112 protein-coding genes and 4 pseudogenes (1 of these 116 only partly in view) are annotated in these 113293 nt (G+C 69.3%); 45 read left to right on the top strand and 71 right to left on the bottom strand.

The window, feature by feature from the left end; all coding sequences use genetic code 11:
- Together A4R44_RS16580 and A4R44_RS16575 are read left to right on the top strand one after the other, a co-directional pair.
- Window positions 1–229: the end of an amidase gene (locus A4R44_RS16580; protein WP_067580978.1), read on the top strand. Its footprint begins 1142 nt before the window's first position; the window shows 229 of its 1371 coding nt (coding positions 1143–1371); its start codon lies beyond the left edge, outside the window; the stop codon is at window positions 227–229.
- A complete protein-coding gene (locus A4R44_RS16575; protein ID WP_067580976.1) occupies window positions 226–1056 on the top strand; it encodes an LLM class F420-dependent oxidoreductase in 831 nt (276 codons plus the stop codon). Before A4R44_RS16580 ends, A4R44_RS16575 begins: the two co-directional genes overlap by 4 nt.
- 84 nt (window positions 1057–1140) lie before the next feature.
- Here the strand turns inward: A4R44_RS16575 and A4R44_RS16570 are convergent, their stop codons facing one another.
- The 4 genes from A4R44_RS16570 to A4R44_RS16555 all read right to left on the bottom strand — a co-directional run bounded on the left by A4R44_RS16570 (window position 1141) and on the right by A4R44_RS16555 (window position 7159).
- Window positions 1141–1899: a glycoside hydrolase family 75 protein gene (locus A4R44_RS16570; protein WP_202506016.1), complete on the bottom strand. Its 759-nt coding sequence runs from the start codon at window positions 1897–1899 to the stop codon at window positions 1141–1143.
- A 235-nt stretch (window positions 1900–2134) separates the two neighbouring features.
- Entirely contained in the window at window positions 2135–3262 is a 1128-nt protein-coding gene (locus A4R44_RS16565; RefSeq protein ID WP_067580972.1) for a serine hydrolase, read from the bottom strand.
- Between the two features lie 84 nt (window positions 3263–3346).
- Window positions 3347–4357, bottom strand: a complete 1011-nt coding sequence (locus A4R44_RS16560) for an alpha/beta fold hydrolase (RefSeq protein WP_067580969.1) — start codon at window positions 4355–4357, stop codon at window positions 3347–3349.
- A 90-nt stretch (window positions 4358–4447) separates the two neighbouring features.
- The gene (locus A4R44_RS16555; RefSeq protein WP_067580967.1) at window positions 4448–7159 is read right to left on the bottom strand and encodes an AAA family ATPase; all 2712 of its coding nucleotides are present in this window, start codon (window positions 7157–7159) and stop codon (window positions 4448–4450) included.
- A 113-nt stretch (window positions 7160–7272) separates the two neighbouring features.
- On the opposite strand from A4R44_RS16555, the gene A4R44_RS16550 reads away from it, so the two are divergent.
- The 9 genes and pseudogenes from A4R44_RS16550 (at window position 7273) to A4R44_RS16510 (ending at window position 14578) form a co-directional block, all read left to right on the top strand.
- Window positions 7273–8793 carry a tannase/feruloyl esterase family alpha/beta hydrolase gene (locus A4R44_RS16550; RefSeq protein WP_067580965.1) on the top strand — a complete coding sequence of 507 codons (1521 nt, stop codon included), beginning with the start codon at window positions 7273–7275 and terminating at the stop codon, window positions 8791–8793.
- Between the two features lie 114 nt (window positions 8794–8907).
- Complete coding sequence (locus A4R44_RS16545; protein ID WP_232791632.1) at window positions 8908–9384, top strand: DUF6130 family protein; 477 nt, start codon at window positions 8908–8910, stop codon at window positions 9382–9384.
- A gap of 45 nt (window positions 9385–9429) precedes the next feature.
- Window positions 9430–10446, top strand: a complete 1017-nt coding sequence (locus A4R44_RS16540) for a LysR substrate-binding domain-containing protein (protein WP_107648855.1) — start codon at window positions 9430–9432, stop codon at window positions 10444–10446.
- A pseudogene (locus A4R44_RS52380) lies at window positions 10430–10684 on the top strand (hypothetical protein); the annotation flags it as partial. The gene A4R44_RS16540 and the pseudogene A4R44_RS52380, both read left to right, overlap by 17 nt.
- Before the next feature lie 43 nt (window positions 10685–10727).
- Complete coding sequence (locus A4R44_RS50335) at window positions 10728–11276, top strand: hypothetical protein (RefSeq protein ID WP_067580961.1); 549 nt, start codon at window positions 10728–10730, stop codon at window positions 11274–11276.
- A 13-nt stretch (window positions 11277–11289) separates the two neighbouring features.
- Window positions 11290–12141 carry a fumarylacetoacetate hydrolase family protein gene (locus A4R44_RS16525; RefSeq protein WP_067580959.1) on the top strand — a complete coding sequence of 284 codons (852 nt, stop codon included), beginning with the start codon at window positions 11290–11292 and terminating at the stop codon, window positions 12139–12141.
- A gap of 1 nt (window position 12142) precedes the next feature.
- A complete protein-coding gene (locus tag A4R44_RS16520; protein ID WP_067580957.1) occupies window positions 12143–13063 on the top strand; it encodes a VOC family protein in 921 nt (306 codons plus the stop codon).
- 20 nt (window positions 13064–13083) lie between these two features.
- Complete coding sequence (locus A4R44_RS16515) at window positions 13084–13599, top strand: SRPBCC family protein (protein ID WP_067580955.1); 516 nt, start codon at window positions 13084–13086, stop codon at window positions 13597–13599.
- A gap of 114 nt (window positions 13600–13713) precedes the next feature.
- Window positions 13714–14578, top strand: a protein-coding gene (locus A4R44_RS16510) for an IS5 family transposase (RefSeq protein ID WP_198545304.1) whose coding sequence is annotated in 2 segments (ribosomal slippage) — window positions 13714–13814 and window positions 13813–14578 — 867 coding nt in all. Because the reading frame shifts where the segments join, the coding sequence is not laid out codon by codon here.
- A 74-nt stretch (window positions 14579–14652) separates the two neighbouring features.
- Here the strand turns inward: A4R44_RS16510 and A4R44_RS16505 are convergent.
- Entirely contained in the window at window positions 14653–15090 is a 438-nt protein-coding gene (locus A4R44_RS16505) for a hypothetical protein (RefSeq protein ID WP_143132396.1), read from the bottom strand.
- A gap of 376 nt (window positions 15091–15466) precedes the next feature.
- Between A4R44_RS16505 and A4R44_RS47940 the strand changes: the two genes are divergently transcribed.
- Both A4R44_RS47940 and A4R44_RS47935 read left to right on the top strand, forming a co-directional pair.
- Window positions 15467–15631 (top strand): hypothetical protein, encoded by a 165-nt coding sequence (locus A4R44_RS47940; protein ID WP_157904885.1) that lies wholly within the window; start codon window positions 15467–15469, stop codon window positions 15629–15631.
- Between the two features lie 303 nt (window positions 15632–15934).
- On the top strand, window positions 15935–16090 hold the full coding sequence (locus tag A4R44_RS47935; protein ID WP_157904884.1) for a hypothetical protein: 156 nt from the start codon (window positions 15935–15937) through the stop codon (window positions 16088–16090).
- Between the two features lie 5 nt (window positions 16091–16095).
- Here A4R44_RS47935 and A4R44_RS16500 read toward each other — a convergent pair whose 3' ends face one another.
- From A4R44_RS16500 to A4R44_RS16435, 14 genes are all read right to left on the bottom strand, one after another.
- Window positions 16096–16545, bottom strand: a complete 450-nt coding sequence (locus tag A4R44_RS16500) for a hypothetical protein (RefSeq protein WP_067580951.1) — start codon at window positions 16543–16545, stop codon at window positions 16096–16098.
- A gap of 169 nt (window positions 16546–16714) precedes the next feature.
- Window positions 16715–18460, bottom strand: a complete 1746-nt coding sequence (locus tag A4R44_RS16495) for a CocE/NonD family hydrolase (protein WP_067580949.1) — start codon at window positions 18458–18460, stop codon at window positions 16715–16717.
- Between the two features lie 24 nt (window positions 18461–18484).
- On the bottom strand, window positions 18485–19711 hold the full coding sequence (locus A4R44_RS16490; RefSeq protein WP_067580946.1) for an MFS transporter: 1227 nt from the start codon (window positions 19709–19711) through the stop codon (window positions 18485–18487).
- 91 nt (window positions 19712–19802) lie between these two features.
- On the bottom strand, window positions 19803–20780 hold the full coding sequence (locus tag A4R44_RS16485) for a biotin-dependent carboxyltransferase family protein (protein ID WP_067580944.1): 978 nt from the start codon (window positions 20778–20780) through the stop codon (window positions 19803–19805).
- Window positions 20774–21670: an allophanate hydrolase subunit 1 gene (locus tag A4R44_RS16480; RefSeq protein WP_067580941.1), complete on the bottom strand. Its 897-nt coding sequence runs from the start codon at window positions 21668–21670 to the stop codon at window positions 20774–20776. Before A4R44_RS16480 ends, A4R44_RS16485 begins: the two co-directional genes overlap by 7 nt.
- On the bottom strand, window positions 21667–22416 hold the full coding sequence (locus tag A4R44_RS16475) for a 5-oxoprolinase subunit PxpA (protein WP_067580938.1): 750 nt from the start codon (window positions 22414–22416) through the stop codon (window positions 21667–21669). Before A4R44_RS16475 ends, A4R44_RS16480 begins: the two co-directional genes overlap by 4 nt.
- Window positions 22413–23747 (bottom strand): aspartate aminotransferase family protein, encoded by a 1335-nt coding sequence (locus A4R44_RS16470; RefSeq protein ID WP_067580936.1) that lies wholly within the window; start codon window positions 23745–23747, stop codon window positions 22413–22415. Before A4R44_RS16470 ends, A4R44_RS16475 begins: the two co-directional genes overlap by 4 nt.
- Entirely contained in the window at window positions 23744–24724 is a 981-nt protein-coding gene (locus A4R44_RS16465; RefSeq protein ID WP_067580934.1) for a phosphotransferase, read from the bottom strand. The genes A4R44_RS16470 and A4R44_RS16465 overlap by 4 nt, the downstream gene beginning before the upstream one ends.
- Window positions 24721–25476, bottom strand: a complete 756-nt coding sequence (locus A4R44_RS16460) for an SDR family NAD(P)-dependent oxidoreductase (protein WP_067580932.1) — start codon at window positions 25474–25476, stop codon at window positions 24721–24723. Before A4R44_RS16460 ends, A4R44_RS16465 begins: the two co-directional genes overlap by 4 nt.
- Window positions 25477–25670: 194 nt before the next feature.
- Window positions 25671–26243, bottom strand: coding sequence for a TetR-like C-terminal domain-containing protein (locus tag A4R44_RS16455; RefSeq protein WP_067580929.1), 573 nt, complete (start codon window positions 26241–26243; stop codon window positions 25671–25673).
- Window positions 26244–26266: 23 nt separating this feature from the next.
- Window positions 26267–27763 carry a DHA2 family efflux MFS transporter permease subunit gene (locus A4R44_RS16450; protein ID WP_067580927.1) on the bottom strand — a complete coding sequence of 499 codons (1497 nt, stop codon included), beginning with the start codon at window positions 27761–27763 and terminating at the stop codon, window positions 26267–26269.
- Between the two features lie 26 nt (window positions 27764–27789).
- Complete coding sequence (locus A4R44_RS16445; protein ID WP_067580924.1) at window positions 27790–28692, bottom strand: NADP-dependent oxidoreductase; 903 nt, start codon at window positions 28690–28692, stop codon at window positions 27790–27792.
- Window positions 28689–30200: a carboxylesterase/lipase family protein gene (locus A4R44_RS16440; protein WP_067581277.1), complete on the bottom strand. Its 1512-nt coding sequence runs from the start codon at window positions 30198–30200 to the stop codon at window positions 28689–28691. Before A4R44_RS16440 ends, A4R44_RS16445 begins: the two co-directional genes overlap by 4 nt.
- 320 nt (window positions 30201–30520) lie before the next feature.
- Window positions 30521–31237, bottom strand: coding sequence for a TetR/AcrR family transcriptional regulator (locus A4R44_RS16435; RefSeq protein ID WP_067580922.1), 717 nt, complete (start codon window positions 31235–31237; stop codon window positions 30521–30523).
- 100 nt (window positions 31238–31337) lie between these two features.
- On the opposite strand from A4R44_RS16435, the gene A4R44_RS16430 reads away from it, so the two are divergent.
- From A4R44_RS16430 to A4R44_RS16420, 3 genes are read left to right on the top strand one after another with little or no spacing between them, the layout of a single operon-like run.
- Window positions 31338–31676: a PadR family transcriptional regulator gene (locus tag A4R44_RS16430; RefSeq protein WP_067580920.1), complete on the top strand. Its 339-nt coding sequence runs from the start codon at window positions 31338–31340 to the stop codon at window positions 31674–31676.
- On the top strand, window positions 31673–32623 hold the full coding sequence (locus tag A4R44_RS16425; protein WP_067580917.1) for a hypothetical protein: 951 nt from the start codon (window positions 31673–31675) through the stop codon (window positions 32621–32623). Before A4R44_RS16430 ends, A4R44_RS16425 begins: the two co-directional genes overlap by 4 nt.
- A 49-nt stretch (window positions 32624–32672) precedes the next feature.
- The gene (locus A4R44_RS16420) at window positions 32673–32993 is read left to right on the top strand and encodes a CU044_2847 family protein (RefSeq protein WP_067580915.1); all 321 of its coding nucleotides are present in this window, start codon (window positions 32673–32675) and stop codon (window positions 32991–32993) included.
- 484 nt (window positions 32994–33477) lie between these two features.
- Here A4R44_RS16420 and A4R44_RS16410 read toward each other — a convergent pair whose 3' ends face one another.
- A complete protein-coding gene (locus A4R44_RS16410) occupies window positions 33478–34350 on the bottom strand; it encodes a cyclase family protein (RefSeq protein ID WP_067580910.1) in 873 nt (290 codons plus the stop codon).
- A 21-nt stretch (window positions 34351–34371) separates the two neighbouring features.
- Window positions 34372–34728 (bottom strand): helix-turn-helix domain-containing protein, encoded by a 357-nt coding sequence (locus A4R44_RS16405; protein ID WP_067580908.1) that lies wholly within the window; start codon window positions 34726–34728, stop codon window positions 34372–34374.
- Between the two features lie 86 nt (window positions 34729–34814).
- On the opposite strand from A4R44_RS16405, the gene A4R44_RS16400 reads away from it, so the two are divergent.
- Complete coding sequence (locus A4R44_RS16400) at window positions 34815–36110, top strand: MFS transporter (protein WP_067580905.1); 1296 nt, start codon at window positions 34815–34817, stop codon at window positions 36108–36110.
- A gap of 92 nt (window positions 36111–36202) precedes the next feature.
- On the opposite strand, the gene A4R44_RS16395 is transcribed toward A4R44_RS16400, so the two are convergent.
- Together A4R44_RS16395 and A4R44_RS16390 are read right to left on the bottom strand one after the other, a co-directional pair.
- Window positions 36203–36619 carry a Dabb family protein gene (locus A4R44_RS16395; RefSeq protein WP_067580904.1) on the bottom strand — a complete coding sequence of 139 codons (417 nt, stop codon included), beginning with the start codon at window positions 36617–36619 and terminating at the stop codon, window positions 36203–36205.
- 13 nt (window positions 36620–36632) lie between these two features.
- Window positions 36633–37475: an NmrA family NAD(P)-binding protein gene (locus A4R44_RS16390; protein WP_067580903.1), complete on the bottom strand. Its 843-nt coding sequence runs from the start codon at window positions 37473–37475 to the stop codon at window positions 36633–36635.
- 106 nt (window positions 37476–37581) lie between these two features.
- Between A4R44_RS16390 and A4R44_RS16385 the strand changes: the two genes are divergently transcribed.
- Window positions 37582–40248, top strand: coding sequence for an AAA family ATPase (locus tag A4R44_RS16385; RefSeq protein ID WP_067580901.1), 2667 nt, complete (start codon window positions 37582–37584; stop codon window positions 40246–40248).
- Here the strand turns inward: A4R44_RS16385 and A4R44_RS16380 are convergent.
- From A4R44_RS16380 to A4R44_RS16370, 3 genes are read right to left on the bottom strand one after another with little or no spacing between them, the layout of a single operon-like run.
- Complete coding sequence (locus A4R44_RS16380) at window positions 40214–40495, bottom strand: hypothetical protein (RefSeq protein WP_095213406.1); 282 nt, start codon at window positions 40493–40495, stop codon at window positions 40214–40216. The two genes, A4R44_RS16385 and A4R44_RS16380, sit on opposite strands and share 35 nt — an antisense overlap.
- Window positions 40492–40941, bottom strand: coding sequence for a hypothetical protein (locus A4R44_RS16375; protein WP_067580891.1), 450 nt, complete (start codon window positions 40939–40941; stop codon window positions 40492–40494). The genes A4R44_RS16380 and A4R44_RS16375 overlap by 4 nt, the downstream gene beginning before the upstream one ends.
- Window positions 40938–41603, bottom strand: coding sequence for a DJ-1/PfpI family protein (locus A4R44_RS16370; RefSeq protein WP_095213374.1), 666 nt, complete (start codon window positions 41601–41603; stop codon window positions 40938–40940). The genes A4R44_RS16375 and A4R44_RS16370 overlap by 4 nt, the downstream gene beginning before the upstream one ends.
- 123 nt (window positions 41604–41726) lie before the next feature.
- Here A4R44_RS16370 and A4R44_RS16365 point away from each other — a divergent pair, with 123 nt between their 5' ends.
- Window positions 41727–42743 (top strand): GlxA family transcriptional regulator, encoded by a 1017-nt coding sequence (locus A4R44_RS16365; RefSeq protein WP_067580886.1) that lies wholly within the window; start codon window positions 41727–41729, stop codon window positions 42741–42743.
- Between the two features lie 43 nt (window positions 42744–42786).
- Entirely contained in the window at window positions 42787–43026 is a 240-nt protein-coding gene (locus A4R44_RS16360; protein WP_067580884.1) for a hypothetical protein, read from the top strand.
- A 147-nt stretch (window positions 43027–43173) separates the two neighbouring features.
- On the opposite strand, the gene A4R44_RS16355 is transcribed toward A4R44_RS16360, so the two are convergent.
- The 5 genes from A4R44_RS16355 to A4R44_RS16335 form a co-directional block, all read right to left on the bottom strand.
- Window positions 43174–43857, bottom strand: a complete 684-nt coding sequence (locus A4R44_RS16355; protein WP_067580882.1) for an ABC transporter ATP-binding protein — start codon at window positions 43855–43857, stop codon at window positions 43174–43176.
- Window positions 43858–43860: 3 nt separating this feature from the next.
- On the bottom strand, window positions 43861–45168 hold the full coding sequence (locus tag A4R44_RS16350; RefSeq protein ID WP_067580880.1) for a hypothetical protein: 1308 nt from the start codon (window positions 45166–45168) through the stop codon (window positions 43861–43863).
- Window positions 45165–46118: a hypothetical protein gene (locus A4R44_RS16345; protein WP_067580877.1), complete on the bottom strand. Its 954-nt coding sequence runs from the start codon at window positions 46116–46118 to the stop codon at window positions 45165–45167. The genes A4R44_RS16350 and A4R44_RS16345 overlap by 4 nt, the downstream gene beginning before the upstream one ends.
- A 113-nt stretch (window positions 46119–46231) precedes the next feature.
- Window positions 46232–46579 carry a lactococcin 972 family bacteriocin gene (locus tag A4R44_RS16340; protein ID WP_067580875.1) on the bottom strand — a complete coding sequence of 116 codons (348 nt, stop codon included), beginning with the start codon at window positions 46577–46579 and terminating at the stop codon, window positions 46232–46234.
- Between the two features lie 848 nt (window positions 46580–47427).
- Window positions 47428–48714, bottom strand: a complete 1287-nt coding sequence (locus A4R44_RS16335; protein ID WP_095213373.1) for an MFS transporter — start codon at window positions 48712–48714, stop codon at window positions 47428–47430.
- Between the two features lie 86 nt (window positions 48715–48800).
- Between A4R44_RS16335 and A4R44_RS16330 the strand changes: the two genes are divergently transcribed.
- Complete coding sequence (locus A4R44_RS16330) at window positions 48801–49442, top strand: hypothetical protein (protein WP_338080310.1); 642 nt, start codon at window positions 48801–48803, stop codon at window positions 49440–49442.
- A gap of 3 nt (window positions 49443–49445) precedes the next feature.
- On the opposite strand, the gene A4R44_RS16325 is transcribed toward A4R44_RS16330, so the two are convergent.
- The 5 genes from A4R44_RS16325 to A4R44_RS51735 are packed head-to-tail and all read right to left on the bottom strand — an operon-like array spanning window position 49446 to window position 52808.
- On the bottom strand, window positions 49446–50186 hold the full coding sequence (locus A4R44_RS16325) for an SDR family oxidoreductase (RefSeq protein WP_067580872.1): 741 nt from the start codon (window positions 50184–50186) through the stop codon (window positions 49446–49448).
- Between the two features lies 1 nt (window position 50187).
- Window positions 50188–50835: an O-methyltransferase gene (locus A4R44_RS16320; RefSeq protein WP_067580870.1), complete on the bottom strand. Its 648-nt coding sequence runs from the start codon at window positions 50833–50835 to the stop codon at window positions 50188–50190.
- A complete protein-coding gene (locus A4R44_RS16315; protein ID WP_067580867.1) occupies window positions 50832–51422 on the bottom strand; it encodes a nuclear transport factor 2 family protein in 591 nt (196 codons plus the stop codon). Before A4R44_RS16315 ends, A4R44_RS16320 begins: the two co-directional genes overlap by 4 nt.
- 10 nt (window positions 51423–51432) lie before the next feature.
- Entirely contained in the window at window positions 51433–52422 is a 990-nt protein-coding gene (locus A4R44_RS16310) for an MFS transporter (protein ID WP_369805902.1), read from the bottom strand.
- The gene (locus A4R44_RS51735; RefSeq protein WP_067580865.1) at window positions 52371–52808 is read right to left on the bottom strand and encodes an MFS transporter; all 438 of its coding nucleotides are present in this window, start codon (window positions 52806–52808) and stop codon (window positions 52371–52373) included. Before A4R44_RS51735 ends, A4R44_RS16310 begins: the two co-directional genes overlap by 52 nt.
- Before the next feature lie 138 nt (window positions 52809–52946).
- Here A4R44_RS51735 and A4R44_RS16300 point away from each other — a divergent pair, with 138 nt between their 5' ends.
- The gene (locus A4R44_RS16300) at window positions 52947–53729 is read left to right on the top strand and encodes an AraC family transcriptional regulator (RefSeq protein ID WP_067580864.1); all 783 of its coding nucleotides are present in this window, start codon (window positions 52947–52949) and stop codon (window positions 53727–53729) included.
- 3 nt (window positions 53730–53732) lie between these two features.
- Here the strand turns inward: A4R44_RS16300 and A4R44_RS16295 are convergent, their stop codons facing one another.
- Window positions 53733–55031: a carboxylesterase/lipase family protein gene (locus A4R44_RS16295; RefSeq protein WP_067580862.1), complete on the bottom strand. Its 1299-nt coding sequence runs from the start codon at window positions 55029–55031 to the stop codon at window positions 53733–53735.
- Between the two features lie 10 nt (window positions 55032–55041).
- On the bottom strand, window positions 55042–55944 hold the full coding sequence (locus tag A4R44_RS16290) for an MBL fold metallo-hydrolase (RefSeq protein WP_067580860.1): 903 nt from the start codon (window positions 55942–55944) through the stop codon (window positions 55042–55044).
- A gap of 102 nt (window positions 55945–56046) precedes the next feature.
- On the opposite strand from A4R44_RS16290, the gene A4R44_RS16285 reads away from it, so the two are divergent.
- A complete protein-coding gene (locus tag A4R44_RS16285; protein ID WP_232791631.1) occupies window positions 56047–57057 on the top strand; it encodes a helix-turn-helix domain-containing protein in 1011 nt (336 codons plus the stop codon).
- A 150-nt stretch (window positions 57058–57207) separates the two neighbouring features.
- On the opposite strand, the pseudogene add reads toward A4R44_RS16285, so the two are convergent.
- Both add and A4R44_RS16275 read right to left on the bottom strand, forming a co-directional pair.
- Window positions 57208–58177 (bottom strand): annotated as a pseudogene (add, locus tag A4R44_RS16280) (adenosine deaminase).
- A gap of 153 nt (window positions 58178–58330) precedes the next feature.
- On the bottom strand, window positions 58331–58729 hold the full coding sequence (locus A4R44_RS16275) for a hypothetical protein (protein ID WP_067580857.1): 399 nt from the start codon (window positions 58727–58729) through the stop codon (window positions 58331–58333).
- A 668-nt stretch (window positions 58730–59397) separates the two neighbouring features.
- On the opposite strand from A4R44_RS16275, the gene A4R44_RS52375 reads away from it, so the two are divergent.
- From A4R44_RS52375 to A4R44_RS16255, 4 genes are all read left to right on the top strand, one after another.
- Window positions 59398–59898: a DUF397 domain-containing protein gene (locus A4R44_RS52375; RefSeq protein ID WP_369805899.1), complete on the top strand. Its 501-nt coding sequence runs from the start codon at window positions 59398–59400 to the stop codon at window positions 59896–59898.
- Between the two features lie 158 nt (window positions 59899–60056).
- Window positions 60057–60959, top strand: a complete 903-nt coding sequence (locus tag A4R44_RS16265) for a Scr1 family TA system antitoxin-like transcriptional regulator (RefSeq protein ID WP_067580852.1) — start codon at window positions 60057–60059, stop codon at window positions 60957–60959.
- A gap of 27 nt (window positions 60960–60986) precedes the next feature.
- Complete coding sequence (locus A4R44_RS16260; RefSeq protein WP_067580849.1) at window positions 60987–61868, top strand: SAM-dependent methyltransferase; 882 nt, start codon at window positions 60987–60989, stop codon at window positions 61866–61868.
- Between the two features lie 152 nt (window positions 61869–62020).
- On the top strand, window positions 62021–63601 hold the full coding sequence (locus A4R44_RS16255; RefSeq protein WP_095213371.1) for a hypothetical protein: 1581 nt from the start codon (window positions 62021–62023) through the stop codon (window positions 63599–63601).
- Here the strand turns inward: A4R44_RS16255 and A4R44_RS16250 are convergent.
- Together A4R44_RS16250 and A4R44_RS16245 are read right to left on the bottom strand one after the other, a co-directional pair.
- Entirely contained in the window at window positions 63576–65765 is a 2190-nt protein-coding gene (locus tag A4R44_RS16250) for an ATP-binding protein (RefSeq protein WP_067580845.1), read from the bottom strand. The two genes, A4R44_RS16255 and A4R44_RS16250, sit on opposite strands and share 26 nt — an antisense overlap.
- A 124-nt stretch (window positions 65766–65889) precedes the next feature.
- Window positions 65890–66069: a hypothetical protein gene (locus A4R44_RS16245; RefSeq protein WP_067580843.1), complete on the bottom strand. Its 180-nt coding sequence runs from the start codon at window positions 66067–66069 to the stop codon at window positions 65890–65892.
- A 417-nt stretch (window positions 66070–66486) separates the two neighbouring features.
- Between A4R44_RS16245 and A4R44_RS16240 the strand changes: the two genes are divergently transcribed.
- Window positions 66487–67023 (top strand): heme-binding protein, encoded by a 537-nt coding sequence (locus tag A4R44_RS16240; protein ID WP_067580840.1) that lies wholly within the window; start codon window positions 66487–66489, stop codon window positions 67021–67023.
- 152 nt (window positions 67024–67175) lie between these two features.
- Here the strand turns inward: A4R44_RS16240 and A4R44_RS16235 are convergent, their stop codons facing one another.
- From A4R44_RS16235 to A4R44_RS52365, 4 genes are all read right to left on the bottom strand, one after another.
- Window positions 67176–67631 (bottom strand): NUDIX hydrolase, encoded by a 456-nt coding sequence (locus A4R44_RS16235; RefSeq protein WP_067580838.1) that lies wholly within the window; start codon window positions 67629–67631, stop codon window positions 67176–67178.
- Entirely contained in the window at window positions 67631–68398 is a 768-nt protein-coding gene (locus tag A4R44_RS50330) for a nitroreductase family deazaflavin-dependent oxidoreductase (RefSeq protein ID WP_232791630.1), read from the bottom strand. The genes A4R44_RS16235 and A4R44_RS50330 overlap by 1 nt, the downstream gene beginning before the upstream one ends.
- On the bottom strand, window positions 68380–69903 hold the full coding sequence (locus A4R44_RS52370) for an FAD-dependent monooxygenase (RefSeq protein WP_369805898.1): 1524 nt from the start codon (window positions 69901–69903) through the stop codon (window positions 68380–68382). The genes A4R44_RS50330 and A4R44_RS52370 overlap by 19 nt, the downstream gene beginning before the upstream one ends.
- A 458-nt stretch (window positions 69904–70361) precedes the next feature.
- Window positions 70362–70514, bottom strand: a complete 153-nt coding sequence (locus tag A4R44_RS52365) for a hypothetical protein (RefSeq protein ID WP_338080312.1) — start codon at window positions 70512–70514, stop codon at window positions 70362–70364.
- Between the two features lie 126 nt (window positions 70515–70640).
- Between A4R44_RS52365 and A4R44_RS52360 the strand changes: the two genes are divergently transcribed.
- Window positions 70641–71195, top strand: a complete 555-nt coding sequence (locus tag A4R44_RS52360; protein WP_338080313.1) for a hypothetical protein — start codon at window positions 70641–70643, stop codon at window positions 71193–71195.
- Here the strand turns inward: A4R44_RS52360 and A4R44_RS16215 are convergent.
- Window positions 71192–72589 carry a cytochrome P450 gene (locus tag A4R44_RS16215; RefSeq protein ID WP_067580835.1) on the bottom strand — a complete coding sequence of 466 codons (1398 nt, stop codon included), beginning with the start codon at window positions 72587–72589 and terminating at the stop codon, window positions 71192–71194. The two genes, A4R44_RS52360 and A4R44_RS16215, sit on opposite strands and share 4 nt — an antisense overlap.
- Before the next feature lie 78 nt (window positions 72590–72667).
- On the opposite strand from A4R44_RS16215, the gene A4R44_RS16210 reads away from it, so the two are divergent.
- Window positions 72668–73249 (top strand): TetR/AcrR family transcriptional regulator, encoded by a 582-nt coding sequence (locus tag A4R44_RS16210; protein WP_067580833.1) that lies wholly within the window; start codon window positions 72668–72670, stop codon window positions 73247–73249.
- 383 nt (window positions 73250–73632) lie between these two features.
- Here A4R44_RS16210 and A4R44_RS16205 read toward each other — a convergent pair whose 3' ends face one another.
- The 8 genes from A4R44_RS16205 to A4R44_RS16170 form a co-directional block, all read right to left on the bottom strand.
- A complete protein-coding gene (locus A4R44_RS16205; protein WP_067580831.1) occupies window positions 73633–74010 on the bottom strand; it encodes a Rieske 2Fe-2S domain-containing protein in 378 nt (125 codons plus the stop codon).
- Window positions 74007–74291 carry a hypothetical protein gene (locus A4R44_RS16200; RefSeq protein ID WP_067580829.1) on the bottom strand — a complete coding sequence of 95 codons (285 nt, stop codon included), beginning with the start codon at window positions 74289–74291 and terminating at the stop codon, window positions 74007–74009. Before A4R44_RS16200 ends, A4R44_RS16205 begins: the two co-directional genes overlap by 4 nt.
- Window positions 74291–75556, bottom strand: a complete 1266-nt coding sequence (locus A4R44_RS16195) for an amidohydrolase family protein (RefSeq protein WP_232791629.1) — start codon at window positions 75554–75556, stop codon at window positions 74291–74293. The genes A4R44_RS16200 and A4R44_RS16195 overlap by 1 nt, the downstream gene beginning before the upstream one ends.
- Before the next feature lie 22 nt (window positions 75557–75578).
- Window positions 75579–76739, bottom strand: coding sequence for an ABC transporter ATP-binding protein (locus A4R44_RS16190; RefSeq protein ID WP_067580825.1), 1161 nt, complete (start codon window positions 76737–76739; stop codon window positions 75579–75581).
- A 38-nt stretch (window positions 76740–76777) separates the two neighbouring features.
- Window positions 76778–77893, bottom strand: coding sequence for an ABC transporter substrate-binding protein (locus A4R44_RS16185; RefSeq protein WP_067580823.1), 1116 nt, complete (start codon window positions 77891–77893; stop codon window positions 76778–76780).
- Window positions 77894–77909: 16 nt separating this feature from the next.
- Window positions 77910–79670, bottom strand: coding sequence for an iron ABC transporter permease (locus A4R44_RS16180; protein WP_067580821.1), 1761 nt, complete (start codon window positions 79668–79670; stop codon window positions 77910–77912).
- A 156-nt stretch (window positions 79671–79826) separates the two neighbouring features.
- Entirely contained in the window at window positions 79827–80876 is a 1050-nt protein-coding gene (locus A4R44_RS16175) for a histidinol-phosphate transaminase (RefSeq protein WP_067580818.1), read from the bottom strand.
- 87 nt (window positions 80877–80963) lie between these two features.
- On the bottom strand, window positions 80964–81644 hold the full coding sequence (locus A4R44_RS16170) for a FadR/GntR family transcriptional regulator (RefSeq protein WP_067580816.1): 681 nt from the start codon (window positions 81642–81644) through the stop codon (window positions 80964–80966).
- Between the two features lie 166 nt (window positions 81645–81810).
- Here A4R44_RS16170 and A4R44_RS16165 point away from each other — a divergent pair, with 166 nt between their 5' ends.
- Complete coding sequence (locus A4R44_RS16165) at window positions 81811–83007, top strand: M20 family metallopeptidase (protein ID WP_067580814.1); 1197 nt, start codon at window positions 81811–81813, stop codon at window positions 83005–83007.
- Between the two features lie 169 nt (window positions 83008–83176).
- On the opposite strand, the gene A4R44_RS16160 is transcribed toward A4R44_RS16165, so the two are convergent.
- Window positions 83177–84829 (bottom strand): thiamine pyrophosphate-binding protein, encoded by a 1653-nt coding sequence (locus A4R44_RS16160; RefSeq protein ID WP_232791628.1) that lies wholly within the window; start codon window positions 84827–84829, stop codon window positions 83177–83179.
- A 32-nt stretch (window positions 84830–84861) separates the two neighbouring features.
- On the opposite strand from A4R44_RS16160, the gene A4R44_RS16155 reads away from it, so the two are divergent.
- The gene (locus A4R44_RS16155; RefSeq protein ID WP_198545303.1) at window positions 84862–86013 is read left to right on the top strand and encodes a CdaR family transcriptional regulator; all 1152 of its coding nucleotides are present in this window, start codon (window positions 84862–84864) and stop codon (window positions 86011–86013) included.
- 66 nt (window positions 86014–86079) lie between these two features.
- Complete coding sequence (locus A4R44_RS16150) at window positions 86080–87456, top strand: aldehyde dehydrogenase family protein (protein WP_067580806.1); 1377 nt, start codon at window positions 86080–86082, stop codon at window positions 87454–87456.
- A 61-nt stretch (window positions 87457–87517) separates the two neighbouring features.
- On the opposite strand, the gene A4R44_RS16145 is transcribed toward A4R44_RS16150, so the two are convergent.
- The 10 genes from A4R44_RS16145 to A4R44_RS16100 all read right to left on the bottom strand — a co-directional run bounded on the left by A4R44_RS16145 (window position 87518) and on the right by A4R44_RS16100 (window position 98906).
- Window positions 87518–89128: an FAD-dependent monooxygenase gene (locus A4R44_RS16145; protein ID WP_067581271.1), complete on the bottom strand. Its 1611-nt coding sequence runs from the start codon at window positions 89126–89128 to the stop codon at window positions 87518–87520.
- Window positions 89129–89139: 11 nt separating this feature from the next.
- A complete protein-coding gene (locus tag A4R44_RS16140; protein WP_067580804.1) occupies window positions 89140–90102 on the bottom strand; it encodes a flavin reductase in 963 nt (320 codons plus the stop codon).
- A 5-nt stretch (window positions 90103–90107) separates the two neighbouring features.
- A complete protein-coding gene (locus tag A4R44_RS16135) occupies window positions 90108–90746 on the bottom strand; it encodes a 4-carboxy-4-hydroxy-2-oxoadipate aldolase/oxaloacetate decarboxylase (protein ID WP_067580801.1) in 639 nt (212 codons plus the stop codon).
- Window positions 90743–91390, bottom strand: coding sequence for an RraA family protein (locus A4R44_RS16130; RefSeq protein ID WP_067580800.1), 648 nt, complete (start codon window positions 91388–91390; stop codon window positions 90743–90745). Before A4R44_RS16130 ends, A4R44_RS16135 begins: the two co-directional genes overlap by 4 nt.
- On the bottom strand, window positions 91390–92058 hold the full coding sequence (locus tag A4R44_RS16125) for an RraA family protein (RefSeq protein WP_067580797.1): 669 nt from the start codon (window positions 92056–92058) through the stop codon (window positions 91390–91392). The genes A4R44_RS16130 and A4R44_RS16125 overlap by 1 nt, the downstream gene beginning before the upstream one ends.
- A 2-nt stretch (window positions 92059–92060) precedes the next feature.
- On the bottom strand, window positions 92061–93077 hold the full coding sequence (locus A4R44_RS16120; RefSeq protein ID WP_067580795.1) for a hypothetical protein: 1017 nt from the start codon (window positions 93075–93077) through the stop codon (window positions 92061–92063).
- Window positions 93078–93089: 12 nt separating this feature from the next.
- Window positions 93090–94091: an amidohydrolase family protein gene (locus A4R44_RS16115; RefSeq protein ID WP_067580793.1), complete on the bottom strand. Its 1002-nt coding sequence runs from the start codon at window positions 94089–94091 to the stop codon at window positions 93090–93092.
- Between the two features lie 17 nt (window positions 94092–94108).
- A complete protein-coding gene (locus tag A4R44_RS16110; RefSeq protein ID WP_067580791.1) occupies window positions 94109–95563 on the bottom strand; it encodes a 4-hydroxyphenylacetate 3-hydroxylase family protein in 1455 nt (484 codons plus the stop codon).
- Between the two features lie 162 nt (window positions 95564–95725).
- Window positions 95726–97171: an aldehyde dehydrogenase family protein gene (locus A4R44_RS16105; RefSeq protein ID WP_067580789.1), complete on the bottom strand. Its 1446-nt coding sequence runs from the start codon at window positions 97169–97171 to the stop codon at window positions 95726–95728.
- Between the two features lie 124 nt (window positions 97172–97295).
- On the bottom strand, window positions 97296–98906 hold the full coding sequence (locus A4R44_RS16100) for a thiamine pyrophosphate-binding protein (protein WP_067580787.1): 1611 nt from the start codon (window positions 98904–98906) through the stop codon (window positions 97296–97298).
- A gap of 106 nt (window positions 98907–99012) precedes the next feature.
- On the opposite strand from A4R44_RS16100, the gene A4R44_RS16095 reads away from it, so the two are divergent.
- A complete protein-coding gene (locus A4R44_RS16095) occupies window positions 99013–99921 on the top strand; it encodes an SAM-dependent methyltransferase (RefSeq protein ID WP_067580785.1) in 909 nt (302 codons plus the stop codon).
- Between the two features lie 155 nt (window positions 99922–100076).
- Here the strand turns inward: A4R44_RS16095 and A4R44_RS16090 are convergent, their stop codons facing one another.
- The gene (locus A4R44_RS16090; protein WP_067580782.1) at window positions 100077–100475 is read right to left on the bottom strand and encodes a VOC family protein; all 399 of its coding nucleotides are present in this window, start codon (window positions 100473–100475) and stop codon (window positions 100077–100079) included.
- Between the two features lie 84 nt (window positions 100476–100559).
- Between A4R44_RS16090 and A4R44_RS16085 the strand changes: the two genes are divergently transcribed.
- On the top strand, window positions 100560–101558 hold the full coding sequence (locus tag A4R44_RS16085) for a YafY family protein (protein WP_067580780.1): 999 nt from the start codon (window positions 100560–100562) through the stop codon (window positions 101556–101558).
- On the opposite strand, the gene A4R44_RS16080 is transcribed toward A4R44_RS16085, so the two are convergent.
- A complete protein-coding gene (locus A4R44_RS16080; RefSeq protein ID WP_067580778.1) occupies window positions 101501–101920 on the bottom strand; it encodes a MarR family winged helix-turn-helix transcriptional regulator in 420 nt (139 codons plus the stop codon). The genes A4R44_RS16085 and A4R44_RS16080 overlap by 58 nt on opposite strands.
- A 67-nt stretch (window positions 101921–101987) precedes the next feature.
- Between A4R44_RS16080 and A4R44_RS16075 the strand changes: the two genes are divergently transcribed.
- The 3 genes from A4R44_RS16075 to A4R44_RS16065 all read left to right on the top strand — a co-directional run bounded on the left by A4R44_RS16075 (window position 101988) and on the right by A4R44_RS16065 (window position 104382).
- Complete coding sequence (locus A4R44_RS16075) at window positions 101988–102749, top strand: alpha/beta fold hydrolase (RefSeq protein ID WP_067580775.1); 762 nt, start codon at window positions 101988–101990, stop codon at window positions 102747–102749.
- Between the two features lie 47 nt (window positions 102750–102796).
- On the top strand, window positions 102797–103336 hold the full coding sequence (locus A4R44_RS16070; protein WP_067580773.1) for a cysteine hydrolase family protein: 540 nt from the start codon (window positions 102797–102799) through the stop codon (window positions 103334–103336).
- A gap of 137 nt (window positions 103337–103473) precedes the next feature.
- Window positions 103474–104382: an SAM-dependent methyltransferase gene (locus A4R44_RS16065; RefSeq protein ID WP_067580771.1), complete on the top strand. Its 909-nt coding sequence runs from the start codon at window positions 103474–103476 to the stop codon at window positions 104380–104382.
- 96 nt (window positions 104383–104478) lie between these two features.
- Here A4R44_RS16065 and A4R44_RS16060 read toward each other — a convergent pair whose 3' ends face one another.
- Window positions 104479–106005, bottom strand: coding sequence for an MFS transporter (locus A4R44_RS16060; RefSeq protein ID WP_067580769.1), 1527 nt, complete (start codon window positions 106003–106005; stop codon window positions 104479–104481).
- Window positions 106006–106106: 101 nt separating this feature from the next.
- On the bottom strand, window positions 106107–106736 hold the full coding sequence (locus A4R44_RS16055) for a TetR/AcrR family transcriptional regulator (protein WP_067580766.1): 630 nt from the start codon (window positions 106734–106736) through the stop codon (window positions 106107–106109).
- 93 nt (window positions 106737–106829) lie between these two features.
- Here A4R44_RS16055 and A4R44_RS16050 point away from each other — a divergent pair, with 93 nt between their 5' ends.
- The 6 genes and pseudogenes from A4R44_RS16050 (at window position 106830) to A4R44_RS16030 (ending at window position 110987) form a co-directional block, all read left to right on the top strand.
- Window positions 106830–107459, top strand: coding sequence for a DUF5701 family protein (locus A4R44_RS16050; protein ID WP_067580764.1), 630 nt, complete (start codon window positions 106830–106832; stop codon window positions 107457–107459).
- 223 nt (window positions 107460–107682) lie between these two features.
- Window positions 107683–108292, top strand: a pseudogene (locus A4R44_RS16045) (CatB-related O-acetyltransferase).
- Between the two features lie 18 nt (window positions 108293–108310).
- Complete coding sequence (locus tag A4R44_RS45690; RefSeq protein ID WP_157904883.1) at window positions 108311–108772, top strand: hypothetical protein; 462 nt, start codon at window positions 108311–108313, stop codon at window positions 108770–108772.
- Between the two features lie 15 nt (window positions 108773–108787).
- On the top strand, window positions 108788–108982 hold the full coding sequence (locus tag A4R44_RS45685; protein ID WP_093572873.1) for a hypothetical protein: 195 nt from the start codon (window positions 108788–108790) through the stop codon (window positions 108980–108982).
- Between the two features lie 289 nt (window positions 108983–109271).
- Window positions 109272–110702 carry an aminotransferase class V-fold PLP-dependent enzyme gene (locus A4R44_RS16035; RefSeq protein ID WP_067580762.1) on the top strand — a complete coding sequence of 477 codons (1431 nt, stop codon included), beginning with the start codon at window positions 109272–109274 and terminating at the stop codon, window positions 110700–110702.
- A gap of 24 nt (window positions 110703–110726) precedes the next feature.
- A complete protein-coding gene (locus tag A4R44_RS16030; protein WP_232791627.1) occupies window positions 110727–110987 on the top strand; it encodes a VOC family protein in 261 nt (86 codons plus the stop codon).
- An 88-nt stretch (window positions 110988–111075) separates the two neighbouring features.
- Here the strand turns inward: A4R44_RS16030 and A4R44_RS16025 are convergent, their stop codons facing one another.
- Window positions 111076–112413: an aminotransferase class I/II-fold pyridoxal phosphate-dependent enzyme gene (locus A4R44_RS16025; protein ID WP_067580759.1), complete on the bottom strand. Its 1338-nt coding sequence runs from the start codon at window positions 112411–112413 to the stop codon at window positions 111076–111078.
- Window positions 112414–112491: 78 nt separating this feature from the next.
- Here A4R44_RS16025 and A4R44_RS52355 point away from each other — a divergent pair.
- Window positions 112492–113293, top strand: a pseudogene (locus A4R44_RS52355) (MerR family transcriptional regulator); the annotation flags it as partial.

The following is a 113293-nucleotide window of genomic DNA, read 5'->3' as shown; positions in this document are numbered from 1 at the left end:
GCCGCCGGGCAGCGGGCTGACCGACTGGCCGCAGTGGACTCCCTTCACCTACCCGTTCAACATGTCGCGGCAACCCGCGCTGAGCGTCCCGATCGGACTCACCTCGCGCGGTCTTCCGGCGGGCATCCAGATCGCCGGGCCCCGGTACGCGGACTCGACGGTGCTCGCGGTCGGCGCTCTGATCGAGAAATTACGGCCCGCGCTCGCTTATCCGCAGGAGGACGCATGAAGTTCGGCGTCAACACTTTCGTGACGGACGAGAGCGTCCGCCCGGACGCGCTGGGCCGTGCGCTGGAGGAGCGCGGTTTCGAAACGCTTCTCGTCACCGAGCACTCGCACATCCCGGTCAAGCGGGAGACGCCCTGGTCCGGCGGCGGCGAACTGCCGCGCGAGTACTACCGCACCTGCGACCCGTTCGTCGCCCTCGCCATCGCTTCCGCGGCAACGACCACGCTCACCCTCGGCACCGCCGTCGCTTTGCTGGCCCAGCGCGACGTGTTCCAGACCGCCAAGGAAGTCGCGACGCTCGACGTCCTGTCCGGCGGCCGAGTCCTTTTCGGGGTCGGAGTCGGCTGGAACCGGGAGGAAATGCGCGACCACGGCGTCGAACCGCGCCGCCGCGGTCCGCTGCTGAACGAGAAAATCGCCGCGCTCAAGGCGATCTGGACCACTGACGAGGCCGAATTCCACGGCGAGCACGTCGACTTCGACCCGGTCTTCTCCTGGCCGAAACCCGTGCGACGCCCGCATCCGCCCATCGCGATCGGCGGCGAAAGCCCGGCCGCGCTCGACCGGCTCGTCCGCTACGGCGACGAATGGATGCCCCGCGCGAAAACCCCGGTCGGGGAACTGCGCCGGGTAGCGTCCTGGCTGGCCGATCAGGGCCGCGCCGATGTCCGCACCACCCTCTGCGGAGCGGCCTTCGACTCCGATCTCGCCGCCTACGCCGAATCCGGAGTGGACCGCGTGACGTTCACGCTGCCGCCTCTGCCGGACCGGGAAACGCGGCAATACCTGGACACACTGAAGGAACACGTCGAACGGCGGACGCGCTGAGGCCGGGCCGATGTCCGTGAAGGGCACCTTGCGGGAATCTGATTCCCGCAAGGTGCCCTTCACGGACCTTCCGCAGCGCCGAAATCAGATGCCCATGCTCGCGCCGAGGCTGTCCAGCGCCTTGGTGACCATGCCCTGGGCAGTCTCGTTCAGGTTGGAGTTGGTGCCGTTCACGACCCAGTCCGAACCGGAGAAGATCACCACCGTCACGCCGTTGTCGACGCCGCCGTCAGTGCCGCTGCTGTTCATGCCGAGCAGCGAAGCCGCCTTCACCGACGCCTCGCCCAATTCTCGCGAGTCGTTGTCCGAAGTGTCCTGGTCGTTCGCGGTCTGCGTGTCGCCGAAGATCGCGCCGATCACCTTGCTCTTGTAGAACATCAGCGCGAACTGACGGCCCTTGATGCCGTGTTCCTTGTAGAAGAAATGCGGGCAAGGGCTCTTCTTGTCGTAGCAGTCGTCGCCGAGGACGTAGAACGGCACATGGTGCGCGCCGAGCGACTTTCCGTTGCTGTCCTTGAAAGTCGTCGAACCCTGGTGGTCGGGATCGGGGTCGGGGTCGCTGCCGTCGGTGTCGACGGCCAGCCCGGAACCGTAGGCGTAGACGCCCTTCGCCACCTGGTAGACGTTGACGTTCTTGGCCCGCGTCATGGTGTTGATGTGCGGTTTGGAATTGACCTTGTTCGCGTCCGTGCTGTTCTTCTTGACGCCGGCCAGCACCTGCGCGGCCGTATAGGACTTGGCGGCGGCATCGGCGGTTTCCGCGTGCGCGGAGTTGACCGCGAGCGGTACGGCGAGCGCCAGAGCGGCGCCGACCACAGCGAAACGCCTACGGGAGGATGACATGACCGGGCGACCTCCAGCCTTCATTAGGAAAACTTCCTAACATAGTGAACCATCCGTGACCGGCCGCTGTCACGAGGTGAGCTGGAGAAAATCCGCGGCGGCCCCCTGGTGCTGGGAATCCCCGCGGGACAGGTGCCGCTGACCGGAACTCACCCGCTCCCGGCGGACTGTCGGTGAGGGCCACCCTGAGGGAATCTGATTCCCTGAGGGTGGCCCTCACCGACCAGCGGAGGGGCTAGGAAGCGCAGTAGGACTTCAGCGCGGCGTTGCCGAGCGTGGTCTGGCCTCGGGTCGCCGCTCCGGCCAGATGGTTCTCGTTGGCCGCGACCAGCACCTGCTTGCTGCCGTCGTCGCTGGTCAGCCACAGGTTGTAGTACCCGAGCACGCCGCCGCTGTGATTCCACGCCAGTCCGCAGGCCGTCGGCGACAGGCCGATTCCCAGCCCGTACCGGTTGCCCGCGGTGTCGGCCGGCACCGTCGTCTTCAGCTCGGTCTGCTGCTGCGGCGGCAGGAGCTTTCCGCTCAACAGCGCGCGTTCGAACGTCGCCAGATCGTCCTCTGTGGACACAATGGCGCCCGCGGTGCCGAACGCCTGCACATTCGAGACGGTGAAGTCGTTGTAGAACACGCCGAGCGAGATGTAGTAGCCGTTCAGGTGATTGCCGCTCAGGCCGGGGTCGGCGGCCGGGAACGAGGTGTTGCCCAGCCCGAGCGGCTCGAAGACCCGCCGCTGGATCTCGGCGGCCGGTTCGTTCCCGGTCACCGCCTTGATCACCATGCCGGCGAGGACGTAGTTGGTGTTCGAGTAGTGGAACGCCGCGCCCGGCGCGCTCAAGGAGGGATGCGACGTCGCGATGTCCACCAGCGTCTGCGACGGCCACGCCTGGCGCGGATTGGTGTTCGCGACGTAGGAGTCGAGGAACCGCGAGTCGCCCGCGTAGTCCGGCAGCCCGGAGGTTTGGTGCAGCACCTGCCGGACGGTGATCTTGGTTCCGTCGTTCCCGTTGCCGTTCACCGCGCCGGGCAGCCAGCGGGCGACGGTGTCGTCGAGGGAGAGCCTGCCTTCGGCTTCCAATCGCAGCAGGACCGCCGCGGTGAACGCCTTGGTGTCGCTGCCGATCCGGAACTGCGCTTTCGGGTCCGCCGGGGTCTTGGTGGTGAGGTTTCCGTACCCGGCGTGGATGTACTGCGTGCTTTCGCCGTTCCGGACGAGTCCGATCACGCCGGGGTATCCCGCGCTGACGCCGGCCTGGGCTCCCGCTTGGAGGATTTCGGCGGGGGTCTCCGCCGAAGCCGGGCCGGCCAGGCCGGTCAAGGCGGCCGCCACGGCCACCGCGACGGCTCCGAAAGCTTTGCGTCTCATCGCACTCCTCAGCTCGGCGGTCGCCGGGTTCCCGGCGAGAGGCGTGCGCACCGTATTCGCTTTCGATCAAACCTCGATGAATCCTCAGAGCTTGGCCGCGTCCGCGATCGCCCGCACGAACGGCCGCGGCGCCTCCTGCGGCACGTTGTGCCCGATGCCGTCGAGGATTCGGTGCTCGTACTTTCCGGTGAACCTGGCGCGGTAGCCCCTGCCGTCCTTGGCCGCACCGTCGAAGTCGCTGGCCAGCGTGATCGCCGGGACGCCGATGGTCGCGCCCGCGGCGAGTTTCTGTTCGTGCGCCTCGTACTGCGGTTCGCCGGGGGCGAGACTGAGCCGCCAGCGGTAGTTGTGGATGACGATCGCGACGTGGTCCGGGTTGTCGAACGCCGCGGCGCTGCGGTTGTAGGTCGCGTCGTCGAAATGCCAGGTCGGCGAAGCGGTCTTCCAGATCAGCTTGGCGAAGTCGTGCCGGTTCGCCGCGTAACCCGCGCGGCCGCGCTCGGTCGCGAAGTAGTACTGGTACCACCAGCCCAGTTCGGCGGCCGGGGGCAGCGGCTGGAGGTTCGTCTTGAGGTCGGCGACGATGTACCCGCTGACCGGGACGACCGCCTGGCACCGCTCGGGCCACAGCGCCGCGATCACCGCGGCCGTCCGGGAACCCCAGTCGTATCCGCCGAGGATCGCTTTGCCGATTTTCACCGTGTCCATCAGCGCGACGACGTCGAGTGCGATGGCCGTCTGCTGCCCGTTGCGAACCGTCTCGGCGGACTTGAACACCGTCGGACCGAACCCGCGCAGGAACGGGACGAGCACCCGGAACCCTTGCGCGGCAAGCAAGGGCGCGACATCGGCGTAGCTGTGGGCGTCATACGGCCAGCCGTGCAGGAGGATCACCGGCTTGCCGTCCGCCGGGCCGAATTCGGCGTACGCCATGCTCACGACACCGGCGTCGGCGTGCTTGATCGTGCCCAGCGAGGTGTGCTCGCCCGAACCCGCCCGTAAATCGGGGGCCGCGGGCGGCGAGGAGCAGGCGGCGAGCGAGGTCGCCGCCACCCCGGCCGCGAACACCTGGGTGAATCGTCTCCTGCTGATCATCTGAACTCCTGGGGCAAGACCGTGGGACGGCCTCGACGCTAAGCAGCCCGGCCGCCGCCCGCGCCCGTCGGATGACGCAACCGAGGTAAGTCAGCCGCCGAGTGTCTTCACCGCGTCGGCCAGTTCAGCGCGGGAGCTCACGCCGAGCTTCGGGAAAATCCGGTGCAGATGGGTCCCGACGGTCCGGTGCGAAAGATAGAGCCGCTGCCCGATCTCGCGGTTCGTCAGCCCTTCGGCGGCCAGCTGCGCGATGCTCAGCTCGTGCGGCGTCAGCTTGTCGCGGGCGTCTGGGCTCCGGTTCGGGCTCGACTCCCCCGCGCTGCGCAACTCGCGCCGCGCCCGCTCGGCCCACGCCGTCAGGCCGAGCGCGTCGAAAGTCTCCCGTGCGGTACGCAGGTGCGCCCGCGATTCCACGACGCGGCGCTGCCTGCGCAACCACTCGCCGAAGGCCAGGTGGACCCGGCCGCGTTCGGCAGGCCAACCGCTCAGGTCCGCCCGCAAAGCCTCCGCGAACAGGTCTTCGGCGGTTTTCTTGGCAGCTAGCACGGCCCGCGCGTACCGGAGTCCGATGTGCAACGCCGGCGCCGGAGTCGCGGCGCCCAGCCGCTCCAGCTCAGCCAGGATTTCCCGCATCGCGTCCGCTTGCCCCGCCCGGACGGCGGCGTCGGTCAGCTCCGCGACGCAGTACGCGCGCAGGGCCAGCTGGTAAGCCGGATCGGCGGGGTCGAGCAACCGGCGCAGGTCGGCGAACGCGTCCTCGTACCGGCCTTCGCTCAACGCCACGAGCCCGCGGGCGAGCTGGACGGTGGCCAGCACCGGACGCGCTCCGGCGGCGAGCCCGGCGCGTTCGGCCTCGTCGGCGAGGGCGGTGGCCTGCTTGTGCTCACCGCGAAGCGCGGCGATCTCGGCCTGGACCGCCAGCGCCAGCCCGCCCATGAACGGCTGCCCGGTCTCCCGCGCGAGCCGAACGGCCTCCGCGGCGGACGGCGCGGCCCCGGCCAGGTCGCCAAGCCGGACCCGGCTCCACGCCTGGACGGCCAACGCCCGCGGCAACAACCCGAGCCTGCCCTGCGCCCGCAAGCCCGGCACCGCGGCCGTCGAGAAGCGGGCAGCCAGGTCGAAAGCGCCTACCTGCAAGGACGCACTGCCCAGGTACCGGTCGGTTTCCGGATCCGCCCCGGTCGCGCCCACGAGCACCCGAAGCTGTTCCAGCACTGCGGCGCCTCGCTCGAACGGCGCGACGTACGCGGCGACCGCGATCAGGCGCGGGTCGTCGTCCGGAATGGGCAGCTCGTCAGCGACGTCCAGGAGCGTCCGGCGGGCCGTCGCGCCGGGTTCGGCCCAGAAGCACCGCATCGCCGCGCCCCACAGGATTCGCATCGCGGCGTCGTCCTGCCCGTCGGCGGCGACGGATTCGGCGAGTGCCGCCAGCTCCCCGATCCGGGCGGGATCCTCGCGGACGCCGTCCTCGAAACCGCTGAGCAACTGGCTCGCGGTGGCCCTCCGGCGCGCGGAAAGCGGCCCGTTCCTGGCTTCGCGCACCAGCCGTTCGGCGGTCTCGCGGCGACCGGACACGACTGCCAATTCGGCGGCTCGCAGCCACCGATCCGCTCGCGCGTCCGGGTCTTCGCTGAGCTGCGCGGCCTGCTCCAGAGCCGCGATCGCCGCGTCCGCCCCGCCTCGCCGCCTCGCTCGGCCGGCGGCCGATTCCAAGGCCGCGGCCACGGTTTCGTCCGGACCGGCGGCTGCCCGCGCTTGGTGCCAGGCGCGCCGATCCGGCTGTTCGCGGACCGTCTCGGCCAGCGCGAGCTGCGCCCGCCGGCGGTCGCTGAGCGTCGCCGCGGCGGGGATGGCCGACCGCATCAGCGGATGCCGGAAGGTGAGGCAACCGACCGCGAACTCGACCAGCCGAGCGTCGACAGCGGGGCTCAGCATCTCGGGTTCGACCGGTGCGCCGAGCAGGACCCCCGTCGCGGCAAGGGTTTCGGCGATCGACCCGGTCTCGTTGAGCGCCGCGACCAGCAGCGCGGCACGGGTGGGTTCCGGCAGCGTCGCGACCCGGGAGGCGAAGGTCCGCGCAAGCCGTTCGGTCAGCGGCAGGACCGGATCGAGCACGTCGAGGTCAGCCACCGCCGCCGGAAGCTCGGTCAGCGCGAGCGGATGGCCCGCGGACTCGGCGAGCAGCCGGGTACGGACCATCGGGTCGAGCCGGGGCGCGACCGAGTCCAGCAGCTCCGCGGCGGCGTCGTCGGGAAGGCGATCGAGCGGCATCAGGGAGAGCCCGGCGTCCAGCAGCGGACCGGAGCCGTCCCGGAGCGTCGCGAGCAGGGCGACCGGTTCGGTCTCGATCCGCCGGGCGAGGAAAGCCAGGACGTCCGCGCTGGCGCGATCGAGCCAGTGGACGTCCTCGGCGACAACCAGCACCGGTTTCGCGGCGGCGCTGTCGGCCAGCAGCGTCAGCGCGGCGAGCCCGACCAGGTAAGCGCTGGGTTCCGGTCCGTCCGCGAGCCCGAGCGCGGTCTCCAGCGCCGTCCGTTGCGGCCCGGGCAACCCGGCCACACCTGCGCGAATGGGGTGCAGAAGCTGGTGCAGCCCGGCGTACGCGAGGTCTTGTTCGGCCACGGCGCCGGTCGTCCGCAGCACCCGCGTCCCCGCGACCGACGCCGCCGCGGCCGCCGCGGCGGCCAGCGCGGACTTCCCGATGCCCGCCTCGCCCCGGATGAGGACGCCGACGCGTCCTGCCGGGCCGTCCACCAGCTCGGTCAGCTCCTTGAGCTCGGCGTCCCGTCCGCGCAGCGTCATGATCCCTGACGATACCGGGAGACGACGTACGTCAACGGCGTCGTCCGACGGGCGCGAGGGGTGCGGCGACTGTCTTAGCTTCAGACGAAAGCGACCCTCCACAAAGGAAAGCGATGAGACGCACCCGAACACTTCTCTCGGCGTTGCCGCTCGCGGCGCTGCTGGCGGCCACCGTCACCCAGCTCGCGCCCAGCGCCGCCGCGGCCGAAACCACCGCCTGCGCCACTGTGCCGGTCACCGCGCCCAGCGGCGCGAAGATCGAATCGGTGCGGGCCGAACCCCAGCCCGGCTACTGCGAAATCACCGTCACGCTCACCCATTTCGGGGCCAATGACCACGTCAAGGTCGGGGTGGCCCTGCCGCAGACGGGCTGGACCGGACGGCTCCAGGCGGTCGGCGGAAGCGCGTACGCCGCCGGGAACTTCGGCGCTCCGCTGGCCAAGGCCGCCAAGGACGGCTACGCGGGCGTGACCACCGACGCCGGCGTCCTGACCGAACTCGACACCTCGTGGGCGCTGACCGCGCCCGGCAAGGTCAACCGGCCGCTGCTGACAAACTTCGCCACCCGATCGGTGCACGAGGCCGCGCTGCTCGGCAAGGACGTCACCCAGCGGTTCTACCACCGGCCGGTGACCTATTCGTACTGGAACGGCTGCTCGACCGGCGGCCGCCAGGGCTACTCCGAGGCGCAGAACTACCCCGGCGACTTCGACGGCGTCCTGGCGAACGCGCCCGCGGTCCACTGGACGCAGTTCGCGGTCGCGACGCTCTGGCCGCAGGTCGTGATGAACCAGGAGCACGACTTTCCGAGCGCCTGTGTCTTCACCGCGTTCCGGCAGGCCGCGGTCAAGGCGTGCGACGCGGACGACGGCGTCGAAAACGGCATCGTCGACCGGCCGGACGAATGCAGCTACGACCCGCGTTCGCTGATCGGCACGACGGTCAGCTGCGACGGCGAGGAAATCGCCGTCACCGCCAAGGACGCCGACGTCATGCGCAAGATCTGGGCCGGGCCGGCCGACGAACGCGGCCGGAAGCTGTGGGACGGCCTCCCGAAGGGCGCCGATTTCACCTGGCTGGCCGGAACCGGCGACAGCCCGTACGCCACCGGGTTCCCGGTCGCGGTCAGCTGGGTCCAGTCGTTCGTCGCCAAACAGGCAGGTTTCGACGTCTCGAAGCTCAGCTACGCCCAGTTCGCCCAGGTGTTCCGCCAGTCGGTGCGGGAGTACGACGACGTCATCGGCACCGCCGACCCGGACCTGTCGGCCTTCCACCGGACCGGCGGCAAGCTGCTGACCTTCGTCGGCACGGACGACCAGCTCATCCCGCCCGGCGGCACGCTGCGCTACCGCGCCGAGGTCGAACGGGCGATGGGCGGCTCCCACCGGGTGAACGACTTCTACCGGCTGTTCCTGGCCCCCGGCGTCGAACACTGCGGCGGCGGGACGGGCGCGACGCCCGCGAACCCGCTCGGCGCGCTGGTCGACTGGGTCGAGCACGGCAAGGCCCCGGCCGCCTTGGCGGCCGCGACCGCGGACGGGAAGCAAACCCGCGACCTGTGCGCGTACCCGCGGGTCTCGCGGTACAAGGGCTACGGCGACCCCGCCGTCGCGTCCAGCTACCGCTGCCGCTGACCTGTGCCGTGCGTGCCGACCCCAGCGGCACGCACGGCACTTCCCGCACGACTTACCGCGATGCGGTCACCTGACATACGCGAAAATGATCAACAGCCGCCTAGGTTTCTTTCCATGCCGCATTTTCTTCGCACCGCGATCCTCGGTTCAGTCGTTTTGCTGGCGACCGCGTGCTCCGCCTCCGCCGCGCCTCCGGTCGCCTCTGCCCCTCCTCCCGCCGCGGCCCCGGGGTGGCCGCCCGCCCCCGTCGTACCGCTGCCGTCCCAGCCACCGCCCGCGCTCGCCGTCGACGCGCCCTTGCCGGAGCAGCTCGCGAAGGGCCTGGTCGTCCTGCGCTACCGGGCGGAAAACCTGCGCATCGTCCCGGTCTACGGCCCGGCCGCACTCGAGGTCTCCCCGCGCATCGGCCACATCCACGTCACGGTCGACGACGCGCCATGGCACTGGGCCGACGGGAGCGGGGAACCGCTGATCATCCAGGCGCTGCCGCCCGGCCCGCACAAGGTGTGGATCGGGCTGGCCGACCCGACGCACCAGGTCCTGGACAGCAAAACCGTCAGTTTCGTCGTGCCGGCGGGCGGCCACCACTGAGCGGACCGGCAGAATCGAGCGCATGCGACCAGCCGAGCGTGCCCGATGACCGATCTCGTCGACGGCAGGCTCAAGCTGCGCCATCTGCGCTACGTCGTGGCGATCGCCGAACAGGGCTCGCTGGTCGCCGCGGGCGAACGGCTGCACGTCACCCAGCCGGTGCTGACCCGCGGGCTGCGCGAACTCGAGTCGATCCTCAAGGTCGAACTGTTCGAACGCGGCCCGCGCGGGATGACGGCGACGCTGTTCGGCGAGGTCTTCGTCGACCACGCCCGGGCAGTGCTCGCCGAACTCCGCCAGGCCGGGCGGCATCTCGAAGAGCTGGCCGACGGCCACGCCGGCACCGTCACGATCGGGACTTTCCTCGCCGGGGCGAGCGTGTTGCTGCCCCGCGCGGTCGCGCGAGTGAAAGCGGTCGCGCCAGACCTCACCGTCATCATCCGGCACGGCGGCCCGGAAGCGCTGTACGAAGCGCTGCTCGCGGGCGACGTCGACCTGGTCGTCGGCACGCTCGAACCAGCGAGCAACGACCGGCTGCGCCAGCACCACCTCTACTACGAGCCCGCGCGCGTGGTCGCGCGCAGCCAGCATCCCGCGCACCGGCGGCCGGGACTCACGATCGCCGACCTGATCGGCGAGCTCTGGTCGCTGCCGCCCGCCGACAACCCGCAGCGACGGCAGCTGGAGGAACATCTCCTGAGCCGCGGCCTCTCGACCCCGGCCAACCGCATCGAATGCGGTTCGTTCCTGGCCGTGCGCGCGATCGCGCGGGAGACCGACACCCTGGTCGTGATGCCGNGTGATGCCGCAGCTGGTCGCCGAGACCGAACCGGAGCTGGCCGCGCTGCCGATCGACCTGGGCATCGTGGAATCGGTCGGCGTCACGCTGCCCGCGGGCAGGCAGCTCACCCCGACGATGCTGCTCATGATGCGAAAACTGGACGAGGTGGCGGCCGACATCCGGGCGGCGATCACCGGCTATGCCCCACCGACATAGTCGAGCGCCAACGCGGTATTGGACGGGCATGGCCACGCCTCCTAGCGTGTGCGTCATGGAAATGAATTCCTCCTGCCGCACCCCTGCCGGTTCCGGTTCCGCGACGATTACGCGCCCGGTTCCGACAGTCGGCGGAAGTTTCCGGCTGATCGACGATTCCGGCACCGCGGTCACCGAACGGTCCTATTTCGGAAAATACCTGCTCGTCTTTTCGGCATTACGCATTGCCAGACCGTGTGCCCGCCGGCCTCGGCTCGGATCGACCGGGCGCTCGACGAACTCGGGAATCGCGTACAGGCCCTTGACGTAACGGTCTATCCGGAACGCGACACCCCGGAGGCCCTGCGTGCTTTTCTGGCCGCCCGCCGCGTCGGCGAACCGGACGGCCGGCGACCAGGAGAACCTGCGCGGCAGGCTCGGCTACGCCGACGCCTACCTGAACCCGGCCCGGGAGAACGGCGGCCTGTTCTACCCGCGCGAGGACTGGTCGTTCGACGAGAACGGCACCATGATCCTCACGGACCGGCTGACCGGCAACGCCCGGCTGAACGTCCCGGACGGGCTGTGGAAGATGTACCACCACCCGTGGACCGCGGAACACTTCCGCGAGCCCGGCGTGACCGCGATCGAGGGCACGGCCGAGGTTCTCCGTGCCTGGTACGACCGGGAAAAGCCGTTGCTGGCACTGACTTTGCGCCGGGTGGCCGGGAAACCGGCCGACGTGACGCTGCGGATCGGCAACGTCGACCGGCCTTGGAAACTGTTCCGCGACGACGTGCTCGCCGCCGAGTCCGCCGGGACGGGATCACCCGGCCCGCGCACCCGGGCCGAGGGGACCGGCCTCGTCGTCAGTCTCCCCCTCACCGTCCGGACCAATCTGACGCTCTGCTCCTAGAAAAGAGAAAACCGTGAAACTGGCCAATGTGGACGGCCGGGCCGTCCTGCTGACCGCAGCGGACAAGGGAATCGACGTCGCCAAGGCATCCGGCGGCCTCTTCGGCCTCGGCTCCGTTTACCGGAACTGGCCCGAATTCCAGGCTTGGGCGAGAAAGCTCACCGCCGAACCCGACGTCGCCTTCACCCGTGCCCAGCTGGGTCCGCCCTCCCCCGCCCCGCGGCAGATCGTCGCGATCGGGCTCAACTACGACGCGCACGCCGCGGAGTCCGGTTTCGCCGCTCCCGACGGCCTTCCGCCGGTGTTCACCAAGTTCGTTTCCTCGCTGACCGGTCCCGACGCCGAGGTCGTCCTGCCGCCGGGAGGCAACGTCGACTGGGAGGTGGAACTCGTCGCGGTCGTCGGCCGGACCGCCCACCGCGTCGAGGAAGCCGAAGCGTGGGAGCACATCGCCGGGGTGACGATCGGGCAGGACCTCTCCGAACGCGTCTCGCAGCTGGCCGGCCCGGCCCCGCAGTTCAGCCTCGGCAAGTCCTTCCCGGACTTCGCCCCGGTCGGGCCGTGGCTGGTCACGCCGGACGAACTGGCGGACCGGGACGACCTGGCGCTGTCGTGCGCGGTCGACGGCGAGACCGTGCAGGACAGCCGGACCCGCGAGCTGATCTTCCCGGTCGGGAAGCTGATCTCCGCGCTGTCCCGGACGATCACCCTGTATCCGGGCGATCTCGTGTTCACCGGGACGCCCTCCGGAGTGGGCGTCGGCCGCACGCCGCAACGATTCCTGCGGGCCGGGCAAGAGCTGGTCAGCCGGATCGGCGGCCTCGGCGAAATGCGGCAGACCTTCGTCGCGGAACCGGAGGCCTGACATGGGGATGCACCGGCTGACCCGGGTCACGATGGGCGTGCCGAACGTCGCGGAAACCATTGCCTACTACGCCGATTTCGGACTTACCCACGTCGGCGACGGATCCTTCACCACCCTCGAAGGCGGCGAGCAGCTGCGCGTCCGGCACGCGCCCTACCGGCAGCTGCTCGAACTCGGCGTGGGAGTCGACGACGCCGACGACCTCGCGCGGACCGCGGCGCGCCTGAACCGGCTCGGCGTCGTCTGCACCGAGACCGGCACCGCGGTCTGTGCGATCGAGCCGGTCTCCGGATTCACCGTCCGGGTCGAGATTTCGCCGCGGATCACCCAGCGACCGGTCTTGGCCACGCCGTACAACGGACCCGGCCGCATCGAACGGTCCGGCCGCGCGCCCGGTGTGCTGCGCGAGCACCCGATTCGCCCGAAGAAACTCGGCCACTGCGTCGTGGGCACCACCGATCTCGACGCCACCATGCGCTTTTTCACCGAGGCGCTCGGCTTCAAAGTCAGCGACTACATCGGGAACAAGGGCGCCTTCATGCGCTGCTCGGTCGATCACCACAACGTGCTGGCGCTCGCCGCGCCGGTGAACTTCCTGCACCACACGTCGTGGCAGGTCGACGACATCGACGACGTCGGCCGCGGCGCCGCGGCGATGCTGAGCGGCCATCCCGACCGGCACGTCTGGGGACTCGGCCGCCATCACGCGGGTTCCAATTTCTTCTGGTACCTCAAAGACCCGGCGGGCAACTTCAGCGAGTACTACGCCGACATGGACTGCATCCCCGAGGACGAGATCTGGACGCCGGAGGTTTTCGAAGGCGCACAGGGCTTGTTCAGCTGGGGCCCGCCCCCGCCGCCGTCGTTCCTCGAACCGGACGACCTCGGCGCGCTCATGACCGGACAGCATTCCCCCGAATAACCCCGAAAAGGAGAAAAATCATGTCCACCGCACTGTACGTTCCGCAGATCCCGGACAACCTGAACATCCGCTTCGTCGAAAACCGCATCGTGGTCGACCGCCCGGCGCAGGAGGTCTACGACTGGGCGACCACCTGGTCGAACCTGCCGAAGTGGCTGCCGATGGCGTCCGGAACCGAAGTCCGGCGCGGCACGGCGGACGTCCCCGCGAAGCTCGGCGACGTGCTGCTCGAAACCATTGTGCCGGACCTGAACGAAAAGCCGAAGCTGTACACCGTCGTCGCGCGGGTCCCGGGCAAACTGTGGACGGTGGTCGGCCGCGACGTGCTCGACGACGGAACCCTGGCGCCGGCGATGCACGCGATCGCCACCTTCACCACCTTCGATCTCGGCGACGGGACGACCCTGTTCTGCCGCCTGTTCGAGCGACTGGTCCCGCCCACCGAACCGGCCGGTCCGCACCCGGTGGAGGACTCGGCCCGCATCCAGCCCGGGCTGGAACTGCTGAAGGCGCACATCGAGGGCACCGCCGCGTAATCCCCTCTCCCGCCGAGTCCGTGAGGGGAACCCTGAGAGGGTGTTGTGGAACCTGGTGGTGGGTGCGGTGTGTCGGCTGTGGTAGCGGCGTGGTGATGGTGATCATCGGGTCGGGTGTGTGTCTGTGTGTGCGAGCCGGTGTATGGCTCGTCGTTGACCGATGCGCAGTGGGCGGTGGTCGAGCCGCTGCTGCCGCGCAGGCATCCGAGCCTGCGGGCGGCCGCCGGTGCATTCGCGTCGGCTGGTGATCGACACGATCAGCTACGTGCTGGTCAGCGGGTGCGCGTGGCGGCTCGTGCCGTGGACCACGGCGTATCGGGTGTTCGCCGCGTGGACCGCGGACGGCACCTGGGGCCGGGTCCACGACGTGCTGCGCGGGCGGGTCCGCGCACGCGACGGCCGCGACCCGCGGCCCTCGGCCGCGGTGCTGGACTCCCAGTCGGTGAAAACCTGCGAGGGCGGCGAGCGGATCGGCTACGACGCGGGGAAACGCGTGCGGGGCCGCAAACGGCATGTGCTGGTCGACACGCTCGGGCTGCTGCTGGGCGTGGCCGTGTCGTCGGCGTCGGCGCGGGACCGGCCCGGGGCCCGCCGGGTCCTGACCGGGATCCGGCGGGTCTTTCCCCGGCTCCGGCCGGTGTGGGCGGACGGCGGCTACGTCAACTCCAAAGACGCCACCCTCGTGAACCGGGCCCGCGAGAACGAGGACATCGAGATCGTGGCGGTGCCCCGCAACGCCGATGTGGCAGGCTTTCAGGTGCTGCCCCGCAGGTGGGTGGTGGAACGAACCTTCGGCTGGCTCACGAGGTGCAGACGCTTGACCCGCGACTACGAACGCAAAACCGCCCACGCCGAAGCCATGATCCAATTCGCCATGATCCGGCTGATGGCCGCCCGCCTCGCCGACGAACACATCGAACCCCGCGGCCCCATCGAAACCGAAGCAGCACGCCGCCTAGCAGAAGACACCAACAACTAACCACCCAGGTTCCACAACACCCTCTCAGGGAATCCGATTCCCTCAGGGCACCCCTCACGGACCTCCGCTCGCTGTCAGGAGACGGTGACCGTCGGGCCTTCCAGCGTCTCGTACGAGTAATTGTCGCCGACGAACTGGTGCTCAATCACATACTGGCCGTGCTGCGCGTTGGCGAAAACCCCGATGGAGAAGGTGAAGGTTTTGCTGCCGTTGACCGGGACGTCGCCCACGTCGTAGCGAATGGTGTTTCCGGCCTGGTAGCACAGCGCGCAGGTGCTGACGTCGAAGAGTTGATTGATCGCGCCGTTCGCCACGCCGAGGCCCAGCTTTCCGCCTTTCAGCGGGTCGGCGTCCGCGTTCGACAGGGTGACCGAGAAGGTCACGGCCGCGCCCGGCGCGACACTGGCCGGGGCGACGCTCACCGTGCTCGACGGCGCCGGGTCGGCGTTCGCGACGGAACCCGCTCCCAGCAGGGCAAGAACACACACCAGTGCGACAACAGCTTTTCTCATGACAGCTGATCACCCGCTCCATTCTCGGCAAAAGGGATTAGCCCGCCCGGCCGTTCGGCGCACCGCTGCTCATTCTTTCGGCCGTACCGCATTTCGCCGCTTTCCAGCCGGATTGACCAGACCTCGGCAGGTCGAGGTAAGCCCGGAAATGATAGCGGGAATCGGGCCGGTTGCGCGAGAACTGTTCACCGATCGCGTGCCCGGCCAGCTCCGGGGCGTGGCAGCACCGGGCTGACAGCGATGCGTACCCGCCGCTGGTCAGCGTCAACGAGACAGTGCGGATCGCCCGCCGGGACGCGCGTCACCATCCCCGCTCGGCTCGCTGAAACCGGAGGACACCGACCCGGACTCGCCACTGGAGCCCGGGACGCTCGCCGTGGCGCACTGGCAGTTGCTGATCTCCGCGGACCGCATCGCAGCCGGTTTCGCCGACGACGGCAGCAGGATCGGTGTGACCTTCTTCCTCGGCGCTGCCGACGGGACCGTGCTCGCCCAGGCCCGCGCAGCCGCTGCGCCATCGGGGTGCCTGGCGGATTCCTGATCGGCAGGCAGGGCTACGGAATCTTCCGCACCACGCGGCACGACCGCGCCGGAACGGCCGTGCGACAGTGGCCCAGCCACGCTTTGCTGCCGATCGATCGGAACGGCGGCATTCGCGGTCCCGAATCCGAAAACATTCGCCGATTGCGTTCGCGATTCCGTGGCCTGGCCGAGAACGACACGCTGTTCGACGGACCGCTGTCGCGCGATTACTACACCACGTACCCGGCGCTGGACCGCAACAGCACGGCCGTGTTCTGGCGAGAAGGGCGGCTCATCACCGTCGATCCACTTTTACCTGCGCGTGCTTTTCACCGGCGAAGGCGAGCGCGCGGTGATGAGCCGGATCCTGCTGCTCGCGGACGCGCAGGTCGTCTTCAGCCTGGGCAGCGAGCTGCAGATCTTCCGCGACACCGGGCTCGCTCCGCTGGACGACGGCGACCCCGTGAAGTACCAGTAGCGCCGTCACCGAACCACGACGTAGTCGCCATTGCCCCGGGCCACGGCCAGATCGGCGTGCGCGGACGCGCTGGTCAGGAACCGCCCGCGGACGACGCGGATCCACGAACCGTCGAGCGGAAAGACGAGCACACCGCCGGTGCCGCGCAGCATCGAGCCCTTCCGCAGGTTGCCGAGAAACTCGATGATGTCGCGTTCGATCTCCGCGGCGAACTCGCGCTGGCCCTCCTGCGAGATGTCGTACAGATCGGTGTCGATGTCATATGTGACGAGTTTGCCGGTCGCCGGGTCCCGTGCCTCGAACTCCACCCCGAGCCAGCGCCGGTCGACGAGCACCGTGGCCTGCCACGTCAACCCGCTGAGCCGCCATCGCACCGAGGCGTCGTCGGCGGCCACCGTCCACGCGGTGGTCGCCCGCAGCTCGCGAAGGAAAGCCAGCAGCGCTTGGCCGGTCACGCCGCCCAGTCTATGCCGCGGGCCACCCCGGCGGACCGTGCATCCGGTCAACCCGGCTGTCCGGGAATCTCCGCGACCAGACGCCGCCCGGCGCGGGCGGCGTCTGGTGCTTCGCTGGACCGGCGGTTCCGCGGGTTCGGTGGATGACGCCGGTCCGGGAAGTGCGCGGTCAGGCTCCCGGAATCCTGGGCAACAGCAACTGCGGCCGCTGGTTTTCGGTGCTGTGCAAGGTAGTCCGCCCGTCATACGCCGCCCGGTCGCGGTCGCCGGGGAGTTCGTGCCAGTACGCACCGCTGCCGCGCACTTCACGGCCGTAGGTCAGCTCGTGCGGGCCGGGCAGGCGGTGTTCGTAATCCTGCCCGCGCACGGACACTCCGAGGGCGTATCCGGCCGGAACCACGATCGAGAACGGCCAGATCTCCACGTCCGCCTCGTACACCTCCCCCGGCGCCAGCGGCGAGACCGCGGTGTGCCGCTGCCAAGGACGGTACGGCCGCGACAGTTCCGGATCGAGTTCGCGCTGCGACAGCCGCAACCAGCCTTGACCGACCGGACCGTGCGGTTCGAACGCGGTCGGGAAAAGCACTTCGACGCCTTCGGGATCGAACAGGTGTACCGTCACGAAAAGATCGGCGTCTTCGGTCGTCGACGAAACAAACAGTTTCAGCGCCGCCGGACCGGTGTATTCCACCTCGTGCGAAGCGGGCGGCAAGGTGAACAGGAGCCCTTCCGACCGCGCGGCGAACTCCGCTTGCTGCCTGCCGGCCGGAGCGTGGCCGGTCAGCGCACCAGTGCCGAGATCGAGATTCAGCGAGGTCCATTCCGTACGCGCGAGCGGCCATTCCCTTTCGTGGCGCGGGAAAAAGCTGTCCGGCGTCCGGACCTGCAGCTGGACTGGCGGCTGAGCCTCCCACTCGTTGTCCGCGCCATTGAGGAAATGGTCGAAGAACCGGCGCTGCACGTCGAGGCCGTAGTCGGTGTAGAACTCCGTCCAGTGTTCCAGCCCGTGCACCTCCAGCCACTTCTGCTCGGACGAAACCCGCTGGAAGCCCTCGAAATTGCCGCGCGAATGCAGACCCATGCCGCCCCAGTTCGAGGCGGACAGCACTGGCACGGTGATCTTCTCCAGCACCGCGGTCCGGTCCCGGTAGTAGTTGTCGACGACGGGTCGTTCGAGCAGCACGTCGGAGATCGAGATCGCGGCCGCCGCCAGCTCTTCCCCGGTGCGCACGGGTTTCCCGGAAACGCGGCGGCCGGTGTTCGGGTTGACCGGCGCGTCGGCGCGGCCGTGCTGGATGCGCAGCACCTGGTTCGGCGCCCAGCTGGGCATGAATTCCGTCGGGATCCCGCCGTGGTGGGTGTATTCGCGGAAATAGTCGGACGCACCCTCCCACGGGCAAATCGCCTTGAGGTGCGGCGGGGAGAGCGCGGCGGCCAGCCACTGATTGGTCGCGAGGTAGGAGATGCCGAGCATGCCGACGTTGCCGTTGCTCCAATCCCGCACGCCGGCCCATTCGATCGCCTCGTAGAGATCTTGGGCTTCCCGCGGCGAGAAGAAATCGATCGATCCTTCGCTGCCGCCGGTGCCGCGCACGTCGATCCGCACGCACACGTAGCCTTCCGGGACCCACCGCTGCGGGTCCGGATACTCCCAGACCTGATACGCGCCCGTCGAAGTGGCCACCACCTCGGGATGGTCGCGCACCAGAGCGGAGAACTGCGTCGGGAATCCTTCGGCGAACGAGAGCCCCTTGCCGTACGGACTGGCCGCGAGCAGCACCGGATGCGGCTGGTCGTCGTCCGGCCGGAAAATGTCCGCGGCGAGCGTCACGCCGTCGCTCATGGCGAGCCGGACGTCCCAGTCGACCCGCATGCCGTCGCGTACTTCGGAGTACGGTTCATAGTGCTGTGTCATGGATTTCCTCTCTGTCCTTCGTGGTCAGTCGCGCGGTTTTCCCATCGCGGCCATCGCGACGAGGCCGGCGACCGGGATCGCGCACAACTGGATGACTCCGGCGGCGTGCCAGCCCAGACCGGACTTGACGGCCGCGAAGAAATAGCCGGACACACTCGCCGGGAGATACATGGCCGCGACGAACAGTCCGCTCGCCCGTCCGGCCTTCGCGGCGGGCACCGAACGCTGCATGAGCGCGTTCGTGTTGGTGTAAACGATCCCGGTGAACGCGATCCCGAGCACCAGGGAAAGCACGAGCTGCGCGGGGTAAGCGTCGGCGAAGGCGAAAATCCCCGCTCCGCACGCGGCGATCGCGGCGAACCCGGCGACGTTGACCAGCCGCTGGTCGAGCCGGTCGGCGAACATGCCGCAGAAGACCGACGTGAGCGCGCCGAGCCCGAACATGCCCGCGGCGACCGAGAGCTGGCCGCCGGAGTAGCCGTGCGCCTCGCGGAGATAGGTCGGATACAGCCCGAGATAGCCGTAGATCGCGAAGCCGGCGGCGGCGGTGGCGATGGCGCAGCAGACGACCCGGCGGTTGAAGAACCGGATCTCGCCGCTCGCGGCCGGCGTCGCACGGGGTGCCTCCTGGCGTCCGGTTTCCGTCACCGACCGCGGCACCGTGAACAGCATGACCACGAGAATCACCAGGCCGAGCCCGCCGAACACCAGCAGCGGAACACGCCAGTCACCGGTCGAGGACAGCAATGCCCCGCCCCACAGCGGACCGGCGAACGCGCCGAGCCCGAACGCCGCGTTGATCGACCCGATCGCGACCGCGCGATTGCGCTGGAAGTACGCGCCGACCGCCGCGTAGAGCGCCGCGTTCTGCGCGCCTTCGCCGACGCCGGACAGGATCCGCCACGCGGTCAGGTCGACCAGCCCGTGCGCCGTCGCCTGGAGTGCGCAGGTGATCGAGAACAGCAGCAGGCTCGCGACGATCACCCGTTTGCGGCCGATCCGGTCGGCCAGGTACCCCGCCGGGATGCCGGCCAGCCCCATGCCGAGGGTGAAGATCGTCGACAGCGTCCCGGCCTGGTTGCCGGTGAGCAGGTAGGTCTGCTTGATGTCCGGCAGCAGGATGGCGAACACCTGCCGGTCCATCGCGTTGACGAGGTAGGTCAGGTCGAGCACGAGCAGGACGAGCAGGGTCCGGACGGTCCACGGCGAAGCGGATTTCCGCGTGGTGCCGGCGAGTGCGGGCGTGGTCATGGCGGGGCTCCTCGGAGCGGGGCGGGTACGAGCGGCGCTGGCGAACGGGCGTTCGCGCCGTCCTCCGGGGACGGCCGGGTGCTGCCGGAGGTCAGTACAGGGAGAGCAGCCGCAGCCCGCGCCGCACGTGGTCGAGCCGGTGGCGGCTCTCGCGGCGGGCGGCGACTGCTTGATCGAGCGACACCGGCACGAAACGGACCGTGTCCGGTGCTTTGAGCTGGGCGAGCACGTCGAGGTCGGCGCTGACGACGGTGCCGATCGTGGCGTAACCGCCGCCGGTCACCGCGTCGCGCAGCAGGCAGATGGCCTCCTCGCCGCCGGGCACCTGCACCGATCCGACCGGGTACCCGAGATCGACCACGTTGCTGGGGTTGTCGCCCGCGCCGAACGGGGCTTCGCGGTCCACGAACCGCAGCGCCGGGCCGAGCAGCCTCCGTCCGGTGCGGTCGGATTCGGCGGAGACAGTGAACGCCGAGGAGAAGAACTCGCGGACGCTCTCGTCGGTGAAGCGGTACCGGCACAGGCCTTCGACCAGCCGCAACTGCTGATGTCCGCCGAGCGCGGGACGCAACCGGGGATCGACGGTGCTGCCCTCACCGGGACAGCACCCGTCGGTCGCGTCACCGATCGGCAGGGTGCCGCCGGTGGCGAGCGGACCGCCGATCGCCGAACTCTGATAGGCGGACCGGCTGCCGAGGAACGGCTCCGTCGCGATCCCGCCGCGCACCGCGACATAGGCGTGGCAGCCGGTGCGCAGTGTGCCGATCCGCAGTACCTGACCAGCTTCTACGGACAGCGTCTGCCAGCCTTCGGCGCGCGTGCCGTCGATGCTGATCTCGGCTTCGCCGCCGGTGACCGCCACGGTCGCCGGTTCGGTGAAGCGCAGTTCCGGGCCGATCATCGTGACTTCCAGCGTCGCGGCGGTTTCGTCGTTGCCGACCAGCAGATTGGCGCAGCGGTGCGAATACTGGTCGAGCGCACCGGACGGCGGCAGCCCGAGGGCGTACTGCCCGGCGCGACCGAGATCTTGCACGAGCGTGCGCGCGCCCGTGGCGAGAACGGTCAGCATGGCAACGCCGCCGCTAACCTAGGCGGATAGCCGACCGGGTCGGCGAGGAACTCGGCGAGCGCGAACCGGACCGGCGCGCGGCGGTATCGGTAGCGGCCTTCGCGGGAATCGGTGTGCAGCTGCGCGTACTCCTCGCCCGGGACAGGGCGGAAGCTCAGCAGCGTGGAGATCGTGGCGAGCACTTTCGACGTCTCGAACCCCGGGGTCCGCTGCGCGAGGTCGGCGACCGGCACCGGGGATCGGCCCAGCAACTGGTAGCCGCCGACGCCCGCGGTCGGATAGACGACGGTGAAAGCGCCGCCGTGCGCGACCGCCCGCGCTGGGGTCTCGGTCCGCGGTCGCAGGTACTTCGGGACCTGGAGCTGCCGTTCGCGCGGCACGAGTTGGACGCATTCGGTGTTGCCCGGCTTGAAACACGGGAACGTGACGATGAAAGGCGCCGACGAATGCGCGGCTACGAGATCCTCCACCGAGGTCAGCCCGTTGACTCGCGCGGTGTACGCGAGGTCGGTCTCCCCCGCCGACTGGTGCCGGTCGCGGAACTTCAGGCAGACCCGTTCGGTCTCCGGATCCCCGTACCAGACCGGGATTTCCACGATCTCGGTGTCCAGCGCGACCGATCCCGCGTCCTCGAACCGTTCGTGCAGCCGCGCGAGCGCCCGCACCAGTTCGCGCGGATGCAGCACATCCGGGTCCAGGCGCACGAGGTAGCTGGCGTTGGCCGGGGCGACGTCGAGGATTCCGGGCAGCTCGCGCCGGGAAAGCTCGCCGGTGATCGCCTGAATGCGCATCGCCTGGGCGAGATCCATGCTTTCGCAGACCTCGACGAAGAGGAACTCGTCGCCGCCGAAACTGGCCCGCGCGCCGTCGGCGAAGAACTGGTAGCTCATGCCGCACGCACCACGAACCCGGCCGCCTCCAGGCGACGGCGCACGGCCTTCGCGACCGTCACCGCGTTCGGCCGATCGCCATGCACGCACACCGAGCGCACCGGCATCGGAATCACCGTGCCCTCGACCGTCCGGACTGTGCCGCGTGCCATCTCCAGTGCCCGGTCGGCTACCGTCGCCGGCGCCTTGGCCTGCGGAACCGGTTCGACGATGTTGATGCCGTCCTGGTCGAAGCCGAGGTCGGCGGCGTTCTCCGGGATGACCGGCAACCCGGCCTCGACCACCGCGCGCAACGCCTCGGTCGGCGCGAACATCAGCGGCGCCCCGGGCAGAACGGACTGGAGGGCTCGCGCGACCGTGACCGCCAGCCCGGGCGAACGGCAGATCCGGCCCATCAGCGCGCCGTGCGGTTTGACGTGCGTGAGCGGCACTTCCTCGGCCGCGGCGAATCCGGCGAGCGCACCGACCTGGTAGAGGATGTAGTCGACCACGTCGGAATCGGTCGCAGGCAGCGCGCGGCGGCCGAATCCGAGCAGGTCCGGGTAGCCGGGGTGGGCACCGGCGGCGATCCCGGCGTTCCGGGCGCGGATCAGCGACGAACGCATGGTCGCCGGGTCGCCGGCGTGGTAACCGCACGCGATGTTGGCGGTCGTGATGTGCTGGAAGAGGGCGTCGTCGTCGCCGAGGGTCCAGCGGCCGAAGCTTTCGCCGGCGTCGGCGTTCAGGTCGATCGTCGGTGCGGTCATGCGCGTCTCCGGGACAGGACTCGGGCGGCCGCGTCGGCGAAGCGGTCGAGCAGCAGTGCGGCGTCGGCGGCGGAGAACACCAGCGGCGGCCGGATTTTGACGACGTTGCCGTGCGGTCCGGACGCCGACACCAGCACAAAGTTCTCGCGCAGATCGTCCACAAGGGACTGGGCGATCCCCCGGTCCGGTTCGGTGCTTTCCGGTGCGGTGACCTCGATGCCGAGGAACAGTCCGGTGCCGCGCACTTCAGCGAGGCAGGAATTGCTCTCGACGATTTCGGTGAAACCGCGCAACAGGTGGGCGCCGATCTCCCGGGCGTTGTCGATAAGTCCTTCGCCCTCGATGGCGCCGAGCACCGCCGAGGCCGCGGCGATCGGCACGTTGCTGCCGCCGAAAGTGTTGAAGTAACGGACTTTCTGACCGAATTCCCGGCCGATCTCGTGCCGCAGCACGGCCGCGGCCACCGGAATCCCGTTGCCCATCGGCTTGCCCAGCGTCACCAGGTCGGGCACGACGGCATGTCTGCCGAATCCCCACCATCCGGCCCCGGTGCGGCCGAATCCGGCTTGGACTTCGTCGGCGAGGTAGACGCCGCCTGCCGCGCGGACCTCAGCCGCGAGGACGCCCAGCAGATCGGTCGGGAACGGCTGCACTCCGTCGGAGGAGAAGATGCTGTCCACGACTAGCGCGCAAACACCGAAGCCGTGCCGTTGGAGATCTTCGATGACTGCCCGGATCTCGTTGCGCAGCAGGTCCGTCACGTTGTCGTGCCGCAACGGATCCGGCGCGCTGATCGTGCGCACGTGCGGCCCCAGCGGCGACGTTGGCCCGAGAGAGGGAGAGAACGCGGCGACTTCAGCGGTCACGCCGTGATACGCGTTGCGCGTGACGATGATCCCGGTGTTTCCGGTGTGCGCCCGTGCGATTCTCAACGCCAGGTCGTTCGCTTCCGAACCGGTGCAGGTGTAGGTGACCCGGTCGAGTTCCGCCGGGAAGGTCGCGAGCAGCCGTTCGGAGAAGTCGAGCAGATCTGCTTGCAGGTAACGGGTGTTCGTGGTGAGCGTCGACAACTGCCTGGTCACCGCCTCGACGACGGCCGGGTGGCAGTGGCCGAGCGAGACGACGTTGTTGTAGGCGTCGAGGTACTCGTTGCCCGCGGGATCGTAAAGATGCACGCCCGAGCCCCGGCTGACTTCGACCGGGTTGGTGTAGAACAGCTGATAACCCGGGCCGAGCACGTTCGCGCGCCGGGCGATCAGCTCGCGAATGTGCTGTGGTTGAGCGGAAAGATGCTCGCCGGTGAAGCCGTTGACCATTTCCGGCCGGGTCATCGCCGCACCTCCAGCACTCGTTCGGCTGCCGCGCCGAGGCCGGCGTACCCGGCGCGAGCGGTGACCCAGTCACGGGAAGCGTGCGAGCGGACGTACTCCGCGCGGGCCGGGTCCCGTCGAGCCCGCCAGGAAGAAATCAGTGCGCGCTGCACCAGTCTCGCGACTGCCAGCAACGGAAGCAGCGCCAGTTCTTCTTCGACGATCGGTCTGACCTGGAGGTAACCACGCAGCCACCCGAGCGGGGCCGCCCACAGGTCCGGCGCGTCCGCGTCGAGGAGATTGGACAACGCGATGGCGAGGTCGAAAACCACGGCGGTGCTGAGCACGTCGCCGAAGTCGAGGATCCCGGCCAGTTCCCCGCTCGCGCCGACGAGGATGTTGTGCGGGCTCATGTCGTTGTGCACCAGCTGGGTTTCCAGTTCGCCCGGACGGACCCGGGAGGCGAACTCCGCCAGGACCTCTTGCGCGAGCCCGTTCGCGGTGTCGAGCGCGCTGAGGTAGCGCAGGTCCCAGAGCAAGGTCCGGTTCCCGCCGCGGAAGCCGGCGAGCGCACGGGTGAGCTGCCCGTGCCAGCGCCCGAACGGCTCCGGGGCCGCCGCGCGCTCGGCCAGCGGCTCCCCCGGCAAGAACGAGAGGACCCGCAACGACCGTCCACTTGCGACCTCGTGCAGATCCACACCGTCCACACCGGACTTCACCACAGGAACCGGCAGTTCGGGTGCGGCGCGCTCAAGATGCCGCAACACCGCCGTCTGCAATGCCAGGTCCTCGCGCGCTTCGCCGCTCACCTTGACCAGATAGCGCGCATCCGCCGCGTGCAACACGAACGTCTCGTCCTTCTCCGACGCGATCCGCTCCAGCCGGCCGGACAACCCGTGCAGTTCTCCAAGCGCGCCAAGCACAGAAGCTTCGTCGAGCGGTTCGATGACCGCGTCGAGTCCGCTCGCGGTCACGAGTTCGCCGAAGCCGGGCTTCACGACGCGACCCAGCCGCCGTCGATCAGCAGGCTGGCGCCGTGGATGTAGGACGCGGCCGGGGAAGCAAGGAACGCGACGGCGGGTGCGATGTCGCCGACCTCGCCGACGCGTCCCGCCGGGGTGGAGTCGAGCATCTGGCGCTCGTAGCCGGAATCCGCGAGCAGGTGCGCGTTGATGCTGGTGCGGACGTTGCCGGGGGCGACGGCGTTCACCCGGATGCCCTGCGGGGCGAACTCGGCGGTCAGTGACTTGACCAGCAGTTCCACCGCGCCCTTGGTCGCGCAGTAGGCGCTGGAGTTCGGGAATCCGACGTGCCCGCAGATGGAGGAGACGAAGATGACGCTGCTGCCGTCTTTGAGATGCCCGGCGGCCGTGCGGGTCAGCCGGAACGGTGCCCGGACGTTGGTCGCCCACTGCGCGTCGAGCAACTCGTCGGTGGTGTCGGCGAACGGTGTCGGCAGGAAGACTCCGGCCGCGTGGACGAGCACGTCGATGCCGCCGAACCGGGCGAGCGTCCGGTCCACGACCTCCTGCGGACCGGACGCGGCGACGAGGTCGGCGACGATCGGCTCGGCCTCCGCGCCCATCGCCGTCAGCTCCCCGGCGACCGCCGCGAGCCGCTGGGAATCCCGTCCCACCAGGGCGATCCGCGCCCCGGCGGAGCCGAGTTCGCGGGCGATCTGCGCCCCGATCCCGGAACTGGCTCCGGTGACGACGGCGATCCGATCGCGAAGCGGGTGTGCGCTGGCCATGAGGACTCCGCTCTTAACGTTAGAAAACTTGCACTAACGAGAAGTATGCGAAGGGATGGCCACTAATGCAAGAGATCCTGCACTTAGATTTTTCCAGCAGCCCTCAGACGTCCGTGAAGGGCTCCTTGCGGGAATCAGATTCCCGCAAGGAGCCCCTCACCGAGAGCTGTGCCGGAGTGGCGAAGCACCGGTGTTCAGGCAGTGGCGAGGGCCCGGTCCACCAACGCCTCCAGCTCGGTGTCCGGAGGCTCGTAACCGAAGATCGCCCGCAGGTAGATCGGCGCGAGCACCACATCGAAGACATGCGCCACCGTCGGCGGCTTGCCGCCCGCCTCCGCGACCCGGTCCAGTGCCCGCTGCAACTGCGCGGTCCGCTGCCGCAGATACCCGGCCGCATCGGCGGCGGGCTGCTCGCCCTGCCCGCCCCCGAGCGGGGAGGTCGCCGCGGCCAGCGCGCGGAACAACGCGAACCCCTCGCGCGTCTTCACCTGCCCGGCGACCGCGTGCGCCCAGTCGAGCAGGTCGCGGCGCAGATCGCCGCTGTCCGGGAACGGGGCTTCCTCGTTGAGCTGCGTGACGGCGACGTCGAGAACGAGCGATTCGATCCGGCCCCACCGCCGGTAGATCGTCACCTCGTGCACACCGGACCGTTCGGACACTTCCCGCACCGACGGCTGATCGCGTCCCTCGGCGAACAACTCGCGCACGGCGTTGTGCACCGCGGCGCGCGTACGAGCGGTACGGCCTCCAGGACGGGTGTCTGCCATAGGACCAGGCTAGCGTTCGCGGCTCAGGCCGCCGGGTCAGCGGGCAACGGCAAGGGACCGCTGCGGAACAGCAGCGCGGCCAGCAGCGCGCTGCCGAGGAAGACTGCCGCCGCGATCCAGAACACCAGGCGGTATCCGGCGAAGGTCGCCTCGGCAAGGGTCCCGGTCGCTGGATGCGCGGCCAGGTATCCGGCGATCGCGGACGTCGTGAGCGAGCTGAACACCGCGGTTCCGATCGACCCGCCGATCTGCTGGGCCGTCGTCACCATCGCGGACGCCACCCCGGCGTCGTGCGGCTGGACACCGCTGGTCGCGGCGTTCTGCACCGGGCCGAAGATGAATCCGAAGCCGATCCCGGTGACGAGCAGGGCGGGCAGGATGTTCGCGGCGTAACTCGAGTCCGCGCCGATTCCGGTGAGGATGACCATGCCGGCGGCGGCGAGCAGACAGCCGGACGGAACGATCGGCCGAGGTCCCCAGCGCGGCAGGAGCACCGCCCCGGAGAACACCGCTCCCACCATGACCAGGCCGATCATCGGCAGGAACGCCACCCCGGTCTGCAGCGGGCCGAACCCCAGCGTGTTCGCGAGATAGAAGGTGAGAAACAGGAAGATCGCGAACATCCCGGTCCCGGTGATGCCCAAGGTCAGGTACGCGGCTCCGCGGACCCGGTCGAGGAGCACCCGCAGCGGCAGCAGCGGATGGGCGGTGCGGCGTTCGACGACCACGAACGCGGCGATGAGCGCGCCGCCCGCGAGCACCGGCCCGAGTGTCCGGAGGTCGTGCCAGCCGTTCCGTTCCGCGGTGCCGAGGCCGAAGACGATCCCGATCAGACCGAGCACCACCGCGGCGGTGCCCGCGACGTCGAGCCTTGCCCGCTGCGGCCGATCGCCGTCGTGGAGGAGGATCAGCCCGCCGGCGAACGCGATCGCGGCGATGATCAGGTTGACGTAGAGGCACCACCGCCACGACAGGCCCTGCGTGAGGACGCCGCCGAGCAGCAATCCCACGGCTCCGCCGGCACCGGAGATCGCGCCGAAGACGCCGAACGCACGGCCGCGTTCCTTGGCGTCGTCGGCGAAGGTGATGGACAGCAAGGACAACGCGGCCGGCGCGAGCAGCGCGGCGAACGCGCCCTGACCGATTCGCGCGGCCAGCAGGGTCGCGAAATTCCCGGCGGCGCCGCCGACGGCGGAGGCGACCGCGAACCCGCCGACGCCGACGAGGAACAGCCGCTTCCGTCCGAAGTAGTCAGCGAGCCTTCCGCCGAGAAGCAGGAGGCTGCCGAACGCGAGCGCGTAGCCGGTGAGCACCCATTGCCGGTAGTCGGCGGGGAACCCGAGGTCGTGCTGTGCGCTCGGCAGGGCGATGTTGACGATCGTGGAATCGAGGATGTCCATCAGCTGGGCGAGGCTCAGCACGACGAGCGTCAGCCAGCGATGCTGGTGGCGCACGGCGTTTCCGGGCGCGCTTCGGGGAGCCGACGGGGCGATCCCGGTCGGCGAGGGGTCAGAAGTCATGAAGTTCTCTCGGTTGAGTTGGCCCGTCAGCCGGGCAGCAGGACGAGTTTTCCGCGCACGCGGCCCGATTCGCCGACCCGGTGCGCTTCCGCGACGTCGGCCAGCGGGAAGGTCCGCCCGACCGGCAGGGTGAATTTTCCGGCTTCGACCAGTTCGCCGAGCTGGGCCAGGACATAAAGCGCGTGCCCGCCGTCGCCGCGGCTGAAGCGCACGCCGTACTGCTCGGCACCGGCGAAGTCGGCGATGGTGATGACGTGCTCCGGACCGCCCGCGAGCTGGATCAGCTCCGGCAGGACGCCGCTTCCGGCGACGTCCAGCGCCAGGTCGACACCGTCGGGTGCGAGCGCGCGGACCCGGTCTGCCATACCCGGTCCGTAGGCAACGGCTTCGGCACCGAGCGAGCGCAGAAAGTCATGTGTGGCAGGGCTTCCCGTGCCGATTGGCCGTGCGCCCCGAGCCGCGGCAAGCTGAACCGCGGCACCGCCGACGCTGCCGGAAGCACCGTTGACGAGCACCGTGGCGCCACGCTCGACACCGAGCTGGTCGAGCGCACGCGCGGCCGTCTCCGCCGCGGCGGGCAATGCGGCCGCCTCGGCGAAACTGAGCGACGGCGGGATGGGCGCGTAGCAGGACAACACGGTCAATTCCGCTTGTGCGCCACCGGAAGCGGAGAATCCGAACACGCGGTCACCGATCGCGGCATCCGTGACCCCCTCGCCGAGTTCGTCCACGACGCCCGCCGCCTCGTGTCCCAGGGTCTGCGGGAGTTCCTGGTCCATCAGGCCCTGGCGTTTCTTCCAGTCGCTCGCGTTGATTCCCGCGGCGCGCACCGAGATCCGGACCTCGCCGGGGCCCGGATGCGGATCCGGGACGTCGACGAGGTCGAGGACTTCCGGGCCGCCGAAGGTGCTGAACCGGACCGATTTCACGAGGTCGTCCTTTCTCGGCCCGAGGCCGGGGATCGCAGAGGCAGGCACGGGAAATCGTGGCCCGCCCACAGGTTCGCCGACAGCTGCTCCGGATAGGACCGCACGATCGGGTCGGCGCCGATCACCCAGGTCGTCCCCGCGGCGTCGAATTCGCCCCATCCGGGGCCCTCGCCGCGCGCGAAGCCGGTCCACGCCGCCCTCATCGCCGCCGAGAGTGCGGCGAGTTCGGCATTCGGCGGCGGCGGCCCCAGCATTTTCTCGGCCAACGGCCCGGTCAGGTTGCCGAAGGTCAGCGCGACGTCGACGCCGTGGCAAGCGCCCAGCACCCCGCCGGATCCGGGGGCTTCGAGGACGAACTCGTACAGGTACGAGCGGCCGGTGTGCTCCCGGGCGAGGTTCGCCGAGGGCATGCGGAACAGCCAGTCGGAATGGAGCGTCTCGTAGAGCTGCTCCGGCGTCGCCTCCGGGAAAGCCGCGCGGTAGCCCTCCGGTGCCAACGCGACGAGCGCGTCCGCGGTCATTTCCTCGGTGACCCGCCCGAGCAGTCCGCGCCCGGCGAGCATCTTCCGGAACTCGTCGCGGGTGTGCCCGACGATCAGTTCGACGTCCCGGGAAGCTCCGTCGCGGAGCGCTTGCCAAGGCGTGGCAGGAAGAACGTCACCGTCGACCACCGGCGAGAACGGCGTCACCCCGTACGCGAAGGCGCCCCAGCGGTCGGCGTGCTCGCGCAGGTCAAGCGCGTCCACCGCCGCGACCAGCGAGAGATCGCGGAGCCCCTCGACGGTGGCCGTGGTCCCGGCACTCGCCGCGATCGTGGCCATGACATCCGCCGCCAGCTCCGGGGAGACGAACGTGCCCGGCACACTCTGCGCGATCGCCCGACGGAACAGTCCTGCCGCACTCGGCATCGCGAGCAACGCGGCGACCCCGCCCGCGCCCGCGGACTGGCCGAACACCGTGACCTGGCGGGGATCGCCGCCGAACGCGGCCACGTTTTCCCGGACCCATTCGAGCGCCGCGACCTGGTCCAGCAGCCCGCGATTCGCCGGAGCCCCGGCGAGCTGCCCGAAGCCTTCGACGCCGACGCGGTAGTTGAAGGTCACCACGACGACGCCCTCTCCGGCGAGGACCGCCCCGTCGTATCCGGGATCGGCCGCACTGCCCGCGAGGTAGCCACCGCCGTAAATCCACACCATGACCGGACGGTTGCCGGACAGCTCGGCGGTCCAGACATTCGCGGTGAGACAGCCGCGCCCGTCGTCGAACGGATTCGGCGGCGGCGCGACCGCGGACGACGGCACTTCCGCCTGGGCCGGGATCGGCCCGAAGTCCTCGGCGTCGAGGACGTTCTCCCAGGAACGAGGCGGCTGAGGCGCCGCGAAGCGCAGCTCGCCCACGGGTGCCGCGGCGAAGGGGATGCCGCGGAAGACCGCGAGGGTTCCCTCGGTCCCGCCGCGCACCCGGCCGTGGGCGGTCTGCGCCACCGGCCGCTCTGTCTCTGCTTCCACGAACACTGTTCTATCAACGAACAGTGTTCCTGTCAACGCGGGGTGCACCCTCGCGGACCGGTTCCCCGCGCCGGACGCCTAAGCCGGGCAGCCCGAACCGCTGGCTGCCGCAGGTCTGTGAAGGACCCTTGAGGGAATCTGATTTCCCCTGCCAGGGAGGTGAGCCAGGCGGCTCCCGGGATCGACGAAATGCCCGATCGGCCCCGGATCGGCCGTCTCGGCAAAGTCTGCCCGGCCCGCAAGGTGCTTCGGCGGCTTGGGCAAGCGCGCCCGGCGAGGGCGGGAACGAACCCGCGAAGGTCAACGGCAGCGGCAATCGCCTAGCGACGCGCCAGACCGTCGATCATCACCTCAAGCGTGAAGTCGAACCGGTCATGGCCCTCGCCGGCCGTCAACTCGGCGGCATGGCTCGCGGTGTACGGAAATTCCTCGGCGGGCAGCGAAGCGAGCCGCCGCCGCATCTCGTCCCGTCCGACGACCCATACGGCGTCCTTCTCCTCCACCCGCCGGTGCACGATCGACGTCTCAAGGCAGTAGGCAGCCACGTAGAGCAGCAGGGAATCCACCCCCCACGCCGCGGCCTGCGCCGGGACGCCGCCGTTCCGCAGGATCGCCAGCATCCCCTCGTTGAGCCGCGCGGTGTCGAGGTCGGTGGGCGCCACCGCGAACGCCGCGCCGGATATCCCGGGGTAGGCCAGGTACAGATCGCGCAGCTGGACGCACACGTCGCGAATCTGCTCGCGCCAGTTCGCGGCGGCCGGCTTCGGCAGGACGATTTTCGCGCACAGCCGTGCGATGAGCAGCTCGTCGAGATCGGTCTTGTTGACCACGTGCGCGTAGAGCGAGGCGGGACCGGTGTTCAGCGCGTCGGCCACGCGGCGCATGGACAACGCCTCGTACCCCTCGGTGGCGATGATCTCCAACGCGGCCTCGACGACCTGCTCGACGGTGATCGGAACGGTGCGCCGCCGGGGTTTCGGGCCGGTTCCGGATTTCGGTGGCTGGTGCCGTGCCGCGCGCCGTTCTTTGGGGTCCACCGGTGCACCTTATCGCGGAGCGTTCGTTCGCCGAACGCTGTTCGGCCGAGATGCCGCCGATTCGGTCGCAATATACAGTTCATAGGTATATGCTTCTCTCATGAATGACGGTGCTCTGCGCGAGCCGACCTTCCTGGTCCTCACCGCGCTTGCCGCCCAGCCGCAGCACGGCTACGGCGTGCTGCGCGATGTCGAAACGATCTCCGACGGCCAAGTCAAGCTGCGAGCCGGCACGTTGTACGCCGCGCTGGACCGGCTTCACGCGGAGGGCTGGGTGGAAGTGGATCGCGAAGAGGTCGTGGACAGCAGGCTGCGCCGCTACTACCGCCTGACCGAACCAGGCGCCGCGCGACTGGCCGCGGAAGTCCAGCGACGGCAACGCCACACGACTGCCGCCGAACAACGGCTTCAGCTCCGCGATGCGGGAGGATTGGCGTGAGCGACCTCAAGCGACGCTACCGGCGGCTGCTGGCTTTGTACCCGCTCGCGCACCGAGCCGCGCACGGCGAAGAAATGCTGGGGGTATTGCTCGACGGTGCCGGAAACCGAAGCAAGCCAGGGGTTGCCGAGACGCTTGACCTCGTCTGGGGTGCCGCCCAAGTCCACTGGCGACACGCTTTGAGCAAGCACTCCCGGCGAGACACTTTGGCGATAGTCAGCCTGCTGGCACCGGTGCTGCTGCTGACCGGAGCCGCCTCCACAGTCCGCGAGATCCGGAGCGTGGCCCGGCTGGACAGTGCGGGCTTGCGGATGTGGTTCGGAGCGCTCGCCGACGTCCCGGTGTGGTCGGGCTGGCTGGCCGCCGTGGTGCTCGGCGTGTGCGGCATGCGTCGTGCCTCGGTGATCCTGGCGTGGGTGGCTAATGCCGCCCTGATCACTGTCGCACTTCTCGACCCCGCCCGCCATTGGTCGGTGGATATGGCTCCGGGCTGGGTGCTGCTCAGCGTTTTCGCGGCACTCGCGATGACCGCGTCCCCGGGGCCACGCCATGGCTTGGCTCTGCTGGGCCGACTGCGACTGTCCGTCCTCACTTGCACAGTCGTTGTGCTGCTTGGGCTTACGACGACCGTCCGGGGCATGCATCTGCCGCTCGCCCAATTGGTGCAACTGGCAGTGCTCGTGGCCGGTGTCTTCGCCGCCTGCCGCCTTCGCGTCCGAAGCGGTCGCCGTGCGGCGTTGATCCTTCTTGCGCCGCTTATCGTCGTCCCAGTCGCCGCGCGCCTGCTCGGATACCTGGATGTCTACCCGGTTCTGCCGCTCGTTCTTTACGCCGCACCGGTCGTTGTCACGCTGGGATTCGGCGTCCTGCTTCATCGTTTCGACCGGCATTCCCGCGCGACCTCTCCGGATTCTCCGATTCCGCCCTCCCCGGCCCGGCCGTTGTGATTGACTGACCGGGACGAAGTGATCGCGGGCCCGAGGGGATACCGAGGTCATGACGCAAGGGGTCAGCATGCCGGTCGACGGCGGCGACGCCATTCTTTTCGAGACCGATCCGGCCGCTGGAGGAAAGCAGCCGGTCGGCGGCGGTGCGTCGATCGAGCAGGCGTCCGAGTCGGTCCAGGAGGCGCTCCAGCGCGTCCGGCCCGCCGCCGAGGCCGTGCTCGCCGAGTTCCGGGCGATGGAGTGGCAACCGTCCAAGGTCAGTCCGCAGTTCGGCATCAGGGTCACCGGCGAGGCGAACCTGGCGAGCGCCAAAACCGCAGGCGAAGCGAACTTCACGGTCAGCATGGAGTGGACCGCGCCGTCGCCATGAGCGCCGATCCGCTCGCCGCGGCCATCGTCCGGATCAGCGGGACGCCCCGGCAGCCCCGTGCAGGTCGGAAAGCGATCGAGACGTTCCCGGGGCACCCCGGCCATCGACCCCACCGGTTCCTTCGCGGCCATGGTCAACGGACTGGAGAGCGGCGTAGTCCTCCTCGGCCTGAACGCGAACCGGACGCTGCCGGCGTCGATGAACGCTCTGCACGGCATCGACCGCGACTACCTGTTCGGGTAAGCCACCCTCGACTTCCCGGTGTGGCACTGGCCCGGCCACAGACTGGTCACCGACATCAAACTCGGCGACCAATCGCTGCACCGGGCCGTCGAGAACGGAGAGCTGGCGCTTGACACGAGACCGGGTCTTCACTCCGGCCGAGAGGACCCTGCTGCCCGCCGGTGCGGAGCAAAGCCGGCCGTGCGGGTAAGACTGCCCTTCCAGCCGCTCAATCCCGGCCGGCAGGGCGCCACGCGACCGCTCACCAGACCGCGACCGGATTGACCGGCACCCCCGTCAGCCCGAGGATCCGAGGCGGAGCAGCCACGAACAGGAAGCTGTACCGCCCGAGCTCAGCGCAAACCGACGCCAATTCGTCGGCGTCCACTGCGTCGATCAACGGCATCCCCAGCCGAGGGAGAGCCACTCCGTGCATCGCGGGCGGGGAGCACACGGGCGGGTAGGCATCCGAGAGATCCCCGGCGTACAAGGACACCCCTCGGTCGTGCATCCACCGCGTCGCGTCCAGGCTCATGCCGGGCATGGGGTTGCCGCTGTATCGGGTCTGCACCCAGCCGAACCGCGCGACGAGGGCGTCTCCGGGTTCGACGTGGACGTTGAAACGTTCCTCCGCGGCTTCGAGGTCCTGCGCGGTGAGCGCGCGGTCGGCGGGCACCGGGCCGTCGGCGCCGAAATCCAGCAGGATTCCCCTGGTCACGATGCCTTCGGCGAATGCCGTGGTCGATCCGTGCACGACGCCGCCCATCGTGACGCTCTCGTTCGCCGGGCGGCCGGGATACACCTGTCCGTCCTGCGGGATGTGCGCGAGCGCGTCCAGGTGCGTGGACAGGGGGTGGTGGTTCGTCACGGTCAGGGCGTCCGCGTACGCGATCGCGGGGCTTCCGGTGTACAGCATCAGCTGCTGGACCGGCGATTCTTCGGCGGTCCGCGGCGGGAAGGGGCCGCTGAGCACCGGAGCCGGCTGGATCGGCACCGCCAGGGACACCGAGCGGCCGGTGCGCACCTCGCGCGCGGCGCGTTCGCGGACCTCGTCGGTGATCAGGTTCAGGGTGCCGAGTTCGTCGTCGGCACCCCAGCGGCCCCAGTTGCTCGGCAGGTCGTTCGGCTCGCTCATGCTCATGATCGTACGGAGAAGCTACCGCCGCTCGTCGACGGACGAAGCGTAGGAACGGCCCCACACCGCCATGACATTCAGGACCTCCTGCGCGTTTTCGCCCCATTCCGTCAGGCTGTATTCCACCTTCGGCGGCACCTGCGGGTACACCACGCGGCGCAGCAGGCCGTCGGCTTCCAGTTCGCGGAGCTGGCGGGTCAGGACGCGGTCGGTGAGATCTGGCAGCAGCCGCGAAAGTTCCCCGAAGCGCAGCACGCCGTGCTTGGCCAGTGCGTGCAGGATGCTCGGCTTCCACGCGCCGCCCAGCACCATCGTCGTGATTTCGGCGGCGCAGCTCGTTCGCCACGCTCGCACGGCCTTTTCCGTTTGCGGGCGCATCCGGCCTCCTCACTATCCGTTTGGTTAGTACCAGACCGTGACGTCCGTACTTGTCGATTGCGGGGGTGTCAGGACAGGATCGTCGCATGGCGTCGACCCGGGTGGAGCCACGGCGCGGGCTCGTTCTGATTCCGTTGCTGGCCGGAGTCCTCGGCGGAAGTCTCGCCCTCGGCATGGTCACCACGGCGCTGCCGCGGATCGCGGACGAACTGCGGGTGTCCGCGCCGGCGCGGGCGTGGATCGTCGACGGGTACCCGCTCGCGCTGGCGGTCGCTATGGTCGGGGCGGCTCGGGCCGGCGACCGGTACGGGCGGAAACGCGTGCTGCTGCTCGGGGTGAGCGCGTCGGCCGTGCTGAACGCGGTGGCCGCGGCCGCTGCCGGTTCGGCGTTGCTCATCGTGTGCCGCGGGTTGCTCGGGGTGGCCAGTGCGGTGATTCTGGCCGGGGTGGTCGGCACGATCGGGTCGCTCTTTTCCGGGCGGGATCTCGCGTTCGCCAACGGCATGTGGGTCACCGTGCTGGGAGCGGGCAACGCGCTGGGGCCGGTCGTCGGCGGACTGCTGACCGAAGGGCCGGGCTGGCGCTGGGTTTTCCTCGCCCTGGTGCCGCTCGCGGTGCTCACGATCGCGTTGGCGGTGTGGTTGCTGCCCGAATCGGTCGGACAGGCGGCGGCCGGATGGGAGATCCCGAGTCTGCTGTGGTCAGTGGCGGCGATCGGCGGGATTGTGTACGGGCTGCAGGAAAGCACCGTCGCACCGTTGCGCGGGGTGGTGTGCACTGCGGCGGGCGTGCTTGCCGGGATGATGTTCGTGCGCAGGCAACTTCGGCTTCGGCAACCGTTGTTGCAGGTCCGGCTTTTTCTGCGGCCGGGTTTCACCTCGGCCTTCGCGCGGATCGTCGTTTCCGCCGCGACGGCCGCGGCCTGCCTCTATCTCGTCAACCTCGAACTTCAGCACACCCAAGGGCAAACGCCCATCGAGGCGGGTTTCGCGCTCGCTCCGCAAGCCGTGGCCACCGCGGTCGGCGGACTGGTCGCGCCGTTCAGTGTGAACTGGCTGCGCAGCCGGACATCCACCTCCATCGCGTTGGTGATCCAAGCTGTCGGACTCGCGGCGATCCCGTTGAGTCACACGGTGGCTCCGGTTGCACTGGTCGGGTTCGGCTATGGCGCGATCGGCACCTTGGCGACCACCGCGCTGTTCGAAGCCGCGACCGCCGAACACGCTGGAGCGGCCGGGGCGACGCAGGAAGTGGGTTTCGCCATCGGCGCGGGCGGCGGGGTCGCGGTGTTCAGCACGATCGCCAACCTCGGCGGCGGAACGGGATTCGCCGCCGCGCTGATCGCGGCGGGAGCGGTCACGCTCCTCACCGCGATCCGCTGACCCCGGTCTCTGCTGGACGGCCACCGCCGCGGCCCCGCCGACGGACGTGAGGAGAACCCTCACGAACCTGAAAACTGGGGGCGGGTGAACCGTCAGCTGGCGTGCCGCCCCGGCGCCGCGCTGCCGGTGTACTCGGCGAGCCCGGAGATGAGTTCCGCGATGTCCGGCACGTTCGCGAACCGGCTCCGGTGGACCTCGGCGATCTTCGCGCCGATCTCCGGGTCCGGGTCGTCGGTGATGTCGGACGACATGAACCGCTCGACCAGCGGCAGCCCCACCCGGTCCAGTTCGAGGTGCGCCGGATGGTTCATGTACTCCGCGTACCCTTCGATGTCCTCGATCACCAGGACCGCGCCCAATTCGTACTTCCCGCCGAAGTCAGGGCCGACGACGCGTGCCTTGACCGCCGGGATGCGGTCGAACAGTTCGCGCATCTTCGCGGCGGTAGCAGTCTTCTCCCCGGCGGTGACCTCGGGCTTGAGCGTGAAGCGAATGCTGTGGTAGATCATCGGAATTTCCCTTTCAGCGGGCCGCGAACGCGGCGGAGTAGTCGAGCGCGAAATCGGTGAGGTCACGGGCGGGGCGTCCGGTGAGGTCGGCGACGGCGGTGTGCACCTCGGCGGCCTCGCCGCGGGCGTAGTGGGCGTAGTCCTCGACCAGGCCGCCGATCTGCCACGACGGGAGCAAGCCGGCGAGCGCGGCGGCGAACTGGCCGGCGGGTGCGTCGTGGAAGGCGATGTCCCGTCCGGTGGCGGCGGAGAGCGCGTCGGCGATCTGGGCGTGCGTCACCGCGCGCGGACCGGTGAGGGTGTAGGTGCGGCCGGAGTGTCCGTCGGCGGTCAGCGCGGCAGCGGCGGCGGCGGAGATGTCTCGGGTGTCGATGGCGCTGACCGCCGCGTCGCCGATGGGCGCGGCGATGAATCCTCGCGCGACGGTGGCGGAGAAGTTGAGCAGCGCCTGCAGGTAGAGGTTGGGCCGGAGCACGGTGTAGTCGATCCCGAGCTTCTCGACGTGTGCCTCGACCTCGGCGTGCCAGCGCAGGAAGCGCACCGGCGAATCGGCGCGGGCGGCGTACTGGGAGAGCAGCACGAGCCGGTGGACGCCGGCGTCGCGGGCCAGGTTCGCGAACTGGATCTGCAGCTCAGCGGCATCGGGAGCGGAGGGGCTGTTGAGGAAGACCGCGTCGACCCCCTTCAGCGCCACCGCGATCGAGGCCGGGTCGCGCAGGTCCGCGATCACGGTCTCCACGCCGTCGACGGGACGGCCCCTGGTCATGGCGCGGACGGTGCTGCCGCGGTCCTGCAGAGCGGGGATCAGCGCGGACCCGACGGTTCCGGTCGCGCCGGTGACGAGCACTGTGTCCATTGTGGAACTTCCTTTCCTCCGGTGGCCTGTCACCACCATCGCCCGGACACCCCGCCGCTCGCGTCGGTGACAATCGCCTACCTCGCCTGCCCCTAAGGTTTCGCCTATGCCCACCACGTCCTCCCTCATCGGCCGGCGCGACGAGATCGACCGCCTCCTCGCGCTGGTCCGGGCGGCGGAGCGGGGCGAGGGCGGGGTGCTCGTCCTGCGCGGCGAGGCGGGCATCGGCAAGAGCGCGCTGCTGGACCACGTCGAGCAGGCGGCGGAAGGGTGTCAGCGCATCCGGGCGTCCGGGTCGGAGTACGAGGGCGAAATGCCGTTCGCCGCGCTGCACCAGCTGTGCGTTCCCGTCCTGGCGCACCTCGGCACCCTCTCGACGCCCTGCCGCGATTCCCTCCTGGTCGCGTTCGGCCTGGCCGAAGGCGCGCCGGACCCGTTCCGCGCCGGTCTCGCGGCCCTCGAACTGCTGGCCACGGCCGCGGCGGAACGTCCGTTGCTGTGCGTGATCGACGACGCGCACTGGCTGGACGCCGCCTCGGCACGCGCGTTGACGTTCCTGGCCAGGCGCATCTCGGCGGAGCCGATCGCGATGGTCTTCGCCGCCCGCGACCAGGAACCGGTCCCCGGGCTGGACGAGCTGCCCGGGCTGACCGTCGGCGGCCTCAGCGACGCGCACGCCCGCGACCTGCTGGCCAAGGAGAAGACCGGGACGCTGGACGAGCGGGTGCGCGATCGCCTGCTCGCCGAGGCTCGCGGCAACCCGCTGGCCCTGATCGAGCTGCCGAAAGCAGGCGGTTTCGCGCTGCCGACGCCGTCGCCGATCGCGAGCCGGATCGAGCGGAGTTTTCTCTCTCGCATGGCCTGCCTGTCCCCGGACGCGCGGGAGCTGCTGATTCTCGCCAGCGCGGACCCCACCGGAGACCCGGGCTTGCTGTGGGCGGCCGCCCGGCGGCTGGACCTCGACGTGCCCGCCGCGAGCGCCGCCGCCGAAGCGTCCGGGCTGATCCAGTTCGACACCCGCGCGCGGTTCTGTCATCCGCTGGCGCGCTCGGCCGCTTACCGCGCGGCTGAGCCAAAACAGCGGCAAGCCGCACACCGGGCGTTGGCCGATTCGACCGACCCGGACACCGCTGGCGACCGCCGTGCGTGGCATCGTGCGCAAGCGACCGCCGGGCCGGACGAGGAGGTCGCGGCTGAGCTGGAGGTGTCGGCGTCCCGCGCGCAGGCCCGCGGCGGGGTAGCGGCCGCCGCCGCGTTCCTCGAACGGGCCGCCGCGCTGTCGCTCGACCACGGCAAGCAGGTCGAACGCACGCTCGCCGCCGCGCGGGCAACGCTCGCGGCAGGCCGGACCGACGCCGCCGCCGAGCTTCTGACCAGCATCGACGCCTCGACGTTGGCGGTCCCGCAGCGCGCCTCCGTCGACCTGCTGCGCGGGCAGATCGCCTTCGTCCAGGGCCCGGACGGGGCGGTTCGCGGTCCAGAGATCATGCTGCGGGCCGCGCAGCAGCTCGCCGGCCGCGATCCCGAACGGTCGCGCGAGTTCTTGGTGGCCGCCTTGGAGATGGGGCTCGTCGTCGGAAGGGCCGCCGGAGTGCTGGACCGGGTGCTCGCCGCCGCGCCCCCGGCCGGGCCGCCGGACCTCCTCACCGCACTCGTGCGGTTGACCGCCGAAGGCCACCGCGCCGGGGTGCCCGCGATCCGGGAGGCCCTCACCGGCGACGACCAGGGCTGGACCCGCACGCCCGCCCTGGCCACCGTGCTCGCGGGCGAACTGTGGGACCTCGGCCTGCACCGGACGATCGTCGACTGGCTGACGCGGACCGGGCAGGCGACCGGATCGCCGATGACCGTCCGGCTCGGCCTGTCGCAGGCCGCGGTCTACGCGGTGCTCACCGGGAACTTCGGCCAGGCGATGGCCGCGATCGCCGAGGAAGAAGCCATCGCCGACGCTCTCGGCGACCCGCCGCAGCTCTACCCGCGAGTGCACCTGGCGGCGATGCGCGGGCGCAGGCAGGAAGTGCTCGGCCTGTTCGCCGAGGCGACGAGCCGACGCACCGGCCAGCTGACCGCGAACGCGCACTGGGCGATGGCCGTGCTGCACAACGGCCTCGGCGAGTACCCGGCCGCGCTCGAAGCCGCAACCCACGCGATCGCGAGCGGCGACCTCTTTCTCACCGGCATCGCGCTGCCCGAGCAAATCGAAGCCGCCGTGCGGTGCGGGGAAGACGCCATCGCCCGGTCTGCGCTGGATGCGGTGGTCGAGCGCACGGAACCCGCGGGCACCAACTTCGCACTCGGCATCGCGGCGAGCGCGCGGGCGATGGTCAACGACGCGGAAGACGAGTACGTCGCGGCGCTCTCGTATCTGACGGACAGCCCGCTTTCCGTACAGATCGCGCGGGCGCATCTGCGGTACGGGGAATGGCTGCGCCGCGCGGGCCGTCGCCGCGACGCGCGCGAGCAGTTACGGGCGGCGCATGAGCAGCTGTCGAAGATCGGCTTGGAGGCGTTCGCCCGACGTGCGGCTGATGAGCTGCGTGCGACCGGGGAGGTGGCGCGCAGCCGTTCCGCGCATACCTATGACCGGTTGACCATGCAGGAGATGCACATCGCGCGCGAGGTCGCCGCGGGAGCCACGTCGAAGGAGGTGGCTACTCGGCTGTTCCTCAGTCCCCGGACGGTGGATGCCCATCTGCGGAATATCTTCCGGAAGCTCGGGATCACCTCGCGGAGGCAGCTCAGGGACATGCCTGATCTTCGCGACGCGGACTAGGCGGAGACGCCGCCCGAGCCGCCAAAAGTCCGCCGATTCCGGGAACCAAAGCCAGCAGCCACCCCCGGTGCCGGCCGCCCAGCACCAGCACCGCGGCGATCACCGTTGCCGGATAAGCCACTCCGTGCACCGGACCCAGCACGCGCGATACCTCCGGCTGGTGCACAGTCACGACGTTCCCCAGCATCAGCACGAGCGTCGCCAATTCCACCGCACCAATGATTTCCAGAACCCGGCGCGGGTTCACCACCCCACCCCCGTCGTCGAACCGGGACGGTAGATCATCAGCACGACGACCGCCGCCCAGAGCAGGTTGAACATTCCGGTCGGCATTCCCAAGCGAACAGTCACCGGTTGATCGGAACCGAGCGCGCCGACGACGCGTTTCTGCCCGGGAAGGATCAACCCGACCAGGATCGCGGCAGCGGCGGCGGTCAGAATCAGCGAGACAATCAGCCAGGTGTCCCCGAGCACCCCCATCCGCGCACCAGTCGCGAGACCGAAGACCGGGACCAGCACTCCGATCACCGCGTAGACTCGGGTGGTCCGGTGCAGGACCTGCAGCGTCGCGGCCTTCTCCGGATCGTCGGAGGCGAGCCGGGCGGCGCTCGGGAACATGCTCGCGGCGACCGCGACCGGACCGATGGCGAGAATGGCCGCTAATACGTGAATTGACAGCAGGAAAGCGTTCACGCGGTTTCACCGAAACCGCTCGCGCTGTCCTGAAGTACGCCGTCTTCTTTCCAGGTGGTGCCGCGACGTTCGTATGCGAAAAGCTGCTCGACGGCATGCGCGGTGCGCGAACCAAAATCGCGCTCCAGCACGTAGAGAGCCACGTCGAGACCGGAAGTGACGCCACCGCCGCTGATGAGGTCGCCGTCGTCCACGACGCGGGCGCGGACGGCGTTCGCGCCGGTGGTGCCGAGCTGGTCGACGCCGAGCAGATGCGTCGTCGCGGTGCGGCCTTCGAGCAAACCCGCCATCGCCAGCGCGAGCGAACCCCCGCAGATGGTCACGATTGTGCTGTCCGGGTTGTCGAACGCGCGACGCATCAACGGCATCGCCTCCCCGGAAGCGAAGCGCGACAGCAGCACAGGGATGGTCTCGACGCCCGCATCGGGATCGCCGTCCATCGGGCCGGCGGCTCCGGGGACGAGCACATAGCCGGGCATGTCCGGGTCGAACGCGGCGGTCGCGGTGAGGGCGAGGCCGGGGACGCCGGAGCGCACGACTCCGGGGGCCTCCGCGCTCACGAGTTCGACGGCGAGTTCACCGCTCGCCGACAGCACTTCGTACGGAGCGACGACGTCGAGCGGGTCGAACCCGTCGAAGAGCACGAACTGGGCCCGCAGCATGGGTGGTTCCTTTCGATGGACGCTTTCGTCCATCGAAAGCCAATGGAGATGATCTCCACAATGGCTATCTGGACAGCTTTCACCGGTATCTGGCCACTCCGGGAGATGCCTTACCCTTCAGGGATGTACACCACAGTGGTGCTCGCCCTCCCGGACGCGATCCCCTTCGATCTGGCCACCCCGATCGAGACCTTCGGACGCGTCCGGCTCCCGGACGGCCGCCCGGGGTACCGGACGCTCGTCGCCGGTCCGGAGCGCGACATCGAGGCGGGCCCATTGCGGCTGACAGTCGACGACGACCTGGACGCCCTCCAGCGCGCCGACCTCATCGTGGTGCCCGGACGGGAGAACCCGCTGGCACCGGCACCGCCCGCGGTCCTGGCAGCATTGCGAACCGCCGCGGATCGAGGTACGCGAATCGCGTCGATCTGCGTCGGCGCATTCACCCTCGCCGAAGCAGCTTTGCTCGACGGCCTGGACGCGACGACGCATTGGCTCGCCGCCGACGAATTCAAGCGGAAATACCCGGCCGTCCAGGTGAATCCCGATGTGCTTTACACCGACAACGGGAAAATCCTCACTTCCGCAGGTGCTGTCGCCGGAATCGATCTGTGCCTGCACATCGTCCGGAACGATTACGGAACCGTTGTCGCGGCCGACGCCGCCCGTCTTGCCGTCGCGCCGTTGCACCGGCCCGGCGGACAAGCGCAATACATCGTCCGCAACCGCGCGCCCAGCCGGCCGACCACGCTCGACCAGGTCCTGCCGTGGATCGAGGACAACGCGTACCGGGGCCTCGCGCTCGCGGACATCGCCGCCGCGGCCGGGCTGAGCGTGCGCACGCTCACCAGGCGTTTCAAGGACGAAACCGGCCAAAGCCCCCTGCAGTGGGTCGCCGGCGTGCGCATCCGCCAGGCACAGGAGCTGCTCGAAACGACCGACCACACCGTCGACCGGATCGCCGCGCAGACCGGATTTCCGACGACGAGCAACTTCCGTTCCCAGTTCGGCCAGGTCGTCGGGGTGACGCCCGGCGCGTACCGGAAAGTATTCCGGCCAGGGCCGCATCGACCAGCCGATGAGGCCGTCTTAGCGAAGGCGACGCCGGTCTTCTTGCCGGAAAACGCGAAGCTTCTCTAGCTTTTGCCGACAGGAACGGTGAAATCCGAGGGGGGACGGCCAGGTGACCGAGCCCCAGGCCTACGCGACGCGAGCGGAACCGGAGTCCGGCGGCGGACCGCGGCGACGCGGCCTCCGGACCCGGCTCGGCACTACCCGGGTCATGGCGTCCGCGGCGATCCTGGTGCTGTGCCTGCTCGCGCCGCGGTACGCCAGCCACGTCTCCGGCACCGATCCGGATATTCGATCGTGCCGCAGCTGGCGTGGGGCCAACGGCATCCCGGCGGCACGCGGTTCTCGCTGAGCGAGATCGTGTCGCCGTGCGAGATCGGGATCGCCTCGCCGCCGCATCATCCCCGGCTCGGTGTGCTGCTCCGGGTCGCCGATGTGATCCGCGGCGTATGCGCGGATCCGGCGGATCCTGCCGCCGATCGACGAACCTGGAGGTGTTTCAGTGACCGCTGGCGACGCGCTCCTGCGGTGACTCTGCTGCGCGGCCGGAAAGCTCCACGATCCGCGAACACCGATCAGCCACCGCTTCGTCGTGCGTCGCCACGATGATCGTCTTGCCCGCCTCGTTGAGCTTCTGCAGAAGGTCCAGGACCCGATCCCGGTTCTTGGCGTCCAGCGAGCCCGTCGGTTCGTCGGCCAGGACGAGGTCGCACGGTTTCAGCAGCAGCCGCGCCACGGCGACGCGTTGCTGTTCGCCGCCGGACAGCGAGTGGATCTTCCGGTGCTGCGACCGGCGCAGCCCGACCTGCGCGAGCGCCTCCTTGACGCGGTCCTGCTTCGGCGTCCCCCGCTTGGCGTAAGTGAGCGCGACCGCCAGATTGTGCTCGACCGTCTCGCTGTCGATGAGCGCGAAGTTCTGGAACAGGTAGCCCAGCCGGTCGCGGCGCGCCAGATTCGCCGCCCGGGAGCGCGGCCGGGGTGCGCGCTCGCCGAAAAGGCGGACCTCGCCGCCGTCCGGCGATTCCAGCAGGCCGAGCAGATTCAGGACGGTCGATTTCCCGGCCCCGCTCGCGCCGGTCAGCGCGATGAACTCGCCCGGCTTGACGCTGAGGGCGAAGTCGTCCAGGACCTGGTGGAGATCGTACTGTTTCCGGATTCCGCGGAGTTCGCACAAGAATTCCATGGGTCACAGCTCCTTCAAGCGGTCGACCGTGTTGCGGCGCTCCAGGACGCGAGCGGTCACGACCACGAACATCGCCTCGATCGCCAGCGAGAGCACTGATACGGCGGCCAGCTCCGGCAGCCGGTCCAGCGGGCCCGCCGCGGCACCGGCCGGAGACAGGGTGTGCATCGCCAGCACCGCCAGCCCGATCCCGGCCAGCACGGTCTGGCCCAGCCACGTCCCGCCGAGGGCGATCAGCAGTTCCCGGTACGAACGAGCGAAGCCGATGCCGTGGAGCCTGCGCACGGTGAGCCGGCGGCGCAGCCGGTCGGAGCCGATGAGCACGATCACCGCGGTCAAGGCGACCAGGACGAACAGCGCCGCACCCGCGAACACGGCGATCTGGGTGATGCCGCCGCGCACCTGGTCGATCTGCGCGGCCATCGCCTCGTGCACGGTCACGAGGTGCTGGAGATTGTCGTCGAGCTTGAGTTGCTTCAGCTTCGGACCGAGCGCGGCCAGCGTGCCCGCCGGATCGTCGCCGACGCGGACCTTCAGCCCGGTGTCCAGGCCGCCGGTGATCGCGTTGAGCCGGTCGACGGTGAGGCTGTTCGCCGGGGTCATGATCTCGACGATCGGGTCGGTGATCAGGTTTCCGTGCCCGGGATCGACCTGCGGGTCGTAACTGAACACGCCTTGCCCGGAAGCGGTCCAGACGATCCGGACGCTCTGGCTCGTGAACCGCGGCTGGTCGCCGGTGATGCGTTGTTCCGCTCGCGTCGCACCGGTGATTCCCGGGCCACCGGTGCGGGTTTCCTGAAGGAGCTGACGGATTTGGGCTTCGCGCGGCTTGAACTGCTCGGGAACGGCGACGACCCACGCCGGGTCATCGGCGGCGACCGTGATCGGCTTCCGCGAAGCGTCCAGAATGGGGTACTGCTCAAGGTAATGCGTGTTGACCCGGATCGGCGGCACCGGCCACCGCGACGTCGGGTCCGGCGGCGTGCCCGGCTCGTAGTTGGCGGCGTCGACGAAAAGCGCGCCTGCCCGGTCGAGCACCGGGTAGAGGTCCCGGGCTTCCGCGACCGACGAGGCGTCGCCCCCGGTTTCCATTTCCTGCTGGTCGTTTCCGATCATGCGCGGGTAGAAGACCGCGTAGCCCTGGACTTTCTCCCACGGCGCCAGCAATTCCTGCTGCTTCGCCAGTTCGGCGAACTGCTGCCAGGCCACCACGGCCAGCACCGCGAGGATCGCGCCGCATACTGCCTTCACCGCGGCCGGTGCGGCGATCGCCAAGCCGAACGGCGAACGGTGTCGCGTCCTGTGATTCACTGCAGACTTCCTTTGACGAGATCCGAAATGCGCACCCGGTGGACGACGAGCAGCCCGATGCCCAGCGTCGCCGCGAATCCGGCTGCCGTCACCGGTGCCACCGCGTACAGGAACGACGGGTCCACGCCTGGAACGACGAGGACGACTGCGGCGCACGCACCCAGCCCCAAGACGGTGGCGCCGATCTGCGTTCTCCCGACGACCTCGTACCAGATCCGTGCGGCCGGATGACCGATCAAACGGAGCACGCCGATCCGCTTTCCCTCGCGCAGCAACCGGAACGCAATGACCACAGTGGACGCGCCCCCCAGCAGATACGCCAGGATTCGCAGTCCTGGCCCACTTTCCGTCGGCTGGTCGCCGCGCGGTGACGAGGTCAGATCGGAGACCGTGACACCCGCTTCGGCCAACCGCTCGCGGACGAGCCCGAGAAAACGGCCCGTGGCGGGCCCCGCGTCCACCACGTACCGGCCGGAACTGGGCAAGGAATCGAACGCCTGACGCAACGGCGCGAACGTGAGGTCGTACCGGTCGGCGAAAACCGCTGGCACACCGACGCTTCCCGCGTTGCCCGACGTCGAGACCGTCGCCGAACCGCTCCGCGACTCCGCCGGGCTGAGCCACCGCCCCCGCGCGAGAGTGAATTCGCCGAACAACGCCGTCCGATCGCCACCGAGCAAGATGTAATGCGTAATGCGCTCGCGGTCCGCTTGAGTGCTCACGACGGTGCGCACAACCGTGGCACCGGTCGCCTCCGCAGCTTCGGCGAGAATGCGCAGCGTCGTCTCCGGATCGGCCGCCTGCGGGCGTTCCGGCCACACGAACGGCACTCCGATCCGGTCCGCCGCGGTCTCGCTGCGCGCTTCCTGCTCCAGAACCACGTCCATCAGGACGACCGCCGGAACAGCGAACAGGATTCCCGCGAAAAGGAGAGAGAGGATCAGTCGCACGGAAAGCTCGCTCTCGTCGCTGCTGCGTGCTTGCTGCGGTGGAGGTGCGGTGCCGGGACCCCGTCGGCCCGGCACCGCACCGCGGTGATCATGCCCGCAAGGTCAGGCCACGATCACGCGTTGGGGTTGTAGTAGGCGTAGCAGGTGTAGGCCCACCCGGCCCTGGCGTGCGCGTTGGACCAGGAACCCGCCGACGCGTACCGCTTGTCGTTGGCGGCGCCGATGGCCGCCGTCGAGCTGTGGTAGTTCTTCGGGTGGTTGTAATTCGAGTAGCAGCCTTTCCAGATGCCGTCACTGCCGGAACCGTGGCACCAGGTGCCGCCGCCGGCGCTGCCGCAGCCCGCCGGGACAGCCTCCCGGGACGGCGACGCATTCGCGGCCGAAACGATCCCCGCGGACATGACGACCGCGAGCGAAGCGACCGAAGCCGCCCTGGCGATCTTCAGAGACGCAGACCCCATTGTCATGATTTCCCCATTCTTTTTCCTGATTTCCCCGGAGCGGGCCGCTCCCGCACCCTGAACGAAAAACATTCAGGTTTACCCTCGGCACGGTCATGCCGGGACGAGAACAGCCGCGTCGTCCCCGCCGGCCCCCGACGCCGGCGGGACGTATCCGCCGAAACATTCCGGCGGGCAGGAGCGGTCGATCAGGACAGGTGCGCACGCACCCGTCGGCAACCCGCTGACCTGCGGTAACAGCTATTTCTTCACAGAGTGCCGCGTCTCGTGCGCGGCGCGAAGAAAAACGGTGAAAACACCTGGATCCCCCTAGCGCTCGACTCCCCCATCTGACGCTGGGCAAAACACTACCGAACGTACCCGCAATCGGCCAAACGTCTTTCCGTGATGTCACTGAGATGGCGTAGCCGCTCCCGGAGCGTCGCCGGGCGTTACGGCCACCCGGACCAGCCAGCGCCGCCACGTTCTTTCTCCCCGGCATTCCGCCGATATTCCACTCCCGTTTCGGAATACCAGTCGCCGCCGGACTGGGAGAATCGCCGGATTGCCGCGGACAGGAAGGACCCGCGCGGTGTCACGCGCCGCAGAGCCGCTCCACCGGCGCGCTGGATTCGCTGCTCGCGGAAAACACTTCCCGAAGATCACGATCGGCGGCCTCGACGGCCGCGCGCACACCTCCCGCCGCGGCTTCTACGAGCAGTTCGGTTCCAAGGAAGCCTGCCTGGTCGCCCTGCTCAAGGAAGTCGCCGCGACAGGATCCCCGGCGGTTTACCGCACCGAGCCCTGGGAGACCCCACTCCGCCAGCTCGTCATCGCGTGGATCGGCATCGCCGACGCCCGGCCCGCCCTCATGCTGAACCACCTTCCCGACGCACCGCTGCTGGACACCCCGATTCCGCCGGACGGCACACCGCTGTCGCGGGGACAGCTGTCGGTGCGGGGAACTGGCGGTCTCCCCTCACACGCTGACCGACCCGCACTCCAGAAACCACGGTAAGCACAGCCGCGGCCACGATCACCACAGCGGTGACCAACGCGGTCAACGACCACCCGATCCGCTCAGCCGCCATAGCACCAAACGCGGTACCCAGGCTTCCCCCAGCGAAATACACCACCATGTAAGCACTGTTGAACCGCGCAGGCGCATTCGGCTCAATCGCCAGCACCGTGCTCTGATTCGCCACCTGCGCGGCGAAAAGCCCCGCGTCAAACAACGCCAAGCAGAGCAACGTCGAAACCGTGCTCGGCAACGCGACAGCAAGCACCGCGCTGGCGACTCCAGCGAGACTCAGTCCACAGAGGATCACCCGGCGCGCGCCCACCCGATCGGTCCACGCTCCCGCGATCCGGGTAGCGAAAATTCCCGCTATGCCGGCGAAAGCGTACAACCCGATTCGCTCGGCGGAGTACGAGAAGGGCGGCCTCGACAGCGCGACCGCGATCCCGGACCACACCGCACAGAACGCGAAGAACCAGAGCGTCCCCCGGACCGCCGCGAGCCGAAGCACCGGATATCGCCGGTATAGCCCCGGAATCGAGCGCAACGTGGCGAGGTAGCCGCGATCGTTCGCACCGGCCGCCGAAGGAAGCACCAGCAGCACCGCCACCCCGACCACCGCGCATCCGGCGGCGAACACGCCCAGCATCGCGCGCCAGCCGATCAAGTCGGACAGCCAGCCGCCGACAATGCGGCCCGCGAGGATTCCCGCTGAGATTCCGGCGGTGACGATCCCCAGCGCGGTAGCTCGCCGGTCCGGGCTCGCCAACCGGGCAGTCACCGAACTCAACCCGGCGCCGACCGACGAGCACGCACCGAGCACGCCGAGCACCAGACCGAGCAACCACACTTGGCCGACGATCGCGTTCAGCCCCAACGCAACCGCGAGCGCACCGAACTGCGCCGACAGGACGTGACGCGGCGGAAACTGATCGACGAGCGGCACCAGCAGCGCGAGCCCGCACAGGTAGCCGACCGGTCCGCAGGCGAGCGCGACGCCGACCGAGCCGGGCGACGTGCCGAGCGCTCCGCCGACCTCGGCGATCGCGGGCTGCAGCGGGTAGCCGGCCGCAGTGCCGAGCGCGGCGGCGAGCGAGATGAACCAGACGACAGGACCGCGAATGTTTTCCGAATGCACGGGCCGAGCGTAGGAAGGACGCGGCGGAAACGCTGGCGGAAATCCGCCATCACCCGAAGCGCCGGACAAGGCGCCGCGGTTGTGGGATGATCGAGTTCCATGACGACACCACCGCAGGCACCGCGCTCCGGAGAGTTGCCGCGCCGGCCGGTCCGGTCATGACCGGCGAGCGGGCGCGGCAGATCGACGTCGGCCGTCTTCCCGAGGACGTCGCGGACCTCATCGACGCACTCGGGCCGGGCGAAAACCTGGTCCTCACCAGGGATGGCGACCCGATCGCGATGGTCTCCGGCACTGGTGTCCGGCCCGAACCGCCGCGGACGGACTACGACGACGTGACGGTGGTCGCCACCGCGATGAAGCTGTCGGCCTCGGCCCGGATGTCGCTGTCGGCCGAACTCGGCTCCGGCTACCTCGTGCTGGACCTGCACTCGGCGCCGGCCACCGCCGACGTGCTGCTCGTGCCGCCGGTCAGCCCGCAGCTGATCGGCGGCCTCCGGGCGAAGTTCCCGAAAGCCCGGGTCGTCCTCGCCGAGGTCGAGGACGCGGAGCTGGGCGTCAGCTACCACGGACCGGTCCGCCGGCTCCTCGACGCCGGCGCGGAAACCTACCTGACCTCGGCGAACGTCCCGCATCTGGCGCGGCAGCTCGACCACGCGGTCACCCAGCGGCAGCAACTCGCCGCCGGAACCGCCGCGCCGCTGGAGATCAGCCCCGCGGACTCCTGACCGCTACAGGCCGACGCCGCCGGACACGTCGAGTTTCGTGCCCGTGATCCAGCGAGCGTCGTCCGAAGCGAGAAAAGCGACCGCGTCCGCGACGTCCTCGACCTCGCCGATGCGGCCGAGCGCGGTCCGGCTGACGTTGCGTTCCAGGTTTTCCGGTACGTCCAGCAGCGCCGCTGTCATGTCGGTCCGGGTGTAGCCGACCCCGACGGAATTCACCGTGATGCCGCGGGGAGCCAGGTGCTTGGCCAGAGTTCGGCTGAACACGTCGAGCGCGCCCTTGGTCATCGGATAGGCGATCCCGTCCGGCGCCGTGACCCGGGTGGCGACCGACGAGACGGCGATGATCCGCCCGCCGTCGCGCAGCCGGGGCAAGAGGCGCTGAGTCAGGAAGAACGGGGCTTTGACGTTGACCGCGAACATCTTGTCGAATTCCTCCGGGGTGAGGACCTCGATCGGCCGGCGCAGGAAATAGCGGCCTGCGTTGTGCACCAGGATGTCGATGTCCGTGTCCAGCGCGGCGGCGAGGGTCGCCGCGTCATCGGGAACACCGAGTTCGGCACCCACCGGGAAGGCCCGTCCGCCGGCCTCGGTGATGGCGGCGACCGTTTCCCGGGCAGCGGTCTCGTTGCTGCCGTAGTGCACGGCGGGCAGGGCGCCGTCGCGAGCCAGCCGCTCCGCCACCGCCCGGCCGATGCCCCGGCTGCCACCGGTGACCAGCGCGGCCTTGCCGCTGAGCCGTCCCATCTCAGCGTTCCTTCCGCTCGGCGACCTTGACGCACAGTTCCGTGCCGCCGTGCAACGGCAGCGAGACCGACACAAATCCGTGGGCCGGGTCGCGGATCCAGGCCAGGAAATCGGGTTCGGCGTTGTCGTTCAGCACGTAACCGCCGATCCTGAGGTGCGGTGCGACAAGCTCGATGACCTCGCGGGCAAGCGACGGTTCAGCGCCAAGCCACCCGTCGATCAGGGCGAAGTCGACCTCGCCGCCGAGGTCGCGCAACGTGACCCGGGCGTCGCCTTCGCGGATTTCGGCGTAGTCGGCCAGCCCGGCCTCGGCGAGGTTCCGGCTGGCCGCGGCGACCTTGGCGGGCACCAGTTCCGCACCGATCACCGTGCCGCCCCCGTTGTCGCGCACCGCGGCCGCGGCATAAAGCGTCGACAGGCCGACCGAGGTGGCGAATTCGACGGTCCGGGTGGCGCGGATGCCACGGCACAACAGATAGATGAGGTCGCCTTGTTCCGGAGAGATCGAGAAACCGTAGTCGCTGTATTCGTGCGGGTCGCGTTCAAGGCCGTTGCGGGGGTCGTCGGCCGGGTACTGTTGTGCCGCGACGAGCTTGTCGATGACGGCGTTGACGGCCGGATCGCGGAGCGGGCGGTGGACGCCGGTCATGCTCGGGCTCCCCTCAACCAGGCGTGGCCTTCTTCGACGATTTCCCGTTCCCGCTTGCTGAAGCGAGTCGGGCAGGTGCCGGGCACCTGGTGTCCGCTGCGCTCCAGCAAATAGGCCAATGCGGCGTACTCGCGCGGATGCCGAAGCGGGTCGAGATCGTCGGTGGGCCGAATCCCGTAGGGGTAGGTGAAGCCGCCCATGTCGTAGACCGAATCGCGGCGCGCGATGCGCCAGACGCCGTCCCGGCGGTCGATCCGGTCGAGGAATCTGTTGTGGACGGTCACGCCGATTCCCAGTTCCCGGTGATCGGCGACGAGCATCGCATTGGTCTCCACGAAGGCACGGCCGCCGGCGGCCTCGACCACCGGGGTGCCGATGAAGTGCTTGCTGCGCAACGGTCCGCCGCTCATCCGGCGCGACCCGTCGACGAAGTCCCCGGCCGGTCCGGAAAACCAGAGGATCGTCAGGGTCGCGTCGTCGTGGAAGAGATTCGCCAGCGCGTCCCAGTCCTCCCGGTCGCGATGGATCCAGCCGGTCGTCAAGTCGGCGATCGCCTGCCGGTCGGCGGCGAGAAGTTCTTCTGTCATCAGGAATCTCCTAGTCTCGCGTGGACACGAATTTCGCGGCGACCGCGGCGAATGCCGCCAGGATGAGGAACGCGGCGGTGAACCCGTCCCGGGTGGGCAGTCCGTCGCGGCCGGAGATCACCGTGGCGGCCGCCTGGGTGCCGATCGCTCCGCCGATCATGCGGACGACCGTGTTCATCCCTGTGGTTTCCGCGACGTTTTCCGCCGGAACGGAATGCACGCACACGGTCAGCAGAGTCGGGAACGCGATGCTGAAGCCGAGCCCCATGAGCCCGAGACTGATCATCATGTCGTACGGATGGCCGTTCCAGAGAGCCATGTAGCCGAATCCGGCCGCCGTGGTCAGGGTGCCGAGGACGAGCGCGGCGGTAGCGCCGATCCGGGCGGCCAGGCGGCCGGCGAACGGACTGACGATGATCGAGGGAATCGACATGGGCAGGCAATAGAGGCCACCGGCGAGAATGGACGCGTGGTAGCCGAATCCGGCGGATTCCGGAAGCTGGGCGAAGATCGGGTAAACGGCGAAAGCGGCATACAATCCGGCGCCGAACAGGAACGCGACGACGTTGGTCGTCCACACGCCGCGCAGCCGCATCAGCCGCACGTTGATCAGCGGATTGCCGCTGGCCGCCTCGGCGCCGCACCAGATCGCGCACACCGCGGCGCCGCCGATGAGCAGACCGAGCGTGCCGCCGGAAGACCAGCCCCACGTGCCGCCCTCGCTGATGCCCAGCACGACCGCCGTGACCCCGGCGACCAGCAACACCGCGGCGAGCCAGTTGATCCGGCCGCCGGGGCGCACCGGCGATTCGCGCACCAGCGACCAGGTTCCCGCCAGCGTCACCAGCGTGATGACCAGGGGAATCCAGAACAGCCAATGCCAGCTCAGCCCCGGCAGCAGCAGGCCGGGCAGGATGATCCCGACCGCGCCGATCCCGATGGTCGCGGTCACCGCGCCGATGCCCGCCGCGACGCGCTCGCGCGGGAACTCGTCCCGGATGATCCCGATCGCCAGCGGGAAGAGCCCGCCCGCGAGCCCCTGCAGCGCACGTCCGGCGACTCCGGCGCGAGCGAGTCCGCCGTCGCGCACACGAGCTGCCCCGCCGCCATGACCGACAGCACGATCAGCAGCATCCGCCGCTTGCCGACCATGTCCCCCAGCCGCCCCACCACCGCGGTCGCCGCGGCGGCGGCGAGGAAATAGGCGGTCAGCAGCCAGGTCGCGCCATTCTCGTTGGTATGCAAATCCCGTTGCAGCAACGGCAATGCCGGAACGACCACGGCGCCAAGGACGCCGTAGGTGAGCGCGCCCAGCATCAGCGGCGCCAGCACCAGCCACACCCGGACGTCCTCCTCGGGCCGTTTTTCCCGCACCGCGATCGACATCCGCGCCCCCCTTCTTCTAGCTAGCTTGCCTAACCAGAATCGCCCGGCGGAGAGCCCGCTGCCACCGCCCGCCGGACAGCCGATACCGGTATTCCGCCAAGATCACCGGCCGACCGGCTGGCGGTATCCTGGAAACCGATGCCGAAACGCCGCCACCTCTGCTGGTCGGGCGACGATCCCATCCAGGGCCGCTGGTCGCTGGCCCACGGGGAAGGGGTCGTCGCGCATCAGCACGCGCGGGGACAGCTGCTGTACGCGGCGAGCGGGCTGCTGGCCACCACCACCGAGCGGGGCACGTGGGTCGCGCCCGCGGATCGCATCTCGTGGACGCCGCCCTCCTTCGAACACGGCCACCGCGCTTACGGCACGACCGAGATCAGCATTCTCGAAGTGCCCGCCGAACTGTGTTCCGCGCTCCCCGCCACGCCGACCGTCTTCACGGTGTCCGCGTTGCTGCGCGCCGCGGTCCTGAAACTGACCGGCGGCACGACCCTGCGGCCGGACGTCGGCGATCGGCTGCTCCGGGTGCTGGCCGACGAGCTGACCGAACTCCCGCAGCAGGCGATCTACCTGCCCGAACCCGCCGACGACCGGCTCCGCGCGGTCACCGGTCTCCTGCGCGGGAACCCGGCCGGGACCGCCACGCTCGGCGAACTCGGCCGGACGGTGGGGGCCAGCGAGCGGACACTCAGCCGGCTGTTCCGCGCCGAGCTGGGGATGAGCTTCTCGCAGTGGCGCTCGCAGCTGCGCATCCAGCACGCGCTGGTGCACCTCGGACAGGGCCGTTCGGTGACCGACACCGCGCTGCGCTGCGGATGGGCCAACCCGACCAGCTTCATCGAGACCTTCTCCGCGATCCTCGGCCAGACGCCGGGGAGTTACCAGGCCGAACTTAGACGCCAGGCCACAACGGTTCGGTGAGGCTCAGCCGCCGAATCGCCGCGGCTCAGCCTCCGCCCAGCCTGGCTCCCCGGTCCGGGCGAAGGCGACCCACGCCCCATGCACCTCCTCGGCGAGACCGGCCGGAGCAGCGTCCGGCCCCAGCAGGCCGGTGTCGCCGTGCAGCCATGGTTCATCCGCGAGATCGAAGACGAATGGCAACTCGACGGTGTGCGCCGCACCCAGCCGTCCGTCCAGGGCGGTGGAGCGGTAGCCGAAGGAATAGACATACGTGCGGCCGGTCTCAGCGTGCGCTCGGACCATTCGAGCGGTGCCGGCGCCGAACAGCAACTCGCCCAGCTGGCCGGCGGTGCGGTCCGGTTTTCCTTGCGGTACCAGGTAAAGCCGCCCCTCCTCGGTGTTCGTGCCGATCAGCAGGTCGAGGCCGCCGACCAGGCTGTCGGCGGGCTGCACCGGCAGAACCAGGCTGAACGGGCTGAGCCCGGCAAGCGGATCCGCGGCGGTCGCGGTGCGCAGGTCCAGCCCGGCCAGGGCGGGCAGGATCTCCAGGAACCGCTCGTCCGGGATCTCCGCGAACGCCGCCGCGGCCGGTTCGACGCCTAATGCGGCAGCCGCGGCCGTGGTAACCCGTTGCGCCTGCTCCGGGGCGAACGCGCCCGTGCCGCTTCCGCTTTGGACAATCGCGCGCCGGAACAGCCCGGCAGCCTCCGGAGTCGCGAGCAGCGCACCGGTGAGCGTCGCCCCCGCCGATTGCCCGAACACCGTGACGTTTCCCGGATTCCCCCCGAACGCGGCGATCGAATCGCGCACCCACCGGAGTGCGGTGAGGACGTCGAGCAGCCCGCGATTGTCCGGAGCTCCCTCCAGCGCGAGGAAACCGGGGATGCCGAGCCGGTAGTTCACCGTCACGAGGACGATCCCGTCGCGAGCGAAAGCACTGCCGTCGTAGAGCGCGGCGCGGGTCGAACCCGTGACAAACCCGCCGCCGTGCACGAAGACCATGACTGGACGGTCACCGGCGTCCGCTGCTGGCGTACGCACGTCGACTGTCAGGTATTCCTCGCCGGGAACCCAGCCCGGCCCGAAGTACGGGGTCAGGTCGAGCCGCCCGAAGTCACGCGTGGGCTGCGGAGCGGTCGGCGACGGGCGAGTACCGTCGCCGACTCCGGACCAGCCCGGATGCGGCTCCGGCGCAGTGAACCGGCCCGGCCCGATCGGGGCCGCGGCGTAGGGAATGGCCCGGTAAAGCTCGCCTGCCGCGTCGCGAAGGCCGTGCACCGCGCCCGCCGCGGTCTCGACGACCGGATTTTCTTGCTCGGACACGAGAATCCCTTCAGCAGATCCGGGAGAACCCGGCCCACTTCTTGATGGCGAACTTCATCCCGTCCCGTTCGACCTCCGCCGCGCCGGAACCGGGAAAATGCGCCGGGAAGAGCAGCGCGTTGTCCTCCGCGGCCCGGCCGAGCAGGGTGCGCCGGGTCGCCCGCGCCGCCGGGTCCTCGCAGAAACAGGAGTTGGTCTCCGGCTCCGCGATCTGCAGCGGGGTGTGCACCAGATCGCCGACGAACAGCGCCCGGTCGCCACCGGAGTCCAGCGTCAGCACGGACGAGCCGGGAGTGTGCCCTGGCGCGAGGCCGAGCCGCAGATTCCGGTCGATCCGGTACGTCCCGTCCCACAACCGGACCTGTCCCGCCCGCCGCACCGGAGCGACGCTGTCCTCGAAGACGTTCTGGTTCCCGCGCCCGAACACCGTCTCGTTTTCGTTGGCCAGATCCCAGAACTCGAAGTCCCGCAACGGCATCAGGTAGGTGGCGTTCGGGAAGGCCGGTACCCAGGTCCGGCCGTCGAGCCGGGTGTTCCAGCCGACGTGGTCGATGTGCAGGTGGGTGTTGACGACGACATCGACGTCCCCGGGCGAGACACCGGCGGCGGCGAGGTGGCCGAGGTAGCTGGTGTCGAGGCGGCTCCACACCGGCGCGTACGGCCGGTCCTTGTGGTTGCCGACGCCGGTGTCGACGAGGATCGTGCGGCCCTCGCTGCGCAGCAGCCACGACTGGATCGCCGACTGGCACTCGCCGGTCTCCGGATCCCAGAAATCGGGGACCAGCCAGTCGCGGTGCTCGTCCCACGAGCCCGCCGGGCTGTCCGGGAAGAACTGGTCCGGGCTCATCCCGACCGACCCGGAGAACTCCTTGACGCGGGCGACCGTGACGTCGCCCAGAATGATCTCGTCCATGCGACCGAGCCTGAGCGGACCGGCGCGCCCGGACCACTCCCGCGTTTTCCTACCCCGCGCGGGGTGTGGCAGCGCGGTTCGCCGCGGCGGATAGTGGAACCCGTGACCGCTGGCCCGCTGGGAGACTTCCTGCACGCCCGACGCGCCCGGCTGCGCCCCTCCGACGTCGGCCTGCCCGACGTCGGACCGCGCCGCCGGGTCGCCGGACTGCGCCGGGAAGAGCTGGCGCGGCTGGCCGGCGTCAGCGTCTCGTACTACACGCGGCTGGAGCAGGGCCTCTCGCGCGGCGCGTCAGCCGAGGTCCTCGACGCGATCGCCCGCGCCCTGCGACTGGACACCCACGAACGAGCCCACCTGGACCGCCTCGCCGACGCGGCCCGCCGCACACCCCAGCCGCGCCGTCCACGCCAGGAGAAGCTGGCCGGCGAAACGCGCGACCTCCTCCGCGCGCTCGACGGCGTCCCGGCGCTGGTACTCGGCCGCCGGACGGACGTCCTGGCCTGGAACCCTCTCGGGCACGCCCTGCTGGCCGGGCACCTGGACCTGGCTCAGCGCCCCAACCTGAGCCGGATGCTGTTCCTGGACCCGCACTGCCGCGAGCTGTACGCGGATTGGAAACGCAAGGCCCGCGCGGTGGTCGGCAACCTGCGCGGCACCGTCGGGAAACACCCCGACGATCCGCTGCTGGCCGAACTGATCGGCGAGCTGACGATGAAGAGCCCGGAGTTCGTCTCATGGTGGCGCGACCACCGGGTCGGACCCTGTGATGCCGACTCCTCCGAGCTGCGGCATCCGGTGGTCGGCCGGGTGACGGTGACACAGCAGACCCTGTCGGTGGCGCGGTCGCCGGAGCAGGTGCTGATCGTGTGCACGACTCCGGAGGGGTCGGCTTCGGAGGAGGCGTTGACGTTGCTTCGGCAGGTCAGCGGCCGGAAGCCGGACGCGGCCCAACCGGTGCGGGTGCCGGGCCGACCGACCGGCCTTGGCAGCCGGAAGCCGGACGCAGCCCAACCGGTGCGAGTGCCGGGCCGACCGACCGGCCTTGGCAGCCGGAAGCCGGACGCAGCCCAACCGGTGCGGGTTCCGGGCCGACCGGTGCGGGTACCGGGCTGACCGACCGGCCTTGGCAGCCGGAAGCCGGACGCAGCCCAACCGGTGCNGTGCCGGGCCGACCGACCGGCCTTGGCAGCCGGAAGCCGGACGCAGCCCAACCGGTGCGGGTGCCGGGCCGACCAATCGGCCTTGGCAGCCGGAAGCCGCCGGTCAAGTCTCCGCACCGGTTCCGCTCGCGACTACCTGGTCGATCCCCGCCGTCATCGCCGCCTTGGCCTTCTCGCCCAGCAACGATGCCTCCACCGCCTTCTTCGCCAGCCGAGCCACCTCCTCCGTGCGCAGACCGAGCGTCGTGGCCACTGCCAGGTACTCGCCTTCCGAGGTCGCGCCGAACATCGGCGGATCGTCGGTGTCGAGGGTGACGACCAGTCCGTGGTCGAGCAGGCGCCGGACCGGGTGGGCGGCGATCGAGGGCACCTGGCGGGTCCGGACGTTCGACGTCGGGCACACCTCGGCCGGGCTGCGGTGCTCGGCGAGGTACGCCAGCAGCGCCGGGTCCGCTGCGCAACTGGTGCCGTGGCCGATGCGTTCCGCGCCCAGGTCGTGCACCGCCGACCAGATCGCCGCGGGACCGCTCGTTTCCCCGGCATGCGGCACGCTGTGCAGGCCCGCCTCGCGGGCGGCGGTGAAGAACGGCTCGAACCGCGCTCGGCCGACGCCGATCTCCGGGCCGCCAAGGCCGAAGCCGACCAGTCCCTCCGGTCGCTCCCGCAGTGCGAACACCGCGGTCTTCCGGCCGGCCTGCACGCCCTTCCCCTCGGGAATGTCGAAGCACCAAGCCAACTCCACGCCATGCTCCGCCTTCGCGGCGGCGCGGCCTTCGACGAGTCCAGTGAGCAGTTCGCCGCCCGGCATGCCGTCGAGGACGTGGTTGTACGGCGTGACCGTCACTTCGGCGTAGCGGACGTTCTGGCGCGCGAGTGCGGCGGCGAGGCCGAGAACGAGCGCATGGATGTCATGGCGGTCTTTGAGCATCGATTGCACGGCCCAGTAGACCTTGAGGAAATGGTCGAAATCGCGGAATAGGAAGGGTGTCTACGCCGGCGGAACCGACGAGGTGGACGTGCAACTCGGCTTTGGGCAGGGCATGGATGAACGCGCGCAGGCTTTCGCCGGGCATGAGGACGCTCCCTGAAGAGGAGAAGTGGTGCCGGAGACGGAAAACCGGGACGACTCAGGGAGCGAGGTCGCCACGATCGAAGTCGGCTCCGTAGAGCGGCAGCTGGAACTCCGGCACGGAACCCACTGTAGCGAGCCGGCGGAGCGGAAAAAGCTACCGGCGATGGCTGGGCCTGGCCTGGTTGAACAGCACCACGCTGCAAATCAGCACCAGCCCGGCGACCGCGACCCCGACGACCGGGCTGATCAGCAGCGCCACCGCGCTGATCACGCTCGCGGCGAAGGTCAGCTGCAGGCACCCCCACAAGACCGGTGCCAGCCACGAAAGCGTCTCGGACGCCGCGCACACCCATCGGCCCCGGGCGACCGGCTTGCGGTGCCGTCCCGGGCCGCGGCGGGCGAAGACTTTCGTCGCGGCCGCCACCATCTCGTCACGGGTCGCGATCCGCTTCCCGCCGCGGGCCGGGGCGACGGCGGCGCCGAATTCGACGCGTTCCACCCGTCCGGCGCGGTCGTCGTCTAGCGGGCCGGTGTTCTCCAACGGTACAGTCATCTCGTCTGTTCCTTTACCTAGAAGAGGGTTTCAGACATCCCCGTGGCCCCCTGTTCCCGCAGGGGGCCACCTCTATCTCTCCGGGCACGCGACCCAGTTCGATACTTCTCATCTTGGCCACGAGCACACACAGACCTCGATACCCACTGACGGTCGTCTCGCCGAGCGGCGGGCAGCGGTCGGTTAACGGCAAAGAGATACGACGAACTACCGTGCGCAATATCAGTCCGCCGGTTCTGCCCGGGCGCACCGGTAACTTCGGCGAAAACGAACTCCTCGGCCGAACTCCGGTTCGCAGCCGTCCAATCGGGTTCCGGCCTGCGCCTGCCTGCGTTAACGGGCCCGGCACAGCACTGCACGCGAGGTCCCGCCCGGGAGGAAAACACTCCTCGAACCGGAAGGCAGCGACGATCACTAGCGCATCGAGAACAACTTTTCATCACTCACAAGAGTGGTAACAGGCGCTTGCCGAGCACCGATCAAGGAGAACTGCGACACACCGCCACCGGGAGCCCTGACCAGTGACTTTCCCGCGAAAACCCGACCGCCGGAGAAATTCGGCATTCAGCCAGCCCGTTGCGAAGTTCTCCGCTTATCGCATGCCCTACGACATCTGCCGACTGGAATATGCATACCTGCCCGGGCGAGACAGAATATTCTGACATGCCTTGCCCGCACGGCTTCCGGCACCCCGGCCACGGTTCGCCGGAAAGCCGCCGGCCAGCCGCTCACGCTGCGGCACAGGACAAATCCCGGCCAGGAAAAGGACAGCACCCGCCACCGCGATCACCCGAGAAAACTGCCCCGACGCCAAACAGGTGAACTTATCGGCCCATTTCGGCATTGTGCAAGTCAGCACCTTGCTTCGGCATATTCCATCCCTGATCCTGAGGCCTGAATATTCCGAAGAAGGTCAGCGGCTTGACAAGGACGAAATTATGAGTTCTTACGATCCGAACACCGTGAGTTCTTCGCTCGACGACGCGGCCTGGCAGCGGCCGTCCGCGTGCGGCGGCAACGGCGGCGACTGCGTCGAGATCAATCTCAGCGATCCCGACGTCGTCGCGGTACGGGATTCCAAGATCAGCCGTTCTCCCGCGCTCGTCTTCGACAATCAGGAATGGGCCGCATTCTCCGGCGCGCTGCGCGCGGGACAGTTCGACCGCTGATCGCGCACAGCTCGTCCGCCCCGGTCCCCCATTCGGCACAACCTCCCGGACAACCGGGCGAACCCGTCCGTCTTGGCCTGCGGTAATGCGAGGGACTATCATGATTTCGTGCTCGGAAAAAGTGCGGTTTTCTCCCCCGATCGGACGGCTCGGCCCTCGTGAGCCGGCTTTCCGTCGAGGCCCAGCTTGTCGAACTGGGCAACATCCTCGTCACCGCCCGCGTCGAACGCGGGCTGACCCAGGGCGAACTCGGCGACGACCTCGGCTACACGCAGCCGAACATCAGCAAGATGGAGCGCGGCAAGACCCGGATCCATCCGCATTTGCTCGACCGATGGATCGACGTCCTGGAGATCGATTCCGCCGAGGCGGAGCGGATGCGCCAGTACAACCTGGCCTCCCGCGCCGACCGGGTGTGGAACGCGCGGCGCCTCGCGGCCAGCCCGGCCTGGTTCCATCCGGTGTTCGAGGCCGAGCAGGAGGCCGCGATCGTCCTGAAGTGGACCGGCGAGCGCATCAGCGGGATGCTGCAGACCGAGGACTACATGATGGAGCAGTTCCAGGCCTACGGCCGCACGGACGTGACCGACGCCGTCCACGAGCGCAAACTGCGGGCCAAGCTGCTCGACGACTACCCGGACCGGACGTACAAGTTCCTCCTCAGCGAAAGCGCGGTCCACCGGCTGACCCGCGCGCACACGGACAATCCCTACGTCGCGCTCGGCCAGGTCCGCCATCTGCTGAATCTCGCCCGCAACCATCCCGCGGCGACGATCCGGTTCGTGCCGTTCGACAACGGCCCTTTGCACGTCGGCCCCGATTTCACCATTTTGCAGTTCGTCAACAACAAGCTCGACCGCTCGTTCGCCGAAACGTCGAACGGCGTCCAGACCTTCATGAACGAAACCGAAACCTACGAGACCGATCTGCAATCGTGGGAATCCCTTTCGAGTGTCGCCCAATCGGCCGAGGAATCGGCGATTCTGCTCGAAGAGGCCGAGGCGGACCTGCTCAGCGTCCGCCCGCCCGCTCCCCGCAGGGCCGGAGAGAGGCTACGCTGATCCCGCGCCGTCGACCACGAGGAGAAAATGGTGACTGGCCTGGAGCGCGAGTCCTTTCCGCCGCCGGGGATCGATCTCAGCCGTCCCAGCGTGGCCCGCGTGTACGACTGTTACCTCGGCGGAACCGCGAATTGGGAAATCGACCGGCAGTTCGCCGAACGCATGCTGCGCGATTATCCGATGGTGCGCCCGATCGCGCGGGCCAACCGCCGGTTTCTGCACCGGGTGGTCCGGCATCTGGTGCGCGGCGGAGTCCGGCAGATCGTCGACCTCGGTTCCGGCGTCCCCACGATGGGGCACGCACACGAAATCGCCGAGCAGATCGCGCCGGGCGAGGTGAAGGTCGCGTATGTCGACTGCGAACCGGTCGCCGTCGCGCATTCCACCAGCCTGCTGCGCGAACAAGGAGACCCCGCCCGGCAGCTCGCCGTGCACGCCGACCTGCGCGACGCGCGGCGGCTCTGGTCCCTGCTCGCCGGGTCGGGCGTCATCGACCTCGACCAGCCGATCGCGCTGCTGCTCATTTCCGTTCTGCACTTCCGGCAACCTCCCGCGCCCGGCAGCGGAAGCACCGCGGACCTCGGCCCCCGTCTCACCGCCGAGTACCGCGATCTCCTCGTCCCCGGGTCGTATCTGGCGCTGTCGCACGTCACCGACGAGGGCGTCCCGCCGCACTGCGAGCACCTGCTCGCCGCTGCCAAGCAGCGGTACGCCGCCGCGGGCACCGGCCTCGTCTACCGCGACCGCGCCGAGATCACCGGCCTGTTCGGCGACTTCGCCCTGCTCGAACCCGGCGTCACCTGGACCCCGCTGTGGCATCCGGAGGAAGCCGGCCCGGACGACCCGACCGTCCCGCTCGACGCGGCCAACGAGTCGCTGCTGCTCGCCGGGGTGGCCCGGAAGGAGTGATCACCGCGCCCGCGACCACGGGCAGTGGTCACGGGCGCTCCCGCGACCGGCCGGGCGCGGCAGGTAGGCTTCACCAGTGTTTCGCCAGGTGATGTGCCCAGTCTGATGGCAAATACCTACCCCCCCCCGGACTTTTGTCACGGAGAGTGCCCGTGGATCCTGGGTTTGACCACTGGTTGACCGTCGGCTTCGAGCGCCGGGTCCTGGTGGTTGTGCGGACCGTGACGACGCTCAACCGGCTGCTCGACGTGCTCACGCTCTTCAGCGGCGACCATCGCGTGCAGACCGTTTTCACCTTCGACCGCGACCGTCCGGCCATCCTCGGGGCAGGGGTCCCCCGGCTGCTCGAACGGCTGGGCGTCGCGGTGATCCCGTGGCAGCAGGCGATCGCGACCGAGTTCGACCTCGCGATCGCGGCCAGCGAAAACGACGATCTCCACCTGCTCCGCGCCCCGGTGGTCCTGCTGCCGCACGGGATCGGCCACCAGAAGTACTACCCCGGCAGCTCGGTCGTCGCCGGGCTCAACCCGGAACGGCTCGTGCACCACGGGCAGGTCGTCCCGGCGCTGATCGCCGTCGCCCACGCCGAGCAGCGCGACCAGCTCCGCGCGGCGAGCCCGGAAGCGGCCGAGCGAGCGGAGGTCGTCGGCGATCCGTGTCTCGACCGGCTCGTGGCCGGTGCGCACCGGGCGGCCGAGTACCGCGCGGCGCTGGCCGGACGGGGCAAGCGGCTCGTGACCATCGCGTCCACCTGGGGTCCGTCGTCGGTTCTCGGACAGCATCCCGGCCTTCCGCTCCGGCTGGTCGCCGAACTGCCGGTCGACACCACCACGGTGTGCGCGATCCTGCATCCAGGCATCGCGGCGGCGCACAGCTCGTGGCAGCTCGACGCGTGGCTCGCCGAGGCGAAACAGGCCGGGCTGCTGGTGATTCCGTCCGAAACCGGATGGCAGGCCGCGGTTACCGCATCCTCCTGCGTGATCGGTGACGAAAGCTCCGTGTCGCTCTACGCCGCGGCGCTGGACCGGCCGATGCTGATGGCGGGAAGCCCTTCTCCGGCAACGGTTCCCGGCTCTCCCGCCGCGATGCTCGCCGCACGCACGGACGCGCTTGCCGCCGATCGGCCGTTGGCCGCGCAGATCGACGACGCGATCGACCGGCATGTTCCGGGCAGCTACGAACCTGTTGCCAAGCAGGCGGTCGCGGTCCCCGGACAGTCGGCGGAGCTGCTGCGTGCCGCGTGCTACCGCTTGATGAAGCTGCCGGAACCGAGGGGGCCAGCGGAATTCAGCAGCTATCCGGTCGCCTCGCCGACCCGGACGGAACCAGTCGCGTTCGTCGCCGGCATCCGCGCACACGGGTCGAGGGATGTGCTCGTCCGGCTGCCCGCGACCGAGGTGCCGCAGCACCTGCACCATCTGCACGTGATCGCGCACCACACCCGCGCGTCGCTGCGAGAACTGTCGGCGGCCGCCGTCGTGTTCACCGACGACACCGAGGTCGACTTCCCCGGCTGGGCCGCCGCCGTCCTCAAGCAGTGGCCGGACGCCCAATTCGCTGCTGCCCGGCTCGAAGACCGGTGCCTCGCCTTGGATCGCAGCGGTCGCCGTTACGAACTGGTCCCGGGCTCCCGGCAGGCCGATCCGCTGGCGGCGGTGTCGATGCTCTATTTAGGACGGACCGAACTGGAGTTCGGCAGGTGCCGGGTCAGCGTAGCGATTCGAACTCGGTGATGTACTCGTTCGTCCGGGGGTGACCGAGCTTCCAGGCATCGCCGATCAGCTGCCCCCATGCCGTCCGAGCAGCCTCCGGCTGCCCTTCCGCGGCCAGGATGCGCGCCTCGATTTCCCGGACTTCCCACTGGTATTGATCCGCGCCGGTGGATTTCAGCTCAGCGCGAGCGCGGCTCCAGCACTCCCGGGCGCGCCCCAGGTCTCCCCGCGCGAGGAACGCCCGCGCAGCCACCATGTCCAGCCGGCTGAGGTTGCGGCCGGTGGCGTGCTTGCGGCCGTTCTCGATCTCGGCCATCGCTTCCGCCGGGCGTCCGGCCTTGATCAGGACGGAAGCGAGCATCCGATGGTGAATGCCGAGCGCGTAACCGTGGTCGAGGTGCTGGTCGAGCGCGATGGCTTTCCGCAGCCAGGCTTCGGCTTCGGCGAGCAAGCTGGCGCGCTCGGCCGGGAGCGTGTCGGCCTGTTCCTCGAAGAACCGCGCCCGGAACTCCGCCACCGATGATTGCAGCCGCTCCCGCCGAGCCGGACGGATGTCGACGGCCTCAGCCAGCTCCCACGCCCGCTGAAGATCCGCGGCGGCGGTGTCGAAAGCCCTTGCCAGGAACCAGGTTTTGGCCCGCATGGACAATGCCCGCGCGTAGAGCGCCTGCGGTTCTCCCTCGGCCAGCGCCGCCGCCGCACGCACGGCGAGGTCGCTGATTTCGGCGTACTCGCGCCACAGCCAGCGTGCGGTGATCAGCACTTCCAGCGCACCGGCGAGCTGGCACACCTCCAGGTGTTTCCCCCGCCGAGCCGCGGCGCGGACCACCTCGGTGATGAGCCCCAGATGCCGGTGCAGCCAGTTGATCCGGTCCTCGGGGAGCGTCCACGACAAACCGGGCGGAACCACGTATTCGCGCAACCGCCCGGCATCCCCGGCGAGGTCCGCGGCGACCGCTCGATCGCGGACATGGCTCAACAGCCGCGGAAACGCCGCGTCGCGATCCGCTGGCAGCTTCGCCGCGTACTGGGACACCAGCGCGGTCAGCCGATGCCAGCCACCGACCTGTTCGGTCAGCATCGCGCTGACGACCGCGTCGAAGACCTCGTCCGGCATCCCGAGGTAGGCGACCGCGGTTTCCCGGGTGAACCAGTGCCCGGGGAATCCGGACAGCAACGCGACCGCCTCGGCGGTTTCCGGAGCGAGCGTCGCGAAAGTCTGGGCGAGCGAGTCGTTGATGACGCCCTCGGCGTCCACGATCCCGTTCGCCTGGTAGTGCGCGAGGAGCCCGCTGACCGGATACGGTTCCCCGCCGTGCCGCGCCAGGCTCAAGCCCACTTCGCGAATCGCGGACGGCATCCGGCCGGACATCGCCAGCAGCGCGCCGGTCGCGTCGGGTTCCGCGTCGAGCCGGACCGCGCCGCAATAGTGCGCGAGCATTTCCCGCGCGCCCTCGAGTTCGAGCCCGCCCAGCAGGATCGGCGACGGGTCGAGCGCGTCGAGGTCCCGGGTGCGGGCGGCGGAGGTCGCCAGCACGAGGTTCATCCGGAACGGCCGGAACAGCTCGACCTCGCGCGCCGACACGACGTTGTCGAGGATGACGGTGAACAACCGGGTCGCCAGCACGGAGCCGAACTGCTGGTCCAGACCAGCGTCGTCGGCAGCGATCTCACCGCTGGGAATGCCCAGCTTCAGCAGCGCCTGCCGTTTGACGAGCGCCAGATCGACGACCGCGCCAGTACGCGATTCCGCGACATCGATCTCGATCCAGCCGCCCGGGAACCGATCCCGCACCCGCCCGGCGATCTGCCGGGCAAGCTCGGTCTTCCCGGACCCGGCCGGCCCGTAGACGAGACAGGTCCCGGACTCGCGCGGCGCACGAAGATGCTCGGCATGATTGAAGAACGGCTCGACACCCTCGGTGGCCGACGGCCGCTGCCCCGCCGCGTTCACCAACGCGACGGCTCCCATCAGCTCAGTGCGAAACACCGGATCGTCCTGGCAAGCGGCCAGCACCTGCTCGCGAAGATCCGCGACGGCGACCGGCCCGGAGCCGAATTTCGCCCCGAACTTGGCCCTGGCGATGCCCGCCAGCTGCCCCAGCCCCTTGTCGACCCGCCCGACCAAGGCGGTGGCCAGCAGTTTCGCCGCCTCAGAGGAAAACATCGCAACCGCGTCGATCAAGCCCCACCCCTAGTTCCCGGTACGCGCGAAACCACGCTAGCAGTGCGCGGTGTGCACGTCACCCCACGTCACACTCGCCGCGCCCCCAGGTACGCGAGGGCCACCCGCACAGACGTTGATTCCCTCACGGACCGCCGCCAGCCGCACCCACCGTCGAGGCGCCCAGCCCCTCGTGGATCTCGCGCGACAGCCGGTGGCGTTCGTCGAGCATCCCCGCGCGGCGCTCGGTTTCCCGCAACCGCACCGCTTGCCGCCGCAGGTAAGTGATCACCGCGGCGGTCACGGCGGCGACGGCGACCGGCACGATAGTCAGGTTCGGATCGAAGCCGGTCGAGAGCCGGTTCTACGAGAGCGGTCACCAGTGTGACCAGCACCAACGCCGGTCCGATCGGCAGCGTGCGCAGGCCGGTGACGAACAGCGGGACCGCGCACCACGCGAAGCTCGGCGTGGTCGAGGAAACGCACGATCGACGCGACCAGCAGCAGGAAGAACGCCGTGTGCATGGTCGCGGCCAGCCACCGCGCGGCCCGATCGGTCATCGCCACCCTCCGTGTTCCGGTCCGATATGGAGCCTGACCGGTGCGAACCCGGGCATCAGCCGATCGGATGACACGAGTGTCGGCCGTTCCGCGGCGCGAGGTGAGCCGGGACTCCGATCCGGTGGAGGCGGTCCCGGACGCACGATGAATCCGTCAAGCCGGACAAGCCGAGGAGCACCCGATGAAGAACTTCACCGCCAAGACCCGCATCGCCACCGTCGTCGGCGGACTCGCCGTGCTCGGAGCCGCCACGACCGGCGCACTGGCCGCCGACGCCGCCACCCCGGCCGCCGCTCAGGCCGCGCCGAAGGGACTGGTCCAGACCACGCACATGGCGATCGCTGCCGCGCAGAAGGCCGCGCGGGCCGCGCTCAACGCCGCCGAAAGGGCGGGCCGGAAGGTGTCGGTCGCGGTGGTCGACCGCGACGGCAACACCATCGTGACCCTGCGCGGCGACGGTGCGGGCCCGCAGTCGTACTCGTCGGCCGGGGAGAAGGCGTTCACGGCGGTTTCGTGGAACGCCAAGACCTCGGAGCTGACCGGCCGGCTGCAGCAGAACCCGGCCCTGAAGGACATCAAGGGCACCCTGTTCCGCGCCGGAGTGGTCCCGGTGAACGCGAACAACGCCCCGATCGCGGCGGTCGGCGTGGCCGGTGCGCCCCCAGGTGCGCAGGACGAGACCTTCGCCCAGGCGGGGGCGGACGCGCTCGGCAAGTAAGACCGCGGGTGAGCCCGGCCTAGGTTCGGTGGGCCTCGCCAGCTGCGGTGAGACCCACCGGACCCGGCGGCCAGAGCGATCAACCGGGTCCGGCGAGTAAGCCCAGCACGGTGCGGCTGCCCCGTCGGCCAAGCCACGACCGCAGCAGACGGTCAGCCGCCGAACCGGTTCACGTAGTCCTCCACGATCGGCCGTTCCGGTGCGATGATGTCGTCCGGAAGCCGGTCCAGCGCGAAGAACTCGTAGCCGGTGATCTCCGTGCCGTCCACGGTGACCTCGGCGTTCTCGACGGTCGCGGTGAACGCGGCGGTGACGTTGTGGACCTCGTCGCCGTGCGGATACCGGTAGAAGTACTCCGGTCCGGAGTAGACGCCGAACAGTTCCAGGTCCCGCACCGCCAGGCCGATTTCCTCCCGCACCTCGCGACGGCCCGCGTCCTCGTAGGACTCGCCGGGGTCGAGGAACCCGCCGGGCAGCCCCCAGTCCTGGCTTTCCCCGCGGAACACCAGGAGCAGCCTGCCGCGCTCGTCGGCGATCAGCACGGAGGTGCCAGGCAGGATCAGGGGGCGGGTGCCGACTAGTTCGCGCAGCTCGGCGATGTAGTTCATCAGCGGTCAGTACCTTCTCGGTCGGGTTCGGCTTCGTCGCGGGGACGGAAGGCGACGATCGGCAATTGCTGGACCATCCGGTGCCGGGCCGCGTCGGACCCGTCGTAGCGCCAGCCCAGCAGTGTGCTCAGCACAGGACGCAAAACCGGGCGCAGCAGCCGGTTTCGGCGTTCGTAGCCGGCGATCGCGTCGGCGGCTTCGGATTCGCCGAGGATCCGGTACGCGGGGACGAACTTCCGGCGGCCGATCGCGACCTCCGCCGCGGGGGCCGCCTGGATGTTGCGGTACCAGTCCGAGGACGGGCCCAATCCGGCGATGGCCAGCACTTCGCCGGATCGGGGACGGAGACCGATCACCTCCAGTACCGTCCGGTATCGGCGGCCGGATTTGCGGCCGAAGTGGGTCAGGCACAGGAAACGGTTGCCCAGCAACCATCCCAGGTCGCGGTCGTACAGCTTCGCCGGTGCCTTGAAGACCGTGCGTGCGATCGGTTTCACGGTCGGACTCCTTCCCTCGCCGAATGGTGCGGATTCGTGATGAGCGCGGTGGATTTCCCGGTCAACCTCCCGGCGGTCAATTCCGGGCAACCGGGCCAGTTCGAGCACAAGCCGCCGCAGGTAGAGCTGCGGTTCGTTGCCCGGGAGGAACCACCGTGCGCCGTTGCGGGCCGGCTGCTGTTCGCCGGCCACGACGGGACGCCACAGCCGCTCGTATCCCGCCGGGCCTTCGGCGATCGACGACGCGCGGTTCAGTTGATCGGCCAGCACGTCCGCGCCCGCGATCCGAGCGACGCACCCTGTCCGGCCAGCAACGACACCGCGTACGCCGCATCTCCGACCAGCGTGACCCGGCCCTTGCTCCACGTTGCCATCTCGATCAGGGCGACCTGGTCGTAGTAGATCTCCCCGGACCGCGGAGCGCCGCAACGCTTCCGGCACCATCCAGCCCAGCGAGCCGTAGGTGTCCGGCAGCGACTCCCGAAGGCGTCGGGCGAGCGGGATCGGGGGTGCGATGTACGGCGAAGGCGGCGACTGTTCCGGCTCGCGAGCCGGAGAAACCCATCTGCCTCACCGATGGTGTCGGTGAGGCAGAACCGTCCGTTTGCCACCGCATGGATCTCGGGCGAGGCGAACAGGAACGCCGCGGTGTGGAAGCCGAGGTAGCGCGGGAACCGGGATTCCTCGCCGAACACCGGCCGCCGGACCGTCGCATGGATCCCGTCGATGCCCACCAGCAGGTCGGCTTGGAGCACGGAACCATCCGAGAGGGTCGCTGCGACCCGGTCGCCGTGGTCCTCGACAGCGACTATCCCGCTGTCGCACCGAAGCTCGGCCGCCGTGGGCAGCGACGCGCGCAACGCCTGTTCGAGATCCGGCCGCAGGAAGCTCGGCAACCGGCCGCCGACGATGCGCGCGAACTGGCCGAAGTGAATCTCGGACCGGCACTTTCCTTGTGCGTCAAGGAGAATCGCTTCGGAAATCGGGTACGCCGCCTCCTTGACGGCGGGCAACGCTCCCATCGCTTCGGCCGCGTCGTAGCCGGGACCGAAGAAGTCGATCAGGCAGCCCCGCGGGCGCGGTCCAGACGCCCGCTCCACCAGCGTGACCTCGTTGCCCAGCGCCGGCAGCCGGTTCGCCGCGGCCAGTCCGGCGATGGCGGCGCCGCAGACCAGGATTCTCATCGCATTTCCCCTCCCTAAGGCAGCGTGACCAGCCCGCGCAGAACGGCAGTGACCGCCGCCGGGTCTCCGCCGGGAGCGAGGCCGCGGTGCAGCAGCAAGCCGTCGATGGTCGNCGATGGTCGCCACCAGCACCTCCGTGGTCGCCTCCGGATCGGGGACGCCGCGTTCGGCGAGCCAGCTGCTGACCTGCGCGCGGAACGCCAGGAGCAGCCCCCCGATCTGGTCCCGCAACTCGTCGTCGCGCCGCGCCGCCAGATACGCCTCGATGAACAGCACCGACAACGGGTCCACCCCGGTATACGGCTCGACCGACCCGAACAGCGCGGACACCAGGTCAGCCGGATTCTGCGTCGCGGCCAGCGCCGGTCCGACGCTCTCCAGCACCTCGCGCATCGCGTCCAGAACCGCCTCGCGCAGCAACGCCTGCAGCGACGGGAAGTGGTAGTGCACCACGCTCGGCGTCACCCCCGCCCGATCTGCCAGCACACGGGTGCTCACCGCTGCCCAGCCGCGTTCGGGCACCAGCTCCGTCGCCGCTGCCAGCAACCGTTGCCGCACGTCACGCCCCCGTGCCGCTGCCGGTGATTTCATCCGCACTTCTCCTGGTCGATCGTCCCGGGCAGTCGTTCAGGGCGATCGTCCTGTACGACTGCCCTGACAGTAGCGCGGTCTCCGGCGACGGGGAAGCGGGGAGATCCGCAACTCACCTGAACGCGGGAGACGGCGGCGATGTCCGGTCCCGTCCTCTAGCGTCGGAAGCGGCTCTTTCCACCCGTCCCGAAACCGACCGGCAATCCACCGTGCTCTCGTCGCTGTCCGCTGTGTCCATTCGGCGTCCGGCCCCACGAGTCGAGCGCATCGAAATCCTCGGCGGCCTGGTCGTCGCGCTCGCGCTGATCCCCGAGGCGATCTCGTTCTCCGTGATCGCCCGGGGTCGATCCGCGCGTGGGCCGGTGCGCGTCGTTCACCAGGGCGGCGGTGATCGCGTTCGCCGGCGGCCCTCCGGCGATGATCTCCGCGGCGCCACTGGCCGGGAAACGCGGGTTCGGCTATCTCGTCGCGACAGCGGTGCTGGGCGGGTTGTCCCAGATCGCGCTCGGCTCGCTGGGCGTGGCGAGGCTGATGCGGTTCGTGCCGCGCAGCGTGATGGTCGGGTTCGTGAACGCGCTGGCCGTACCGGGAATCCCGGACGTGCCGTTCACTCGGTCTGATCGCGTCGTACGCGCTGGTGGGGCTCAGGGAATCGCTGATGACCGCCAAACTGGTCGCCGACCTCGCCGACGCGCGTTCGAGCAAGACCCGGGAGGCGGTCGGCCAAGGGCCAGGCCATGATCAACGTCAAGGTCGCGGGCAGCTGGACGCGGCTGTCGACGTTCCTCGCCGGAGCGTTCCTGATGGTGCTGTGCCTGGTGTTCGGGCCGGTCGTGTCGCGGATCCCGATGGCGGCGCTGGTCGCGGCGATGGTGCTGGTCGCGTTCGACTGGCATTCGATCGCGCCCGTGACGCTGAAGCGGATGCCGGTCGGCGCTGGTCGCGGTGATGGCGGTGACCGTCGGCATCGTGGTGGCGACCGGCAGCCTCGCGATCGGGGTCGTGGCCGGGTCGATCACCGCGATGGTGATCTTCGCGCACCTGGTCGAGGCGACCCCGGTGCCGCGCTGTTTTTCGCGTCCAGCAACGACTTGGTCTACCAGTTCGACTACGCCGGCGACCCGCAGCGCGTGGTCGTCTACCTATCAGCCGCGCACATCTGGGACGTCTCGACCGTGGCCGCGCTCGACGCCATCGGGACGAAGTGCGAGGCGCGCGGGGAAGACCGTCGAGATCGTCGGCCTGACCAAACCACAGCGCGGCGATGCACGAAACGCTGTCCGTGGAGCTAGCGGGCAACAGCTGAGGTCAGACCGGCCGCCCGTTCCCGGAGCCGCGGCCGGACAGTGAAACCGCTCGGCTTCAGCGTCAGCGATTCCACGATCTTCAGCTCGTACGCCGGGTCCGCCTCGAAGTCGTAGCGCTGCAGCATGATCCCCAGCGCCAGTACTGCTTCGTGCAGCGCGAACTGGCGGCCGATGCACGCGCGTTCCCCGGTGCCGAACGGTTTGTACGCCTGAGCCGGGCGCTTCCGCACCGCCGCCGGCTCGAAACGGTCCGGATCGAATTTCTCCGGATCCGGGCCCCACACAGTCGGATCGCGGTGGAGCATCGGCAGCGGCACGATGATCGAATCACCCTTGCGCATCGGGTACTTTCCGCCCAGCACCAGGTCTTCGCGGGCTTCCCGCGAGTAGCCGGGCGCGGTCGGCCACAGCCGCATCGCCTCGTCGAGCACGCGGCGGACGTACCGAAGCTTCGCGACGTCGCCGAAGGCCGGTTCGCGATCACCCCACACCGCGTCGACTTCGGCGCGAGCCCTCGCCAGCAGTTCCGGATGGCGCGTCAGGTAGTACAGCGCGAACGACAGCGCGCCAGATGTCGTCTCGTGCCCCGCAACCACAAACGTGATGGCCTGATTGCGAATGTTCACCGGATCGAGCTGCTCCCCCGTCATCGGGTGCCCGTCGGTGAGCATCAGACCGAGCAGATCACGCCCTTCGCCGCCTTCCCGGCGGCGCGCCTCGATCACCTCGTCGACCAGGTTCGTCATGGTCGCGATGTCCGCCTGATTCTGCGCGGACGACCCGGCCAGCGCACGCCGCACGAACGGAAGCTTGACGTTGTCCACCTGCGCGAACCGCAACGCGCGGATCATCGCGGTGACGAACGGATGGGGTTCGGCCCGCTCGAACGACCCGAACCGGTAGCCGAACCCGGCGAGCCCGATCGTCTCAAGTGTCAGCCGGGTCATGTCGGCAGCGACGTCGACCGGACCGTCCGCGCGGTCCCACGTCGCAGTCAGCTCACCAGCGACTTCGAGCATCATCGAGTGGTACCGGCGCATCGCCTCGGCGGAGAACGCGGGTTGCAGAATGTCGTGCGCCAGCCGCCAGTTCGGCTCGCGCGTGTGCGCGGTGAACAGCCCGTCGCCGACGACCCCGCGCAACCGCTCGACGCCAAGACCGACGTGCTTGCCGAACCTCGTCTCGTCGTTCAGCTCGGTGACCAGGTCGATCCCGCTGGCGAACACGATCTCGAGACCGAAGAACTTGCGGGTGAAAATCGGCCCGAGCCCCGCGCCGGCTCGCATGGTGCTCTGCAGCGGCGTGCGCACATTGGTCCCGAGCAGGTCCCCGAGCACCGGCAACCGGCCCGGCCGGTGCGGAATCGCGGTGGTGTCCACAGTTCGCTCCCTACTGAACCCACATTCAATAAGGTCACCATCCCCCGCTACTGAACCGGTGTCAAGTAAGATGGGAGGATGCGGACGCGCCTGAGCACCGAACAGCGCCGCGAGCAGCTGCTGACCATCGGAGCAGGCCTGTTCGCGGGCCGCCCGTACGACGAGGTGTGGATCGAAGAGGTAGCCGAAATCGCCGGCGTCTCACGCGGTTTGCTGTACCACTACTTCCCCACCAAAAAGGACTTCTTCGCCGCGATCGTGCGCGGCCAGCGCGACCAGTTGCTGGCAATGAGCGAACCCGACCCGGCGCTGCCGGTAGCCGAGCAACTGCGCGCCGGGCTGGAGGTGTACCTGGAATTCGCCCGCACCCATCCCGACGGCTACCGCATCGTGCACCGCAGCGCAGGCGACGCGGACCGCGAAATCCGGGAAATCTGCGAGGCCGGAATGGCAGCGAACGCCGAACGCATCCTGTCCGCGGTGGGCTTGCTGCGCCCGGTGACCGCTACGACGCGCCTGGCAGTTCGGGGATGGCTTTCGTTTGTGGCGACGCTGATCCTGGACTGGCTGGACGAGCCGAAGATCAGCACACAAGAGCTGCGGGACCTTTGCGCTCGGACTCTCTTCGCAGCAGTCGACGTAGACCCCACCACGATCTAACCCGCGAGCGGTCCGTGAGGGCCACCCTCACCTCCCCTGATTCCCGCGCGGTTCCCCTCACTCGCCTCCCCCGGTCCCATCCGCCGCTAAACCGCCGCCCGCGAACCCCACCGCGACCACCCAGCCAAACCGCGCACCCCCACCACCAACGCCCACCCCTCAACACAGCCACCCAACCGCAGCCAACGCACCCAACCCATCAAGACTCCCACACCCCCACCACCCCGATACGAAGCCACAAACACGGCGCGGAGGTGCTTGTCAAGGCATCTTTCCCGCCTTGACAAGCACCTCCGCGCCGTAGTCACCCTCAAGCTTCGGGGTGGCCCCAACCAGAACCGCGGCACCGTCGCCGCCAGGCGACGAGCCCCGGGACGGAGAAATCAGATACTCACCACAATCTCATCCCCCGCCACCCGAACCGGAACCCCCCTCAACCCGACTCGCGCGTCAGCCGGATGCCGCCCAGTCAAGACATCGAACTCAAACCCATGCCAAGGACAAACAATATTCCGATCGGCCGGATGAAACGCGGGCCCGGCGCTCTTCCGATCCTCCCGTACCGGCTGGACGGTCCGGGGCATGATCTTCCCCTGGCAAACCGGCCCGCCCTGATGCGGGCACACGTTATGCCAAGCCCGCACCTCCCCGGCATGGAAGTAAAGCCCCACCTCCAGCCCGTCGACCTCCACCACGATCCGCCCGCGCGCCCGAAGATCCGCCAGCCCGGCCACAACGACTTCCCGCCGCACAGCACTCATTCGGCCCTCCGATACCAGATCGCCATGTCGAAAAGATTCACGTCCGCGGCATCCAGCAACGCGGTGACCAGAACCACTGTCTCGGTCGCAGTCAACGCGTCCTCGCGAATCGGCCAGGAAATCTTCCCCACCCGATCTGTCTTGGCGGAGAACAACCGAGCCGCCGCGTACAGCAGATCGGCGATTTCTTCGTCGGGGACGGCGGCGGCCCGGTCCGACGAGGCGATCTCAGCGGTCACCTCGCCCAGCCGGGACACCAGCGAACTCAGTTCGGAAGTCATCACGAAACCCCAGGACGCTCATGAAGCACGCTCTTCGCAGCAGGCTTCCGCCGGTCAGCAGGCAAGTTGAACACCCGAGCAGCATTCAGCCCAAGTATATTCCGCTTGGCCTGCTCGGACAAAAACGGCAGCCGGGTAATAGTAGACGGCGCGTCCCAATCCCAATGCGGCCAGTCCGAAGAATACAACAACTGAGTCTCCGCGTTGAACGCCTTCATCCCCGCCTCAAGCAGCTCCATGCTCGTCCGCTCCATCGGCTGACTCGTATACCACATATCCTTCATGTACTCGCTGGGCAACCGAGTCAACCCGGGAGCCTCGCTGGGCCGCATCAACACCTCGTGGTCAAGCCGCTGCATGAGGAACGGGATCCAAGCCAGCCCGCTCTCCACCCACACCATCTTCAGCCGGGGAAACCGCTCCGGCATCGCATTGATGATCCAGTTGGTCACATGAATCTGGTTGTAATGCGTAAACGACAACGCGTGCATCGACAGAAACCGGTTCAGCTGAGCGAAGGACGGATCGCCCCAGTGGTATCCGGAATGGAAGGCAAGCGGCTTCCCGCTGTCCTCAATCAGCTTGTACAACCGGGTATAGACATCCGAGTGCACCGGATTATTGCGCGTAGAACACACCGTATACCCGATGATCCCGTCATCGTCGGCATACTTCTCGACCAGCTCCTCGCAGACCTCCGGCGTGTTGTAGGGCAGATACACCATCCCCTTGAGCCGATCGTCCTGCGGCAGAACGACTTCCGTCAGCCACCGGTTGAACGCCCGCCCGAGCACGACCTCGATCTCGTCCTGCGGATGCATGCCCAGCAGCAACATCGCGCTGGGGAACACCACCTGGTAATCCAGCCCCATCGCATCCATGCCGCGCCGGGCAGCGGCGACGAACGGATGCCCGGACACCCCGTCGAGCGGTTCCTTGCGACCCTGATGCCCGATCCGCCCGCCGACGCTCTGCTGCGACATCCCCGGCTGGATGTTCAGCAACGCGTTGTTGCCCGCGAACTTGCCGAACTGGTCCATGCCGATCTGACGCCACACATCGTTGTCGATGAGTTCCAGCACCTCACCCCAGAAATGGTCTTCCGAGACGTGCGCGTCGATATCGACGATGAAGTAGTCGTCGTACTCGCGCTCGGCCTGCTTGGTCGCGTGGGCGAGAACGTCGCGGGTGTCGGTGCGCCCGCCGATCTCGGCGAGTTCCCGGATCCGCGGCCCGTCGGAACGAGGACTGGAGAAATCGGGCACGGATTCTTCCCTTCGTCCGGCGTCAGCGGGGCGCGACGGCGGCATCGGTCATCGTGGTCAGGTAGTCGTCGCCGGCGGGGACCGCGTTCTCGTGCGGGATGACGACGGCGCGGTCCGGACTGACCGCGAAAGTGTGTTCCTCGCCCGCGGCCGGGACGGATTCCGCGGACAACTCCGCCGTTTCGGTGCGCACGCGCATCGGGAGTCCGTCCGCCCGGACGAGGAGGTTGACGGCGCTGCCGAGATAAGTGGTGCGCTCGACAGTGCCACGGAATCGCCCTGCACCAGAACCGTCCGGAGACAGCCGGGCATGCGCCGCGCGGAACGCGATGTCGGCGCGGTCCCCGATGGAAACCTCGCCGGTCGCGATCCCGGAAAAGACCAGCGAGGTGTCGTCAACGCGCACGTCGGCGGTCTTCCCGTGCACGCCGGTGACCGTCCCGGGCAGGATGTTCTGGAAGCCCATGAAATCCGCGACATACGCCGAATTCGGGCGGTCGTACAGGTCGCTCGGCGTCCCGGACTGGACGATGACGCCCTCGCTCATCACGATGATCCGGTCGGACAGCGTGATCGCTTCCTCCTGGTCGTGCGTCACGTAGACCGACGTCGTCTCGAACCGGTTGTGCAGCGAGCGCACCTGCTGGCCCATCTGGTACCGCAGTTTGCTGTCCAAATTGGACAGCGGCTCGTCGTAGAAGATGATCCCCGGCCGGGCGGCCAGCGCACGGGCAAGCGCCACGCGCTGCTGCTGACCGCCCGACAAGGCGGTGACCGAGCGCTTCCCGAGATCCGAAAGACCGACCGCGTCGAGCATTTCCCGCACCCGTTGCGCCCGCTCCCGGCCGGGCATCCGGGCGACCTTCAGCGGATACGCGACGTTGTCGGTGACACTCAGGTGCGGCCACAGCGCATAGCTCTGGAACACCATGCCGACCTGGCGTTTGTCCGCGGGCACGAACGTGCGGCGCGCGGTGTCGACCACGACCCGCTCGCCCATGACGATCCGGCCCGCGCTCGGCCGTTCCAGCCCGGCCAGGCAGCGCAACGTCGTGGTCTTGCCGCAGCCCGAGGGGCCGAGCAGCGTCACGAACTGCCCCGACTCGATCGTCAGGTCCATTTCGTGCAGCGCCGCCTTCGCGCCGTACTTCTTGGTGAGTCCGGATACCTGGACCTCGGTCATCGTGACCTGCGCTTTCTCTTCGGCCGGGAGGCGAGGTGCTACTTCGTGAACGCCTGGGTGATGAAGTCGAAGTACGGCTTGTTGAACGCGGGGTCGGGGTTCGAGAACGGCAGCCGCGGCAGCTTGTCGAGCGAGGGCAGTCCGGGCGGGCCGGGCGCGGCCGGTGTGCGGCCGTAGGAGTTGTCCTTCTCCGCCAAGGCTTTCTGGCCTTCCGGCGAGTACAGCCAGTTGACGTAGAGCTGCGCGGCCTCGGAATGCGGCGCGTCCTTGATCAGGCACAGTGCCGAACGCGCCATGTAGTTTCCGCCGTCCTCCAGCGGGAACACCATGTCGATCGGCGCGCCCTTCTGCTTCTGCGCCTCGAAGTAGCCCTGGTACACGGCGATGCCGACCGGGAACCGGCCGCTGGCGACGTCGGTGGGCACCATCGGCTCGGACTGCGAGATCTGCAGGTCCTGCGCGGCCAGCTGCTCCAGGTAGGAGCGGCCCCATTTCTTCTCGTTCTCGGGCAGCATCAGCGATTCGAGGATGTACCGGATGCCGCCGGGCACGGTCATGTCGCCGACCGCGATCTTGCCTTTCCACTTCGGGTCGAGCAGGTCGTGCCAGTTCTTCGGCGCGTCCTGCTTCTGCACCTGGTCGGTGTTGTAGACGAACCCGAAGTAGCGCAACGCGAAGTAGGTGAGCCTGCCGTCGTTGTCGGTCGGGACCTTGAACCCGGGGTCGGCCGTGCGCACATCCGCGGGCGTGCAGATGTTCGGCTTCGCCGCCGCCTGCGGGGATTCGCCGCCGACGTAGATGTCCGCGATCCGGTTCCCGCTCTGCGCCTCGGTGTCGAGCTTGGTGAGGATCTGCGCGTCCGCCTGGTCCTGCGGGAGCAGCTTGATCCCGGGGAAGCGTTTGGTGAACACGTCGTTCATCGCCTGGTTCGCGGTCACCCCGGGCCCGTACAGCACGAGCTGGGTGTGGTTGGCCGCGAACGCCTTGTCGTACAGCTCGTTCAGGTACTTGTTGGCCGCGGCGGAGGCACCGGGGACCTCGATCGGCGTGCTCGATTTGGTCGCGCCCGCGGACGCGCAGGCGGCGAGCGAGGCGAGCAGGCCTGCGGTGAGCGCGAGCGCCGGCGCGCGCAGTTTCGTGCGGGAGAACTTCATTGTTCTTCCTCTCTGGTCAGGGGGTGAGCCGGGAGAGCGGACCTGCGGAACGGTCGCGGCCGAGGATCCGGCCGCCGAGCTTGACCGACAGCGCGGCGAGCGCGAGGACGGCGAACGCGGCGAGCAGGATGATCATGAACAGCGCCGCGCCGCGGGACATCTCGCCGGTGAGGAACTGCTGGAACGCCGTCAGCGACACGGGTTCCAGGCCGGGCGGGGCGAGCAGCATCGGCACGGCGAGGTTGCCCGAGATGAACAGCGCGGAGAGGAACCAGCCGGCCAGGAAGCTCGGGATGACCAGGCGCAGCACGATGGTCACCAGCACCCGTCCCGCGCTCGCGCCGGACATCCGGCCGGCTTCCTCCAGTTCGGGCGACAGCTGGGCGAGCGCGCCCTCGGCGATCCGGCTGGACACCGGGATCGTGGCGACGACCAGCACGAGCGTCATCAGGAACGCCGAACCGTAGAGCCCGCGGAACGCCGGGAGGTAGAGCACGGCGAACATGTAGGCGAGACCGAGCACGACGCCGGGCAGCGCCCACGGAATCCAGACGGCGAACGAGGTGTAGCCGCGCAGGAATCCCCGGCACCGCGCGGTGACGTACGTCGTCAGCAGCGCGATCGAGATCGAGCCGAAGCCGCCGATGACCGCGAGCCACGCGGTGAGCGCCAGGCTCGAGCTGAACTGCGGGTCGGTGAGCATCGTGACGTAGTTGTCCAGGGTCAGCCCGGTGCTCATCACCCCGAAGATCGGCTGGAGGCTGCCGAGCACCATCGCGAACAGCGGCAGCAGGAAGTTCAGCAGCACCACCACGACGATCAGCGCGGACAGCACCCACCGGATCGGGCCCAGCTCCTGCGGATCGCGCCGCGACGTCTTGCCGGTAAGCGTGGTGAAGCTGCGGCCGCGCAGCATCCAGCGCTGCGCCAGGAACAGCAGCAGCACCAGCAGGATCAGCACGAGCGACAGCGCGAACGCCTTGGTGTACTCGGCGGGCGCCTCGTCCCGGACGTAGTGATAGATCTGCGTCGAGAAGACGTAGATGCCCGCCTGCCTGCCGATCAGCTGCGGTCCGTCGAACGACTGGAAAACCAGCACTGCGATCAGCAGGGCCGCGCCGGTGATCGCCGGGCCGACCGAGGGAATGGTGATGGTGAAGAACGTCCGCACCGTGCCCGCGCCGCTGATCGCCGCGGCCTCGTCGAGCGATTGGTCCCGGTTCTTGAACGCGCCGAGCAGCAGCAGGTAGGCGAACGGCAGGTAGCCGAGCGAAGTCAGCAGGATCAGCCCGCCCCAGCCCTGGATGTCGATCAGCGGGCCGTGCGCGCCCAGCTCCCGGCCGAACTGGTTGAGCAGGCCGTTCTGCGCGTTGCCGAGCATGATCCAGCCGAGGGTGTGAAACAGCGGCGGGACGAACAGGTTGATCACCATGATCGGCGTGAGCAGCTTGCGGCCGGGCACGTTCGTGTTGGCCGCGATCCAGGCGAACAGCCCGCCGCCTGCCACCGAGATCGTGCCGCACACGACGACCAGGACGATCGAGTTCCACAGCGTGTGCCACGTTTCCGGGGCCGCGAACGCGGCGAGCAGGCCGCTCATCGTGAACGGCATGTTGTCCGAGGGCAGCCCGTCGCGGAAGGCGCCGAGCACGATCATCGCGACCGGATAGACGAAAATCAGCGTGAGCCCGGCGAGCAGGGTCGCTTTGAGCACACCGCCGGTCACCGAGCGGCGCATCGAGGCCCGCCGGTCGTGCTCGAATAGGCGCTCGGTCACTGCACCGTTCCTTCCTGCGAGCGATCGGTTACCCGCCGCGGGGACGGACCGCTCCGTCCTGCCGGTTAGCGTAAGAACTCGGGTGCGGCGGCTCATCGAGCGGCTCTCCGAAGTCCTCCCGGTTTCCTCCGACACGGTGTCGGAGGAAACCGCTGATCAGATCAGGGCGGCGAGCACCGCGTCGTTTTCTTCGGGCAGCCCGATCGTCACGCGCGCCCCGCCCGCCTTCGGGAACGGCCGCGCGAGCACGCCGCGAGCCGCCAACCGGGACAACAGCTCGGCCGCGTCTCCCGGCAGGAAAAGGAAATTCGCCTGACTCGGCACGAACGCGACGTTCGCCGCGGTCAGCGCGGCCTCGACCCGCGCGCGCTCGGAGACGATGACGGCGGTTCGTTCCTTCGCCACAGCCAATCCTTCCGCGCCCAGCGCCGCGATGACCGCCGCCTCGGCCACGCTGTTGAGCGCGAACCCGACGGACGTGCGGCGCAGCGCTTCCGCGATCCGCGGTGCGGCAGCGGCATAACCGACCCGAATGCCCGCCAAACCGTGCGCTTTGGACAGTGTCCGCAGCAGCACGAGATTCTCGAACTCGTCGAGCAATCCGGCAGTCGCGTCCACTGGTTCGGCAGACACGAACTCGCGGTACGCCTCGTCGACAACAACCAGCACGCGCGCCGGGACGCTTTTCAGGAAGTCGCGGATATCCTCGACACCGCGCAGCCCGCCCGTCGGGTTGTTGGGATTGCAGAGGTAGACAATGCGGGTTTCCGGGCCGACCGCGGCGAGCATCGCGTCGAGATCCATCGCGCCGTTCTCGTCGAGACCGACCTCTGTGGACTCAGCGCCGGCGAGCGAAAGCGCCGCCGCATACGCCTCGAAGGACGGCATCGGGCGCACACCGTGCACGCCGGGTTCGCAGACCAGGCGGGCGAGCGCGTGCAGCAGCGTGCCGGATCCGTTGTCGATCGCGATGCGGCCGGCGTCCAGACCCATCGCCTCGGCGACAGCGGCACGTGCCGCGGCACGGTGGTAATCGGGATAGCGATGGGCATTCCGGGCCGCTTCGGTCATCGCGGCGACGATGACGTCGGCGGGAGCCCACGGCATTTCGTTCTGGGACAAGCGGATCGGCGGCGGCGCACCGCGAGACGAGCGATCGGGGGCGGCGAGCACGCGGTCGACCACACTGCGGAGCTCCAGCAGCATGCATCCTCCTCAAGCCGGACGATTAACTGTAATGAATATACATAATTCTGAGCGCGTGTACATCCATCAGTTCTCCGGCTTGCGAGATCAGGAAGGCCGGGCCGCCACCGCGGGACGGCGATGCCGCGAAATCGCCGACTCGGCCAGCTCGTGGTCGCGCTTCATGACCGCCTCGGCGAAGTCGAGGTGCGTCCGCAACCGCTCCCGCGTGGTCGGCGCGGTGACGCCTTCGAGCCGCGCGGCGATGATGTAGTCGACGAGATTCGTGTACAGGCTGCGCAAAAGCTCGTTCGGCGACACCTGCGCGATCCGCGCGTGCAGCGCCCAGATCGCCGTCGGCGCTTCGGCGGAATCCCAGGCCGCCTTCAACGTGTCGGCACACGCCGAGATATCAGCGATGTCCTCGTCGCTCGCGTTCTCGACCGCGTCGTGCAGCACCGAACCGTCGAGCGCGTCCAGGACGCGCAGGCAGTTCTCCACGGTCGCCTTTCCTTCGCGCAGCTGGAGCAGCTGATCGCTCAGGTGCGTGAACGGCGAGCGCGTCGCGACGAAGATCCCGCCGCCCGGGCCCGGCTTCGCATCGACGATGCCGCGGGCGCGCAGCAACTGGATCGCCTCGCTCAACGTCGCCGGAGCGACCCCGAAGCGCGCCATCAGCTCCTGACGGCGCCCGACGAAATGCCCGGCACTCCAGCCCTCCGAGACGATTTCGTCCTCAAGCGCGCGAGCGACCTGGACGGCGGCGGCGGTGTTCGTGATCTGCGGCAAGGGTCCTCCGAAGTACTCAGTCCGGTGACGTCGCCGACGCGGGTCACGCGTAGTGACAGATTAGAGGCGCACCGGAACCTCGCACACCCGGCATCGTCTATATTGATTGTAGACATTAGACCCATGCGTCACCAGTGCGGCACGCACCGTTGCCCAAGGAGCCCCGATGCCGGTTTCCGCCCTCGTCCCCGCCGCCCTTCGACCGGAGCTGGTCGCACTCCGCCGCACCCTCCACGCCCACCCCGAAGCGGGGTTCGCCCTCCCCCGAACCCAGCGGGCCGTCCTGACCGCAATGGCCCCGCTGGGCTTGGAAGTGACCCCCGGCCCACCCGACTTCACCTCAATCGTCGCCGTACTGCACGGCGCACGACCCGGCCCCGCGGTCCTCTTGCGCGCGGACATGGACGCGCTGCGCGTCACCGAGGAAACCGGGCTGCCGTTCGCATCTCAGACGCCCGGGTTGATGCACGCGTGCGGCCACGACCTGCACACAGCCGCACTAGTCGGTGCGGCGAAGCTTTTGAGCGCCCGCCGAGACGAGATCGCAGGCTCAGTGGTGTTCATGTTCGAACCAGGCGAAGAAGCCGGCGGCGGCGCACAACGACTGATCGACGAGGGAATCCTTTCCGGCGTCGAGGCGGCATACGGCATCCACGTCCTGCCCGGCCGCTCCGGCGTGTTCACGACCCGCCCCGGCTCGGTCATGGCCGGGGCCAGCAGCCTGACCGTGCGCGTGCTAGGACGCAGCGGCCACGGCTCGCGACCGCATCAGGCGGTGGACCCAGTCCCCGCCGCAGCACAGATCATCTCGGCACTGCACACCTACGTCACCCGGCGGTTCCCGGTATTCGACCCAGTTGTGCTGTCAGTGACCAAAATGCAGGCAAGCGACATCATCAACGCCATCCCCGACGAGGCAACGCTAGCCGCGACGATCCGCGCACTGTCGGCGGAGAGCGTGGAAATCCTGGCCCGCGAACTGCCGTCACTGGCGAACGGAATCGCGTCGGCCTTCGGCTGCCGAGCAGAGACAGAGTTCCGGTCGGTCTACCCAGTCACCTCAAACGACCCGAAGGCAGCAGCACACGCGCTAACCGTGCTAGGCGACCTGTTCGGCACGGAACGAGCTGTGCCACTGGAGCACCCGATAATGGCGTCGGAAAGTTTTTCCGCTGTACTGAACGAGGTCCCCGGCGCCTTCATCTTCCTCGGCACCACACCGGAAGGGATCGACCCCGGCACAGCGGAAATGAACCACTCCCCCCGCGCAACCTTCGACGACAGCGTGCTGTCCGACCAGTCAGCAGCACTAGCAGCACTCGCCCTCAGCCACGTACGTGAGGGCCGCCCTGAGGAACTCTGATTCCCTCAGGGCGGCCCTCACGACCAACAACCGAACCGCAGCCGCTGCACCCGCTATCGAGGCACCCTCCCCCGCACCCCGCTACGAAGCCTCCCTGCGGGACACTCGGGCTTCGGGGTGCCCCAGCCCCGATCGGGCCAATGTCGCCGCCAGGCGACGAGCCGACCCCTCAATGCTTCTCGTGAATCAACGGCCAAGGCGAAGGAAACACATCCACCGGCACCTTCACCACCGCAGGCCGCCGAGCCGCGATCGCCGCACCCACGTGCTTCTCCACCGCCCCGGCATCCTCCGCCAGCGCGAAGTCCAACCCAAACGCCCGGGTAAGCAACTCGAAATCGGGATTGGTCAAATCAGACCCGATAAACCGGCCACCATAAGTATCCCGCTGAATCCGCCACACGTTCCCAAACCGGGAGTCCTCGAACAACACCGTCACCAGCGGAATCCCGTACTTCCTGGCCGTGGCGAACTCCTGCAGAGACCACCCGATCCCGCCGTCCCCGGTCACCGCGACCACCGGCCGCCCGCCCGACCCCACCGCGGCCCCCAGCGCAGTAGGCATCGCATACCCCAGCGTCCCCTGATACCCCGGCCACACGTAGGACCGCGGCGCCTGCACAGGAAACCCATACGTCGACACATACCCGATCTGCGTCAACTCGTTGACGAAAACCCCGTCCTCGGGCAACGCGGCCCGGATCGCGTCCACGAACTCCATCTGCGGCCCAACCTGCTTCCGAATCCGCGCCGCACAGTCCTCGCGCAACCGGACCAGCTCGGCACCCCAGGCAGTACGGGGCGAGAGCCGCTCGACCACCGCCTCCAACACCGCCACGGCATCAGCGTTGACCGCAAGATCCGGACGTCGCGGCGCACGAAGGTCAGCCGCATCGATATTCACCAACGCGAGCCGGGCGTCACCGATATTCAGCTGCTGCCCAAACGGCGTCAAAAACCGGCTGCCAAAAGAAACCACGAGGTCAGCAGTAGCGCGCACCTCCCACAAAGCGAACGCAGGCAACGCATGCGGATCCCGGGCATCGATCGCCCCGCGCCCGTTCTCGCTCATCACCACCGGCGCGTCCAGCAGCTCGGCAAGCCGAGCCAGCAGCTTGAACGCCCGCGGATCCCGCATCCCCCCGCCGACATGGATCACCGGCCGCGCAGAAGCCGCCAGCAGCCGCACGAGGTCGGCGACCTCCCGCTCCGGAGCCTCCGGCTCCCGCACTCCGAACGGCTCCCCCGGCGTGAGATCCGCGACCGTGTGCAGAAGATCCGGCCCCAGTTCCAGCGCGACCGGCCGAGGCCGCCCGGTCCGCATCTGCCGGAACCCCTCGTGCACCAGATCCGGGATCTCCTCGACCCGCTTGGGCCGCGCCGACCACTTGGTCAGCCCCTGAACCGTGTCCGTCTGCCGGGGAATCTCATGCAGCGCCCCGAGCCCGGCCCCGACGAGCGGCGACGGGATCGTCCCCGCCAGCAGCATCACCTGCGACGAACAGGCATACGCCGTCGCCATCCCCGCACCAGCGTTCAGCACGCCCGGGCCCGGCACCACCATCGCCACCCCCGGCCGCCCGGACGCGCGGTAGTAGCCGTCCGCCATGTAGCTGGTCGCCTGCTCGTGCCGGGGGACGACCAGTTCCAGCTCGTCGCGCTTGCGGTACATGCCGTCGGTGAGCCCGTCCAGCTGGACCCCGGGAATGCCGAAGACCGTGTCGGCGCCCTCGCTGATGAGCGCCCTGGCGAGCGCGTCACCGCCTGTCATCTGTGCCATGCGGATCCCTCTCGTCAAATGTCTATAATGAATATAGATCAAATCTCCGGCAGCTGGCAACGGAAGAGGCGAGCATGACTCTCGAAGGACAGGTGCAGGCCTACGCCGACCGGCTCGGGCGGCCGATCATCGTGTTCGACGCCGACTTCACGGTGATCGCGTTCAGCGTGCACGACCAGGACGTCGACCACGCCCGGCTGGCGATCATCTTGTCCCACAAAGGATCTTCGCGCGCCCGGGAGTCCATCCGGGACTACCGGGTCGGCCAGGCGCGGGACCCGGTCCGGATTCCGCCGCTCGAGGGCGGGCAGTCCCGGCTCGTCGCACCGGTCCGGCACGAGGGGCGGCTCGTCGGCTACCTCTCCTCGACAATCCCCGAGGACGACGAATCCGCCTACGCGGACGACGACGAACTGCGCGAGCGCCGGGCGCAGATCGGATTGCTGCTGGCGGCGATGGCACTGGGCAACCGGGAGGACGAGGACCGCGCGCGACGCCTGCTCGCCGCGCTGCTCGAAGGCAACGACGGCCAGCGCGTCCGGGCCGCCGACGAACTGCTCACGAGCGGCCTGCTCTCCCCCGTCCCGCACTACACGGTCATCTCGATCGCGACCCCGCCGCGCGCCGAGCCCAGTTCGGCGACGCTCCGGCTCGTGCTGGACCGGGCGCTGTCGAGCATCCCGGTCTTCCCCACCTTGAAAGCCGTCGGCGCGGTGCTCGGCAGCGAAGCCGTCTTGCTGGTGCCCTACGAAATCGACACCGAGCGACTGTCGGCCCTCCTCGCACAGCCCGCCTTTTCCGGTCTGCACGCCGGGGCCGGCGGAGCGCACGCGCCGCTGTCCGGCGTGCACCGGTCGCTGCGGGAAGCGCGGATCGCCTTGCGCGGCGGCGACGCCGGCCGCGTGGCCCGCTGGCCGGAGCTGGGATTGGACCGGCTGCTGTTGCAGCTGCCCCTCGAAGACCTCGCTCTCGCAGATCTCCCCGACGCCGTACGGCGGCTGCTCGACGCGCAGTCCGGCCCGGATCTCGCGCAAACCCTGGAGACCTACCTCGACTGCGGTTGCGACGCCCAACGCACCGCGCTGACCCTGCACGTCCACCGCAGCACCCTCTACTACCGGCTGGATCGCGTGCGCGCGGTCGCCGACGTCGATCTCGCCGACGGGAAGGTCCGCCGCGAACTCCACACCGGACTGCGGGTCGCGACGCTCGCCGGTCTTCGCTAGCCGCACCTAGCCGCACCGCTCACAATTGACTATATTCAATGTGAACTTTTACCGGAAGGGTCCCGCATGAACGCACTGCTGACCACCGTCTCGGTCGCCGACGACCGCGGGCGGCCGATCCTGGACGCCGCGACCCGGGAAGTCGTCGGCCACGCACCGGTGCACACGGTCGACCAGCTCAACGCTGCGATCGCCGCGGCCGCCACAGCACAACCGTCCTGGGCCGCGCTCGGACACGCTGAACGGTCGCGCATCCTGCACGTCATCGCGGACGACATCGACGCGCACGCCGAAGAACTCGGCCAGATCATCACTGCCGAGCAAGGCAAGGCTGGTGGCGCCGGTGAGGCACACGGTGCCGCGCACTGGCTCCGGTCCGCGGCGGACACGGTGCTCGAACCGCAGTCGCTGCCGGACGGTGCGGAGCAGCACTACGTCCCGCTCGGCGTCGTCGCGTCGATCGGCCCGTGGAACTTCCCGGTGATGATCGCGGTGTGGCACGTCGCGCCGGCGTTGCGCATGGGTAATACGGTGGTGCTGAAACCCTCCGAGAACACGCCGCTGAGCGTGCTCGCGCTCGCGGAGATCTTCCGCCGCCACCTCCCCGCGGACGTGCTGACCGCGGTTTCCGGAGATCGCGAAGTCGGTGCCGCGCTGGCCGCGCATCCGCGGATCGCCAAGATCGTGTTCACCGGTTCGACCGCGACCGGTCGCCGGATTGTCGAGAGCTCGGCGGGCAACCTCGCCCGGCTCACCTTGGAGCTGGGCGGGAACGACGCGGCGATCGTGCTGCCCGGCACGGACGTGGCCGCCGTCGCGGACAAGCTGTTCTGGGCGGCTTTCATGAACACCGGCCAGGTGTGCGCCGCGCTCAAACGGCTCTACGTGCACGAGTCGATCTACGACGACGTCGTCTCCGCGCTGGCCGAACGCGCGGAAAAGGCGCCGATGGGGCCGGGGCAGGACAAGGCGAACCGGCTCGGGCCGGTGCAGAATCCCGCGCAGTTCGAGATCGTCTCCCGGCTGGTGGAGCAAGCCCGGGCGCACGGGGCCCGCATCGTCACCGGCGGGACGCCAGCGACGGAACTGGGACCGCTGTTCTACCGGCCGACGATCATCGCGGACGTCGAGGACGGTGCCGCGGTGGTCGACGAGGAACAGTTCGGACCGGTGCTGCCGGTGATCCGGTACTCCGAAGTGGACGACGCGGTGCGCCGGGCCAACGGCACCGACCAGGGGCTGGGCGCTTCGGTGTGGGGTGCGGACGCGGACGCGGTCGACGCGGTGGCGCAGCGGATGGAGGCGGGCACCGTCTGGATCAACCAGCACGGCGGAGTCGACCCGGCGATCCCCTTCGGCGGGACGAAGTCGTCGGGCTACGGGCTGGAGTTCGGCGTCGAAGGCTTGAAAGCCATGGCCGCCAGCAAAATCATCCGCCGCTGAGGTGCGTGAAGGCTCCTTGCGGGAATCTGAGTCCCGCAAGGAGCCCCCTTCACGGACTTGATCAGCCGCCGCGGAGGCGTTCCCAGAGGCGGGCGGCGAACTCCGGGGCGGGTGGAGCGCCTCGCCACACCACCGTCTGGTCTTGACGTACCAAGGTGATCGGCTGCTGGTACTCGGCGGGCAAAGCGTCGGCCTCGATCGAGGCGAACGGGATGCCCCGGCACTCCGCCTCACCGGCCAGCACCGAGAGATCAACGCCGTGAGCGGTAACCGCGGTATAGCCGGGCGAGAAATGGTCGTACAGCGAAGATCCGTCCGCCAGCGTGAAATGCGGGGCTCGGCAACCGGGCACAGTGGACGGGGTGTAGGCGCCCATCGTGTAGCCGGGCGCTTCCTCGCCGTCGTAGGCGATGATCGGGGAATCGTGGTACGCGTACCCGTAATTCAACCCCGCGGCGGCGAACTGCGGTTCGTTCAGGTCCCGTACGACGGCGCCGAACGACGAACGTGCGGCCTCTCCGGCCGGGGTGTCGTCTTCGAGTTCGGCCGGAAGCCCCGGCCGCGCAAGTTTCCGCTGGTGGTTCATCGCGAAGTGCGACACCTGTTCGGTAATCGGCCGTCGCTCGGCTTCGTAGGCGTCCAGGATCCCTTCCCCGGCCCAGCCGGCGAGATGCGCGCCGAGCAGCCAGGTCAGGTTGAGCACGTCCGCGATGCCCGCGTTCATCCCGAATCCGGCGAACGGCACCCACAGGTGCGAAGCGTCCCCGGCGAGGAACACCCGCCGGTCGCGGAACCGGTCGGCGAGCAGACGGCGGGCCACCCAGTCCTCTTTGGACACCACGTCGTACTCGAACGACTCGTCCACACCGAGGATCGCGCGGATCGCTTCGTCTCGATCGACCGCCTCGTCCGCCGAGGAAAGGTAGGTGTGCACGAGGAAGGTTTCCGTGCCGTCGATCGCGTACACATGCCCGACGCGGCGCGCGTTGAACGTGTAGTAGCCCCACGCCCGCGGTTCGTCGGCGGACATCAGCGAGTACAGCTCCGGCGCGCGAATGCAGGTCGACTGCACGTGCTGGAGCACCGGATCGCCGCTGAGCTTCGCGCCGATCTGCTTGCGTACCGCCGAGCGCCCGCCGTCCGCGCCGATGAAGTACCGAGCGCGCAGAGTGCGTTCGCCCGATCCGTCGGACACTACCGCCGAGACGGACGACGAGTCCTGCTCGACCGAATGGAACCTGGTCCGGTTGAGCAGTGTCACGCCGGGTGCGGCAGCGGCGTTGCGGGCGAGGATCGGTTCCAGGAACGTCTGGTTGATCCGGTGCGGCGGTTCCGGCGTCGCCCAGCTCGTGTCGGGGCCGAGGCGGGAGGTGTACCGCTCTCCGCTCGCCGGGATCGGGATGCGCGACAGTTCCCGTCCGGTCAGCGAGGTCCGGAACGCGACGTCCTGCGGGTAGTCGCGCGGCAGTCCGGCAGCGCGCACCTGGTCCGCGATCCCGAGCCGCCGGAAGCTTTCCATGGTGCGCGAGGCGACGTGGTTGCACTTGACGTTCGGCGGTTCCAGGAACTCCCGTTCCTCGACGACGGTCACCGGCACGCCGCGGCTGCTCAGGTCCAAAGCGGCGACCAGCCCGACCGGACCCGCGCCGGCGATGAGGACGTCTGCGTCCATGGTTTCTCCGTTCAGCACGGCATTCCTTGCGCCACCACGCCAAGGTGCTCAGTCATCAGCCGGCGGGCAGCATCCTCGTCACGGTCCTCAATGGCCTGAAGGATGCGGCGGTGCGCATCGACGGCGCGGGACGCCCGTTCGGCGTTGGTGTGCACGGCGTACACGCTCTCCCGGGGACGGTTCAAAGCACCGACCGACGCGGCGATGGCGGGATTCCCGCTGAGCAAGCCGAGCCGGGAGTGGAATTCCAGCGACAGCGGGTTGTAGCGGCTGGCGTCGTGGACGTGTTTCTCCGATTCCTCGACCAGCGCCCGCAGTTGCGCGATCTGATCGTCGGCCGCGGCACGAGCGGCGAGCGCGGCTGCCGCGGGTTCGACCGCGTGCTGCGCTTCCAGCAGCTGTTCGGTTCGCATCCCGTGCAAATGCAGCTGGATGGACAGCGAATCGGCGATCCGGCCGATGTCCGCTTCGGCCTCTTCCGCCGTGTTGAGTTCGCGGTATTCGCCGGACCAGTACAGCAACGGCTGCCCGGTTCCGCCGCCCGCGGAAACGACTTCGCCGACGAGGATGATGTGGTCGCCGCCGCCGAGCATCGTGTGCACGGTGCAGTCGAACCAGCTCAGCGCGCCGGTGACGACGGGCGCACCGGTGGCCTCGGTGTGCGTCTCGACCTCGTCGAACCGTTCCTTGCTCCGGCCGCGCCCACGTCGGGCGAAACACGCGGAGACGTCCTGTTGATGGCGACCGAGCACGTTGATCGCGAAGACCCCGCTCGCGCGGATCTCGCCGAGGATCGGACTGTGCGAATTGATCGAGACCGTGACCAGAAGCGGGTTCAGCGAAAGGGAAACGAACGAGGTCGCGGTGATCCCGTAAAGGTGGCCCTCAAGCGCGGTCGTCACCACCGTGACCCCGGAAGCGAACCGTCCGGCGGCCCGGCGGAAGCTGTCGATCCGTTGCTGGTCGGAGGTCATGGGATTCACCTCGCCTCGTCCGGAACGCCGAGCTGACGGAAGTCGTAGACGTCCAACGTGGTCTCCCCGGAACGAAGACGGTCCAGATAGGCCGCTTCCTTCTCCGCCCGGGCCCGGGACGCGGCCAGCACCCGGCCGTACTCGTCCGCCGGGAACACGACGATCCCGTCCCGGTCGGCCACGACGAGGTCGCCGCGGCGCACCACCCGGCCGCGCAAGGTGATCGGGCGGCCGACGGTTCCCGGCCAGCTCTTGACCGTGCCGCGGATCGAGATCGCCGTGCTGAACGCCGGGAACCCGAGCGAGGCGAGCTGCTGGGTGTCGCGGACGCCGCCGTCGATCACCAGTCCGGTGAGACCGCGTGCCTGCGCCGCGACCGCCATCACCTCGCCCCAGTACCCGAACGGCGCGCCACCGGCGTCGACCACGAGCACGTCACCCGGCCCAGCGGCTTCGATGCCGTGGTGCAGCGCTAGGTTGTCGCCGATCTGCGCCGACACCGGCACCGCACGGCCGACCATCTGCGCGCCGTCCCAGGCCGGCCGGAACGCGGGGTCCAGGAAGCAGTCGAGGCCGGAAGCCTCGTACAGCGTTGCCGTGCCGAGCGTCAGCAGTTCCTCGGTGTCTTCAGCCAACGTGGTCATGCGTCCGCCCGCTGCAGATCGTGGTAGCCGTACTTCGCACGGGCTTCGGCGATCGTCGCGCCGCCGAGCGCGGCGGTGAGGATCGCCTCTTCGCGCGTCTGGATCATCTCCGCGACCTCCAGCACGTCGTCCTCGCAATCCTGCGGGATCGCCACGACCCCGTCCGAGTCGCCGAGGAGAATGTCCCCGTGGCGGACCGTCACGCCGCCGATGGTCACCGGCCCGCGTTCCTCGGCTACCTCGACCCGGTCCTTGCCGGTGCGCATGAAGCGACCGCGGCTGTAGATCGGATAGCCGATGGACAGCGCGCGATGCGTGTCGCGGCAGACGCCTTCGATGACCGTGCCGGAGATCCCGCGCTGGTGCGCTACGGCGGTCAGGATGTCGCCCCACACCGTGCAGTCGACCCGGCCGTCGTTGTCGAGCACGATCACCTGGCCCGGTTCGACCTGGTCGATGAAATCGCCGACGGTGCCCGCCGGGACCTGTGCGCTGACATAGCGCACGGTGAACGCGCGGCCGGCCATGCGCTGTCCGTTCGCGAGCGGGGCGAGGCCGAGCAGGCTGCCCGGACGCTTGAGCTTGTCGAGGGCGTCGGAGACCGTCGCGGTGCCGAGCCCGGCGAACCGGTCAAGGAGAGACATCAGCGCGGCTCCACGGTGACTGCGGGGAATTGGGAATCGTGCATGACCTCCTGCACGTCACGGCCGGACCGGACCGCCTCCGCCATCCGGGCTTCCCGCTCGGCGATTCGCCGCGCGAGCCCGACAACGCGCTCCGCCTCGCCAGCCGCGACAAAGACGACGCCGTTGACGTCCGCGAGCACAAAGTCTCGCGGGGCCACTGAGACACCAGCGATCTGGATCCGCTCGTCCATCGCTGCTTGCACGATGCGGCCTCGCGCGCTGACCGGAACGGCCGTGCACGCGAAGACCGGGAACTTAAGCGCTTCGCTCTCCTGGACGTCGCGGCAGGCACCGTCCACGATGACGCCAGCCACGCCACGCCGGACCGCGGCCTCAGCGAGCAGGCCACCCCAGCAGGAGACGTCCGTGCGGCCGTGGTTGTCGATCACCACGACGTCGTCCGGCTCGGCGATCGCGACCAGCGGAGTGGCGATGTGCGTCGCCGGTCCGGCAGTCGCTTTGGGTGCGGCGGTGACCGTGCGCACGCGGCCGGCGACGACGGTGCCGACGGGCCACATCGGCTTCAACGCGGTGACCGCGCCCGGCAGGCCAAGCGTGTCCAGTGCGTCGGAAACCGCACAGCTGTCGAGCCCGCGCAGCGCGGAGATGATCTTTTCGGGAGACATGCTCACTTCCGTTCCCAGGCAAGGAAACCCATCGCATTGCCGGTACCGGCTTCCGTCCGGTAGCACGGCTCGTAGTCGACGCTGGTCACGGCGAGACCGGCCTCCTCGGCGATCCCGGCGACCGCGATCCAGTTGCGCAGCTCCGAGGCTCCGGACCGCATCTCGGCGGCCGGGACGCTTGAAAGGTAGTCGGCGTCGTGGTCCCGCAGCGCCTGGAGGAACTCCTGGTCCAGCTTCTCGTCGATCACGAAGTGGCTGAGCCCGCCCGAAGCGACGACGCCGACGCGCAGGTCGCCGGGGAAGGACCGGATCGCCCGGCCGGCCGCGCGTCCGAACTCGTAGCAGCGTTTGGCTCCCGGCGGATTCGGCTCCCAGAAGGTGTTGATGAAGATCGGCACCATCGGCAGCATCGACTCCTGGCCGAGGAATCGCTGGTAGATGAACCCGAAGCCGTGCGGGATGGTGTGGTTCTCGTACCGCCCGGCCGGGACGACCTCGGTGGCTCCGGTGTCGAAGTCCTCGGCTTGGGTGGACTGGATGATGTGCTTGCCGAGCGCGCGGTGCGTGGGCCGCATGATCGTGCGGTCCGGGACGTCGCCGGTCGCGGCCTCGGCCAGGCCGGGGGCCATCGCGTCGAGCTGCGCCCGGGTGAACGGCACGTGCGCGACCTCGTCGCCCCAGAACACCGAGAACGGGGCGAGCCATTCGTCACCGTAGGTTTCCTTGTGATCGCTGGAAACGATGACGAGGACGTCAACGTCCTGGGTGCGAATGAAGCTTGCGAGCCGGTCCATCGACCGCTGGCAACTCTCCCAGCGACGCGCCATCACCTCGGGAGTGATCTCGTTCGAGAAGTCCTCCCGCAGCTCGCGCAGTTCCTCGTAGCTGTAGGTCCCGCCGCGGAACTTCAGCCCGGTGCTGGCGCGGTCCGCGGTCCCCCTGGTGTCCCAGGCGTGCGGCGGTGGCGCTTTCAGCTGCGGTCCGTGCGAGGTGCCGATCCCGGCGACGATCTCGGTCATGACCTTCCCCTCTCAGAGCTGGAAGAGCGCGCGGGCGTTGTTCTCAAGGACGTCGGCGCGCTCCTTTTCGCCGAGCCAGGCGATGTCGTCGATGAGCAGGTGGATGTCGTCGAACCAGCGGCCGGTCTCCGGGTCGAGCTGCGAGCCGGTGCCCGGTTTCTCCGAGCCGAACAGCACCCGGTCGGTGCCGACGACTTTCATCAGCAGTTCCAGGCTGTCCTGGGTGTACAGGCACGAGTCGAAGTGCAGCAGGCGCAGTTTGTCCAGATAGGACACTCCGGTGCGCACCACCGACGGCAGGAAACGGCCCACCTGGTACGGAATCGCGCCGCCACCGTGCGAGACGATCACCTTGAGAGCTGGGAAGTCCTTCAGCACGCTGGAGTTCACGAGGCTCCACACCGCGACGGTTTCTTCCTGGATGAAGTGCAGGCTGTACGGCTCGCGCGCGGGCGGCTTGCACCCGGCCGCGTGCAGCAGCACCGGCACGTCGAGTTCGCACAGCACCTCGTACACCGGGTACCAATACCGGTCCCCGAGCGCGAGCGGGGTTTCCATGCCCTCGTACGGATCGGTGTTGAGCATCGCGCCGACGAAGCCGAGTTCGGTCACTGCGCGGCGCAGCTCCGCGGTCCAGTCCCGAGGGGTCAGATCCGGGCTCTGCGGGAGTCCGGCGACGCCCTTGAACCGGCCGGGGAACAGCTCGGTCGCGCGGTGGATGAGGTTGTTGGTTTCCTCGGTGAACCACTGCACCAGCTTGGCAGGCCGTTCGCTGTGCATCATCTGGAACGGGCGGGGCGAGATCATCTGCAGGTCGATCCCGGCGCCGTCGAGGTGCGCGAGATGGGAGATGTCGCCGAAGCTCGGGTGCGGGTGGTGATACGCGGCGGCGAGCGCGTCGTCGCTGATGGCCGGGGGTTTGCCGCCGTGCGCGCCGCGGTGCGAGAGCAGCGAGGCTTTCCAGGCGTAGTAGGCGTCCGGCGCGGACATGTGGCCGTGGACGTCGATGATCACGGGATACTCCTTGCGTCTCAGCCGAGCGGCTTGCTGATGAGTTCGTCGACGCGTGCGTCCGTCGCCGACGTGTCGTAGAAGCGCAGCAGCCGGGTGCGGCCCGCGCCGGGATCGCCGCGGTGCAGGTACTCGTAAAGTTCCTGGCGCATCCCGAAACTCGAACCGGCGAGTTCCCAGCCGAGCCGGAACAGCCGCGCCTTCTCCGCCGCGCCGATGTCGTGGCCGCGCATGTAAAGGTCGAGGAACGGGCGCAGTTCCGGGTTCGCCAGGTCGGCTTCGGTCGGCTGCATGATGAGGCCGGACGCGGCGACCTGACGCAGGATCTGCACCATCCGCGCGGAGATGTCGGCCGACCAGAAGCCGACGCCGTTGGTGTTGCCCGGGGCGAGGTGCCCGCCCGGCGTCACGACGGCGTCGGCCTCGGCGCCCTTGATCGCCAGTTCGAGCGTCTGGACGTAGGAGATGAGTTCGCCCAGCTGTTCCTGGATGCCGCGGAAGGTGTCCACGCCGATGGAGTGCGCGAGCTTCTTCGCGACCGAGGTGAAGAACTTCATCCGGGCGAGGAAGCGGATGTGCGTGCTCTGCAGGCTCCAGACGTTGATCCGGCCGAGGCCCTTGAGCGCGCGCAGGGAGTCGCCGAGCAGGAAGATGCGTTCGCGCGGCAGGAAAACGTCGTCGAAGAACAGCATCGCGTCCTGCTCGTCGTACCGGTTGCCGAGCGGGTGCGAGTGCCCGCTGCCGGCCGCGCCGAGCGGTTCGCGCAGCAGGATCTTCAGGCCCGGCGTGTTCATCGGCAACGCGAACCAGATGACGAAGTCTTCCGCCCCGCGCGCCGCGGTGACGCCGTTGAGGTACACCAGCACCTCGTGGGAGAACGGCGCGAGGGTGGCGAGTTGCTTCGCACCGCGCAGGATTACGCCGTCCTCGCGTTCCGCCACGACGCGCAGGGCGAGGTCCGGGTCGTCGAGCGGGCTGGCGCTGCGGTCGATCTGCGGGTCGCCGAGGGCGTGGGTCAGGACGAGGTCGTGCTCCATCGCGAACCGGCGGTAATCCCGGGCGTTCTGGCCGAAACCTTCGCGGTTCTGGTCGAGTTCGCCGGCGTAATCGGCGAGTCCGGCGGCGACATTCGACATGAAGTCGGGCGAACGGCCGAGCTGTCCGAGGCTTTCCCGCATCCACCATTCCGACGCGCCGAATTTGGCGCGCAATTCCTCCGGAGTCTTCGGCAGCGAAAACGCGTAGCTGACCTCGTTGCCGGTCTCCGCGGACTTGAACAGGGTCGCCGCCCGCCCCTCGGGGGTGGCGAACCGCAGGTCGAGCAGCCGGGCGAACTCGTCGACGGTCGGCTTGAGCGCCGGGTGCTCGGCGACGTTCCCGATGCGCTCGCCATCGAGCCAGACCTCGCGGCCGTCGTTCAGGCTCTTTTTGTACTGCTCGCCGGTGAGCGCCCCGGTGGCACCGGAAATGTCCATGTACTCCGACTCCTTTGGCTGTGACGGGCCCGCACCGGGCGACGATTCGAAGCTACGGAAATCGCCGCGCCGGGGAATCGGTCCGCTGCGGGAATCTCCGCCGAGGGCGTCCGACACCGTGTAGGAAAGTCCGACGCGGTGTCGGAACCGCGCACGACCGGATCACCGGATCGTCGGGACCGTCACCCATTGCCAGCAGGTGAACTCGTCCAGATTCCAGTGCCCGCCGTGCCGTCCGCCGTTGCCGGACGCGCCGAGGCCGCCCATCGGGATGTGCGCGGCGTCGTAGATGGTCTGGCCGTTGAGAGCGACCATCCCGGCCCGCAACCGGGAAGCGAACCCGAGAGCGCGCGCGACGTCGCGGCTGTGGATCGCGGCGGACAGGCCGTATTCGGTCGCGTTGGCGAGTTCGAGTGCTTCTTCTTCGGTCGAGAACCGGGTTACCGGAGCGACCGGGCCGAAGATCTCGCTCCGGAAAGCCGCGTTGTCCGCTGTTACGCCGTCGAGCACGGTCGGCTGGTAGAACGCGCCGTCGTGCGTGGCCCCGTGCACGACCCGCGCGCCGTCGGCGACCGCGGCTTCGACGATGCCGTGCACCCGCTCGGCCTGCGCGGTCGTGATCAGCGGGCCGAGCGTCGTCCCGGGTGCCTTCGGATCGCCGAGCCGCAGTTTCTCCGCCGCCGCTTTGAGCCGCGCGACGTATTCGCCGGCGATGCTTTCGTGCACGAGATGCCGTCCGGTCGCCATGCAGATCTGGCCTTGGTGCCGGAAAGTTCCGCCGGCGCCACCGGCGGCGGCGCGGTCGAGATCCGCGTCTGCCAGTACGATGAACGCGTTGTTGCCGCCGAGTTCGAGCACCACCCGTTTGAGCAGGCCGCCCGCGATTTCGCCGACCCGGCGGCCCGCGGCGGACGAGCCGGTGAACGAGATCGCGTTCGTGTGCGGCGAACGCACCACAGCCTCACCGGTCGCCGCACCGCCGGGCAGTACGTGCAGCACGCCTTCGGGCAGACCGGCTTGTCCGAAGATGTGCGCGAGCACCGCGCCGCCGGAGAACGCGGTCTTCACGTCCGGCTTGACCAGCACCGCGTTGCCCAGCGCGAGCGCCGGGGCGACCGAACGCATGGCGAGCATCAACGGTGCGTTCCAGGGCGCGATCACCCCGACGACGCCGACCGGGATCCGCCGGGCCAACCCCAGCGTCGCCGGGTCTTCGACCGGGAGCAGATCGCCCTGCGACATCGTGACCAGCCCGGCCGCGGCGATCAGTTCGTCGATCGCCTTGTCGACCTCGTGCTTCGCTTTTGCCGGCAGCGAACCGCTTTCGCGCACGAGCACGTCCTCGACGTCGGCGCGGATGTCGCGCAACGCGTCCGCGGCCCGGGTGAGGACGCCGGCCCGCTCGCGGTACGACGCACGGCTCCACTCGGCCTGCGCTTGCGCGGCACGTGCCCCGGCCCGCTCGACATCGTGCTGATCGGCGAGGCCGGCCAGGCCGACTTTCCCGCCGTCGCCCGGCGAGACAACCGGTTGTGTGCCGCCCCCTCCGGCACGCCAGCCGCCAGAGCAGATCCGCCCGTCTGCCTCGCTGAGATCCCACCGGGCCATGTGCGTCGCCTGCCAATCCTGGTGCGGGTGCGGAGATCTCCGCGATGCTAGGCCGGCGCGAGCCCTCGCTTCATCGCCCCGGCGACGCAAATCCCGCGCCCGCGACTGGACACGGTGTCGGAAACTACTGCCACAGCTGGTCGTTCACCCGGACCTCGATCAACCGGGGCCCGTCCTCCGGCCCCGGGTCCTCGGCGAGCGCGGCCCGCAAACCGGCGACTCCGTCGACCGTCACCGCCTTGATGCCGAACGCCGTCGCCAGCGCGGCGATCTCCACGCCGCTGATGTCGGTGAGCGGATACTCCCCTCGCTCGCCTCCGCTTTTCCGCATCCCGGCGACCACGGCTTGGTACTTCCCGTTGTTCACCACGAGATAGGTCACCGGCAGCCGGTAGCGCGCCACGGTCCAGAACGCGGGCACGCCGAACTGGACCACGCCGTCGCCGACCACCGCGAGCACGCGCTCGCGTCGCGCCATGGCCACACCGGCCGCGGCGCCCATTCCCCAGCCCAGCGAGCCGCTCGCGGTCGCGAATAACGAATCCGCCCGCGTGCGCTGGAGAAACCGCAGCAACGGCAACGTCGAAGTCACCGCGTCGAGGACCAGCAGCCGTTCCCCGCCAATGACGTCGGCGAGAGTGCGCATCGCCACCGCAGCACTGAATTCCCCGTCCAACGGCACTTCCGCCGCCCAACGAGCGTGCCGGTCCGCGCTGTTCTTGAGCACCCGGGCAGGCCATTCGCCCCGCGAAGGCGCGCGGACTCCTTCGGCCACTCCGCGCAGCGCCGCCACGGTATCGCCGACCACCGCGCCGGCTGGGACATACCGACGGCCAGGCTCGGCCGCGTCTTCCGAGAGATGCAGGATCGGGACGCCGGACGGCAGCGCCGCTACCTCGGCCGAGAACTCCAGCGGGGTCGGCATGCCCGCCAGCACCAGCAGGTCCGCTTCCGCCAGCATCGGCGCGCGCGGCTCGAACAATCCGGCGTACAGCGGATGATCCGTGCGGAAGGACCATCGTTCGAGGTCGCGCCGGGACTCCACGAACACCGGCGCGCCGAGCCGCTCAGCCAACCGCGCCAAGTCCGTCTCGGCCCCGCGCCGGGCGACGTCCGACCCCGCGACGAGCACCGGCCGTCGCGCCGCATCGAGCAATGCGCTCGCGTGCCGGACCGCCTCCGCGGCCGGGCCCTGCCGCGCGCCCCAGCGGACCGGAGGCGCCACACCGGGTTCGGCGGCCAGATGGTCTTGCGGGATCGTCAGAATCGCCGGTTGCTCCGGGATCACCGTGGTATGCCACAGCGTCCGGCTGACATCCTCCAGCAGGTCCTCGGCGCGGAGGTTCTGCCAGGCATGACCCACGTACGGCGCGGCCGTTTCGAGCAAACGCGGCGAAGTCGTCAACGCGCGGTGCGGGAGCGTCGCCGTTCCCTTGATCCCCGCGAGAATCGCGACGCTGCTGCGCGCGACCTGAGCCGCGTACAGATGCGCCAAGCCGTTCGCGACCCCGACGTTCGTGTGCAGGTAGGCGACCCCGATCCGGCCGGAGGCACGCGCGTAGCCGTCGGCCATCGACACCGAGATCGCCTCGTGGGTGGTCAGCACGAACTCGGGTCCGCCTCGCCGGGCGGCAAGCGCGTCGAGCACTGGTATCTCGCTGGTGCCGGGGCAGCAGAAAACGTGCTCGATTCCCCACTGCGCCAAGGTTTCCAGCAACCGCGCGGCAGCCGTCATGCCCAGCACGCTACGCAGCGCGCCGGGCCGGGCGCTCCGACGCGGCGCCGGAAGAAACGGGGCGGACTGTGCGACACGGTGTCGGGATCGGATTAGGTTCCGGCCAATGACTTCTTCCCGGCACGACGGAGACACCTGGGACCTGGCCTCCAGCGTCGGAGCGACCGCGACGATGGCCGCGGCGGCGCGGGCGATCGCCACCCGCGAGGACAGCACGCTGTTCTCCGACCGGTTCGCCGAACCGCTCGTCCGGGCAGTCGGCGTCGACCTGCTCGCCAAACTGGCGTCCGGCGAGACCGGGTCAGGCACGCTGGTCGGGCGGATCTGGATCGACGCGGCCAAGATCCGCGGCAAGTTCTACGACGAATTCTTCCTCGACGCGTCCGCCGCGGGCATCGCACAGGCGGTGCTCCTGGCGTCCGGACTGGACTCCCGTTCCTACCGGCTGCCCTGGCCGGACGGAACCGTCGTGTACGAGATCGACCAGGAACCGGTGGTCGAGTTCAAGGCCCGCACGCTGGCCGGTCTTGGCGCCGAGCCCACCGTCGACCGGCGACCGGTCGCCGTCGACCTGCGCGACGACTGGCCTGCCGCCCTGCGCGCCGCCGGTTTCGACCCGGCCCAGCCGACCGCGTGGAGCGCCGAAGGCCTGCTCGGATACCTGCCGCCCGAAGCGCAAGATCGCTTGCTGGACACCATCACCGAACTCAGCGCGCCGGGAAGCCGGGTCGCCACCGAAAACCGGCCCAACCCGCGTCCCGGCGACGAGGACAAGACGAAGGAACGCCTCGACCGCATCTCCGAACAATGGCGGGGCGAGGGTTTCCACACCGACATGACGCGGCTGCGCTACTTCGGCGAGCGCAACGAGGCGGCTCCGTACCTGAGCGGGCTCGGCTGGACGGTGCGGGGAAGCACGGTCCGGGAGCTGCTCGCGGCCAACGGGCTGCCGCCGCTTCAGGACGACGATCTGCGCATGGGCGACCTTCGGTACATCCGCGGCGTCCTGGCCTAACTCCTCGACGTGTCGTGAGGGGAACCCTCATTGACTCCGATTCCCGCAGGGTTCCCCTCACGACACTCCGCCCAGCGGAACCGGTCCAGCAGAAGCGCACGTGTCATGCGGCGATCCTGGCCGATCGGCGGGCGGTCCGGCGAGGTGTTTCCCCGTCACCGGGCGAGCCGGGCGCGGGCCTCCTCGGTCTGCGGCGCGAACAGGTTGACCAGGTTGCCGTCCGGGTCTCGGAACAGCAGCGAACGATTGCCCCATGGCATCGTCGCCGGCTCCTGCACGACCTCGGCGAGCAGCGGCCGGAGCCGCGCGAACTCCCGGTCGACGTCCTCGACCAGGAACTCCAGGATGACGGTCCGGTTCTCCTCCGGCACCGCCGCACCCGCGCTGAACAACGCCATCGTTTCGGCGCTGCCGATCGCCAGCGTCGCCGTCGCGCCGGCGAACTCGGCGAACTGCTCCGCCGGACGGCTCGCCACGAGACCGGTCACCTGCTCGTAAAACGACGTCAGACGGTCGACGTCACCGGTGATGATGCGGACAGAAGTCAACTGCACGGCCACATTCCTCTCTGGTTGCTCAGTGGCCACGCTAGAAGCAATAGTGGACAGGATCCGCCCGGTATTGCGAGAATTCTCCGCATGACCCGGCCGATCGCCCGCGTGCTCGCGTTGCTGGAGATCCTCCAGGGCGGCGGCACCCGGACCGTCGCCGAACTCGCCGGGCGGCTCGACGTGGACGAACGCACCGTCCGCCGGTACGTCGAGCACCTGCTCGACCTGGACATCCCGGTCCGTTCCGTGCGCGGTCGCCACGGCGGGTACCGGCTCGCCCCCGGTTACCGGATGCCGCCGCTGATGCTCACCGACGAGGAGGCGCTCGCAGTCCTGCTCGGGCTGGTCGCGGGACGCCGCGCCGGACTGGTCACCACGTCGGTCGCGGCCGCGGAAAGCGCGGTCGCGAAGGTCCGCCGGGTGCTGCCCGAGGCGCTCGGCCGCCGGCTCGACGCCTTGCTGGAGGTTGCCGACTTCACCACGCCCGCCCGTCCCTCGCTCACCGCGGAGGCAGAGGTGCTCCTCGCGGTCGCCGAGGCGGCCCGCGACCAGCGACCGGTCAAACTCGCCTACACCGCGGCTCACGGCCGAAGCAGCGAACGCGTCGTCGAGCCGTACGGTGTCGTGGCGCATTCCGGCCGCTGGTATCTCACCGGCTTCGACTCAAGCGCCGGTCAGGTGCGCACATTCCGCGTCGACCGGATCGAGCGGGCCGAACCGCAGGACGGAACCTTCAGCGCGCCAACGGGTTTCGACCCCGCCCGCCAAGTGCTGACCGGCATCGCCGAAGCACCGCACCGGCACGAGGTCGCGGTGCGGATCCAGGCGACCGCGGAAGAAATCCGCGCGGTGTTCCCGCCGTCCATCGCCGTACTGGAAGCCGACGGCCCGTGGGTCCGCGCGCGAATCCGGGCCGAGCACCTCGACTGGATCCCGCCGCGGCTCGCCGCACTCGACCGGCCGTTCGTCATCGAGCGGCCGGACGCGCTCCTCGACCGGATGCGCGCCCTCGCCGCCCGGCTGACCGGTTACGCCGGATCCTCCTCCAGCGCGACCTCCAGCAACGCACCGAGCTCGTTGAGCTGAGCCGCCGAAAGCCGGCTGAACGACGCCTTCACCACGACGTCCGCGAGTTCCTGCCCCGCCGCTCGCAGCTCCGCGCCCTTCTCCGTGAGCCGGTGCCGCACCGCCCGGCCCGGCCCGGGCACCCGCTCGATCAGGCCGCGGTCGACCATGCGCGCGGCCAGCGTGCCGAAGGACTGGTCGGTCTGGAAGGTCAGCACAGCGAGGTCGTGCAGCGAGGCATCCGGGTGATTGCCCAAGTGCCGCAAGGTGTCCCACTGCACGAGCGACAGCCCGAGCGGCTGCAGCGCCTGGCTCAGCGCGCGGTGATGGCGGTGCTGCAGGCGCTTGACGGCCAGGGCGACGTCGGCGTGGCGGTACCTCATGGCCGGGGAGCCTACCCGGCCGCGGAACAGGTTGCTTATATCAGCTTACTTATATAAGGTTCCTGATATGACTTCCTCCCCGACGCTCCGGCTCCCCTCGGCCGGACCGGCCGAGATCACCGTCCAAGACCACGACCGCACCCGGACGTTCCTGCTGCTGCACGGCGGAGGCGGCGTCGCGACCATGGCCGGTTTCGCCGACCTGCTGGCTGAACGCACCCGCTCGCGAGTCCTGCTGCCCACCCACCCCGGCTTCAACGGAACGCCGAAAGCCGCCGGGCTCACCGACGTCACCGCACTGGCCAAGGCGTACATCGCACTGCTGGACCATCTCGACGTCTCGGACGTCACCGTGGTCGGCAACTCCTTCGGCGGCTGGCTGGCCGCGGAAATCGCCCTGCTGCACAGCCCGCGCGTCAGCCGCGCCGTGGTCGTCGACGGCATCGGCATCGAGGTCGCCGGGCATCCGCTGGCCGACGTCCGCGGCAAAACCGTCGCCGAAATCCAGCAGTTCTCGTTCCACGACCCGGCGAAGGCCCCCGTCCCGCCCGCCGGCCGCACCGGCCCGAGCCCGGATGTCGTCGCACTGGTGGGGTACACCGGCCCGGCGATGACCGACCCGACACTGGCCGAACGACTGGGCAAAGCGGACATTCCGATCCACGTCCTGTGGGGCGAGAGCGACCGCATCGCCGACCCGCGCTACGGCGAGGCCTACGCCGCCGCGATCCCGGGCGCGACATTCACCGTGCTTCCCCGTACCGGACATTTGCCGCAGGTCGAAACCCCGGAGGAACTGCTCGGCGCGGTGCTCGCCTTCGACACCTGATCGCCTGCGGGTTAACTAGCGGCTACTGCGCACAAGGGGGAAATCTCATGACCACCGCACTGATCGTCGGCGACATCCAGCGGGGCATCACCGACGGCTATCCATTCGCCCGCCAGGTCGTGCCGCCGCTCACCGAACTGCTGCCCCGCGCCCGCGAAACCGGCACGCTCGTCGTATTCGTGCGTTTCGCCATGCGGGACAACGGAACCGACCTTCCCGGCGGCGCGCTGTACCGCTCTTTCTTCGACGCCGGAGACGCTTTCCACGAAGGTTCGCCGGGCACCGAACTGACCTTGCCGGTCGCCGAAGAGGATGTCGTCGTCCTGAAGCGCCGGGCGAGCGCGTTCGCCGGAACGGATCTCGACCTGGTGCTGCGTGCCCGGGGCATCCGCCACGTCGCGGTCGCCGGGGTGGCGACCAGCGCGATGGTCACCGCGACGTGCTACGACGCGGCGGACCGCGGCTACCAGGTGACCGTGCTGCGCGACGGATGCGCCGACAGCGACCAGGCCGTCAACGACGTCCTGCTCGACAAGGTGTTCCCCAGCCGCGGATTCACGGTCATGTCGTGTGCCGAGTGGACCTGAGTGCGAACTCGCCGCTGGTCAGCGGACTGCGAGAGCCGCGCCCGGCATCGGGACGACACCGGTTTCGCGGCTTCCCCGAAGTCCGCTACTCTCGGTGCGGCATCTATCACCGTGTCAATACGCGGGAGGTACGCGTCGTGACCGACGCAGTCAACGCACCGCCGGGGGTCAACCCGAACGAGTCGAGCGTCGCTCGCGTCTACGACTATCTGCTGGGCGGGAAAGACAATTACGAGATCGACCGCAGGGTCGCCGAGGAAGTCTCCCGGGTAATGCCGGACATCGCGGAAACCGCGCGGGTCAACCGGCACCTGCTGACCCGGATCTGCCGGTTCCTCGCCTACCACGCGGGCGTCCGCCAGTACATCGACTGCGGTTCCGGCATGCCCACCGCGGAGAACGTGCACCAGATCGTCCAGCGCGCGGATCCGGCCGCGAAGGTCGTCTACGTCGACTACGATCCGGTAGTCGCCAGCCACGGACGCGCGCTGCTCGACGAGAACGAGTTCACCGAGTACATCCAGGCGGATTTCTTCGACCCGCCCAGCATTCTCGACCACCCGACGGTCGACGAGCACCTCGACTGGAACCAGCCGATCGCGGTGCTGTTCCTGCTCGCCCTGCACCACCAGACCGGCGACCGCGAGCTCCNCCAGCCGATCGCGGTGCTGTTCCTGCTCGCCCTGCACCACCAGACCGGCGACCGCGAGCTTGCGGGGAAGGTGACGAAGGAGTTCATCGACCGGCTCCCGTCCGGATCGTACGTCGCGATCTCGCACCTGCTCGACGCCCACGACGGCTCCGAGGACGCCGAAACGGTGCAGAGCATCATCGAATCGGTCCACAACGGATCGATGAAGGACATCTCCTCCCGCACCCGCGCCGAGATCAAGGACCTGTTCCACGGCTTGGAGCTGATTCCGAGCGGGCCGAACAGGCCGGCCGAGGTCGTGCCGGTGATCGAATGGTGGCCGGACGGCCCGCTGCTGGACGAGCCGACGATCGCGCAGCGGATCGTGGCGGTCGGGGTCGCGCGGAAACCCTGATTCACGACGGCGGGCCGGTGCTCCGGCCGGGCTGAACGCTCGGCTGGAACACCGGCCCGCCGTCGTGTCCCGGGGAAACCCTGACCGCACACCAGGTCAGGACGCGACCGGCACCGGTTCCGCCGTCTTCGCCGCCGCCGGGGCACGCCGCAGCGCGACCATCCCTGCCACCGCGAACACCACCACGATCGCCGCACCGATCCCGGCGACCGTGTGCAGTCCCGAGCTGAACGCGTCCCGCGCCGTGGCCAGCAACTGCTCGCCAGTCGCGCCGGGCAGCGTCGCCGCCGCCTCCATCGCACCGGCCATGCTGTCGGTCGCCTGGGCGGCGGCCGCCGCGGGCACGGGGGACGGGACCGCGATCCGGTCGCGGTACACCGCCGTCGCGACGCTGCCGAACACCGCGATCCCCATGGCGATCCCGAATTCCGCGCTGGTCTCCGACATCGCCGAAGCCGCGCCGGCCCGCCGCGGCGGGACCGAGCCGACCACCATTTCGGTGCACAGCACGCCCTGCGGCCCCATGCCGAAGCTGGCGATCGACATGCCCAGCACCACGAAAGCCACGCCGCCGGACGCGCCGGCGAGCGTGAACAACAGGATTCCGCCCGCCGCGACCAGCATGCCGAAGCCCAGCACGAATTCCGGCCGGATCCGGCGCGCCAGCCGCGGCGCGATCATCGAGCCGGCGACGACCGCGAGCGCCTGCGGGACCAGCAGCAGCCCCGCGCCGGCCGCGCTCAGTCCGGCGACCATCTGCAGATACTGGCTGACCAGCATGAACACCCCGCCCATGGTGACCGCGCCGACCAGCGTGATCGCCACCGCCGCGCTGAACGCGCGCACCCGGAACAGCCGCAGATCGAGCAGCGGATGCTCGAGCCGCCGCTGCCGCCGGACGAATACCGCGCCGATCGCGAGCCCCGCGGCGAGCACGAGGATTTCGGTCAGGGACAAGCCGTTCTTGGCGATTTCCTTGAGCGCGTAGATGACCGGCAGGATCGCGGCGAGCGAGAGGGCGACGCTGGCGAGGTCGAGGCGTCCGGCGTCGGCGTCGCGGTATTCGGGCAGCAGTTTCGGCGCGGTCGCGAACAGCAGGACCATCACCGGCACGCCCATCAGGAACACCGAACCCCAGCGGAAATGCTCCAGCAGGAACCCGCCCGCGACCGGGCCGGCCACCATGCCGCCCATGAAACAGCTCATCCACACCGCGAGCGCGGTGCCGCGCTGCTTGGGATGATGGAACATGGTGCTGATCAGCGCGAGCGTCGAGGGCATGAGCGTCGCCCCGGCGATCCCGAGCACCGCCCGCGCGGCGATCAGCATCTCCGGACTGGTCGAGAACGCCGCCGCGACCGACGCGAGCCCGAACGCGCCGCCGCCGATCATCAGCAGCTTGCGCCTGCCGATCCGGTCGCCGAGGGTGCCCATCGTGACGAGGAACCCGGCGATCATGAAGCCGTAGATGTCGATGATCCACAGCAATTGCGTGGCTGAGGGCCGCAGATCCGCGGCGAGGTGCGGAACCGCGAGGTGCAGCACGCTCATGTCCAGCGACAACAGCACGGTCGGCAGGGCCAGCACCGCCAGGCCCAGCCATTCGCGTCGTCCGGCACTCATTTCTGTCTCCTCTGTGCTGTCGTTCCGGTCGTCTCACTCAAGCGACGATCGGGGTGCGCTCGGATCGACAGCACGGGGAAATTTCTCCGGACGGACCTCAGTTATGCCACCGCGTAGCCCCCAAGGGAAGGTTCCAGCAGGTCGAACGCCCGCGCCGCCTCCGCCGCGACCGTCTCCGCGACCTCGTCGACGGGCCGTCCGGCCAGCGTCAGCTCCTCGATCCGCTGGAACAGGCTGTGGTGCACCGCCCCCAGCACCGCGGCCGCCGTCCGGACGGTGATGTCCGATCGGGGGCTGCCCACCGCGTCCGCCAGTGCCTGCGCCAACGCCCGTTCCCGCTGTTCGTGCAGACCGCGCAGGCACGCGGACAACGTGGGGCTCTCGGCGATCATCCGGCTGAACTCCAGCCCGGCGAACCCGGCGACCGGGTCCTTCGCCGCGACCGCCGCCTCGAACGCCCGCCGCAACGCCGCGAGCGCCGACTCCCCCGGTTCGCGCGACGACACCGCGGCCGCCAGGGTCGCGACGAACTCGTCCTGATGGTCGAGGGCCAGGTCCTCCTTGCGGGCGAAGTAGTTGGTGACCGTCTTCTTCGCGACCCGCGCGGCCGCCGCGACCTCGGCGATCGTCGTCTCCTCGAAGCCCTGTTCCAGGAACAGCCGCGTCGCGTGGCCGGAGATCAGCCGGCGCGTCTCCTGCTTCTTGGCTTCCCGCAGGCCCACATCCCTCAAAAACTTACCTCCGACGTAAATTTACCTTGACACCCGTCTATAACCTCGGCATACTTTTACTACCGAGGTAAATATAACCCGAAGGAGAACCATTTGTCGATCGCTGCCCTTCCGTCGCTCGCGGACCAGGCGGAGCGCCTCATCACGCTGGAAGTGCCCGAGATCGCCCAGCTTTCCGCCGATGACCTGCGTGCTTTCGCCGCCGAGCACAGTGCCGCGGACGGCGCGCTGCTGGCGGTCCACCCGGACCGGGCACCCGCGTCGGCGCTCCCGCCGCTGCTCCGCCGTGAAGGAAAGGCCGGGTTCGTCGTCACCGACATGCCCGACGTCGACCAGTTCGCACCGCGCGACGTCGACCTGCCCGGCGCGCCGCTGTACCTCGTCACCGGAATCGACCGCGGCGACGAGATGGCGAACTGGAGCCCCGAGGAAGCCCTGCCCGCGATCACCAAGGCCGGGCGCAGTCCGCTGCTGCTCACCGAGGGGATTCACTGGGTGCTGCAGCAGCCGTCGGCACTCGAACGCAATCATTGCTTCATGACCATCGGCTCCCGGCTGCGCAAGGAGAACGGCAAGTTCGACGCCCGCACGCCGGCGCTGTGGATCAGCAACGGCACCGGCCGCGACGGCAGCGAGCGCCGCAACGCCCCCAAGGTCGGGTGGTGCTGGTGGGGCAACCGGCACACCTGGCTGGGTTTCGGGTCCGCCGCCGCCCGCCGCTGAGCCTGTCACCCCGCAGCCAACACCACAGCACCCCGCCACCCGCCGCCGAGCCCGTCACCCCGCCACGCCAACGCCACAGCACCCCGTCACCCCGCAGCCAACACCACAGCACCCCGCCACCCGCCGATGCCAAGGAAGCGACCGGCACCCTGCCGGGAACCGCCGCCGAACCCGACACCGCGAGGAGAGCGCCCATTTCCCCGGCCCGAACGTCCTGCACCCGATGCCCGGACAGCCGCGAGTGGTGCTGCTGAAACCACTGGTCACCTCGCCGCTGATCGACGTCGGCGAGTTCTCCTATTACGACGACCCGGACGAGCCGACCGCCTTCGAGACCCGCACCGTGCTGTACCACTACGGGCCGGAGAAGCTCGTGATCGGCAAGTACTGCGCGCTCGGCGAGGGCGTGCGGTTCATCATGAACGGCGCGAACCACCGGATGGACGGGCCGTCGACGGTCCCGTTCCCGATCATGGGCGGCGACTGGGCCGGGCACTTCGACGTCATCACCGGCCTGCCCGGCCGCGGCGACACGGTGCTGGGCAACGACGTCTGGCTCGGCTACCGGACGATGGTCATGCCGGGGGGTCCGCATCGGGCACGGCGCGATCGTCGCGTCCGGGGCGGTCGTGGTCGACGACGTGCCGGACTACGGCATCGCCGGCGGCGATCCGGCCAAGCTGATCCGCCGCCGCTACCGCGACGAGGATGTCGAGCGGCTGCTGGCGATCGCGTGGTGGGACTGGCCGCTGGACCACCTCACGAAGCGCGTCCGCACGGTCATGGCCGGCAGCGTCGACGACCTGGCGAAGGCCGCCGCCGAACTCGCGTAGCTCGGTAACGTGGCAGGCGTGCCGAGTGAGACACCCGAGGAAGCCCGCCGAAGCACCGCGCTGTTCCTGTCCACAGTGGACCGAGCCGAACCCGGGCTGCTGACCGGTTTCTACCTGGTCGGCTCGGTCTGCTTCGGCGACTTCCACGCCCGCGGCGCCGGGCGCGGACGGCTGAGCACGGCCAGCGACATCGATTTCGTCGCGGTCGCCGAGCGGCGTCCGGGTCCGGGTGGGATATCCGCGCTGGCGCAGGCTCATGCCACCACCGTCGCCCGGTTTCCGAAGCCGCGTTTCGACGGCTCCGTGCTCACCTGGGCCGACCTCGCCGCCGGGCCCGACGACTGTCCGGACGTTCCGTGCGCGCAGGAAAGCCGGTTCGCCGCGGCGGGCCGGGACGGCCTCAACCCGGTGACGTTCTGCGAACTCGCCACCCGCGGGATCGCGGTGCGCGGCCCGGAACCGTCCGATGTGGACGTTTAGGCGGATCAGGATGCCTTGCGCGCGTTCACTGTCGACAACCTGAGCAGCTACTGGCGGCCGTGGTGGGAGAAGAACCGGCGCACCGGGGCGCTGTCGCTCGCGCTCGGGATGAGCCCGTTGTTCCCGGTGTGGGCGGTGCTCGGGGTAAGCCGCCTGCACCATCTGGTGGCGACCGGGGAACTGACGTCCAAATGCGGTGCGGGGCGATAATGCGGCACGGGAATTCGACGCGCGATGGCAGCGCATCGTCGCGGAGAGCTTGAGTTTGCGCACCGGAGGCGCGGAAGGGCGTCGCAGCTACCGAAATCCCTTGGCGCGGCGGCGCGACACCCTCGCGTTCCTGGACGCCACGATCGACGACGCGCTCGCTCTGGCCTAGCGCACGAATCGGGCCAGGACTGGCCGGAATTGCTTTCTTGCGGCCCCGCTCGGACCCACCTAGCCTCGCCTCAACCTAGCACAAAACAAGTTATGTACTAGCACAATCTGGGAGTAGCTGATGGCGGACGGGCAGGACCGCGGCGGGGTCGCGACGGACGCGGAATCGGCGGCAAAGCTGCTGCACGGTGTAGTGGATCAGCTGGTCGAGGGGTGGCGCACGCGGCCGGAACGCCCGGCGAGCCCGGCGACCGCTGACGCGGCGGAGATCCGCGCCTGGCTCGGGAGGTATCCGCTGGAGAAGCCGGAAGACCTGGCCCAGGCCGTCCCGGAGGTGCTCGCCGCGCTCGATCGCTGGACCGTGCACACCGACCACCCGGGGTATTTCGGGCTGTTCAACCCGGCCGCGACCTGGGCTGGCGTCGCCGGAGACCTCATCACCGCGGCGGTGAACCCGCAGCTCGCCGCGTGGAGTCACGCACCGTTCGCGGTCGAGGCGGAACAGCGGTGCATCGATCTGTTTTCCGGACGGCTCGGCCTGCCGGCCAGCGCGGGCGGTCACTTCACCAGCGGCGGCGCGGAGGCCAACGCGACCGCGGTGCTGACCGCGCTCACCCGCGCGTTTCCCGAGTACAGCACCGGCGGCCTGCGCGCCCTCGACGCCGCGCCGGTGTTCTACGCCGGTGCGGATTCCCACCTGGCCTGGCTGAAAATCGCCCACGCGACCGGGCTCGGCCGCGACGCGTGCCGTCTGGTGCCTTCCGAGGCGAGCGGCCGGATGGACGTCGCCGCGCTCGAAGCCTTGCTCGCCGAAGACCGGCGGGACGGCAAAGCGCCGTTTCTCGTCGTCGCCACGGCCGGGACCACCGGGGCGGGAATGATCGACCCGTTGCCGCGCATCGCCCATCTCGCGCACGAAGCCGGGCTGCGGTTCCATGTGGACGCCGCCTGGGGCGGAGCCGTCTGCCTGTCGGATCGGCTGCGCGGCGTCCTGACCGGGATCGAACGCGCGGACACGATCACCGTCGACGCGCACAAATGGCTGTCGGTGCCGATGGGCGCGGGAATGTTCTTCACCCGCGACCGGGCCGAGCTGAGTTCGTCGTTCACCGTGTCGACCTCGTACATGCCGGGCCGGGTGGACGACACCGCCGATCCGTACACGACGAGCGCTCAGTGGTCGCGGCGGTTCACCGGGCTGAAGCTGTGGCTGAGCTTGCTGGCGTACGGGATTTCCGGTTACCGCGACCAGATCGAGCACGACGCGGCGCTCGGGCAGGTTTTGCGGGACCAGCTCACTGGCGCGGGTTGGCTCGCCCTCAACGACACGCCGCTGCCGATCGTGTGCGCGACGCGTGCGGACGCACCGGCCGATCCGGCGGAATCCTGGCGGTGGCACAGCGATCTCGCGGATCGGGTCAACGCCACCGGCTCCGCGTGGGTGAGCCCGGTCCGCGTCGCGGGACGGCCGGCGGTGCGGATGTGCGTGATCAGCTGGCGTACGCGAACCGAGGACATCGCGCGGCTGCGAGAGCTTCTGGACCGGGTCTGAGCGCGATGTGGCGCCTGGCCGCGGGTGAAGTACCAGGTCGTCGCCTTTGCCGCGGCGGATCCCGCCGCGGAGAGCGCGTTCTGGGCCAGCATGCTCGGCGGCCAGCTGGAGGCGAGCAGCGATTGGCATCTGGTCACCGTGGACGGCGCGCCGCAGCTCGCCCCCGCCCACGTCCCGCCGGAGTGGCCGGACGGGCCGGCCTGGCAGCAGGTGCACCCCGACCTGGGGTCGAGGACTTCGCCGAAGCCCGCCACCAGGTCATGGCGCTCGGTGCCACCGGGCTGAAGCAGGCCGAAGGAAACCCGTCCGGGGACGACTTCCCGGCCGGACACCCCTTCTGTCTGTGCTGGCTGGTCGCCGGGCAAGCGAGCGCTCAGGCCGGGTAGCCGCGCCCGTCGCCCTGCAGAATCGAGTGCAGCGTCGCCGCGAAGTCCTCCGCTTCCGCAGGTGACAGGTTCGCGAAGGTCACCCGCAGGCCCGGCGGAACGTTGGTCCGGAACGCCTCCCCGGTCCGCACTGCCCAGCCTCGCGCGAGGAGCGCCTGCGCCACCGCGCCCTCGGCAGGCGTCGGGATCCAGCCGTTGAAACCGGACCGGCCGGACAGCGCGATTCCCCGTCGTCCCAACGCATCCGCGAGGACGCGCCGCCGTTCGCGGTAAGTCTCGCGGGCCGTGGCGAGCAGCTTGGGCGTCGCCGGGTCGAGGAGAAGGGTCACGGCCAGCTCCTGGAGAAGACGGCTTGCCCAGCCCGCCCCGACCTGCTGTCGCCGGAGCACCCGGTCCACGGTGAGCTGGTCGCCGCTCACGACGCTCAGCCGCAGGTCCGGGCCGAGATACTTGGTCACCGACCGGATCACCGCCCAGTGCCGGAACTCCCCCTTCCCGCCCACGGTTTCCGGTTCCGTGCCAGCGACGGCGGCAGCGTGGTCGTCCTCGATCAGCAGGACGTTTTCGCGGTGCTGGAACGCTTTCCGCAGTTCGGCAGCACGCTGCGGGCTGAGCGCGGCACCGGTCGGGTTCTGCGCTCGCGGCGTGAGAACACACGCCGCCGGACGCTGTTCGAGCGCGCGTCGCAGGAGGTCGGCGCGCAGGCCGTCGTCGTCGACCGGCACCGCGACCGGGCGCAGTCCCAGCGCGGACACGAGGTCCAAGACGCCGCCGAAGGCCGGGTCCTCGACGATCACCGCATCACCGGGCCACAGGTGCGCTTGCAGCACCCGCTCGATGGCGTCCATCGCGCCGCCAGCGACCGCGAGGTGCTCGGCAGCGAGACCGTCGCGTTCGAAATCGACCCGGAACCAGTCCAGGAGCGCCGGCAGAGCGCCAGATTCGCCGTAGAGCCACTGCCTTCCGGACAGCTTGGCGAGCGCGGGCCGCAACTGCGGGAGCAGCGCGGGGTCGGGGTTGCCGTCGGCAAGGTCCCGCACGCCCGGCCCGACCGGTGCGCCGAGCGCCCGGTTCGTCGGCGCGGTTCGTTCCAGCACACGAGTCCCCGCGCGGCCAGCGGCCGCGACCAGACCGCGGTTGCGCAGTGTCCGGTAGGCGGCGTTGACGGTCGCCGGGCTCACCGCGAGCCGCGCGGCGAGTTCGCGCACGGTGGGCAGCCGCGCGCCGGCCGCGAGCCGTCCGGCGGAGATGGCTCCCTCGACCGACAGCGCGATCTCGGCGGCCGTCCCACCGGACAGCGCCGCCTCCTCGATCGGGTCACTCATTCGTCTGTACTAGCACAATCCCGTGGGCACAGTGGCGCGGGTTGACCTTCAAGCCGCTTGAAGCCTGATGATGGGCAAGTGCCCGACCTGCTGACCATCGGAGCGTTCGCCCGCCGCTGCGGCCTCACCGCCAGCGCGCTGCGCTTCTACGCCGATTCCGGCCTCGTGCGACCGATCCGGGTCGACGAGGAATCCGGCTACCGCTATTACTCCCCCGGCCAGATCTCGGCCGCCCTGCTCGTCCGGCAGTTGCGAGAGATCGGCCTGCCACTGGAACGGGTCAGCGCGGCCCTGGCCGCCGGCCCAGCCGAAGCTTCGCGGATCGTCGATGACCACGTCGCCGGGTTGGTATCTCAGGTACAGCGGGCCCGGGAAACCGCTGCGGCGGTGAAGGCCGCACTAGGCTCCGCGGCACCGGCACCGCCGGTCCGGCTCACCGGCCCGGTCTTCACCGCCGCCGCCGAGCAGGTGCTGACCGCGACGACGCAGGACCTCCCCGTGCTGAATGGCGTGCACCTGGAGGTCTCCCCTGAGGCGATCGTGCTCACCGCCACCGACCGGTACCGCCTCTCGACCCGCACGCTGGTCCCAGCCGAACCAAGCTCGTCCACCTGGACCGCGACCGTAGACGCCGACGACCTGCGGCTAGCAATGTCGTGGACGCGCCGTCAGCACGAACTGCACCTGAGCCTCCGCGCCGACGAGATCTGCTTCCAAGGCGACGCCGTACGAACCTGCCGCACGCTGACCGACGACTTCCCCGACTACCGCCTGATGCTCACGTCTCTGCCGGAAGTCCTTACGCGGGCGGTGATCTCGCGCAACGCGCTCGTGGCATGCCTGGAGCGCCAATCCACCCCGCAGATCCAGCTGAACCTCT

It is taken from the genome of Amycolatopsis sp. M39, assembly GCF_001651785.1.
In the GTDB taxonomy this organism is placed as follows: Bacteria; Actinomycetota; Actinomycetes; order Mycobacteriales; family Pseudonocardiaceae; genus Amycolatopsis; species Amycolatopsis rubida.
This window is presented reverse-complemented; position numbering and strand designations above follow the sequence as displayed.

Excerpts from the sequence above, each read along its gene's own strand:
- A4R44_RS16075 (WP_067580775.1), top strand. The coding sequence starts at position 101,988 with ATGACTTCCTCCCCGACGCTCCGGCTCCCCTCGGCCGGACCGGCCGAG.
- A4R44_RS16260 (WP_067580849.1), top strand. The coding sequence starts at position 60,987 with ATGGTGACTGGCCTGGAGCGCGAGTCCTTTCCGCCGCCGGGGATCGAT.
- A4R44_RS16405 (WP_067580908.1), bottom strand. The coding sequence starts at position 34,728 with ATGCGCCCGCAAACGGAAAAGGCCGTGCGAGCGTGGCGAACGAGCTGC.
- A4R44_RS16110 (WP_067580791.1), bottom strand. The coding sequence starts at position 95,563 with ATGGACATTTCCGGTGCCACCGGGGCGCTCACCGGCGAGCAGTACAAA.
- A4R44_RS16150 (WP_067580806.1), top strand. The coding sequence starts at position 86,080 with ATGAACGCACTGCTGACCACCGTCTCGGTCGCCGACGACCGCGGGCGG.
- A4R44_RS16355 (WP_067580882.1), bottom strand. The coding sequence starts at position 43,857 with ATGGAATTCTTGTGCGAACTCCGCGGAATCCGGAAACAGTACGATCTC.
- A4R44_RS16165 (WP_067580814.1), top strand. The coding sequence starts at position 81,811 with ATGCCGGTTTCCGCCCTCGTCCCCGCCGCCCTTCGACCGGAGCTGGTC.
- A4R44_RS16550 (WP_067580965.1), top strand. The coding sequence starts at position 7,273 with ATGAGACGCACCCGAACACTTCTCTCGGCGTTGCCGCTCGCGGCGCTG.
- A4R44_RS16545 (WP_232791632.1), top strand. The coding sequence starts at position 8,908 with ATGCCGCATTTTCTTCGCACCGCGATCCTCGGTTCAGTCGTTTTGCTG.
- A4R44_RS16430 (WP_067580920.1), top strand. The coding sequence starts at position 31,338 with ATGAATGACGGTGCTCTGCGCGAGCCGACCTTCCTGGTCCTCACCGCG.
- A4R44_RS16275 (WP_067580857.1), bottom strand. The coding sequence starts at position 58,729 with ATGACTGTACCGTTGGAGAACACCGGCCCGCTAGACGACGACCGCGCC.
- A4R44_RS16325 (WP_067580872.1), bottom strand. The coding sequence starts at position 50,186 with ATGGGACGGCTCAGCGGCAAGGCCGCGCTGGTCACCGGTGGCAGCCGG.
- A4R44_RS16410 (WP_067580910.1), bottom strand. The coding sequence starts at position 34,350 with ATGAGCGAGCCGAACGACCTGCCGAGCAACTGGGGCCGCTGGGGTGCC.
- A4R44_RS16210 (WP_067580833.1), top strand. The coding sequence starts at position 72,668 with ATGCGGACGCGCCTGAGCACCGAACAGCGCCGCGAGCAGCTGCTGACC.
- A4R44_RS16385 (WP_067580901.1), top strand. The coding sequence starts at position 37,582 with ATGCCCACCACGTCCTCCCTCATCGGCCGGCGCGACGAGATCGACCGC.
- A4R44_RS16575 (WP_067580976.1), top strand. The coding sequence starts at position 226 with ATGAAGTTCGGCGTCAACACTTTCGTGACGGACGAGAGCGTCCGCCCG.
- A4R44_RS16155 (WP_198545303.1), top strand. The coding sequence starts at position 84,862 with ATGACTCTCGAAGGACAGGTGCAGGCCTACGCCGACCGGCTCGGGCGG.
- A4R44_RS16060 (WP_067580769.1), bottom strand. The coding sequence starts at position 106,005 with ATGAGTGCCGGACGACGCGAATGGCTGGGCCTGGCGGTGCTGGCCCTG.
- A4R44_RS16560 (WP_067580969.1), bottom strand. The coding sequence starts at position 4,357 with ATGATCAGCAGGAGACGATTCACCCAGGTGTTCGCGGCCGGGGTGGCG.
- A4R44_RS16190 (WP_067580825.1), bottom strand. The coding sequence starts at position 76,739 with ATGACCGAGGTCCAGGTATCCGGACTCACCAAGAAGTACGGCGCGAAG.
- A4R44_RS16070 (WP_067580773.1), top strand. The coding sequence starts at position 102,797 with ATGACCACCGCACTGATCGTCGGCGACATCCAGCGGGGCATCACCGAC.
- A4R44_RS16205 (WP_067580831.1), bottom strand. The coding sequence starts at position 74,010 with ATGAGTGCTGTGCGGCGGGAAGTCGTTGTGGCCGGGCTGGCGGATCTT.
- A4R44_RS16450 (WP_067580927.1), bottom strand. The coding sequence starts at position 27,763 with ATGACTTCTGACCCCTCGCCGACCGGGATCGCCCCGTCGGCTCCCCGA.
- A4R44_RS16455 (WP_067580929.1), bottom strand. The coding sequence starts at position 26,243 with ATGGCAGACACCCGTCCTGGAGGCCGTACCGCTCGTACGCGCGCCGCG.
- A4R44_RS16480 (WP_067580941.1), bottom strand. The coding sequence starts at position 21,670 with ATGAGCTACCAGTTCTTCGCCGACGGCGCGCGGGCCAGTTTCGGCGGC.
- A4R44_RS16370 (WP_095213374.1), bottom strand. The coding sequence starts at position 41,603 with ATGCTGCGGGCCCAGTTCGTGCTCTTCGACGGGTTCGACCCGCTCGAC.
- A4R44_RS16145 (WP_067581271.1), bottom strand. The coding sequence starts at position 89,128 with ATGGACGCAGACGTCCTCATCGCCGGCGCGGGTCCGGTCGGGCTGGTC.
- A4R44_RS16420 (WP_067580915.1), top strand. The coding sequence starts at position 32,673 with ATGACGCAAGGGGTCAGCATGCCGGTCGACGGCGGCGACGCCATTCTT.
- A4R44_RS16185 (WP_067580823.1), bottom strand. The coding sequence starts at position 77,893 with ATGAAGTTCTCCCGCACGAAACTGCGCGCGCCGGCGCTCGCGCTCACC.
- A4R44_RS16485 (WP_067580944.1), bottom strand. The coding sequence starts at position 20,780 with ATGCTGACCGTTCTCGCCACGGGCGCGCGCACGCTCGTGCAAGATCTC.
- A4R44_RS16520 (WP_067580957.1), top strand. The coding sequence starts at position 12,143 with ATGGGGATGCACCGGCTGACCCGGGTCACGATGGGCGTGCCGAACGTC.
- A4R44_RS16505 (WP_143132396.1), bottom strand. The coding sequence starts at position 15,090 with ATGAGAAAAGCTGTTGTCGCACTGGTGTGTGTTCTTGCCCTGCTGGGA.
- A4R44_RS16340 (WP_067580875.1), bottom strand. The coding sequence starts at position 46,579 with ATGGGGTCTGCGTCTCTGAAGATCGCCAGGGCGGCTTCGGTCGCTTCG.
- A4R44_RS16570 (WP_202506016.1), bottom strand. The coding sequence starts at position 1,899 with ATGTCATCCTCCCGTAGGCGTTTCGCTGTGGTCGGCGCCGCTCTGGCG.
- A4R44_RS16400 (WP_067580905.1), top strand. The coding sequence starts at position 34,815 with ATGGCGTCGACCCGGGTGGAGCCACGGCGCGGGCTCGTTCTGATTCCG.
- A4R44_RS16240 (WP_067580840.1), top strand. The coding sequence starts at position 66,487 with ATGAAGAACTTCACCGCCAAGACCCGCATCGCCACCGTCGTCGGCGGA.
- A4R44_RS16490 (WP_067580946.1), bottom strand. The coding sequence starts at position 19,711 with ATGACCACGCCCGCACTCGCCGGCACCACGCGGAAATCCGCTTCGCCG.
- A4R44_RS16515 (WP_067580955.1), top strand. The coding sequence starts at position 13,084 with ATGTCCACCGCACTGTACGTTCCGCAGATCCCGGACAACCTGAACATC.
- A4R44_RS16395 (WP_067580904.1), bottom strand. The coding sequence starts at position 36,619 with ATGATCTACCACAGCATTCGCTTCACGCTCAAGCCCGAGGTCACCGCC.
- A4R44_RS16140 (WP_067580804.1), bottom strand. The coding sequence starts at position 90,102 with ATGACCTCCGACCAGCAACGGATCGACAGCTTCCGCCGGGCCGCCGGA.
- A4R44_RS16495 (WP_067580949.1), bottom strand. The coding sequence starts at position 18,460 with ATGACACAGCACTATGAACCGTACTCCGAAGTACGCGACGGCATGCGG.
- A4R44_RS16320 (WP_067580870.1), bottom strand. The coding sequence starts at position 50,835 with ATGACCGGCGTCCACCGCCCGCTCCGCGATCCGGCCGTCAACGCCGTC.
- A4R44_RS16175 (WP_067580818.1), bottom strand. The coding sequence starts at position 80,876 with ATGCTGCTGGAGCTCCGCAGTGTGGTCGACCGCGTGCTCGCCGCCCCC.
- A4R44_RS16025 (WP_067580759.1), bottom strand. The coding sequence starts at position 112,413 with ATGAGTGACCCGATCGAGGAGGCGGCGCTGTCCGGTGGGACGGCCGCC.
- A4R44_RS16100 (WP_067580787.1), bottom strand. The coding sequence starts at position 98,906 with ATGACGGCTGCCGCGCGGTTGCTGGAAACCTTGGCGCAGTGGGGAATC.
- A4R44_RS16095 (WP_067580785.1), top strand. The coding sequence starts at position 99,013 with ATGACTTCTTCCCGGCACGACGGAGACACCTGGGACCTGGCCTCCAGC.
- A4R44_RS16200 (WP_067580829.1), bottom strand. The coding sequence starts at position 74,291 with ATGACTTCCGAACTGAGTTCGCTGGTGTCCCGGCTGGGCGAGGTGACC.
- A4R44_RS16555 (WP_067580967.1), bottom strand. The coding sequence starts at position 7,159 with ATGACGCTGCGCGGACGGGACGCCGAGCTCAAGGAGCTGACCGAGCTG.
- A4R44_RS16135 (WP_067580801.1), bottom strand. The coding sequence starts at position 90,746 with ATGACCACGTTGGCTGAAGACACCGAGGAACTGCTGACGCTCGGCACG.
- A4R44_RS16290 (WP_067580860.1), bottom strand. The coding sequence starts at position 55,944 with ATGGACGAGATCATTCTGGGCGACGTCACGGTCGCCCGCGTCAAGGAG.
- A4R44_RS16035 (WP_067580762.1), top strand. The coding sequence starts at position 109,272 with ATGGCGGACGGGCAGGACCGCGGCGGGGTCGCGACGGACGCGGAATCG.
- A4R44_RS16125 (WP_067580797.1), bottom strand. The coding sequence starts at position 92,058 with ATGTCTCCCGAAAAGATCATCTCCGCGCTGCGCGGGCTCGACAGCTGT.
- A4R44_RS16460 (WP_067580932.1), bottom strand. The coding sequence starts at position 25,476 with ATGGCCAGCGCACACCCGCTTCGCGATCGGATCGCCGTCGTCACCGGA.
- A4R44_RS16470 (WP_067580936.1), bottom strand. The coding sequence starts at position 23,747 with ATGACCCGGCCGGAAATGGTCAACGGCTTCACCGGCGAGCATCTTTCC.
- A4R44_RS16120 (WP_067580795.1), bottom strand. The coding sequence starts at position 93,077 with ATGACCGAGATCGTCGCCGGGATCGGCACCTCGCACGGACCGCAGCTG.
- A4R44_RS16315 (WP_067580867.1), bottom strand. The coding sequence starts at position 51,422 with ATGACAGAAGAACTTCTCGCCGCCGACCGGCAGGCGATCGCCGACTTG.
- A4R44_RS16365 (WP_067580886.1), top strand. The coding sequence starts at position 41,727 with ATGTACACCACAGTGGTGCTCGCCCTCCCGGACGCGATCCCCTTCGAT.
- A4R44_RS52360 (WP_338080313.1), top strand. The coding sequence starts at position 70,641 with ATGATCAACGTCAAGGTCGCGGGCAGCTGGACGCGGCTGTCGACGTTC.
- A4R44_RS16085 (WP_067580780.1), top strand. The coding sequence starts at position 100,560 with ATGACCCGGCCGATCGCCCGCGTGCTCGCGTTGCTGGAGATCCTCCAG.
- A4R44_RS16235 (WP_067580838.1), bottom strand. The coding sequence starts at position 67,631 with ATGAACTACATCGCCGAGCTGCGCGAACTAGTCGGCACCCGCCCCCTG.
- A4R44_RS16565 (WP_067580972.1), bottom strand. The coding sequence starts at position 3,262 with ATGAGACGCAAAGCTTTCGGAGCCGTCGCGGTGGCCGTGGCGGCCGCC.
- A4R44_RS16475 (WP_067580938.1), bottom strand. The coding sequence starts at position 22,416 with ATGACCGCACCGACGATCGACCTGAACGCCGACGCCGGCGAAAGCTTC.
- A4R44_RS16330 (WP_338080310.1), top strand. The coding sequence starts at position 48,801 with ATGATCGAGTTCCATGACGACACCACCGCAGGCACCGCGCTCCGGAGA.
- A4R44_RS16390 (WP_067580903.1), bottom strand. The coding sequence starts at position 37,475 with ATGGACACAGTGCTCGTCACCGGCGCGACCGGAACCGTCGGGTCCGCG.
- A4R44_RS16300 (WP_067580864.1), top strand. The coding sequence starts at position 52,947 with ATGCCGAAACGCCGCCACCTCTGCTGGTCGGGCGACGATCCCATCCAG.
- A4R44_RS16080 (WP_067580778.1), bottom strand. The coding sequence starts at position 101,920 with ATGAGGTACCGCCACGCCGACGTCGCCCTGGCCGTCAAGCGCCTGCAG.
- A4R44_RS51735 (WP_067580865.1), bottom strand. The coding sequence starts at position 52,808 with ATGTCGATCGCGGTGCGGGAAAAACGGCCCGAGGAGGACGTCCGGGTG.
- A4R44_RS16130 (WP_067580800.1), bottom strand. The coding sequence starts at position 91,390 with ATGTCTCTCCTTGACCGGTTCGCCGGGCTCGGCACCGCGACGGTCTCC.
- A4R44_RS16105 (WP_067580789.1), bottom strand. The coding sequence starts at position 97,171 with ATGGCCCGGTGGGATCTCAGCGAGGCAGACGGGCGGATCTGCTCTGGC.